Raw genomic sequence first — 113,574 nt, 5'->3', positions numbered from 1 at the left:
TCGCTGCTGACTCCCGGGAACACCTGGGCGCTGACCTGTTCCAAGCGCTGGTTGTAGGCGGCCACCAGGTCACCGTTGACGGCGCTGGTACGCCGGACCACGTCCAGGGACGCCGCCGGCAGGCAGGTCCGCAGCGCGGCGTTGCCGTTCGCGTCGAGATGGAGACGGTAGCCCTGGTTGCGCGACGTCGGCGTGGCATCGCGCTCATACACCGCGACGTCGAAGCCGTCACGGCGCAGCGCCTGCGCGAGTGCCAGCCCACCGATGCCGGCGCCGGCGATGAGAATCCGTGTCCGTTCAGTCATGGCGTTACCTCCTGGCCCCAGGATCAAACATTCGCATGGATCTGTCAATCAAACGTATGATTACCTGAGTTGGGCGGGCGTACAATCACGCCGTGCCGCCATCAACGCCCCGCAGGTCACCGACGCCGCAAGAGCGGCAGCGCGACCCCGAACGCACCCGTCAGAAAATCCTGGACGCCGCCGCGGTGGAGTTCGGCGCACACGGTTACGCGGGCGCCCGGGTCCGGGCGATCGCCGCCCGAGCCGGCGTCAACCAGCAGCTGGTGTCGTACTACTTCGACGGCAAAGAAGGCCTGTACGAAGCGATGTCCCAGCAATGGCGGCAACGGCAGCGCGAGCTCGCGCCGCCCGGCACCCCCCTGCCCGAGCAGTTGCGCCGCTACGCGCTGGAGGTGCTGCACAACCCGGAGGGCGTTCGCGTCGTGGCCTGGGACGGCCTGCGGCAGAGCGGTACCCGCCAGGCCTTTCAGAGCGACCTGCTCACCGGCACCGCTGCCCAGCTGCGAGCGCTGCAACAGTCCGGGCGGCTACCAGCCGAGCTGGATCCGGACTGCCTGCTGGTCATGCTGATGGCCGCCACCATGGCGACGACCACGCTCCCGCACGTCATCGAAGCCGTTACCGGCGAGGACGCCACGTCCCCCGATTTCGTCCACCACTTCGCCGACCAGCTGGCCTTGCTCGCACGACTACTCGGTCTGGAAGCCCTCCCACCCACCGGCGACGGGTGACCACGACCCTAGGCCTGACGTCCTCAGTGGTCGAGAGCCGGCACCAGAGCGCCGGCCGGCGTCGCTAAGAAGCTCAGCCGTTGGCTCCGGCCTCGCTGTTGGCATCGGCACGCTCCACCAACTTACGGATCAGGTCTGCCTCGTGGGGTCCCCGGACGCCGGACCATTTCAGTCCGGCACATTTGATGGTGAGCTGAAGTTCCAGAGGCTCGGCCAACCTGCTGTCGGCCCGTAAGGGATAGAGGTAAGCAGCTCGGTCGGCGCCACCGGTCAACACAAAATCGTTCGCGACGAATCGGACTGCCGTCACTGCACCGTCGTGGACAACGCCACGCCACATTTCCTTCCACTCCGGCGGGTGCGTCCCGCGGTCCACCCGGCAAAGGGACAATGACCCGTCGAGCCTGCCTACGGCGATCAGGTAGGTCCCTTCAGGTGTCCGCATGACATCGACGTCCGACACGTCCTGGTACGGGAGCTCCACGCTGTCTCCGGTTTCGGCGGAGACAGCCACCAACGACTGCCCCTGCCCTGGCACGACACAAAGGTCCTGGCACAGGGCAAGGCCAGTGCTCGGCAGTCCGCACGCCAGCACCTGATCCACCGTTCGCGGGCCGGGTGAGTACCTGGTGGCGGTACTCTCCCCACTGGTGTTCCAATATTCAGCGACCAGCACCTGTGATCCGCGAATATCCATGGCCCGGACATGCCGGCCGATGCGGAAGGACGACAACTCCCGCCAGCCGTCGCGCATGCTGCCATAGACCGTGATGCCGAAGGGGCGAAAGACCACGAGGTCGCCGTGCGGCGTGACGTGGATACTGCGAGCATTCGTCGGCGCATCGCTTACCACCTTTTCGGCCATCGGCCTGCCGCCTGCAGCAACCCGCCACTCTCGGATGACGCCGTCGCCGTACATGCAATAGGCTCCGGGCGAATTGTTCATCGCCGTCGCGGCGGTTATCGGAGCCGTTTCCTCGATCCTGACGCCGGTGAGATCGACATTGCGGACGTCGGCTCCGGTCAGGTTGGTGTTGTCGAGATTCGCATACCGGAGGGTGGAGCCGGCGAAGGAGGCGCCGGTGAGGTCAGCCCCGGACAGGTACGCATAGTCCAGGCACAAGCCCTGCCAGTCCCGGCGAGGAAGCTTCTTGTTCAGCCCGAAGAGCAGCGAGAGGCAGTTGCCGCCCAACACCCCGAGGTCCATTCCCACGACATGACGACGCGTCTCGCTCAGCAGGACAGTGCCGTAATCCGTTTTGTTGTCGGCCCGCATCATCAGGAGCGCGAAGTTGGCGATCTCCGGCTGCAGCGGCAGCTTCCGCAGGCTTTCGTCGATCACGCGCCGCCGGACAGACCCGACGATCCGGCGGGCCACGAAGTACTCCCGCATGGACCGATGGAAGAACTCGACCGGCCAACTGTCCTGGTCAGCTCCGAGCACCGGCTTTAGGAGAGACCGGATACCGACGCGGCGGCTGAGGTCATCGGCGGCATCCCGCGGTGCGGGGGCGGCCGCGGCCTCACCGGTGCTCCGCCAGAGCTTCTCCGCCAGGGGCATGCGATGCCCCACGTCGCGGAGGCCGACCCATTCGACATCCGTGACGTGAAGGCTCACGGCGACTTCTTCCAGAATTTCCTGCAGCCCGCTCACCAGTTCGGAGCGCAGAGTCTCGGCCGACTCCTCCTCCAGGTCGGAGATCTTCCGGCGAAGACTCGTGTCGACGTACGTCTGGTACAGCACGAGTTCGTCGAACTTGTCGTCGGGCAGTGCCGACAGCGTTGCCTTGATCATTTGGAGGAACAGCGGTTTGGCGGCGAGTCCGATCGGGTCGTAGAGCTGCTGCAACTGCCGCAGTTTGTCTTCAAGCCCGAATCGTTTCGCGTACCGCATTAGGTGCTCGAGGCGACGCGCCCTGGTGATCGGGGCGATGCGCAATATCTGTGGACGGCCCACCCGGTCCAGGAAGCGCTCTTGTTGCCGACGAGTCTCAAAAAAGTGAGTACGGGAGGTGATCAGGACCTTCGACGACGCAAGGTACTCGAAGCATTCGCTAAGCCGCCGTATGTTCTCACCCAAGGTTACGGAGTCCAGCCTCGCGGACATCTCGTCGAATCCGTCCAGAATGATCATCGTGCGGTAGGACCGCGTAAGGCTGTTCCACTCACCGATACTGGAACCGAACTCCCGCAGCCGGCGATCGATGAAGTCGCGCGGGTCGTCGTTGGTTTTCAGATCTCGTAGACCGATCCGCACGGCGATGCTGCCCGTACTCGGGTCGGCCAGGAACTCTCGCGACAGGCGCCGGGTCAAACTGTAGCTGAAGAAGCTTTTTCCCTCCCCGAACTCGGCCAGCAACAGCAGCGACCGCTTCTCATCGTTGCCGAGCCATTGCTGGACGGCGCTGAGAAGGCTGCCTGGCAACGTGTCGCCTCTCTCATCGGCGGCTTTCGGCTCGACGTGGTCGTTCCAGAGATCGGCGAAATGCTCGCGGTCCTCGCTGCCGATGCAATGTGACCCCTGGTCGCTCAGGTATTGAACCCACGCTCGAGGCAGACGAATCGCGGGCCGTAGCCTGTCCAGCCATCTCGCGACAACGGCCGCGGAGTCGAGGTCCTCGTCCGGTCGCTCTCCGTAGATGGCCTCGTACACCATCGGGCTGACCGCGAAGAGCTGCCGCACGCCGTTGGCGGGACTCCACACCTGGATCTCGAAGGGAAATCGTTGCTGCTCGTTCCAGGACTGGATCATCAAGTCCAGCTCGTTGGACGGCTCCGCGTGAGGGGAGACGATGATGTACTGATCCAGCCGTACGTCTCGCCAGTGATGCTCCATCGACAGCAATTTCTCCGCGATGTCGCCGGTTCGTAAGTGCCTTCCCGTGTAGTTCTTGCACTCCACGAAGCACTTGACGGCCGGACGCCCGGCTACGACGCAGTCGAATTGGATGTCGTGGCCGTACTGGGTTCCCGGAGCCTGCCGGCGCAGACTCTCGAGCGTTCCGTCCCGGCGATCGTCGTCGATATCGAACAGGCGGCCCAGCAGGCCGACGAATCCCTCCTCCAGACTCTCGCCGAGGCGCTGTGAGCCCGCGTCAGCGCGGGCACCCAGGTGTGTACCCTCTCGGCGTCCGGTTTGGCCGAAATCGGCCTGTATCCGGTTATCCGGCTTTTTGAGCCTCCCCATCACGACCGCACGCCGACTCCCGGCCGATACCTGGCGATTGGATGCGGACAGCAGACCTAGAAGGCCGACAAGCCACTCAGTGCGTCCTTCATCGGCGGTCAACTCCTCCTCGAGGCTGGGGTCCAGTAAGAATCTGAATTCATTCGTCAGCCGCTCTCCCAAGAACGGCGGCATCGTCTTGTCGCCGATCAGCTCGGCCAATCGCGAGACGGCCGATACGTTGCCCTGCTGTATTTGTTCACGAATCGAACGTTCCTGATGGAGCCGGCGGCGCTCCACCAAGATCTTCTCGTGCGCGGTGTCCTCGTGGGTTTGATCACCGGCGATATAGAAAACGGCCGACCGCATAGCCGCCTCGTCGACCAGGTAGTCCCCCATGTACTGAGCCAGGTCGACTCCGATATTCAGCTCGATGGCCTCATTGAGTGACGGACCGAACTGGCGCCAGCCTCCGAGGAGCGCGAGGAGCCGGTACAGTGCGCTGTGCCCGAATGCCTCCTTGATGTGTTCAGCGAGGGCGATGTACTGGCCACCGCCGTTTCCCCCTCTCTGAACGAACCCGCGCACGAATTCCTCGGCGTTCCCGTCCATCACGGAGTCAAGCTCGTCCAGGAGATCGTCGAGATCGAGGTCGTCTCCGTTTGCCATCGAGGCTCCCCAGGTCCGGAGATTGCGCTGCGTGGCGGCAGCGAAGCGTCGTTATGGCATCAGTCAACATGGTTGCCGCAGCGACATCCGTCGGCCGAACGGGTGATTCGACGCCTGACAGCCAATCGCACAGGGGGTGAAAAGCTCGGCATACCGGCCAGCCCAGGTATGGTCCGCTCCACGTCGGACCGGAGGCACTGAACCCGGATATCGGACTCAACCCGGGCTACTAGAGATATTCGGCGGGGCAGTCGGGTTTCTCGGCGGTGACGACCAGCGTGAGGTTGCTGGGCTCCTCGGGCGCGGCCACCTCCGGGGTCGTGCTCAGCACGACCGCCGCCGCGACGGAGGCGGCGACCAGGGCCAATCCAGTGACGGTACCGATGCGCATCCGCACAGCACACCAGGGCGCATGGAAAGCCGGCCGAAAATCTAGTCCTCGCGGAACTCGGCGGGGCTGGCGCCGGCCTCCTCGCGCTCCCGCAGTTCCACCCGGCGGATCTTGCCGGAGATGGTCTTCGGCAGGGTGGTGAACTCGATGCGCCGCACCCGCTTGTACGGCGCCAGATGCTCCCGGCAGTGCCGCAGGATGGTCCGGGCCGTCTCGGCTGTCGGCTCCCATCCTTCGGCCAGCACCACGTATGCCTTGGGCACGGCCAGCCGCACCGGGTCGGGCGCCGGCACCACCGCGGCCTCGGCCACCGCCTCGTGCTCGATCAGCACGCTTTCCAGCTCGAACGGCGAGATCCGGTAGTCGGAGGCCTTGAACACGTCGTCCATCCGCCCGACGTACGTGATGTAGCCGTCCGCGTCGCGCGCGCCGATGTCGCCGGTGTGGTAGTGGTCGTCGGCCATCGCCTCGGCGTTGCGTTCCGGGTCGCCGTGGTAGCCGACCATCAGGCCGAGCGGACGTTCCCGCAGGTCCAGGCAGATCTCGCCCTCGTCGGCCGGCTTGCCGGTGGCGGGGTCGAGCAGGGCCACCCGATAGCCGGGGGTGGGCCGGCCCATCGAGCCCGGTTTGACCGGCTGGCCGGGCGTGTTGGCGATCTGCACGGTCGTCTCGGTCTGCCCGAACCCGTCGCGGATCGTCACGCCCCAGGCCCGCCGCACCTGCTCGATCACCTCCGGGTTGAGTGGTTCCCCGGCGCCGACCACGGTCGGTGGGGGCGTGCGCAGCCGGGTGAGGTCGGCCTGGACCAGCATGCGCCACACGGTCGGCGGTGCGCAGAAGCTGGTCACCTCGCACCGCTGCATCTGGTCGAGCAGGGCGTCGGCGTTGAACCGTTGATAGTTGAAGATGAATACGCAGGCCAGCGCGTTCCACGGGGCGAAGACGTTGCTCCAGGCGTGCTTGGCCCAGCCCGGCGACGAGATGTTGAGGTGTACGTCGCCGGGACGCAGCCCGATCCAGTACATGGTGGACAGGTGCCCCACCGGGTAGGACACGTGGGTGTGCTCGACCAGTTTCGGCAGCGCCGTCGTGCCGGACGTGAAGTAGAGCAGCAGCGGGTCGGAGGCGCGGGTGTCACCGTCCGGGGTGAAGGTGTCCGCGGACGCGTACGCGGAGGCGTACGAAAGCCAGCCCGGAACCGGCGCGCCCACCGCGACCCGGGTGTAGTCGCCGGCCACGGCGGCGAACTTCGCGCTGTCGGCCGACCCCACGATCACATGGCCGGCCCGCCCCCGGTCCAGGCGGTCGCGCAGGTCGCCCGGCCCGAGCAGGGGTGTGGCCGGGATGACCACGGCGCCCAGCTTCATCGCCGCGAGCAGGCACTCCCAGAGCTCCACCTGGTTGCCGAGCATCAGGATCACCCGGTCGCCGCGCCGCACCCCCTGCTCGCGCAGCCAGTTGGCCACCCGGTTGGACCGCTGCGACATCTCGGCGAACGTGTATTTCTGCTCGGACCCGTCCTCCTCCACGATCCACAGGGCGAGGCGGTCGTCGGCGGACGCGTCGAACCAGTCGATGGCCCAGTTGAAGGTGTCCAGCTCCGGCCAGCGGAAGTCCCGATAGGCGGTGTCGTAGTCGTCGTGGTGGGCCAGGAGGAATTCGCGGGCCCGCCGGAACGCGGCCGCCGAGGAGGACGCCATGAACCCACCCTAAACAGAATCAGCCGCGGTGGGTGACCGTCCCGTCGACGACCGTCAGCGGCACCGGCGACTCGGCGAACTCGTCCGGGCCGGTGGTCAGCGGATCCAGCGCGAACACGCTCAGGTCGGCCCGCTGCCCGGGCGCCAGCTGCCCGGCCAGGCCGGCCAGTCCGGCGGCCGCGGCGGCCTCGGTGGTGTAGCCCTCGAGGGCCATCCGGGCGGTCAGTGCCTGCTCCGGCAGCACCGGTTCGACTTCCGGTGCCCCGGCCGGGCGGCGCAGCCGGGCCGCGGCGATGATGCCGCGCGGGTCGAACGGCGCGATCGGCCAGTCCGAGCCGAGTGCCAGCCGGGCGCCGTCGTCGCGCAGGTCACGGGCCCGGAACGCCCGGTCGGCGCGCTTCTTGCCGAGCCGGCTGGACCAGTTGTCGGTGTGGTCGGCACGCGTGTAGTGGGTGCAGTGGGTGGGCTGCATGCTCGCGGTCACGTCGAGTTCCCGGAACCGCCCGATCAGTTCGGACGGCAGGGTCTCCAGGTGCTCGACGCGGTGCGGTACGCGGGACCGGGGCAGCCGGGCGTAGGTGTCCAGGACGTACCGGATCCCGGCGTCGCCGATCGCGTGGGTGACGATCGGGACTCCGTGCCCGGCCAGCGTCCGAACCGCCTCGGCGTACTCGGCGGGATCCGGCCAGAAGCAGGCGGTGGACTCGCCGTGCGAGTCCGGCTCGTCGAGCCAGGCGGTCCCGCCGTCCACCGTCCCGTCGATCATGAACTTGGCGCCCTCCACCCGCCAGCGCCGCCCGTCCAGGCGCTGCTGGGCGATCACCGCGTCGAGGCCGTCCCGGCCGGTCCCGGGCATCACGAACGGCGCGAACCGCCACCGGACCGGCAGTTCCCCGTCCTCCTCCAGAGCCCGGATCAGCTCCAGCGAGTCGTCCTCGAAGTCCATCGCGTTCGCCGCGGTCAGCCCGACCGCCGCCATCCGTTTCAGCAGCTCGCTCAGCCGGGCCCGCCGGTCGGCCGGCGCGTCGTCCGGCAGCAGACGCCGGACCAGGTCGAGCGCCTCCAGTTCGAGCAGGTGCCCGGTGGGCCGGCCGTCCGCGTCGCAGACCACGCTCGCGCCGGAGACGAACTCGCGCGGTCCGGTGACCCCGGCCGAATCCAGGGCGCGCGGGCTGACCAGCGCCGAGTGCGCGTCGAACAACAGCAGGAAGACCGGCACGTCCGGGCCGAGCGCCTCGACCAGCGGCGCGTGGCTGATCGGTGCGCCCTCGAACGCGTTCGGGTCCAGGCCCCAGCCTTCCAGCCATCCGCCGGGTGGGACGGCGGCGGCTCGCAGCGCCGCTTTCAACCCCTCGACGGTACGCACGGACGACAGGTCCACGCCCCGGGTGAGACCGACACCCATGACCGGGTGGAAGTGGCCGTCCACCAGGCCCGGGGTGATGGTGGCCGTCCCCAGGTCGAGCACCTCGGTGCCGGGACCCCGCCAGTCACGGGCGTCCGCGCGGTCACCGAGCGCGGCGATCACCCCACCCGCGACGGCGACGGCCGTGGGCCTGCGGGGGCCCGTCCCGGCCAGGGTGTGGATCCGATCGGCCATCAGAATCAGGTCGGCGGTGCTCACGTGAACGCTCCTCGGTAGCGGCACCTCCACTGTCGACTACCGCCGCCACCCCGCGGTCAGGCGCCGAAGTGGCCGAAGGCGGCCCAGTGCACCGGGTGTTCCCGGCCGAGGAGTCCATCGCCGGTCTCGGCCTCCAGGCCGGCGTCGCGCGTCGCGGGGTCGTCCAGCACCCGGTCCGGCGGTGTGTCGCGCAACCACTGCTGGGCCGCACGCAGCGCCGCCGCCGGGGAGGGCTGCCCGGGACCGCGCCAGACCTGGTAGAAGCGGTGCATCAGCAGCGCGGTGCTGGCGTCGTAGACCGACCAGAACGAGCCGACCACACCGCGGGCGCCGCTCTGCAGGAAGCCGGACGGGAGGCTCACCACCTCGTCCGGAACCTCGCCGCCGATCACGGCGGACTCGCAGGCGGACAGGACCACCAGTCCGGGGTGGAACGTGGCCGACCGGAACAGGTCGTTGAGGCTGACCCGCTCGTCGTACGCCGGCAGCACCGCGCTGTCGGCCGGCTGATCGGCGTCGGCGTAACCGTGGCAGGCGAAGTGCAGCACCGGCCAGCGCACCATCTCGGCCAGCACCGCGGCCCGCGTCGCCTGCGGGCCGGTCAAGCAGAGCCCGCGGGGGAACCGGTCGAGGGCCGCGGACGCCTCGCCCGGTGCGTACCGCAGCGGGTCGGCGCTCACCGGCAGGGGATCGGCGACGGCCAGGATCCCGTCCCCGGCGACCGGCGCGAGGCGGGCGAGCGCCAGCGTACGAGCGTTCGGCGCATAGCTGATGACCAGGTCGTCCAGGGCGTACCGGCGGCCGGTCGGTGTGGACGCGTCGGCCCGCCAGGCGGCGTGCAGCGGGAGCATGCCCAGGACGCCCATCGGTATCAGGACCACCTCGGACTGCCCGGCCAGAGCCGCCACGACCGGCTCCAGGATCGCCGGCCACGACCACGCGGTGAGGTCCAGCAGAGCGGCGTGCCAGCCGGCCGGGTCGCGTCGCTGGTTCGCGTACGCGTCGAAGTACGCCCCGGCCCGGGCGGACAGCGTCGCGGTGGTCAGATCGGGCAGCCAGACCGCGGAACACCGGCCCTCGCGTACGACCAGGGCCACCCCGCCGGCGTCGGCCGGCACCAGATACACCAGCGGTGTGGTGCCCGCCGCCGCGGTCACCGCGGCGATGCTCGGCGGCCGCCGGAAGTCCTCGAAGCCGGGTAGCGCCTGGATTCGTGCGACGAGCGTGTCCACCGCGGCGCGGAGGTCGCCGATCGCCGGCCGCGACCCGATGCCGGGCTGGTCGGGTTGCTCCGCGGCGGCGAGGGCATCCACCGCGCGCCGGAAGCGTTCGGCGAGATCCGCGTGCCCGGCCTGGGCCAGCGACTCCAGGTCCGTGGTGGTCCGGACCAGCGTCTCGGTCAGGATGACGGCGCGGCCGGTCTCGGTGGCCACCACCGCTGCCTCGACGTCGCCGGTCCGTGCGAGGGCGTACGCGGCACCGGACGCGATGCCCGCCGCGTCGCCGAGCCACGCCTCCTTCTGGTCGCGGCGGCCCTGCCGGCGATACAACGAGTCGAGGCAGGCCATCCCACCCTGGTAGGCGTCGGCCGCCTCGTCCCAGTCGTCGCGTTCACCCGCCCAGCGCCCCAGAACGCGGGCCGCGGCGAGCCCGGCGTCCGGTGCCACGGTGAGGCCGGTCGCCACGATGGCGCGCAACCCGGCTGCCGCGGCGGTGCCGGCTTCCTCGTCCTTCGTCACGCGATGCAGTTCCAGCCGGGCCATGGCCAGGTTCATCTCGTGGATGAGGCGGGTCGGCGTACCGGCGGGGGTCAGGTCGACCACCTCACGGAACGCCGATGCGGCCTCCCGCAGTGCCTCCGGGGATCCGGTGGTGCGAGCCCGCGTCAACAGGATCCGGGCGAGGTTGTTGCGGGCAAACACGTGATCCGGTGAGCCGGGATGAGCATGGCGCAGCGCTTCGCTGTACAGCCGCTCGGTCTCGTCGAGATCCGCTTCGTTGCCGTGCCGGTCGTAGCGGTCGTGGAACGCGGATCCGATGTTGCCGAGCAGGCGGGGATCGGCGGCGCTGTCGGCCGGCTTGAGCGCGAGCGCCCGCTCGTACGCGGCGATGGCGCGTCCCAGATCCTCGTCACGGTGGGTGCGCAGGTATCGCGCCCGCAACGCGTTGCCCAGGTTCTGCCAGCGCATCACCGCCTCCGGTGAGGTGGGCGGGGTGCGGTCGGTGACCTCGGTCAGGGTCGCCACGACTCGCTCGAGATCGTCGAAGGCGCCCATCCGGGAGAACCGCTCACGGGTGCTGACGGCCAGGTCGTTGGCGATCGAGGGCCAATTGGGATCGTCCGGTGCGCATCGCGCGAGGGCGTCGCTCTTGACGGTGATGGACCGGTCGAGGTCGGCGAGGTCGGCGAAGCTGACGTAGCGGGCGAAGTAGTTCCCACCGAGATCAGCGAGCGTTCCCGCGTAGCCGGGATCCGTCGGTGCGCTCGTATGTCGCGCGCCACGCGGCGCCCAGGTTGACCAGTCGCAGCGCGCGCTCCGGTGAACCGGCGGGAGTACCGGCGATCGCCCGAGAGATCAGTGTCCGACCGGCTTCCAGGTCCGCCATGTCCTTCGTGGACTCGTAGCATCGCAGCAGCCGGGCCGCCGCCTCGTTGGCGGCGCCGGCCCGGTCCGGGCCGTCCGCCGGCAGCATGGCACCGATCTCCTGCCACACCTCGGCCGCGCGGCGCAGTGCCGCCGGGTCATGATCCCGTTCCCACCGCTCGTCCTCCTGCCGGGCGGCCGCCAGCAGCGCACGGCCGCGCATGGCGAAGGCGTCGTGCTCGATGATCGGCCCGAACACCGCGTCGACGCCCTCCGCGCGGCAGCGGGCGAGCAGGTCGGCCCGGCTTCGCAGAGCCCCGACGCTCGGGTCGCCCTGCCTGCGGTACCGCTCGACAGCGTCGGCCAGCGCCCGCTGAACCGGGTCGCCGAGCAACTCCGGATGCTGCTCCACCAGGTCCCGGGCAGTCGCGGCGTCGCCGGCGCGGAGGAAGTCCTCCAACGCCTGGCGAAGTCTGCGAGGCAGCCCGGCCCACTCGGTGACCACAGCCGTGATTGTTCTCCTGTCGCTCGATGTTTCCGTCGCGCTCGTCAGGGATCCGACGTCCGGGTCGTTCGTGGCACACTCGCGGCGTGGGTGAACTTCGGCATCTCGCCGGCCGGGTGTGGATCTACCCGTACGATCCGGACCCGGCCCGGGTGCAGGGTTGCGTCGCGGTGATCGCGGATGACGAGGGCAGCGTGCTCGTCGATGCCGGCAACAGCCCCACCATGGCCCGCCGGGTGCGTGATGCCGTCGCAGCGGCCGGTCTGCCCGCGCCGCGCCGGCTGATCTACACCCACCACCACTGGGATCATGTCTGGGGCGCCTGCGCCTGGCCCGAGGTGGAGATCATCGGGCATCGCGCCGGGGCGGCCGTCCTGCGGGCCGAGGCCGGCCGGCCCTGGAGCGAGGCGTACCTGCGGGAGCTGGTCACCGCCAATCCGCGGCTGTCGGCGAGCTGCACCGCCCGGGCCCGGGCGATGGCCGGTGACTGGGACGACTTCACCGTCGTCGTGCCGCACACCGAGTTCGACGACACGCTCACCCTGCCCGGCGGCGTCGAGATCCGGCACGTCGGCGGCGGCCACGCCGAGGACTCCACGGTCGTGGCCGTGCCCGACTCCGGGGTGCTTCTGCTGGGCGACTGTTTCTACCCGCCGCCGCTGCATCTGCGGCAACCCGGTGACGGGCTCGATCTCGCACTCATCCAACGCCTGCTCGGCGACTATCCGCCCGACCGGTACGCGTGGTACGCCGAAAGCCACGACGACCCGAAGCCGTCGTCAGCGCTGATCTGAGGCGCCGGCGGCACTCCTGGCCGCCGGCGCCCCTCGGCAGGTCAGCCGATGCGGATCGTCTTCGCCACGCTCGGCACCCCCTTGGCGTCCAGCGCGAACAGCATCCAGTAGCCCGGCAGCGCCACACCCGCGTCGGCCGGGATGGTCAGCCGGTAGCCGCCGGTCACCGCGGTCGGCGTCAGCGACAACCGCCGCTGGTCGGTGTTGACGCTGTGGGTGGCCGTACCCATGCGGACGATGGCGAACGAGGTGACCGCCTTGTCCGTGCTGACCGTGATGTTCGCGCCGTTGGCGGCGGTGGCCGGCGCGGCAGTGATCGCCGGCCGTGTGGCCGGCTTGCCGTCCTCGGTGAGCAGGTACGGCGGCGTGAAGATCTCCGCGTCGAAGTGGTTCGTCGCGCAACCGGTGCCGCAGAGGCCACCGCCGCCGGTGAATACCCGGGCGTCCGGCATCAGCAGCGCGACGCTGTGATAGGTACGCGGAATCGCCGCCGACGACATCGGGGAGAACGACGCGGTCGCCGGGTCGAACAGTTCGGCGCTGAGCACCGCGGTGTTGTCCGAGAACGGGACCGGGTAGTTCTGTCCACCGAAGACGGCCACCTTGCCGTCCGGCAGCACCACGCTGTTGTGGAACGCGCGGGTGTTCGCCATCGGCGCGACCTTGCGGGTGGTCACGGTGGTGCCGTTGACGGTCAGCACGTACGCGTTGGCGGTGGCGTTGTTGTTCTCGTAGTTCGGCGCACCGCCCACCGTGAGGATCTTGCCGGTGTCGTACATGACGGCGTTGCCGTTCATCGCGTCGGTGTCGTCGCCGCGCACCCCGGCCGGGCTGACCCCGCCGGTGCCGCTGGTCGTGTACCAGTTCATCGCCTTGCTCGGCCCGGCCTGCAGCACCCGGCCGCCGGTCCAGGCGAACAGCCAGGTGTGGTTGTCCTTGCGGTAGTCCCCGCTCGGGTTGGCGTCGGCGGTGAGCATCGGCGCGGCGTCCGCGCCGGGCAGCGCGGTCCAGCCGGTGGCGGCCGACCACACCTCGCCGGCCTTGTGCGGGCTGCCGTTGTGGCCGCCCCAGCCGCCGCTCCACGAGCCGCCGATGGTGAAGACCCGCCCGTCACCCAGTGTGGTGCTCGACTGGTAGCCGCGCGGCGTCCGCATGTTCGGCCCGGCCGTCCAGGCGTCGGTGGCCGGGTCGTAGATGCTGGTCTTCTCGCTGTTGTTGCCGCCGGTCACCACGATCCGGCCGTCCGGCAGGGTGGAGATGCCGGGACAGAACATGTCGTGCCCGGTCTCGGTGACCATGCGCTGGGTGACCACGCCGGTCGCCGGGTCGTAGGTCGCGGTCAGCGTCTGCCCGGTGCCGCCGCTGAACGCGTCCGGCCGGAACGCCGACCAGGTCAGGATCTTGCCGTTGGGCAGCTGGGCGGCGGCCACCGGGACCAGCGGGAAGCCGACCGGCGCGCTCCACACACCCCGCTTGGGTACGACCGAGCCGCTCGGACCGAGCAGGTCGATCTCGGCGGCGCTGCTCCACGGGCCACGGGTGCCGGCCTCGGTGAGTGCGGTGAGGCGTACGTAGCGGGCCTGCGCCGGCGGGAAGATCACCGTCTGCCGGGCCGGGCTGTCGGCGAACGCGCCGTCGGTCACCCGGTCGGTCCAGGTGGTGCCGTCCGGCGAGGTCGCGATCCGGTACCGGCCGATCCGTCCGTTCGCCGACGCGGCCGGGCGCGGCAGATAGGCCAGACCCCCGACGAGTACGGGGTTCCGCAGGTCCACGGTGAGCGTGTGCGGCAGCGGCGGCACCGGCGTCACACTCCACGCGCTGTGCCAGATCGTCGCGGCGTTGCCGTCCAGCACGTTTACCGCACGGCCGTTCTCCCGGGCCGTCTCCTCGCTGTCGGTCGCCACCGTCCAGCCGGTACGGACCAGCGTGGGATCGGCCCGGCCGAGCAGGTTGAACTCGGCGGCGCTGCTCCACGGGCCCCGGTTGCCGGCCTCGGTGAGCGCGGTGATCCGGACGTACCGGGCCAGCGCCGGCGCGAACGTGACCGTCTGCGCCGTTGCGCTGTCGATGAACGCGCCGGTCGCCGCCGGCGGCGTCCAGACGGTGGCGTCCATGCTGGTCTCGACGCGGTACTGGCCGATCAGGCCGTTGCGGCTGCCGTCCTGCCGGGGCAGGTAGCTCAGCCCGGACACCAGGTTCGTGACCTTCATGTCGATGGTGAACGTGTGCGGCAGCGGCGGCACCGGCGCGGTGCTCCACGCGCTGTGCCAGAACGACGCGGTGTTGCCGTCCAGGGCGTTCGCCGCCGCGTTGTTCACCGCGGCCGTCTCCTGGCTGTCCGCCACCGCGGTCCAGCCGGTCCGTGGCAGGGCCGGGTCGGTGCCGCCGAGCAGGTTGATCTCGGCCGCCGCCGAACGGGTGCTGCGCCCGCCCGCCTCGGTCACCGCGACGAGCCGCACATGCCGGGTGATCACCGTGGTGAACGAGACGGTCTTGAGGGTCGCGTCGTCGGCGAACGTACCGGTGGCCACCGGCGCGCTCCACGTCGTCCCGTCGTCGCTGATCTCGACCCGGTACTGGCCGATCCGGCCGTCGGCGGAACCGGACGGCGGCAGGTAGGTGAGGCCACTGACCGCCACCCGGTTGCCGGTGTCCAGCGCCAGCCGGTGCGGCAGGGCGGCGGTCCCGCTGTTCCACGAGGTCGCGGCGTCGCCGTCGAGCACCGCGGCGGCCGACGACTGCCCACTGTCGACGGTCACCACCCATCCGGTCCGCGGCAGCGGCAGCGGCGTCGTCACCGCCACCGGAATCGCCTTCGGCATGATGTGGCCGGCGTGCGGATCCGCCGGCGATACGGCCGGCGCGGGCTGGTGCAGTGCCACCGCCACGCCCACGATCAGACACATGACCAGCGTGGCCGCTGTCCGGGCCCACCACCTACCAGATGAACGCATTCATGCCCCCCAATGTCGAGTCGGAAAGAACTCAACAGCGTTCGTCTATGTCGCACCATCGACGAACGGTTGGGGTGACAGACAGTGTGGGAGCGCCTACAGTGGCGCGGCGGTGCGGGACGAGAGCCCCGGAATCAGGTCGACAAATCCGAAATCGGACGTCCGATCCGCGCCGTTGGGCGAGAACCCGGCGGTTGCGGCCGATTGGCGAATTCACCCGGACGCGGGGTGTTCGAGGCGATGCACCCTTTCTGGGAGGTCTGCTTGCCGGTCACGCGTACCGAAGAAGGGCAGTGACCGGCAGGTTGTATAGCGAGGGCTCAGGCCACGCAGAACTCGTTGCCGGAGGGGTCGTGCAGGACGATCCAGTGGTGGCCGTACTCGTCGTGCTCCGACTGGTATGTGGCGCCGAGCGTCAGCAAGCGTTTCACTTCCGCGTCGCGGTCCTCGGCGGTCAGGTCGAGGTGGCAACGGTTCTTGGCGGTCTTCGGTTCGCCGACCTTGAGGAACATGAACGTCGGGCCGGGCTCGGCGGCGCCGATGGTCGCGAAGAACTCGTTCGCCCCGTCGTCGACCGGGCGTTGCAGGGCCTGCGACCAGAAGGCGGCCAGGGCCGTGCTGTCGTCGCAGTCGAACGTGATGTGCGCGAGGGTGAGCAATTATTCCTCCGAGTGTTGAACAGGCCAGCAGATCTGTGTGCGGTAGTCGCTTTCCGGCACCTCGTCACCCGGGCCGGTCAGGTAGTTCTCCCGGACCGGCCCGGCGATGGCGAGATCGGTGCCGGCCATCCAGGCGCCGAGCGCGCGGTAACCGGCCGAGATGCTCCGGTAGGGGCCGGTGAACTCGGCGACGGCGAACCGGCCACCCGCCAGGTGATCGCCGCCCTTCTCGGCGGGCACGTAGGCGACGACCGGCACGGGCTCGTCGTGGTATTCCGCCGGGTACAGCGCCCCGGGCGGGCCTGAGACGACCGCGCCGGCATCGGCGATCGAGGCATAGAGCGAGGGGTACGCCTCGCCGAGAAACCCGGCGAACTGGTCCTCGCGCACGTCCCGGACCATCGTGAAGACGCGAACCGGCGGGATCGTCCGCTCGGTCACCACGGCCGGGGTCACCGCCGCCGGATCGGCGAGCAACTCGCCCGTGACGCGCAGGATCTGCTCCGTCCGCGCCCGCTGGGCAAGTGTCCGCTCGTGGTGCTCCGCCAGCACTCGGCGGGTCACCGCGGGATCCCGGGCGGCGAGCACCTCGCGGATGCTCACCAACGGCACGTCCAAGGCGCGCAGGTGCCGGATCACCGCGGCGTCACCGAGCTGACTGGCCCGGTACCCGCGGTAGCCGGTGCGGGGATCGACCACGGCCGGCGGAAGCAACCCGGACTCGTGGTAGCTCCGCAGCGTGTTCGCCGAGATCAGCGTCGCCCGCGAGAAGGCGCTGATCGACAGAAGATCGTTCACCGCCTCAGTGTCAACCTTCACCCAGGGTGAAGGTCAAACAAGCCCACTACCCGCCCGTGCCACACAATGGCGCGGTGGATCACATCAGGCGGTGGGTGCGCATCGCGGCGGGGATCACCGGGCGCGGTCCGAGGGAACGGCGGCTACGGGCCGCCGCGGCCGGCCGGACCGTACTGATCACCGGCGCCTCCGAGGGAATCGGCGCGGCCGCGGCTCGCCGGTTCGCCGCGGCCGGCGCCACCGTGCTCCTGGTGGCACGCACCGCCGAACGCCTCGAACAGGTACGCGAGGAGATCGTGGCGGCGGGCGGGCGCGCCTTCGTGCACCCGGCCGACCTCTCGTCGCCGGACGCCGCCGCCGCGCTGGCCGCCGACCTGGTGGCGCGGTACCGCCGGATCGACATCGTGGTGAGCAACGCCGGCCGGTCCATCCGGCGCTCGGTCGCCGACACCGCCGACCGGTTCCACGACATCGAGCGCACCATGAGCCTGAACCATCTGGGACCGGTCCAGCTGCTGCTCTTACTGCTGCCGGCGATGCGGGCGACCGGCGGCGGGCACATCGTCAACGTCTCCACGGCCGGGCTGGCCATGCACACGCCGAACTGGTCGGCGTACCACGCTTCGAAGGCGGCGTTCGACACGTGGCTGCGCAGCGCCGCCGTGGAGTCGCGGCGCGACGGCGTCACGGTCAGCACCGTCTACCTCAACCTGGTCCGTACCCGGATGAGCGCGCCGACAGCGCACTACCGCCGGGTTCCGATGATGTCGGCGGCCGAGGCGGCGGAGATCGTGTGCCGCGCGGCGGCCCATCGCCGGTCGTGGTGGCCGTGGTGGGCCCGGATCGGCGCGGTCGCGTCGGCGGCGCTGCCCCGCACCACCGAACGGGCACTGGCCGCCGGGGTGTGGGCACTCGACGCCGCCGAGCCACTGCGGGTGCTGGCGACGACCGGCCTGGTGCGGCCCGGCCGGGTGGTGCGGATGCTGCGCGCCGGCCGGCGGCACGGGCGCAGCCTCGCCACGGCGCTCGCCGCCGGACCGCCCGACGGGGTCGCGCTGGTGGACGCGGACGGGCCGGTCACCTACCCGGAGCTGGACGCGATGGCCGACTCTTGCGCGGCGAACGCGGCCGCCAGGCTGGGCGTGCGCGCCGGTGACCGGGTCGGGCTGGCCTGCGCCGGCCACCGGGGCTTCGTGGCGGCGTCGATCGGGTTGGCCCGGCTCGGCGTCGACGTGGTCCTGCTGCCACCCGACCTGCCCGGCGACGTCCGCGCCGAGGTCCTGCGCCGGGAACGGGCCGCCGGGCTGGTGCACGAGCCGGGCGGGGACGCTTCCGGCGTACCCTCGGCGGTTTGGTCCGATCTGCTCGCTGCGGCCGCGTCGCGACCCGGCCCGGCGCGGCGGCCGCGTCCCGGGCGCATGTCCGTGCTGACCTCCGGCACCACCGGGGTGCCGCGCAGTGTGTCCCGCCCGCTGCCGGTGGGCATGCTGCTCGGCCCGGTGACCACCCACCTGCGGCTGACGCCGGTGCGTCGCGGGGAGCCCATCGTGGTGGCGACGCCGCCGCATCACGGGTACGGCCTGACCTACCTTTCCGCAGGTCTCGTTCTCGGTGCCCCGGTGATCCTGGTGCCCGGAGGCGAGCCGGACCGGATCCTGAACGCGGTCGCCGAACACCGCGCCGGCCTGCTGTTCGCGCTGCCGATCCAGCTCCGCCGGATCTGCGACCTGCCGGCCTCCCGGTGGCCGGCAGTCGACTCGCTGCGCGCCGTGGTCAGCGGTGCCGCCCCGCTGAGCCCCGACCTGTGCGAGCGGTTGCGCGACCGCTTCGGGGACCGGACGTTCAACATGTACGCCACCACGGAGGCCGGCTGGGCGGCGATGGCCACACCGGCCGATCTGCGAGCGGCACCCGGTACGGTCGGCCGCGCCCCGCGCGGGGTACGGGTCCGGATCGCCGACCCGGACGGTACGCCGCTGCCCCCTGGCCGGGTCGGGGAGATCCAGGTGCGGGGCTGGCATCCGGATGGGCTGTGGTTGCCGACCGGCGACCTCGGCCATGTTGATCCGGCCGGCCGGTTGTTCGTGGACGGGCGGCTCGACGACATGATCGTCTCGGGTGGGGAGAACGTTTATCCCGGTCCGGTTGCCGCGGTCCTGACCAGCCATCCCGACGTGGCGGACGCGTTGCTGGAGCCGGTTGCGGATGCTGAGTTCGGCCAGCGGTTGCGGGCGATCGTGGAGGTTCGGCCTGGGGGTTCGTTGACTGCCGAGCAGTTGCGGGAGTGGTTGGGGACGCGGCTGTCCCGGGCTGAGCGGCCGAGCGAGATCACCGTGGTTGCGGCGCTGCGCCGCACGGCGACTGGCAAGCCGGTGCGGGAGCGGTGACGGCGGGATCGGTGGCGGGCATCAGGTGGCGGGCGACGGACGGCGGGCCGCAGGCAGTGTGCCCCAGGCGGCGGGCCGCAAGGGCGCGCGCGATTGCCCGTGTTCGTCGCCGTGACCGGCAGGTGATGGTGTTTCCCGGTGGTCGCGCTGGGGCGGTGAGGGACAGCCGGGCTCGCGCTGGGAGAGCGGGGACGGGTCGGCTTCGGCGGGACGGTGGTTACGCGTACCCCGAAGAAGCGGGACCGGCCCGGAGAGCCTTCGCGGTCAGGGTCCGCCGGCCGGATCTTCTCGGCCCAACGTGAGTGTTGTCTCGAGGCCGTTGAGACAGCATTGAGTGTGGGCTGAACAAGATCACCATCTGGCCTAACCGCGAATGACCTCGATTGGTTTTGAGGTCGATACCGGTTTCACCGGAGGTTCAGTCTGCGGGAAGCCGCTCTCGTAATATCCCTTATATTTCGGCTCGTCCGCTGCCCGGATAACGACCGCGGTAACCCAGAAGTGTAAACCTTCCGGGTCTGCCTGCTCGCCGAAGGCGGCGTCCACGCATTTCCAGGCGGTCGTTGAGAGCCTGTTGCACGACCCCTGCGGGAAGACGCGCTCGGAATCTTGCGGCTGCACCAGGATCCAGATCTCCTCGCCCGGTTGCAGCGCATTCATCTGTCCTCGTATGTCGGCCAGGAGGCCGACGCGCAGACCATTCAGTTCCGAGTCTATGGTCAGGCCCCGCGGGTTGGTGTCGACCGATGTCGCCGGCGCGCTTCGGGTGGCCGGCTCCGACGGTCCGGGCGCCGGGCTGCGAGGAGCACCGGCCTCCCCGCCTCCTTCCTGCTGGCCGACCAGGTAGCCGACGGCTCCGCCGGCGGAGACCGCGACGACGAGGGCGCCGATCAGGATGGCGGCTCGGCGCGTTCTCATGACGGCTATGGTGACCACCGCGATGACAATTGCCACGACGACGCTCACGGCGAAGAGCCAGAGGCCGTTCTGAATGTGGCTTGTCAGGAATTGGGCCACGGCGGAAAGAGTGCCGAGGATCCCGGCGATGACGGGAAATGTTTTTCGCTCTGCCGGAGTCAGTCGGTGCGGCGGCGGCGGGTCGTCGTCGGATTGATTCACGGGCGGCCCTCGGTCTCGGTCCTAAGCTGTACGCATTCAGATGATGTTATCCGCGCGCGCTCGCCATGCCGTCATCCGTTAGAGGGAATTGCTGGTGGGTTTCCGACCAGGATGAACGGGGCCCAGAAGTGAGGATGCGAGCTGCATCCGCAGGCGCATAGCGCTGTCGGTGTGCCCGGTCATCGTGGCGAGTGCTTCGGCCCGCGGTCGGGTCGGCCGGTGTCAGGAGCCCGGCCAGCAGGATGCCGGTGTCCTCGACGAGGGCGCCGGCAATCGCTCCCGCGAGTCGCTCGTCGAGCTCGCGGGACACTTCCGCGTAGTCAGGCGTCATCGAGCACCAGTCCTCGGGCGACGAGGATAGGCTCGCCGCGGTACCGGTGGAAATCCTACTGTCGACTTGTCGCCGACCCCCTTGACCTGCGGGAAGATCCGGACGAACCATCGCGGTGTCCGAGGACCGCGACCGGTGGTGAGGGAGTGGGAGATGGCGCGCCAGAGGTTCGGGGACGTGATCGTTCTGCTGCCGGGTATCACGGGCAGCGTGCTGCAGCGCGACGGCAAGGACGTGTGGGCGCCGTCCGGCGGAGCCGTTCTGAACGGGGTGCGCAGCCTCGGGCGCAGCGTCAAGGAGCTGATGCTGGAGCGGGACCCGGTCGACCAGGACGACCTGGGCGACGGGGTGGTCGCCACCCGCCTGGTCCCGGACGTGCACCTGATCCCCGGACTGTGGGGCATCGACGGCTACTCCGGCATCTCCGCGATGATCACGAGCACGTTCGACGTGGTGCCCGGCCGGACGTACCTCGAACTGCCGTATGACTGGCGGCGCGACAACCGGGTCGCGGCGCGCAAGCTCGCCGCGACGGCTGGACCGGCGCTCCACGAGCAGCGCAAACAGAACCCGGACGCGAAGCTGGTTCTGATCGGGCACTCGATGGGCGGGCTGGTCGCCCGCTACTTCCTGGAATGCATGGACGGGTGGAAGGACACCCGCATGCTGATCACTTTCGGTACGCCGTACCGAGGTTCACTCAACGCCCTGAACTTCGTCGCCAACGGGTTCACCAAGAAGATCGGCCCGTTCAAGGTGGCCGACCTGTCCTCGCTGCTGCGCTCGTTCACGTCGGTGTACCAGCTACTGCCGATCTACCCCTGCGTCGACGCCGGCGACGGCAAGCTGACCCGGGTCGCCGAGTCGACCGGCGTGCCGCACCTCGACCGGGATCGCGCGCACCGCGCCGAGCACGACTTCCACCGGGCGATCGAGAAGGCGGTGGCGGCCCGGTCGGTCGCCGACCCGTACCGGATCCATCCGGTCGTCGGTCTCACCCAGTCGACCTCGCAGTCCGCCCGGCTTGCCGGCGGCCTGCAACTGCTGGACAGCTACGAGGGGGAGGACCTGGACGGCGACGGCACCGTGCCGCGGGTGTCCGCCACCCCGATCGAGCTGGACGGCCGCAGCCCCGACCCGTGCGTCTACGCGCCGGAGCGGCACGCCTCGCTGCAGAACGGGCTGTCCGTGCAGACCCAGCTGCTCGGGCTGCTCAACCCGGTGCGGCGCCAGGAGCGCTTCCGCGACGCCCGCGGCGGGCTGCGCCTGGACGTCGACGACCTGTACGCCGCCGGCGAGGAGATCTCCGTGGCGGTGACCGCCGGCGTGCGGCGCGTCGACCTGATCGCCACGGTCGCCGACCTCGGCCGGGGGCGCCGCGCGGCCGGCCCGCTGCCGCTGACCCGGACCGACGACCTGCGGCACGCTCTCGACCTGCCGCCGCTGGAGGCGGGGACCTATCGCATCGAGGTCTCGGCACTCGGCGAGTACGCCGGCTCGGTGCAGCCGGTGCACGGCGTGTTCCTGGTCGCCGACGACGCCGAAGCGGACTGACCGGCCATGCCCGGGACCGTCTACGCCCTGCTCGTCGGGATCAACGACTACCAGGGCCGGCTGGACACCCTGGCCGGCTGCGTCGACGACGCGAAGGCGTTCTGGACCTTCCTGAAGGGCCGGGTGCCGGCGGGCTCGCTCAGCGTGCTGCCGTTCTTCGACCAGCAGGCCACCCGCGCGCGGATCACCGACGCGTTCTCTTCGCACCTGGGCAAGGCCGCGGCCGGTGACGTCGCGGTGTTCTTCTTCGCCGGGCACGGCTCGTTCGAGCGGGTGGAGGACCGCTTCTGGTTCCTGGAGCCGACCGGGCGGAACCAGACGCTGGTGTGCGCCGACAGCCGCCGGCCCGGCGTACCGGACCTGGCCGACAAGGAACTCAGCGTCCTGCTGGACGAGGTGTCCGCCCGTGGCCCGCACGTGCTCGTGGTCCTCGACTGCTGCCATTCGGGCGGCGGGACCCGTACCCCGCAGGGTTTGCCCGCCGGCGTGCGGGTGCGGATGGCGCCGCCGGCCGCGCAGGTGCGCGCGGTCGATACCTACCTCCCGGCGGTGCGCGAAGCGGTGCTGCGCGCCCGCGATGCCGCGGCGCGGCCGATCGCCGGCCTCGGGCGGCACGTGGCGCTGTCGGCCTGCGAGTCGCACCAGCTTTCCAAGGAGATCGAGTACGGCGAGGACGGCGGCAGTCGTGGCGTCTTCTCGTCCGCGCTGGTGGAAGCACTCACCCTGCTCGGGCCCGGCGCCACCTACCGGCAGTTGCTCGGTGCCGCCACCAACCGGGTCCGCAACCGCGTCGGTGACCAGAGCCCGGTGAGCTACGCGACCGAACCCGACGACCTGGACCAGGTGGTGCTCGGCGGCACGGTGCAGGCACCTCGCTCGGGCGTCACCCTCGAACACGACCGGGACGGCTGGTGGATCGACGCCGGTACGGTGCACGGCGTCGTCGCGCCCCAGGGCACGGAGACCACCGTGCTCGCGGTGCTCCCGCCGGATCCGGCCGGCGGTGATCAGCCACTGGGACAAGTACGCGTGACCCGCGCCGATCCGGCCCGCTCCCAGGTGCAGGCCGACGGCGACTGGCAGCCCGATCCCGCCCGCCGCTACCCCGCGGTCGTGGTGGACGTGCCGCTGCCACCGGCCACCGTGGAGCTGCGCGGTGAGCCCCGGGGTGTCGAGCTGGTCCGCGCCGCGCTGCGCGACTCCCCGCACGTCCGCGAGGCGGCCAACGGCCACGGTCAGCGGTTCCTGGTCGTGGCGGAAGCCGGCCGGCTGACCGTCGCCCGCGCCGACGCGACCCCGCTGACCTCGGCGGTGAACGCCGACGAGGCGGGTGCCCGTACCGTGGCGCGCCGGCTGGAGCACCTGGCCCGCTGGCACCTGATCAAGGAGCTGGACAATCCCGGGTCGGCGATCGCCGGCCAGGTGGAGCTGGAGATCGTGCCGGCCGAGAAGGGGGAGGAGCCGCCCCGGCCGGGCGAGCGGGAGCCGCTGCCCCTGGACCCCGGCGGCGTGATCCGCCTCGGCTATCGCCGCACCGGCGCCGGCTGGACGAAACCGTACGTCTTCGTGCACGTGCACAACCGCAGCGACCGTGACCTGTACTGCGCCCTGCTCGATCTCACCGACAGCTTCCGCTGCCACGGCAAACTGCTGCCGGTCACCCGTATCCCGGCCGGCGGGTCGGCGGTGGCCTTCCACGGCCGGCCCATCGACATCGGGCTGCCTCAGAAACGCATCGAGGCCGGCGGCACCCAGGTCCGGGACTGGCTCAAGCTGATCGCCGCCGAGCAGCGGTTCGAGCCGGACGCGTACGCCCTGCCCAACCTCGACGAGGTCGTCACCCGCGGCCCGGCCACCCGGGGTCCGGGCCGGCGCAGCGTGCTGGATCGCATCGGTGACCGCGTGGTGACCCGCGACGCCGGCGACGACGAAGAGCCGGCCGGAGCACCGGAGTGGACCACCACGACGGTCGCCCTGGTCACCGAACGGCCCGCCGACGGGGTCACGGTTCCCGGCGCCGGCGAGGCCCGGCTGAGCAACGGCGACACCGATGTCATGACCGTCCAGGGGCATCCCGGCCTGGCCGGTGCCCGCGTCGTGCTGGGCACCAGTGAGCAGGCTGTGCGCGCGCTCGGCGTACCGGACGTGGCGCCACCGCTGCCGGCGGGAGAGTCCCGGATCAGCGCGGTGACGTTCTCCGGGGTCCGGGCCACCGAGGACGCGCTGGACCACCTGGCGGTGTCCGGCGACTTCGCGGCGGACCAGGTGACACCGCAGCAGCCGCTGCGTCTGCGTCTGCGGTTGCCGGCCGGTGACGACGACCTCGTGCTCGCCGTGGCGCGCGACGGCGAACTCTTCCTGCCGCTGGGTGTGGGTACCCGGTCGGCCGACGGCGAGATCCGGCTCGACCTGGTGCGGTTGCCGGGCAACGAGGTACGGGTCTTCTTCCAGCGGCTGGCGGGTTACCGGCTGGGCACCGGCTCCGGCCCGCGGCTGTCGCCCGCCGAGGCCGGCACCGGCCGGGTGCTGCTGCTCGTGCACGCCGTCCCCGGTGGCACCGAGACCGTGCTCGCCGGGCTGCGCGAATCGGTGGGTGACGCGTACGACACCGTGCTCGCCTTCGACGCCGACAGCGTCGGCACCACAGTCGAACAGAACGCCGCAGCGCTCGCCGACGGGCTGGCGCGGGCCGGCGTCAACGCCTCCGCCGGTCGACGGCTCGACGTGGTGGCGCACTCGATCGGGGCGCTGGTCGCCCGCTGGTGGCTGGAGCGCGGCGGCGGAGCGGACGTCACCCGCCGGGTGGTGCTGACCGGCGTGCCGAACGCCGGCACCCTGTGGGCGCGGGCGCCGGGCGGCTGGGCCACGGGTGCGCTCGCGCTCGGTCTCAACCAGACGGTCCCGGCCGCGGTGCTCGGCGGGCTGGCCGGCATCGTGGAGCGGGCCGGTCCGGGCACCGGTGGGCTGGAGCCGGACCCGGCCACCGGCACCGGCGAAGCGGGCGTGGCCTGCACCGTCGTGGCCGGGCAGGCGTCGCCGCGGTTGCGGCCGCTGCTCGCCCGGTTCGGCGCCGCCCCGGACGAGTCCGGAGATCTCCTGGTGAGTGCGGCCAGCATGCGGACGCCCGGCGCGGTCGTCCGGCAGGTGCCCTGCGACCACCTGACCTACTTCCAGGAGCCGCAGGCGCTCGCGGCCGTGGCGGCGGCACTGACCGTCAGCTCCGCCGCCGCTGATTGAGGAAGTCGACCATGTCCGCGTCCATGCCGAGCGGGGCGCCCCGGTTGACGTAGTCCATCAGGTACCGGGCGGCGTGGACCAGGCTCTCCCGCTCGACGAGGGCCCGGATCGCCTGGGCCAGCGCGCGCAGCACCCGCGGGTCCGTACCGTCCTGCCGGTGCGCGGCCCGCAGCGCCGCGACCGCCTCGTTGAGGTCCTCCCCGTGCAGCATCTGGAGCCGGCCGAAGTGGTAACGGGCCTGCCGCTGCCACTCGGCGCTCCCCGGATCCCGTTCCTGCTCGGCCCGCCGGACGCCGGCGTCGTCGTAGAGACTCCAGGCCTTGCGCAGAGCCGCGAGGGCGGCCGCCGGATCGTTGCGCACCTGCAGGGCCAGACCCAGCTGGAGATAGCCCTCCGGGTACGGCTCGTGCTGTGCCTCGCGGCCGGCGATCAGCGTCCGCGCGCATCGGACCGTCTCGGACGCGGCGGCCGTCCGGAAGTCGGCGAGGGCGCGACAGGCTCCGATCGTGACGGACCGGTCCTCCCAGGCCTGCCGGGCGGCGCGATCACCCCGGACGATCACCGCAGCGGGTGCCGGCAGGGGAGTCGCCGCGATCCACTGCTCATAGCTGAGCCGGTCGCGCATCGCACCCGGAAGAGCGGCGAGCAGCGTGCGCATGGCCGCACCGGTGAGCTCGGCGCTCTCCTGCACGGGCCGGGCCAGCTCGTCCTCGAAGACGGTGACCGTCACGCTGCCGGGCAGGGCGAGAGCCCGCTTGCCGATCTCGACGGGGAGCGCGACGTCGGTACCGGTGGCCGAGCGGGCGAACGCGGCACGCAGATCGAGCAGGGTGATCAGGTTCTGCGCACCGGTGAGAGCCTGGTCGACCTCGGTGGCCGCGACCTCGCCGTCCGGGGTGAGCAGGACGGCGCCGCTCTCGCGCCACTGGACCGTACCGGCGACGACGAGCACGGTCTGGCGCTCCTGCGAGCCGGCGGCGACGTCGCGCAGCGCGCTCAGGAACTCCGGGCCGGTGGCGGCCGCGGACAGGGTGGTCACGTCGGCTGCCGCTATCCCGGCTACGGCGGCGACATCCGCCGCGATCAGCGCGGCCGCCTCGCGGGCGTGCGGTTCCATGCCGATGGCGAGCAGCCGCGGAGCCGGTGCGACGGTGCTGGTCAGTGCGGCCAGAGCGGTGGCGAGGGACTCGGCCGTACCCGCGCGGGCGGGTGCGGCGTCCGCTCGCAGCGCGGCCGCGGCCGCACGCAACGCTTCGGCCGCGGCGGCGGTCCGGCCGCGGTTTAGTTCGGCCTCGGCGAGGTCGGCCCAGAGTTGCGGGTACGGATCACCCAGCGCCTCCCTGGCCCGGCTCAGCTCCCGGTGTGCCGCCTCGGCGTCGCCGCCACGGAGCAGGGCGACGCCGAGTGCCCAGACGGCCAACGGCGCGTCGACCAGGGCGCAGCGGCGCCGCAACCTCTCGACGTCCTCGGTGCGGCCGCGGCGCCGCCAGACGCGCCACAGGCCGGCACCGGGGAAGGTCCCGTCGAAGGCACGCGCCCGCCGGGAACCGATCAGCTGCGGAGTCTGCTGAGCGATCTGGAGGCGGTCCATCTCGGCGCCGGCGTCGTCGATGAGATCGCCGTATGTGTGCGCCTCCTCGCGGTCCAGCGTCTCGACCAGCGCGTGCGAGAAGAGGCCGTGCATCGACCCACGGATCCGCGCCGCGTAGGCGAGGTCACCCACACCGCACGCCATCATGACGGTCAGCGGTCCGGGTGCCCGGCGGGCGTACTGCACCAGCGCCGCGGAGACGTGGGTGTCCAGGATCAGCACGACCTCGCGGACCGGCAGGTCGAGCGCGTCGATCAGCTCCCGCGCGGTGATCCCGATCGGCCGGTCGCCGGCGATGTCGGTGACCAGGTAGGGATCGTCCAGTCCGCCACCGTCGGCGGCGTGGCCGGTGAAGTAGACGATGACGACGTCGTCGGGTCGCGAACCGTCCCGCAACCCGGCCAGCGCGGTCAGCACCGCGTCGCGGCTCGCCTTGTCATCGACCAGGACCGTCAGGTCGGCGGGAGCGACGCCGAGCTTCGCGACGGCCGTCGTGGACATGGCGGCCACATCGACGACGACGCCGGGCAGCGACATCCCGATCTGCGAAGCCATCGTGCCCACTCCGAACAGGAGAGCGCGGCGGCGGCCCGGCGGATTACGGCCGTCCAGCCAGTCGGCGTACGCGACAGCCCAGGGGGTCTCGGCCGCCTGGGGTGCCCGTCGCGCGTACTCCCGGAAGGCCTGCACGGCCTCCGGGAGGTGGCCGTTCTCAGCCTGAGCGATGCCGAGGTCCAGCCAGGTCTCCGCGCTCACCTCGTCGGGTGCGGCCGCGGTGACGGCTCGCAGCACCTGCGCCGCCTCGGCGGTGTGCCCGGCGGCGAGCAGGGCCGCGCCACGGCCGGCGTCGGCCGGTGGCAGGTGCCGCTTCAGGTCGGCGGCGAGCGCGTACTGGCGGGCGGCGAGCAGGAACGGCGCGGGATCGTCGAGCTGCCAGCCCACCTGGTAGAGGCCGCGGGCCAGGGTCAGGTGCTGTTCCACGTCGAGTTCGGCGGTGACCGCCATCGGGAGGCTGCGGTCGAACGCCGTGTCGCCGATGTTCGGGTGCTGCCGGTTGTCGGTGGCCTGCTGCACCTGGTCGCGGACGTATTCGAACAGCTCCCCGACGGAGACGATGCCGTCGCGGGTGCCCTTGTAACCGTCGGCGGCCCCGCGCATGCCGTCGAGCAGGAAGTGGGTGAAGACGCCGTGGCCGCCGCCCCACCGGGCGTCCTCCTCGGCGGCCTCGCTGGCCTCGGCCGAGGTCAGCAGTGCCACCCCGCCCTTCGCGTTCGCGAGCGCCTCCAGGTAGCGGTTGGTCGCCTCGGCCCGGCCGGTGGCGCGCAGGCCGGTGCCGACACCGCCGCTGTGGCAGGTGTCGACGCAGATGACGACCCGATCGGCCCGCACCACCGTGCGCAGGCTGCGGTCGATGTCGTCCATGGGCAGACCGGTGCCGGCCACGTCCGCCGGATCGGTGTCGTGGGTGTACAGGTAGAGCGGTCCCGCCGGGCGGCGCGGGTCGGGGCCACCATGGCAGGCGAAGTAGAGCAGCACCAGGTCGGCCGGCAGGGCCGCCATCAGGAAGCCGCGCAGGGCACGGGTGAGGGCGCCGGTCGTGGCCTGCTCGTCGAGGAGCAGGCGGACCCGGTCGGGATGGAAGTTGCCGCCCTCGGGGGTGTACAGCAACTTGCACAGCTCGTCGGCGTCGCGCCGGGCCCACTCCAGGTTCAGCTGCCCGGCCTGATAGCTCGAGATGCCGACGACCACCGCCCAGCGGTCACCCACCGGCGCGACCAGAGGTAGCCCGAGGTCGTCGTCACCGGCGTCACGGCGCCGGCTGTTGCTGTTGATGGTCATGGTGCCGCCCCGCTTCGTCCGAGGAGAAGCCTAAGTCCGTGACGGCATGACGCCGCTGACGAATCTACGACGGAGCACCCGATCAGGGTGTGCTCAGGCCGCCGGCCGGCCCCGGAATGTCCGCAGCCGGACATTGACACATAACAATCGACTGTGATCGAGTCTGATTACCAGAACGGAAGGAAACGGGGATGAACATCACGATCGGCCGTGGCCGTAAACGACTCCTGCTCGGCATATTGTCATTGGCGCTGATTGTCGGTATCGGCGTGCCGCCGGCCGCATCCGCGGCTCCGTCGGATTCCCCGACGAGTGCCGCCACATCCGACTTCACCGTCGCCGACATCCTCCGGATGAACCCCAAGGCCCGCCAGATCGCACCGAACGCGGTGCGCGTGGCGCCCAACGTGGAGGTGGTGCTTCCGGCGGCCGGGGAGGTGTCGGCGCTGGCCACCGGCATGACGACGGCTCAATGTTCGTACAAATATGTGTGTCTTTATGAAGGCGCCCTGGGTCCGGGTCTTTACGGCGGAGTCGTCCTCCGCATCACCAATTGCGGCAGCTACAACCTCGGCCACTACAGTTTCCCCGATTTCCGCTATGTCGGCACCGCAGCCGGGCCGAAATGGAACGATCGGATCAGCGCGGTCATCGACAACCAGACGTCCGCCGCCGCCTACCCGGTTTTCTACAATTGGGAAGGCTCCTGGAAATTCAAGCTGAGTCTGGGCCACCAGGTCTTCGCGCCGTACGTGGGTGACGACCAGAACGACATGTACGACCGAGTGGACGTGTGCTGACCGACGGAGACGCGACGCGGGCTTTACAGCGATGTAAAGCCCGCGATTCGGTGCGGTAGGGTGCGGCTGTGAGCGTGAACACCGGGGGAGTGGCCGAGTGCCGCCGGGGCTGAAGGACGTCGCGAAGCGGGCCGGCGTGTCGATCAAGACCGTCTCCAACGTTGTAAACGGCTACGCGCACGTCGCCGCGGACACCCGGGCCCGGGTGCAGGGCGCCATCGCCGAGCTCGGCTACCGGCCCAACGTGGCGGCCCGCCAGCTGCGCGGAGGGCGGTCCGGCGTGATCGCCCTGGCGCTGCCGGACCTGCGCTCCGCCTACTTCGCCGAGCTGGCCAGCATGATCGTGCAGGCGGCGGAGAAGCGGCACTGGACCGTCCTGATCGACCAGACCGGCGGGCGCGCCGACCGCGAGCGTGACCTGGCCGGCCGCCTGCGCCGGCACCTGATCGACGGCCTGATCTTCAGTCCGCTCGCGATGGCCGCCGGCGAGATCGCCGTGGACGTCCCGGACACGCCGATGGTCCTGCTGGGGGAGCGGGTCTGGCACGGGCCGGCCGACCACGTCGCGGTCGACAACACGGCGGCGGCGGCCGACGCCACCCGGCATCTCTGCGAGCTCGGCCGGCGCCGGATCGCCGCGATCGGCGCCCAGGACGGGCCGGTCGCGGTCTCCGCCCAGCAGCGCCTGGCCGGCTACCGCGCGGCGCTGGAACAGCACGGCCGGACCGTCGATCCGGCCCTGATCGCGCCCGCCGCGGAATTCCACCGGGCGGACGGCGCCGCGGCCATGGGGCGGCTGCTGGACTCCGGTGAGCCGCCGGACGCGGTCTTCTGCTTCAACGACCTGCTCGCGCTCGGCGCGATCCGGACCCTGCTCGACCGCGGCTACGCGGTGCCGGGCGACGTCGCCGTCGTCGGGTTCGACGACATCGAGGAGGGCCGGTTCAGCACACCCACGCTGACCACCGTCTCGCCCGACACGGCCGGCATCGCCCGGCTGGCGGTCGAGCTGCTCGCCGAGCGGCTGGACCAGCCGCTGACCGGCGACGGCGCGGCGGCCGAGCCGTCGTTCCGGGAAATCCGGGTGGAGCACCGGGTGGTGCCCCGGGAGAGCACCCTCGGCCGCCTGGCCGCTCGCCGCCGCTGAAGTTCGCCGAACCGGCGAGGAGCTGTTTACAACGTTGGTTACAACGTTGTACAACTAGTGTCGTCCGTCACATCGTTCGATGGAGGCACCCCTTCGTGGTCACCGCTCGTCTCACCGTCGACCCCGCGTTCGCGGTGGCGCCCGTCAACCGGCGGATCTTCGGATCGTTCGTGGAGCACATGGGCCGCTGCGTCTACGGCGGGATCTACGAGCCGGGACATCCGCTCGCCGACAGTGCCGGCATGCGTTCCGACGTTCTCGAACTGACCCGCGAGCTGGGCGTCAGCGTGGTCCGCTACCCGGGCGGCAACTTCGTCTCCGGCTACCGCTGGGAGGACGGTGTCGGGCCGGTCGGCGAGCGGCCGCGCCGCTTCGACCTGGCCTGGCGGGCCATCGAGACGAACGCCTTCGGCCTCAACGAGTTCATGGACTGGGCCGGCAAGGCGGGCGTCGAGCCGATGATGGCGGTCAACCTGGGCACCCGCGGGATCGCCGAGGCCGCCGAGCTGGTGGAGTACTGCAATCTGCCCGGCGGCACCGCGGCCGCCGACCTGCGCCGCAAGCACGGCGTGGGCGCGCCGCACGGGATCCGGCTCTGGTGCCTGGGCAACGAGATGGACGGTCCGTGGCAGACCGGCAGCCTGACGGCGTACGAGTACGGCCGCCTCGCCGCCCGCGCCGGCCAGGCCATGCGCAAGGTGGACCCGACGATCGAGCTGGTCGCCTGCGGCAGCTCCAACTCCGGCATGCCGACCTTCGCCGCGTGGGAGGCCACTGTCCTCGAGCAGGCGTACGACCAGGTCGACTACGTCTCACTGCACAACTACTACGACCCGCTCCGGCTGGACCCGGCGAGCTTCCGCGCCTCCGCGGTCGACCTGGACCGTTTCATCGACGACGTCCTCGCCACCGCCGACCACGTCCGGGCCAAGCTGCGCCGCGGCAAGCGGATCAAGCTTTCGCTCGACGAGTGGAACGTCTGGTACCAGAACGATTTCACCGAGCCGGAAGACCGCCCGGTCGCCGAGGAACCGCCGCATCTGATCGAGGACGACTACACGGTCACCGACGCGGTGGTGGTCGGCAACCTGCTGATCAGCATGCTCCGGCACGCCGACCGGCTGACCGTCGGCTGTCAGGCACAGCTGGCCAACGTGATCGCTCCGATCCGCACCGAGCCGGGCGGCGCCGCCTGGCGCCAGACGATTTTTCACCCCTTCGCGCTGACCTCGGCACTGGCGCACGGCACCGTGCTGCGGGTCGCGCTGACCGGTCCGGCGATGACCACCGATCGGTACGGCGAAGTACCCGCCCTCGACGCCGTCGCGGTCCACGACCCCGACCGGGACGAGCTGGTGCTCTTCGTGGTCAATCGCAGCGAGTCACCCGTACCCCTCGATCTTGATCTTCGGGCGTTCGGCGGACTGGCCGTCACCGAGCAGGTGACCGTGACCGACACCGATCCGGCCGCGCGCAACAGCGCCGCCGAGCCGGACCGGGTGGTGCCACGGCGCCTGGCGCCGCCGGCCGTCGACGGCGGCCGCGCGGCCCTGGTCCTACCCCCGATCTCCTGGCACGCCATCCGCTGCACCGTCCTCCCCTCGTCCTGACGCACAAAGGAAGTGAAGATCATGAATAATCACCTGAGCCGCCGCGGTCTGCTCGGTCTCGGCCTCGGCGCGGGAAGCGCCGCCCTGCTCGCCGCCTGCGGGGACAGCGGGCCCAGCGACAAGGTCACCGGCGGTCAGAACGCCGGACCGGCGGCGGCCAGCTACAGCGGCCCGAACGTGACGCTCGCGTTCTGGAACGGCTTCACCGGCGGTGACGGTCCGTTCATGAAGAAGCTGGTCGACCAGTTCAACACCGAGCACCCGAACATCAAGGTGACGATGAACGTCTACCAGTGGGCCGACTACTACCAGAAGGTGCCCGCCGCGGTCGCCACCGGCAACGGCCCCGACCTGGGCATCATGCACGTCGACCACGTCGCCACCAACGCCGCGCGGGGTGTCATCCTGCCGCTGGACGACCTGGCGAAGACCCTGAATCTCACCGAGGGTGACTTCTCGCCGCCGGTGTGGAACGCCGGGACGTACCGGGACACCCGTTACGCCATCCCGCTCGACGTGCACCCGCTCGGCCTGTTCTACAACAAGACCGTGCTGGAGAAGGCCGGGCTCGACCCGGCGAAACCGCCGGCGACCGCCGACGAGTACATGGCCGCGCTGGACCAGCTGAAGGGCAAGGGCGTTGCGGGGCACTGGGCCACGCCGTTCCCCTTCACCGGCCAGATGCAGTTCAGCACGCTGCTGTGGCAGAACGGCGGCAAGCTCTTCGACGAGCAGGGCACCGCGCCGCTCTTCGCCGAGCAGCCGGGCGTGCAGGCGCTCACCTGGCTGACCGACCTGGTGAAGAACGGCTACAGCCCGAAGAACGTGGCCCAGGACGCGGACGTGGTCGCGCTGCGCAACGGCAAGAACGCGTTCAACTGGAACGGCATCTGGACGATCAACACGCTGCGCGAGGACAAGGCGCTGCAGTGGGGTGTCGCGCCGCTGCCGCAGATCGGCACCCAGAAAGCGGCCTGGGCCGGCTCACACCAGTTCGTCCAGTTCAAGCAGAAGGCGAAGGACGACAACAAGCTCACCGCCGGCAAGGTCTTCATCAACTGGATCAGCCAGCACTCCATCGAGTGGGCCAAGGCCGGGCAGGTGCCGGCCCGCAAGGACATCCGCGACAGCGCCGAGTTCACCGCGCTCACCGAGCAGGCGGCGATCGGCACCCAGATCGACTACCTGCAGTTCCTGCCCGCCACGCCGGGCATCGCCGACGCCATGGCCACCGTCGACACCGCCGTGAACGAGGCGATCCTGCTGCGCAAGGAGCCGGCCAAGGCGCTCGCCGACGCGGCCGGCAAGGCGGGCCAGATCCTGGAGGGCAACCGCAAGAAGTACGGCGCCTGAGATGGCCCACGACGTTCTGGCCCCGCCCGCCGCGGATCGCGGCACCACGCCGGAGGCGCCTGTCCGGCGGGTGGGGCGGGCCACCCCGTACCTGTTCCTGGTCCCGTACTTTCTGTTGTTCGCCACGTTCGTGCTGGCCCCGGCGATCTACGGGCTGTGGGTCAGCCTGCACGACTGGGACTACCTGCTGCCCGGAAAACCGTTCGTCGGCCTCGCCAACTACCAGGCACTCTTCGACAGCGGCTCGGCCGTCTTCGAGGAGTTCTGGCAGAGCATGCAGGCGACCGGCATCTTCACCGTCGCCAGCGTCCCGCTGCTCGTGGTGATTCCGCTGGGGCTGGCGCTGATGCTGAACCGGGCGTTCCCCGGCCGTACCTTCTTCCGCGCCGTCTACTTCGCACCGTACGTGCTCGGTGTCGCGGTGATCGGCGTGCTGTGGCGGTTCCTGCTGGACCCCAACCTGGGCGCGGTCAACGCCCTGCTCGGCCTGGTCGGCCTGCCGGACGCGTCGCCGTGGACCACCGGGCTGCCCTGGGCGTGGATCTCCCTGGTCGCCGTCACCGTGTGGTGGACGATCGGCTTCAACGCGGTCATCTACCTGGCCGGCCTCCAGGACATCCCGCGCGAGCTGTACGAGGCGGCGCGCATCGACGGCGGCGGCAAGTGGGCCGAGTTCCGGCACGTCACCCTGCCGGGCCTGCGACCGGTCCTGACCTTCATCGTGATCAACACGATCCTCGCGTCGAGCAACATGTTCGGTCAGGCGCTGCTGATCACCCAGGGCGCGCCCGGCAACGAAACCCGCACCGCGATCATGTACATCGCCCAGAAGGGGCTGCGCGAATACAACATGGGCGTCGCCGCGGCGATGAGCTACCTGCTGACCCTCGCCCTGCTGCTGGTCAGCGTGATCACCTTCCGTCTTCTCCGGGACCGGGACGCCTCATGACACGAGCACGCGGAATCGCCTGGTACACCATCCTCACCGGACTCAGCCTGGTCTTCATCGCCCCGCTGGTCTGGATGCTGATCACCTCGTTCAAGACGGTCGGCGAGGCCACCCGAGTGCCGCCGACCGTGCTGCCTCAGGAGCCGACCACCCGGGCGTACGAGGTCCTGTTCGCCACCGACACCCCGACGCCGGTGCTGCGCTGGCTGCTCAACAGCCTGCTCGCCGCCACCGGGCAGGCCGTGCTCATCCTGGTGGTCGCGTCGATGGCCGCCTACGCGTTCGCCCGCCTGGAGTTCCGGGGCAAGCGGATCCTCTTCGGAATGGTCATCGCGACGCTGTTCGTACCGATCTTCACGCTGATCATCCCGAACTTCCTGATCATCGACCGGCTCGGCTGGCTGGACACCCTGTGGGCGCTGATCGTGCCCGGTGCGGCAAGCGCGTTCGGCGTCTTCTTCCTGCGCCAGTTCTTCCTCGGCCTGCCCCGCGAATTGGAGGAGGCCGCGCAAATCGAAGGCGCCAACACCTGGCAGATCTTCACCCGGATCGTTCTGCCGTTGTCCAAACCGGCCCTGGCCACCCTGGCCCTGATCAGTTTTCTGGGTAACTGGAACGACTTCATCTGGCCGATCTACGTACTGTTCAGCCCGTCGCAATTCACCCTGCCGCCCGGGCTCAGCATTCTCCAGGGCGCCTACGACATCGACTATCCGGTGATCATGGGCGGTGCGGCGCTGGCCAGCGTTCCGGTGCTGATCCTGTTCCTGATCACCCAGCGGTACATCATCGAGGGCGTGTCCCGGTCGGGTCTGAAGGGCTGATGCGCCGCCTGTTCCTCGCGCTGGTGCTGGTGCTCACCGGCTGCTCTTCGTCGTCTGGAGAGGTCATGACCTTCACCAACCCGGTGTTCACCGACAACTTCCCCGATCCCGGGGTGATCTCGGACGGGGAGACCTGGTACGCGTACGGCACCAACGACGCCACCGCCAACGTCCCGCTGATCACCTCGGCCGACCTGGTGAAATGGAGCCCGGGCGGCGATGTGCTGCCGCAACTGGGCCGCTGGGCCGAGCGCGGCCACACCTGGGCGCCCGAGGTGATCCGCACGGACGCCGGTCGTTACGTCCTCTACTACACCGCCCGCAAGGCGGGCGCCGACCGGCAGTGCGTCGGCGCGGCCGTCGCCGACTCGCCGTCCGGGCCGTTCGCCGACACCTCCGGCGAGGCGCTGATCTGCCAGGACGACGAGGGCGGCGCGATCGACGCCAGCCCGTACCGGCACAGCGACGGCTCGCTCTATCTGTACTGGAAGAACGACGGAAACCACATCGGAGAACCCACCCATCTGTACGCGCAGCGCCTCGCCGCCGACGGCCTGTCCCTGACCGGTGAGCGGGTCCGGCTGCTGACCAACGACAAACCGTGGCAGGCACACGTCATCGAGGCGCCGCAGATGGTCACCCACGACGGCCGGCTGTACCTGTTCTACTCGGCCAACGCCTTCGACTCGCAGGCGTACGCCGTCGGCTACGCCACCTGCGACGGCCCGCTCGGCCCCTGCCAGGACGCGGCGGAGAACCCGATCCTGTCGTCGTCCCCGGCAGCCGCCGGACCCGGACACAGCTACGTGGTCACCCGACCCGACGGCAGCACCTGGATGCTGTACCACGCCTGGCCGCCGGACGCGGTGGGCAGCGTGCTCCCCGGCCGCCAGCTCTGGCTGGACCGGCTGACCTGGGAGAACGGTCGCCCGGTGGTGCACGGGCCGACCACGTCGCCGCAACCTGTGCCGGGGGGTGAGACCTGATTCGGTACACAAAGGCGTCGCGTTTTGCCATTCGCCGAAATGCGGCCCGCTGATTTCCTGGGGGGTTTGAAGTCAACCGACCGGACAACGCACAGCGGATGTCCGGCCCATAGTTGCCCATCCTCCTCACCGATATGGTCAACTCCCACACGTCAACGGCCTTCGGGGGGAAAGCCAAATGAGCGTGGATGACGAGGTCCGGGACGCCCTGTCCCAGATCGAAGGCGCCGCCCACTTATACGCGGTCACGGAGAACAGCATCGGCCGGTACACCGACCTGCTCGGTCAGTACCATCCGGACGACCGTGACACGTACGCGTGCGCCCGCCTGGACGCGATCCTCACCGAAATCGCCTACGACCATCGCCTGGAATGCAACGGCGGCGACTGCCGGACCTGCGCCGGCATGCAGGAGGCGCTCACCATGGCGGTCGCCTCGGTGCGGGCCATGCTGGCCGCCGCGCACCGCCCGCAACGGCGAAACTCCGGAAGGCGGTGGCGGCGGCCGCAGTGAATCCGGCCGATGGCGTTACGCGGGCTCGGCGACCGGCTCGGTCGTGGTCGCGTCGTCGGCCACCGGCGGCCTGAGATTGCTGGTGGCCCAGGCGACCGGGATCGCCACCACGGCGATGATCAGGCCGGTGAGCACCGCGGATGAGGCGGTGAAGCGGCCGATCGCCAGCCCGCCGGCGACCGAGCCGAGCGCGATGCCCACGTTGGCGGCGGAGGCGGGCAACGACGAGGCGAGCTGGCCGCCCGGCCCGGCCAGGCTCACCACGCGGTATTGCAGGGCGGGCACCATTCCCACCGCGAACAGACCCCAGGCCAGCAGGACCAGCGCGACCAGGAACGCGATCGCGCCGACGACGTAGAGCGCCAGCAGCGAGAGCGCCGCGCCGATCGTGGCGACGATCAGGGTGCGCGCGGCGTTCCGGTCGGCCAGGCGGCCGCCGGCGAACGAGCCCACCGCCGTCGCCACGCCGTAGGCCAGGAGGAACGCGCTGATCAGAGCTCCGGAGATGCCGGTGACGCTCTCCAGGAACGGCACGATGTAGGTCAGTGCCGCGTACAGCGACGCGAACACCAAAAGATTCAGGGCCAGTACGGCGAGCACCCGCGGGGCGAACGCGAACCTGGCCTGGTTGCCCGCCCCGCCGCCGGTGCCGGGCATTGACGGCACCACCGCGAGCGTGGCGATCAGCGCGACCACGGCGAATACGACGAGCGCGGTGAACGAGCCGCGCCAGCCGAGCGCCTGGCCGACCAGCGTGCCCAGCGGAACGCCCAGGGCGGCCGACACCGCGAAGCCGCTGAAGACCACCGAGATGGCCTCGCCCATGCGCTCCGGTCCGGCGACCGAGATGCCCACCACGAACGCGACGGCGATGAACAGCCCGTGTGCCGCGCCGGTGAAGGCGCGCGCCGCGATGAACACCCCGAAGTCCGCGACCAGCACGGGGACCAGGTTGCCCAGGATGCACAGGGTGATCGCTCCGAGCAGGACGATCCGTTTGTCGAGTTTGATGGTCAGCGCGGTCAGGATCGGGCCGCCGACGGCGAGACCAAGCGCGAAGGCGGTCACGAGTGCGCCGGCCGCGGGGATGGAGACCCGCAGGTCGTCGGCGATCAGGTTCAGCACGCCGACCACGAGCAGTTCGGCGCTGCCCAGGACGAACGTGCCCAGGAACAGCGTGGCCAGGACCAGGTTCGCCCGGACCGGGCGCAGTGCCGCTTGCGATGTACTCATGCGCACCTTCCCCTTCGTCTTCGGTTGCATGATGCAAGCTGAACCTAGACGGACTCGCTTGCATCATGCAAGTGCGGATCGGGTAGAGTGACTCGCATGCTCGGCAACACGTACGAAGCCATGGCCAAGGTGTGCTCGGCCGCGCGTGCCCTGGAACTGGTCGGCGAACGGTGGAGTTTGCTGATCATCCGGGACGCGCTGTATGCCGGCGCGACCCGCTTCAACGACTTCCGCCGGCTCGGCATCGCGACGAATATCCTCAAAGCCCGCCTCGACGGCTTCGTCAACGCCGGGATCATGGAGCGTCGCGCCGGCCCGGGCAAGCCGGAGCGCCACGAGTACCTACTGACCGACAAGGGGCGCGACCTGGCGCCGGTCATCGCCACGCTGACCGAATGGGGCGACCGCTGGGCGGCGCCCGACGGGCCGCCGGTGATCTACACCCATGCCGTCTGTGACGGCGCGATCAGCCAGCAGACGATGTGCCCCAACTGCGGCCCGGTGCACGACCCGGCCGATGTGGTGGCGCGCCCAGGGCCCGGCATGCCGGCCGGCGTCACCGACCTGGAGAGCCTTAACCGGTAACGGTCAGCGGTCCCGGTCGGTGCCGATGTCCTCGGCGTAGGTGGCGCCGCCGTCGGACTCCCTGGTCAGCGGCCGAGCGCCGCCCTCGGGAGGACCGGCGATCGACTGCTCACCGGCGGCGAGGTGCGGGAACTTCGCGTCGAACGCCGGGCGCTCGGAGCGGATCCGCGGCATCCGGTCGAAGTTGCGCAGCGGCGGCGGGCTGGACGTCGCCCACTCCAGCGAGTTGCCGTGGCCCCACGGGTCGTCGAGCGTGGTGACCTGCCCGACCTTGTACGACTTCCACACGTTGTAGACGAACGGCAGCGTGGCGATGCCGAGGATGAACGAGCCGATCGTGGAGAACGTGTTCAGGAACGTGAAGCCGTCACTCTCCAGGTAGTCGGCGTACCGGCGGGGCATGCCCTTGGTGCCGAGCCAGTGCTGCACCAGGAAGGTGGCGTGGAAGCCGAGGAACGTCAGCCAGAAGTGAATCTTGGCGAGCCGCTCGTCGAGCATCCGGCCGAACATCTTCGGGAACCAGAAATAGATACCCGAGAAGACCGCGAACACGATCGTGCCGAACAGCACGTAGTGGAAGTGCGCGATCACGAAGTACGAGTCGGAGACGTGGAAGTCGACCGGCGGTGAGGCCAGCAGCACGCCGGACAGACCACCGAACAGGAACGTCACCAGGAAGCCGAGCGCCCACAGCATCGGCGAGTCGAACGTCAGCTGGCCGCGCCACATGGTGCCGATCCAGACGAAGAACTTCATGCCGGTCGGTACCGCGATCAGGAAGCTCAGGAAGCTGAAGAACGGCAGCAGCACCTGGCCGGTGACGAACATGTGGTGTGCCCACACGCTCATCGACAGCGCGGCGATCAGCAGGGTCGCGGCGACCAGGCCCTTGTAGCCGAACACCGGCTTGCGGCTGAACACCGGGATGACCTCGGTGATGATGCCGAAGAACGGCAGCGCGATGATGTACACCTCGGGGTGGCCGAAGAACCAGAAGAGGTGCTGCCAGAGCATCGGCCCGCCGGTCTCCACGTCGAAGACGTGCGCGCCGAGCACCCGGTCCGCGGCGAGCGCGAAGAGCGACGCCGCGAGGAACGGGAAGACCAGGATCACCAGCAGGCTGGTGACGAGCATGTTCCAGGTCAGGATCGGCATCCGGAACATGGTCATGCCCGGGGCCCGCAGGGTCAGGATCGTGGTGATCAGGTTGACCGCACCGAGGATCGAGCCGAGACCGCTGATCGCCAGGCCGACCACCCAGGCGTTGCCACCGATCCCCGGCGAGTGCAGCGAGTCGCTCAGCGGTGTGTACGCGAACCAGCCGAAGTCCGCCGCACCGCCCGGCGTGAGGAACCCGCTCATCGCCGTCAGCGTCCCGAACAGGTACAGCCAGTACGCGAACGCGTTGAGCCGCGGGAACGCCACATCCGGCGCACCGATCTGAATCGGCACCACGTAGTTGGCGAACGCGAACACGATCGGTGTCGCGAAGAACAGCAGCATGGCGGTGCCGTGCATGGTGAACAGCTGGTTGAACTGTTCCGGCGAAAGCATCTGCATGCCCGGCTTGGCCAGTTCCGCGCGCATCAGCAGAGCCATGACCCCGCCGACCATGTAGAACACGACCGACGTGACCATGTACATGATCCCGATCTGCTTCGCGTCCGTGGTACGCAGGATCCGAGCCAGGGCCGACCCTTTCACCTGCCGGCGAACCGTGTGGGGCCGGGTCGGCACCGGCTTCGGTGCGAGGGTGGTCATGGAAGCTCCTCACCTGCGGATCCGCGAAAACTGACGCCTAGATCCGTTATAGGCGCCTACCGGTTTGATTTGCCCCAGTTCCACAGATCAGCAGCATTCGGGGCCGGTTTGGGGTATGTCAGAGGCGCGGAATGACTACATCGACGACCTGCTTAGCGTCGGCCAGGTTCCGGGCGTCGGAGCCGCCTCGGGAGTAGACGTCGATCTGCAGCTTGTCGTGCCGTACGAACAGGTGCCCGGCCAGCCAGTAGGAGTTCTCGGCCAGCCACTCGGCCTCGGGCGCGGTCACCGCGAAGTCCCCGGCCGTGGTGGGGCTCAGGAAGATCACGAGCTGGCCGCCGCTCTGCTGCCACTGGCAGTAGCGAACGTTCTCGCCGGGTTCGGCGTCGTCCTCGTCGACCTGGACGATCGTCCGGCCGGTGAGATCGACGACCTCGGACTCGGACAGGAGCGTGCACGGGTCCGGCAGGTCCGGTCCGAAGGCCGCGGCGGCGGGGGAGCCGATGGCGACGGCGGCGACAGCGGTCAGGGCGGCGAGGCGGTGCTTCATGAGGATCAGCATCGGCAACGACGGCGGGGAAAACCGGGGAACGCCGAAATCGGTACTTGCCTCGAGCCGCCGTTCGTGTCCTGCTGGAGGCGTGGCCAGCGGGGTCGTGTTGCGGGGCGGACGCGTCCTCGGCAGTGGTGTGTCGCTGAAACCCGGGCTCGTGGTGACCGCGGGCCATGTCCTGGGGGACTGTGCGGCCGATGTGCTCGACGTCGACGGCGCCAAGGTGCTCGACGTGCTCCGCGATGACGAGTTCGACCTCGCTCTGTTGCACACCGAGCCGCGGGACGGCGCCGAGGAGCGTATCGGCCGGCCCCTTGACGGGCAGCCTTGGTGGGCGGACGCGCGCCCCCGCGACAACGATCCGATCCTCACCGGGCGGATCGTCAGCTCAGCCCGGACGATCGCGACCGGATCGGGCGACATCGAGGTCGTGCAGCTGACCGTCGACCAGCGGCTCGCCGAATACGGCGGGTACTCCGGCGCGGCGGTCCGCTCCGGGTTGCCCGGAGACCCGGGAGGCGTCTGCGGCATCCTCATCGAGCAGGTACTCGAGCGCACGGAGTGGTCGGGGAGCGGTCCGCCCGCGGCCAATGTGCTCTATGCCGTACCGATCAGTCTGGTCCTGGCCCGGTTCGGCCTCACCGGCCTGCCGGTGGCGCCGCCGCGCCGGTTCACCGTGCCGGCGCCTCCGGTCGGGATGATCGAGCGCCGGCAGGCGATCGACGACGTCGTCAGCCGCCTGCCGGGCGGCGACGTCGTCATCCGCGCGCCCGGCGGGCGCGGTAAGACCGTGCTCGCGCAGCAGGCCGGGCATGACACGCGGCTGTGGGAGGCCTTCCCCGGCGGGATCCTGTGGTTGCGGGCCGGACCGGGCGCCGACAGCGAGGAGATCTGGGCCCGGCTGACCGGCGACGGGACCACGCTGCCGTCCGGACCCGCCACGCTCGTCGTCGTCGACGACGTCTGGTCCGACACGGTGCTGGCGGACCTGCGCGGCCGGCTGCCCGGCTCCGCCCGGATGCTCGCCACCAGCCGCGGTGTCGCCGTGGCGGCGACGACCGGCTACACCCTCGGCGGCATGGCCGAGGAGGAGGCACTGACCGTGCTCGCGCGCGGAGCGTCGCGGACCGCCGAGCTCGACGAGGCCCTGCGGCGTCTCGCCTCAGCGCTGCATCACCTGCCGCTGCTCCTCGAATCCGCCGGCCGCTACCTGCATCTGGCCGACCTCGACCTCGACGCGCTCGACGAGCCTGCCCCAGCCGAGCCGGCGGAGCTGCGGGAACGTGCCGAGCAGCTGCTCGCCGACTTCACCGCGTCACCGACCGTGCTGGACGACCCGGGTGGCACCCGCTCGGTACGCCACCTGGTGCGGAGCTCCCTCGACGCGCTCGCCGCCGACGACCGCCGCGGCTACGACGATCTCGCGGTCTTCCCGGTGGGTGCCCAGCTCTCCAGCACCCTGCTGGCCGACCTGTGGGGCCTGAACCGCACCGCCACCCGGCAGCGGATGACCCGGCTGTACCGGGTCGGCCTCGCCTCGGTGGTCCGCCGGGATCCACTGACCTTCGTCCTGCACGACCTGCACGTCGCCGAGCTGCACGAACGGTGTGGCGCGTCGCTGGGCCACGTGCATGATCGCTGCGCCGGACCGGCCCTGGAAGCGGGTGGCCTGACCGCCGAACGCGCGGACTGGCTCGTCCATCACCTGCTGCGCGGTACCGGCCGGCATCCCGTCGATCTCGTCCTCGAACCCGCGTGGCGCGGCGCCTACCGGGTCGCCACCGGCTCGGACGCCCGCTATCTGCGCGATCGGCGGGCCGTCATCAGATATCTGGGCGAGCACGGCGAACCGTCGGTGCCGACCGTGGCGACCATGCTCGGCGCCCTGCTCACCCACGCGTCGCTCACCGCGCGGATCAGTGCCGCTCCGGTTGACGCGCTCGTCGCGTACGCCCTGCTCGGCTCGCCGGACGCCGCGCTGCTCCAGGCGTTCGAGCTGACCGACCGCGCCCGCGCGGTGCACCGGATTCTGACCGCCCTGGAACAGAACGGCCGGCCGCTGCGGCCGGTGGTGGACCGTGCCCTGGAACTGGCCGAAGGCCTCGACCCGCCGGCGTCGCGGGTCGAGACGATCCTGGCCGTGGCCTCGGTGGTCGCGGACGACGAACCGGAGCGGGCCTACGCGCTCACCCAGCGCGCCGTCGAGTACGTGACCACGCGGCCGGTCTCGGAGCACGGCTGGGAACTGGTGCCCGTGGTGGCCGGGCTGGCCGCCTACGACACGGACGCGGCGCTGCGGCTCGCGGAGACGGTTCCCGGGGTCGTGGCGTCGTGCAAGGCCTTCGCCGTGGTCGCGGCGGCGCTGGCGGAGCGCGACCGGCCGGCCGCGGAGGCCCTGCTGGACCGGGCGGTGGCGGAGGCCGGGATCAGGCCCGGTGCGCTCGGCCGGATCGCCGAGGCGGTTGCCACGGCGCTACCGGAGCGGGCCGTCGAGCTGGCGCGCCGAGCCTTCTCGGTGTCCGCGCGTGACCACAGCGGACGGCAGCTCGTCGTGGAGATGATCGCGGCCGTCTTCCCCGAGGTCGCCGCGGAGGTGGCCGAGACGGTCGGCACGATCGACGAGTGGACCCCGGCGTACGCGGCGATCCGGGCGTGCGAACCACTCGCCCGGATCGACCCCGGCCGGGCAGTCGCGCTGGCCGCCCAGCTGGCGGAGCAGGAATGGCGGGACTCCGCACTGGCCGGCGTCGTTACCGGGCTCAGCGCCACGGATCCGGGCCGGGCCGCCGACCTGGCGGTGAACATCGTCGACCCGTGGTGTTCCTGCCGGGCGTGGACCGACGTCGCGGTGGGGTCCGGTGAGCCGGACGTCCTGGATCTGGCCGTCCGGGCCGCCGAGGGGATCAGTGACCCGCGGCGGCGCGCGGTGGCACTGCGCGATGTCGTCGAGCAGTGGGCGGCCCTCGATCCGGAACACGCGGCGGGGCTGGCCGGATCGCTGATCACCAATCCGGCCGAGCGTGGCTTTGCCCTGGCACAGATCGCGGCCGTCGCGGCTCCGGCGCGGCCCGATCTGGCGGCCCGGCTGATCCAGGAGTACCACACCGCCGAGCTCGTGCCGTGGGCGGTGGAACCGCTGTCACAGGTCGTCCGGCTGGCCTCCGTGTGGGCCCGCCGCGACCCGGCGGCCGCCGCCCGGATGGCGTTCGCGGCGATCGAGCTGTCCGAGGCGTACCTGTCCGGCATCGACCGGCGCAGGATGCGGAGTCAAGCGGTGTCATGCCTTGCCGGGTTCGAGCCGGATGCCGCGCTGGCCGTGGCCGACGGCGCCGCCGACCCGATCGCCGAGGGCAACCTGGTCCGCGACGTCGTGGCCAAGGTCGCGGAGTCGGATCCGAGGCGTGCCGCCGAGCTGCTGAGCCTGGTGCCCGACTTCGCCCGGCCCGGTGTGGACGAGACGGTGGTGGTGGCGCTGGCGTCAAAGGATCCCGGCGCCGCCAGAGCGGTCTACGGCGCGATGGACAATCGCTGGGAGCGGCTCCGGGTGCTTCCGGCGGTGGCCGCCGCGCTCGCCCGGCACGATCCGGTTCTCGCCGTCGGCCTGGTGACCGACGCGGACGACGTGGTGACGGAGGCGCTGGGCCTGGCGAAAGTGGCGCAGGCGCTGGCCGGTACCTGGCCGGAGCAGGCGCGGGTCCTCGCACACCGTGCCGAGTCGCTCGCGGACGGCTGGAGCGGGAAGGTCCGTGCCGAGGTACTGGCCGAGGTGGCGGTCGCCCAGGCCGTCCTCGATCCCGGCCGGGCGATCGCGCTGGCGGACACCATCGACGACCTCACCTCCCGGGAGGCCTGTCTCGAACGGCTGGTGATCGAGCTGGCGCCCGGCCGGCCGTCGCAGGCACGCCACATCGCCGACCGGATGCGGTTCGACTTCCAGCGGGACAGGGCGCTGGCCACCGTCGCGCGCCGGCTGATCGAGGACGGTCCGGAGACGGCTGAGCAGGTGGCCGGCCAGATCCGCGATGCGGAGCTGGCCGACCGTGTCCTGCTGGACGTGGGGCGCGGGTGGCCCGGGCGGGCCCGGGACGTGGTAGCGCGTCTTCAGAAGCGCGTGCAGGAGCGCGGGGAGGCTCCCATCCGCAACGGGGCGGCGATCGCCGGTCCGGACGCCGGGATCCTCGGCACGACCTGGTCACTGGCTCCCCGTGCCGACGTGCTGGCGATCGTCTGCCTGCGGCATTGCGCCGACTTCGAGGCCGCCCTCGCGCTGGTCCGCGGGCTGCTGGAGTCCTGGGACGGCGAGGATCCGGGGCCGGTGTTCGCGGCGGTCGACCGTACGCTCCGCCTGGGATCCCGCTCCCCGCACCGTTAATGCTGGGGTTATCGGTCCTTGCCGGTTCTCCCGTTGATCACCAATACCGCTCCGCCGGAGACTTGTCGCACCTTTCCAGAACCCCGGTGAGGAGCGGTTCCTTGTCCTTCTCGATCATCACCGCCGCGATGAGCGGAATTCCCGGTCTTGCCTGGACGCCGGCATCCGGGAACCGCTCGCCGCCGGCGGCGACGGCCGCCCGGGCGCGGCGCGTCCGGCGTTGGATCAACCGGTCCAGGCGCCGGCGCGTGCGGCGCGTTCGGCGTACGCGGTGAACTCGACCGGATCGCGCCCGAGGACCTGCCGGACGCCGTCAGCCGGCTCCGCCGTGATGCCGGCCCGGTGCCCGGCGAACAGGCCGTCGAGCGTGTCGACCGCGGCCGCCGGGTAGCCCTGCGCCCGTAGTTCCTCCCGATACTCGGCAGGCGTCAGCTCGACGTACTCGATCGAACGCCCGGCGGCACGCGCGATGGTGGCCGTGGCCTCGGCGAAGGTCAGCCCGCGCGGACCGGACAGTTCGTAGATCCGCTCCTCGTGGCCGTCGCTGGTGAGCAGCGCCGCGGCGACGTCGGCCACGTCGTCGGCGTCGATGAACGGCTCCGGCACGTCGCCGATCGGCAGGGCGAGCCGCCCGGCCCGCAGCGGCTGGTGCCACAGATCCTCGTCGAAGTTCTGGTTGAAGTTGTTCGGCCGGATGATCGTCCAGGCCAGACCGGAGTCGCGGACGGCCTGTTCGCCGGCGACCATCCCGGGGAACACGTCGTCACCGATCTTGTCGGTCCCCCGGCCCGACAACGCGACCACCCGGCGCACACCGGCCTCGGCCGCCTGCCTGACGAAGCCGGCGATCGGCGCCGGATCATCCGGTGCGACCAGATACAGGGCGCCGGCGCCGGCCAGCACGTCCGGCCAGGTGTCCGGCGCCGTCCAGTCGAAGCGGACCTCGCCGGTACGCGAAGCGGCCCGTACCGTCGCGCCCGCCGCCCGCAGACGCGGTACGAGCCGGCGGCCGGTCTTGCCGGTGGCGCCCAGAACCAGGATGTCGTTGCTACTCGTCATGGCTACGAGTCAACCCGCGCGGTGTGTCACCGGCCATGGGCGACCGTACGGTGACCATGTTCGATCGTCCGTGTGCCTATCGTTGCCGCATGGACCCGCTCGATGAGATGTTGCGTGGCGTACGCGCCGACGGAGTGGTCTTCGGCCGTTCGGTGCTCTCGCCGCCGTGGGCCGTGCGATTCGACGGCAAGGCGGCGCTGACCCTGTGCGTCCCGCTCAGCGGCGGCTCGGTCTGGATCCTCCGCGACGGCGACGAGGCCCGGCCGGTCCGCTTCGGTGAGTCCGCGGTGGTGCGTGGCCCGTTCACCGTCGCCGACGGCGTCGCGGACCCCAGCCCTGACCCGGCCGCCGACGCACCGGACAGCACGGTTCTGCTGGCCGGCACCTACCCGCTCACCGGTCACGCCCAGCGCCGGCTGCTGCGGATCCTGCCGCCGGTGCTGGTCCTGCCCGACGACGAGTGCGGACCGCTGCGCGGCTACCTCGGACAGCTGGAGCCCGGCTCGGGTTCCGGCCGGCAGGTGGTCCTGGACCGGCTCATGGAGTGGATCCTCGTGTGCACGCTTCGGGAGTGGTTCGACCGGCCGGAGGCGGAGACCCCGGGCTGGTACCGGGCGCTGTCCGACGACGTCGTGGGCCCGGTGCTGCGGGCGATGCACGACGCGCCGGCCGAGCCGTGGACCCTCGCCACGCTGGCGGACCGCGCCGCGGTCTCCCGGACCACCCTCGCGAAACGGTTCGCCGAGGTGGTCGGGGAGCCGCCGCTGGCGTACCTGACCACGTGGCGGATGGGCATCGCCGCGGACCTGCTTGCCGAGCCGGGCGCGACGGTGGCGGCGGTGGCCCGCCGGGTGGGGTACGCCGACGCGTTCAGCTTCAGTGCCGCCTTCAAGCGGGTTCAGGGCGAGAGCCCGACCGGCTATCGCCGGCGGCGGGCTCTACCATCGGACTTTCATGCAGTAGTGCATCTTTCCGGTGGGCAGGAGGTCCGATGACTCACGGGACCAGGGATGTCGAGTTGCTGGTCATCCACGACGATCCCGCCGAGGCCGTGCTGATGCGCGAGGAGTTCGTCGAGCACCGCCTGACCAACCGGGTGCGGGTCGTGCACGACGTGTCGCGCGCGCTGGCGTACCTCGACGGCACGACACCCGACGTCGTGCTGCTCGACCTCAACCTGCCCGGCCGGGACGGGCGTACCGTGCTGGGGCACCTGCGTGCCCACCCGGCGACCGCGGCCGTCCCGGTCATCCTGCTCACCGATTCGCCGGAGGCGGAGCGGATCCTGCGGGCCGAAGGCCTGCCGGTCCAGGGGTACGCGACCAAGCCCGTCGACTTCGCCTGCCTGACCTCCGTGGTCAAGTCGCTGTCCGGCATCGGCTTCGAGGTGTGGCGGGAGCCGTAGCGATCGACAGGTGTGCCAGAGTGGCAGCATGACGGGACGGCCGGAAGCCGACAATCCCGGCGAGGTCGTCGACGCGCTGCTGGCCCTGAGCCGGGTGTTCGTGGGCCTGGCGATCCGCACGCTGGCCTCGCTGGACGACGAGGTCACCCTGCCGCAGTTGCGCACCCTCGTCCTGCTGGTGTCACGCGGGCCGCTGCGAGCGGTCGACCTGGCGCAGGAGCTCGACGTCACACCGTCCACCGCGACCCGGATGTGCGACCGCCTCGTCCGCAAGGGACTGGTGGCCCGGCACTCCGATCCCGCCGACCGCCGGTCCACCCGGGTGACGCTGACGGCGGCCGGCCACGACCTGGTCGGCGAGGTGATGCGCCGGCGTGCCGCCGCCATCGCCGAGGTGGCCGGCGAGCTGACGATCGGCGATCCGGCGGACTTCGCCGCGACGGTCAACGCGTACGTGGAGGCCGCCGGCGACCTGCCGCAGGACCTGTGGCGGCAGCGCTGGACCAGCTCGGTCTATTCGGCCTCAGGCGGGTGGGCGGGGTAGCCGGACCGTCTCGCCGAAGAAGCGGCTGATCCGCGACACCACGGACTCGAACTCCTCGAGATCGATCGGCTTGGTGACGTACGCGTTCGCGTGATGGCGATAGCTGGCCAGCACGTCCGGCGGTGCGCCCGAGGTGGTCAGCACGATGACCGGGATGGCTCGCAGGGCGGGATCGTTCTTCACCTCGGCGAGGGTCTGCCGGCCGTCCATCCGGGGCATGTTCAGATCGAGCAGGATCAGGTCCGGTCGCTCGGCGCCGGAGAGGCCGCCGTCCGGGCCCAGCAGATCGAGCGCCTCGCGGCCGTCGCGGGCGCGCTGCACGGTCACCGGCAGGCTCGCCTGGGCGAGAACTTCCTCGATCATGAACGCGTCGGCGTCGTCGTCGTCCACGACGAGAATGCGCAGCGGATCGGTTCGGGTCGTCGACACCACGTCAGCCTAGCGTCGAATGTTTGCACCAGCGCAAGTGACCGTCCGTGTCGTAACACTCCGCAGCGCCGATCCCACGTCCGGATAGATCGGGAACAGCCCGTCGAGACGCATGGTGTGCAGCACGGTGATCACGAACCGGGAGGGCGCCACCAGGCACAACGACGCCCCGCGACGCTTGGCCGACCGGAACGCGCGGACCAGCAGCCCCAGCCCGGCCGAGTCGACCACGCCGACCTCACTCATGTCGATCACCACGTCGCGGCCCGCGCCGGTCAGTACCGGACGGACCTGGCCGACCAGGCTCCGATCGAGATCCGCACCCAGCGTGACGACCCGGACCGGGAAGCCGGCGACCTCGACGACGGTGACGACGTCCTCGCCGTCCCGGGCGGCCGCGGTCACCGGATCCTCCCTCGTCTGCGGTCGGCGGTCACCGCCACCAGGGCGACGCCTGCCGCGGCGAACAGGACCTGCAGGACCACCTCGGTCGCGGTCGGTCCCGGCCGTGCGGTGTTCGCCATCCGCGCCACGACGGTCGCCAGCACCGCCGCGGCGACACCGGCGGCGATCGGCAGCCACAGCGGCACGGTCCGGCCGCGGCGGACCAGCGTCCGGCCGGCGACGCCGACGACGACACCCACGGTCACCGCGATGATCAGGCTGAGCGCGGTCATGTGGGTCAGCGTGACCGGCCTGATCTGCGAAATCGGCCCGCACCGATGACAGTTGCGTGACAAAACGTGCCCGAGCCGGTCAGCGGGGCATCATGCGGATATGACAGCCGTGCTGCTGATCGAGGACGACGACCGGATCCGCCTGTCGCTGGCGATGGCCCTCGAGGACGAGGGGTACACCGCGTACACCGCGGCCACCGCCGAGGAAGGCCTGGCTGAACAGCGCCGCCGGCCCGCGGACACCGTGCTCATCGACCTGATGCTGCCCGGCATGGACGGCTACGAGTGCATCCGGCGGATGCGCCGCACCGACGACGTGCCGATCGTCGTGGTGAGCGCCCGCGACGACACCCACGACATCGTGGCGGCGCTGGAGGCGGGCGCCGACGACTATGTCGTCAAGCCGGTCGCGGTCAAGGAACTGGCGGCCCGGCTGCGGGCCCTGCGGCGCCGGGCCCGGACACTCCAGCAACCGGCGCCGGCCACCTCGGTGCTGACCTTCGGTGACCTGGAGGTTCGCCCGGAGGCCGGAGAGGTACGGGTGCGCGGCGAGCCGGTGGCGGTCACCCGTACCGAGTTCCGGCTGCTCTGCGAACTGGCCGACCATCCCGGGCTGGTCCTCTCCCGCCAGCAGCTGCTGCAGCGCGTGTGGGGCCACGAGTTCGGCGACGAACGGGTGGTCGACGTGCACGTCGGCCGGCTGCGCCAGAAGATCGAGCGGGAGACCGGGAGCCCGCGGCATCTGGTGACCGTGCGTGGCCTGGGATACAAGCTGCTGCCATGAAGGTGATGGGGCTGCGGGCCCGGGTGAGTGCCGCCTTCGCCGTCGGGGCGTTGCTGCTGTCGGCGTGCGTGAGCCTGGTGTCGTACGAGTCGACCCGCAACACTCTGCTCGCCGAGCGCGAAGGCACCGCCGTGCGAGCCACCTACTACGACGCGGCGGTCGTCGGCGCCGGCATCACCGGGACCGACCCGGACGTGCTGGAGGTGCTCCGCTCGCTGGACACCGGCTCCGACCGGTACGTGCTGCTGTACCTCGACGGCCGGTGGCACTCCCGCAGCGCGGACCTGGCCGCCGGCACCGCCGTACCCACCGCGCTGCGGGAGATGACGGCGCGCGGCGAGGCCGGGGCGCAGCGCATCCGGCGGGACGGCCGCGCGGCGCTGATCGTCGGTGTTCCGCTGTCCGGCTCCGCGGTCTTCTACGAGATCATCTCGCTGAGAGAGCTGCAGCGTACGCTCCAGACCCTGGCCCTGGTGCTCACCGCCGTCGCGATCATGGTCGCCGCCGCAGGCGCGGCCCTCGGCTGGTACGTGACCCGGCACGCGCTGCGGCCGCTGACCGCGGTAGCCGGCGCGGCCCGCGGCATCGCCGGCGGCGACCTCACCACGCGCCTCGACCCGCACACCGAACCCGACCTGGCGGCGTTGTCGGTCGCCTTCAACGACATGGCCGACCAGCTGGCCCGCCGGGTGGAACGCGACCGCAGGTTCGCCGCCGACGTCAGCCATGAGCTGCGGTCACCGCTGCAGACCCTCGAGGCCGCCGCCAGCGTGATCCACAAACGCCGCGACGAGCTCGACGAACGCGGCGCCGCCGCGATCACGCTGCTCACCGCCGAGGTGGCCCGCTTCCAGCAGCTGGTCAACGACCTGCTCGAACTGTCCCGCCGCGACCAGCCGGTGCTGCGCGAATCGGTGGACCTGGCCGAGCTGGCTCGCCGGGTGTGCCGGTCCCGCGACCTGCCCGGCGACCTGGTCGAGGTGGTACCCGGCACGCCGCCGGCCTGGCCGGTGGACCGGCGCCGGGTCGAGCAGGCCCTCGGTAACCTGATCGACAACGCGGTCCGTTACGGCGGCGGTCCGGTCGCGGTCCGGGTCGGTGCCGGCTTCCTGGAGGTGGACGACGCCGGGCCCGGCGTCGGCGTGGCGGACCGGGCGGGCATCTTCGACCGCTTCGTCCGTGGCCCGGCGTCCCATGCCCGCGGTGACGGTGACGGCACCGGCCTCGGCCTGGCCATCGTGGCCGAGCATGCCGCCGCGCACGGCGGCAACGCGACCGTGGGCGAGCGTCCCGGCGGTGGCGCGCGATTCCGCATCGATCTTCCCGGGCCAAGAACATGATCGCTGTACGCGCCCGCGCGGCGCTCGCCACGGCCCTGCTCCTGCTGGCCGGGTGTGGTGTGCCGGCGCAGGACGAGCCGCACCCGGTCACCCTGCCCCGCCCTCCGCTGGGCACCGCCTCGCCGGTCGCCAGCGCGGCAGCGGGCGGGGAGGCGGCGCAGGTCCTCTGCCTGGTGCGGGACAACCGGCTCACGCAGACCGTCCGGCGTGTCGACAGCGTGACCGACCCGCAACGGCAACTCGACCAGTTGGTGGCCGGTCCCACCGCCGCCGAACAGGCGCAGGGGCTGACCACCGCGCTGGCCGCCACCGCTCTGACGGTCACCCTGCCGCCAGGCGCGACCACCGCGACCGTCGAGGTCGGTGCGGCGGGGGAGGGCGCGGCACGCAGCGACGAGGTGCTCGCCTACGGCCAGATAGTGTGCACGCTGACCGCACGCACCGACATCGCCACCGTGGCCTTCGTCCGTGCCGGCCGGCCGTTGCAGGTGCCGCGCGGCGACGGCACGTTGTCGAGCAGCCCTCTGCGGGTGGCCGACTACCGCTCGCTCATCGGACCCGGGTGACGGCCGTCATGGTTTTGTCATGTCATCGCGGACCAGTCGAGTCATCGATCATGCAGCTTCCGGATATGGAAACTCTGCTTCGCGTGGTCCGGCCGGTGCTCGTCATCGCCCTGATCTTCGCCTCCGTCTCCGTGTTCGAGATGGCGCGGGGGTCGACCACCGCGGCGGTGCTGGTGGCGGTCGACGGAGCGCTCATCACCGCGTACGCGATCGGCCGGCAGGTGGCCAAGGTGCGCCTCGCCGGTTGCACCAAGTCGGCGCCGCGCTGACAACCGTCGTTCCCTTGCACGACGGTTGTTGTGTGGTGGCATGGCAGAACTGTCGATCCGGCTGCGGCCGGTCACCGAAGACGATCTTCCGATGTTCCAGCGCTTCGCCACCGAGCCGCACCTGATCGGTTTGGACTGGACGGGCTTTCGCGACGCACAGGGCGCCGGCCCGGCAGTTCGCCACGGACGGCTTCCTCGGCCCGGATGAGGGGCGGCTCATGGTCGAGGTCGATGAGCAGAACGCCGCCGGGTACGTGAGCTTCACCGCCGGCTCGTACGGCGCGGGCGCTCGGTTTTGGGAGATCGGGATCGCCCTACTGCCGCAGTGGCGCGGGCGCGGCATCGGGTGGCAGGCGCAAGCCATGCTGTGCGACTACCTCTTCACCCACACCCCGGTCCAGCGCATCCAGGCGGGCACCCACGCGGAGAACGTCGCCGAGCAGAAGTCCCTGGTGAAGGCCGGATTTCAGCTGGAAGGCGTGATCCGTTCCTGCGAGTTCCGGGCCGGTCAGTGGCGGGACGGTCAGATGTACAGCCGGCTCCGGGACGACCCGTTCGGCTGATCGCGTGGCCTTCGTGGTCAGGGTCTTGTCCGGCCCAACGTGGGCGCTGTCTCAACGGCCTCAAGACAACACTCACGTTGGGCCGAGAAAACGCCGTTCCGAACGTCCCGGTCTGCAGATCGGGACGCCGGACGTCCCCGGTCAGCTGACCGCGCGGGCGGCCGGCCAGCAGGTGCTCGCACCCTCGCAAGTCGCCAGGCCATGCAGGGCGGCGCTCAGTTCGGACAGGCGCCCAGGGGCGAGCTTCGCCACCAGGTTGAGCATCTGGTGAGGATCCGAGCGGCGGTCGTAGTACTCCCGCCCGCCGTCCACATACTCGACATAGGTGAACGAGGACGTCCGCAGCGCCTCGTACGCGGGTGGGATGTTCTCGGTGAACCTGGTGTAGTCCGGGTCCGCGGGATCGGTGGCAGGGTCGCTGTGTTCGATCAGCGCCGCCCTACGCCACAGGGCGGGGATCCCGCCGGCCAGCAGCGGCCGGATGCTGCGGCCGTCCACGTGCGCCGGCACCGTGGTCCCGGCCAGGTCGGCGAAGGTCGGCCGCAGGTCGACGTTCTCCACCACCGCGCTGATGACCTGGCCAACCTTCACCCCGGCACCGGCGGCGACCAGCGGCACGTTGACATCAAGGTCGAAGGCGGTCTGCTTGCCGGGAGCCAGCCGGTACTCGCCCATGTGGTAGCCGTTGTCCGAACTGAAGACCACCAGGGTGCGGCCGGCGATCCCGGCCTTCGTCAGGGTCGCCCGCAGGTCGCCGATCATGCGGTCGACGGCCTGCACCGACTGGACCCGCCGGCGGAAGTTGTAGTCGATGTGCCTCAGCTGTGCCGACGTGAGCGGCGAATGCCTGGCCAGCCACTTCGGGGCGTTGACCGGCACCCTTCCGAACGCGGCGGTGCGCGGCGCGGTCAGGCCCGGGAACGAGGCGGCGTCCCGCGGAGCCGGTCGATACGGCCGATGCGGCGCGTACGTCGACACCTCGACCAGGAACGGCTTGCCCTCGGCGGCCGTACTGGTGATGAACTTCCGCGCTTTCGCGGAGAGCACGTCGGTGAGGTAGTCCTGCGGCCGCGTCCCGTACCAGCGCAGTCTCCCGTTCTCGTTGAGCGTGTAGTTGACGTTGGCATAGTCGTTGCCGCCGGCGAACCACTGGTCCCAGCCCGGCGGCACGTACGGTTTGCCGGCGACGACCGTCTTCCTGGGCTCGTACTCGTTGAGGTATTTACCGAGGAACGCGGTCCGGTACCCGGCCGCCTGCAGGTCGGTGGCGAAGGTCGACCTCTCCTGGCCGCGGCGGTGAAAGAGGCGGAAGCCCCCGTCCGAACCGTGGTTCTTGACGATCCCGGTGTTGTGCGGGTACCGCCCCGTCAGCATGGAGGCCCGCGACGGGCAGCACAGCGAGTCGGTGACCGTGTAATTCGTGAACGTGGTGCCGTCCCGCTGGAGGGCGAGCACGTTCGGCATGTACCGCACCAGGTTCTTCGACAGGTCGTCGACCAGCACGAACACGATGTTCGGCCGGACCGCTGCCGGCGGCGAGGTGGCGATCTCACGTTCCGGCCGGCAGGCGGCCGTCAGCAGCGCCGCGACGAGCAAGATGATCAGGGTACGGCGAGGGCGCGACGACATCTGGTGCGGTGGCTCCGTCCGAATGAGATGACCATCGGCAGGCTAGCGGGCGCCGTGCCGTCGCCGGGCTGACCTCGCCGAGGATCCCCTGCGGACAGCGGTCAGATCCGGCGGGTCAGCCGCCACCAGAGCGACGGCTCGGCCACCGTGGCGTCGGCGCGCAGCTGTACCCGTACCCCGGATGCCTCGGCCGTGCCCACCACCTCGCCGGCGGTGACCGCATCGCCGGACCCGGTGTCCTTGATCTTGATCGGCACCTCCAGGCCGGGCCAGCCGATCACCTTCAGCGGGTCGGCCGGGGTGACCGTCGCGGTGGCGCCCCAGGCGGTCTCCAGCTCGCCGGCCGGCGTCGCGGCGAGTAACTCGTACTCCTTGACGACCTTACGCACCGTAGTGAGCAGCTTGCGGACCACCCGGTTGACGTTGTCCAGCTGCTCCGGCGTGTTCGCGCCGGGCTGGTTGAACACCGCCCCGACCAGGATCAGGGTGCGGCTGCCGACCTTGACCCGGGAGGCGAACAGCAGATTGCCGCCGGCCTCGTCGGTGGAGCCGGTCTTGATGCCGAAGACGCCCGCCTCACCGAGCAGATCGTTGTAGTTGCTGATCTGCCCGGCCACCGGGATGGTCGCCTGCTCCAGCTCGACGATCTCGGCGAAGACCGGGTTCTTGACCGCGGCCCGGCCGAGGATGACCTGGTCAGCGGCGGTGCTGATGGTGGTGGGGAGAAAGCCGCTCGGGTCGGTGTACTCGGTGTCGGACATGCCCAGCTCGTCCGCGGCGGCGTTCATCTTCGCCACGAAGGCGCTCTCGCTGCCGGCGTCCCAGATGGCGAGCTGGTGTGCGACGTTGTTGGCCGACGGCAGCATCAGGGCTTCCAGGGCGTCACGTTCGGTGAGCTTGGTGCCCTCACGGACGGGTACCAGGGACTGGTTGGTCGCGATCCGCGATCGGTAGTCGGCGACATCGGCCGCGGTGACGGTGAGTGATGGGCCTTCCTGGTTCCCGCTGAGCGGATGCTCCTGGAGGATCACGTAGGCGGTCATCACCTTCGCGACGCTGCCGATCGGCTCGGCGGGACCCTCGCCGGAGCCGCCCAGCCGGCCCAGGCCTTCGATCATCAGCTCGGCGGTGCCGTCGGCCGGCCAGGGCAGGTCCGGCGTTTCCCCGGGGATGCGCTGGGTCGTGTCGATCGAGGTGGTGAGGGTGGCCTCCGGCAGGTCGCGGGTGAGCTGGGCCGCGGCGCCGGCGCCGGTCAGGGCGAGCAACGCGGCCAGCGCGATCAGGAGGGCGGGGAGGACGCGACGCTTGCGCTTTGCCTTCTCCGGCGGGGACTTCTTCGGTACGCCTTCGCGGCCGGCGTCGTTCGGCGGGCTGCTCGCCGGGCTGCCGTAGAGCGTGCCGCCTGCCTTGCTGTCCGGCGGAGTGGGCGGCACTTTGGCCGAGCCGACGGCCGGACTGGGGGTGGTGGACGGTGTTGTCGCAGGCTTGGCCTGGTCCTCCGGCCTTGGCGCCTGCGTCATCGACCCGCTCCCTCCGGCCCGGACCACCCGGGCGTCCGAGCCAGTATTGCCGGAGGGGTCAACCCGATTCAGTCACCCGGTTTCTTCCCCGCTACGCAGAATCGGTTGCCCTCGGGGTCGGCGAGCACCACGTACGGAAGCTCCCCCGGATGCCGCTCACCCGCCTCCGGGTAGTGCGGCCAATCGACCCGCCGCGCGCCGAGTCGCACCAGCCGGTCCACCTCGGCGTCGAGATCACGGCCGTCGGTCTCCAGGTCCAGGTGCACCCGGGGGAGCTCCTGAGCAGGGCTTTCGCTGGTGTCCATCGCGATGGCCGCCCCGGACACTCCCGGGGGTGGCTCGATCACGATCCAGTCGTCGCCGTCCCACCGGGGCGGGCGCCGCACGTAGCCCAGCGCCTCGATCCAGAAGGCCCCTGCTCGTTCCGGGTCGCCGACACCGAGGGAGATCTGCGCGAGCACGGTCATCGGCTGATCGTAGGCCACAAAGTGTCAGACCCCGGTCGTAAGGTCACGGGCATGACGACGATTCAGACCCACACTCTCGCCCTGCCCGGCGTCGATCTGGTCTACGACGTCCGCGGCCCGCTGCCCCCGTCCGGCGGGCGGCCGGTGCTGCTCCTGATCGGCCAGCCGATGACCGCGGAGGGCTTCACCGCGCTCGCCAGCCACTTCACCGACCGGACGGTCGTCACCTATGACCCACGTGGCTTGGGCCGCAGCGTCCGCAAGGACGGGCGTAATGATCACACACCACAGGATCAGGCGGCCGACCTGCATCAGCTGATCGAGGTGCTCGGCGCCGGCCCGGTCGACCTGTTCGCCAGCAGCGGTGGCGCGGTGACCGCCCTGGAGCTGGTCGCGACCCACCCCGGTGACGTGTCCACGCTGGTGGCGCACGAGCCCCCGATGAACGGGGTGTTGCCCGACGCCGAGGGCGCCGACCGGGCGCGGGCCGGGTTCCACGAGGCGTATCAGGCGAAGGGATGGGGCGCGGGCATGGCCGCGTTCATGGCGATGACGTCATGGCAGGGTGAGTTCACCGAGGAGTATTTCGCTCAGCCCGCCCCGGACCCGGCGGCGTTCGGCATGCCGGTCGAGGACGACGGCGGCCGCGAGGACCCGTTGCTGTCGAAGGTTTCCTGGGCGGTCAGCGACTACCGGCCCGACCCGTCCGTGCTCGCCGCGGCGCCGACCCGGATCGTGATCGCGGTGGGGGAGGAGACCGGTGACACGTATACGGCGCGGACCGCGCATGCCACCGCGGCGCTGCTGGGCCAGGAGGCGACCGTGTTCCCCAGCCACCATGGCGGCTTCCTCGGCGGGGAGTTCGGTTACGCGGGCAAGCCCGACGAGTTCGCGGCGAAGCTGCGGGAGGTTCTGGACGCCGGCTGAAGTTTCCCGGCCCGGCTGTCATCAATCGAAGCTGGCGGAGGCGTTTCGCTACCGTGACGTTCGAAGAGTTCGTTTCCGCCCGCCTCACCAGCCTGGTGCGCTACGCCACGGTGGTCACCTGGGACCCGCACCTGGCCGAGGACATCACGCAGAACGTGCTGGTGCGAGCGCAGGCCCGCTGGTCGCGGATCAACCGGATGGACGCCCCCGAGTCGTATGTGAAGCGCATGGTCGTCAACGAGTTCCTGTCCTGGCGGCGGCGCCGGGAAGCTCGGTCGGTCCCGCTCTCCGGCGAGTCCCTGGCGGGGTTCATGCCGGCGGCACCCGACCAGACGGCGCAGCGTGACGACCGGGACGCGATGATGCGGCTGATCGCCACCCTGCCACCCCGGCAACGGGCGGTGATCGCGCTCCGGTTCTACGAGGACCTGCCGGTCGAGCAGATAGCGGAGATTCTCGGCTGTCGAACGGTCACCGTCCGTACCCATCTGATGCGTGCCCTGGCAGCCTTGCAGACCGCCCTGCCGGCCACGCTCGTGACCACCGGGGAGCAGTCGTGACCATCGAAGATCTCATCCGCGCCGCGCAGGAGCACCAGGCGGACCGGTCGGTGCCCGCCGACCGGATCCGGGCGGCACTGCCACGGCGAGCCGCCCGCGCAAACCGGCACCGCCGATACGGCATGCTCGCCGCCGGCCTGACCGCGGCAGCCGTCGCGACCGCTGTGACCGTGCCCGCGCTGGCGCTGCGAGACGACAGTCCCGCCGTCACCGCCGAACCGGCCGCGCCGCCCGCTTCCGGCCCGGCGTCCGCTACGCCCAGCTCGCAGCCCGCACCCGGCGCAGCCCTCCCCACGCAGGTGAAACTGGAATACCGGCCCACCTGGGTGCCGTCCGGTTTCGCCGAGCACATCCGGCACTTCAACGTCGGCGAGCCCGGCGACAGCCTAGGCCCGACCCTGATGCGGGTCTGGAAGAAGAGCGTGAGCGCCGGCGACCCGTGGGGCGGCACCGAGCTGTCCCTCTATATCCGCACCGAAGCGACCGACGCCGCGGCGGCCATCGACACCAGCGGCCAGAAGGTCGACATCAACGGCGCGCAGGGCTTCTACACGCCACCCCAGGGCGACCGGAAGTCCTCGGTGAACTGGACCCTCGACGACCACACCGCGTTGACCATCGCCGCCCTCAAGGTCGACATCAGCAAGAACGACCTGCTCCGCATGGCCCGATCGGTGCGACCCGACCCGGGTGTCAGCCCGGTCCCGGTGAGCCCGCGCTGGCTCCCGCCCGGCTGGGAAACCACCGGAGCCGAGGTGAGCGGCCCGTCCCAGGACACCTGGCGCAGCTACGTCTACGCGGTCCGGCGCGCTCCGGAGCCGAGCACGGACGCCGACCGGAAGGCGGCCAAGGAGGGCAACAGCCAATCCGGCGAACTGTCCGTAACCGTCGGCACCACCACGGACGCCCCGTCCGGCGGCGACCGGTTCACCGTCGGCGGCCACCCCGCCCGGCATCCGGTCCGCACCGACGAGCCCGGCAAACGCCTCATCTACCTGGTCGTCGACCTCGGCGAGGGCCGCCTGATGACCCTGATCGGCTCGGGCGCCGGTCTCACCCTGGACGATCTGAAGAAGGTCGCCGAGAAGACCGAGATCACCCCAGCCGGCCTGGCCTGGCTGGGCGGGTAGAGGTTTGCTGCCGGTCACTCTCGCCCTTCGGTACGAGTGACCGGCCGTCCCGCCGGATCGGCCCCGTCCCGCACAGCGGGCGCAGCCCGGTCCCACTCCCCGTCCCAACGCGGCGCAGCCTGCCGAGTTCGGACTCGGGTGGGCATGAAGACCTCCGACGTCAGGGTATTTTCAAGACATCCATCGATGGCCTGCGTCACCAACGTCCATGGACAGAACAGCTAGGCGTCGACGACGCCTACTACGCGGAATACGCCACCCACTCGTTTTGCGTTTCCACCGTCGAGGAACGCCAGCACGCCCGGAACGGCATGAGCGAGCGCCACCGACCGAACTCGAGCCCGGGTTCTCGTCACGCGACGGCGCTCACCGTTCGACGTGGGCCGCGAGGTTTGCCAGCGAGGACGCGAGCCCGGCCGCGTGATCCTCTTCGGAAATCCCTGCGGGGACGTCGTCGGCTCGGATGTCTACGCGTGTCCCGTCATCGGTTGCGGTCACTGCCCAGGTCATCGTCATGGTGCTCGCATAGTCGGGGTCATCGGCGACGAAGTTGACAGCCTGCACCACTCGTACACCGGGAACGATGTCTAAGAAGCGAGCTTCAACGATGTCGGAGTCCGCAGTTGTCTTGCCCGAGGCGGGCGAGGCGTCTGCGTAGGTAAGCACCATCCGGTACGAACCACCTGGCCGGGCATCAAATCGTTCGAACTTCGCGCTCATCCCGGCCGGCGGAAGCCATGCGATCAGAGCGTCCGGATCGACGAGTGCAGCGAAGACACGATCGGGAGGGGCCGCGATCACCCGGGAGGCTCTGTCTGTCCGTGACATGACCTCTTCGTAGCACATCGTCAGGTGCCCGCCTCTCGGCAGAACAGGACACCTGGACGCGTCACCACAGCGACGCACCGTGACGGCTGACCCGGCGGCAGATCCGTGTACGTGACCTTGACGTTCGCGGGGCCGGACGCGAGCCGGCCTGGGGTCAATTGAGTTCCCGACTCAACTCCTTGACGAGCCGTCGCTCCAGTCGCCCCGCCGAGATCTTGCGGTCGTCGGTGGACTTCCAGCCAGACCGTTCATAGACCTGAACGGCCCGCTTGTTGTCATCGATCACCCAGAGTTCGAGGCCACCGACTCCGGTCACACGAGCAAGGTCCTCCGTATATGCAAGCAGACTGCGACCGATTCCGGCCCCCCATGCCTCGGGAGCGACGGCGAGGTAGACCAGCTCGAGCACTGATTCATGGGTCACGACGAGCGCAAACCCGGCAGGCTCGCCGCGCAGGTGGGCGACATGCAGAGAACCGGCGCCGGTCGACAGCCGGTGCTGGATACCGGGCAGCTTCTTCTCGACCGGGGCAGGTACGAGGAGGCTGTCTCGCTTGGCGGTGGCACGAGCCCAGATACCCGCCGCAACGCGTTGGCTCCCGGTGCTGTCGTCCCTGGTAATCCTGATATCCGCAACGCCGTCCGACTCTGTCGCTGGCTCATCCACGAGCGACGAGCCTAATGGTGTCTACTCTTCCGTCGTGGCACGGACTCGTATCAGGAGCATCGTCGTTGCGGACATCGCCTACCGATGGACCGTCGGGCTGGCCGGTCCGGGCCATGTCAAGGTCAAGCTGTGGCGTGACGGACCCGAGCCCGGCGGTGCATTGGAGGTCGTGGTGACCTTTGATGACCCATGGCTGAACTATGGACCGATCATCACCGCACCTGCCGATCGAGTGTCCGAAGTGTTCGAACTAAGCCCGATCGCCCCGGCTCTGGTCGCGAAGGTCGTCCGGCAGGCACTTGAGGCGGGCTGGCAGGCACATCACAGCGGAACGACGCGGTTCCGGCTCACCCGCGACCGCGAACGGTTGGAGCCATCACCCTAAATTGAGATCACTTAGAACTCGACGGACGGGCGCGGCCGACCCGCATGAACGTCTGGGCCAGCGGGCGGCGACGGCGGCAGCCTTGCGGTGTACGACGCAGCCTCAGCGCTGATCCTCGCCGTAGAAGACCGCGGTCAAGCGAGGCAGCAGGCGACGCATCCGTTTCTCGTCCTCAAAGTCGAAGTGCTCTCCGGCCGGCCCTGGCCCAAAGGTCCCAGCGGTAGGCGTCCCGCTCGAACAGCTCGTCCTGCGCCTCCCGGAAGGCCACCAACTCGGCGAGCGGCCGGCCCCGTAACACCTCAACGAGCGCCGCAGGCACCTCGTCGACATCGTCCGCCCGCGTACGCGCGGCGTCGACGATCTCCCAGAAACGATCTCTGTCCACGCCGGCATTCTGCCTTTACGTCGCGGCCTGCACGCCGCCGGCGGACAGTGGGCCGCTCAATACGGCCTCGCGCTCCGACCGCGGCATCAGCTACCGTCCTCCCGCGCGCCGGGCAAAGGCACATGGGAAGGGTGCGTCATGTTAAGTCATGTTGCCCAAGAGGCGGGCTCGCCCGCGGAGGCATGAGCCGGTTCGAGTCCGGTAGCCCGGCGCGCGCTGACAGCGGCATGAGCGGACGTCCAGGGGCGGCGATAGATCGTTCACCGATCATGAACCTCGCCCTGAGCTACGGCTCGGTGCGGGTGTCGACCGGAGTGCCGAGCGCCACCGTCCGCGAGACTGTGCAGAGCCGGTCGTGCGACATCCGCGCCGCGCGCGGCAGCGCCTCCCGGGCCGCGTCGCCGGCGGCACCTTCCGGAAACGTGACGCGCAACTCCACGGTCAGGTTGACCAACCGGTTACCGCCGGTCTCATCACGGACTTTGTCGCCGGTGACCTGGACGGAAAAACTGTCCGGCTCCGCGCGCTTACTAGTGATGTAGTCAACGTCCGCGCCCGTGCAGCTACCGAGCGCGGCGAGCAGCAGCTCTACCGGCGTGAAGTCGGTGCCGTCCCCGACGCCGACGACTATCGTGCCGCCGCGGGCGTTGTGCACCTCGTACTGGCCGAGGCTCGTACGCTGCAGGGTCACCGAACGTAGGGTGTCGTCCGCCATACCGGTGAACCTATACCACCATGATCGCGGCATCCTTCACGCCCTCATACCCATCTGAGCGACGCCTCGATGACGGACAGCCGGGTCACGAACGACAGCTTCGTGGTCAGGGTCTTGTCCGGCCCAACGTGGGTGCTGTCTGGCGGCCGTTGAGACAGCAGTGAGGTTCGGCCAAGCAAGATCACCGCTGGGGGACCCTGACTGCGGAAGCCCTCTGGTTAGAGTTCCTCGTCTGATTTCCGCTCGACGAGACTCGCAGATTCAGCGCCAGGCACGAGGTCCCACCCGGCGGGCCAGCAGTCTTGACTGTCGCTTCGGTTCACGACACGACTGTTGTCGAACCTGACATCCCCGTCGAAAGCCGCTTCGGCGAAACTCACGTCGTCCCCGGAGAACGTCACCGTGCCGAAGTAGGTGTCGCCTCGAAAAGCTGATTCGGTGAAGGTACAGCCGCTGAGGAATCGTGCATGGCTGAAAACGGTGAAGTCGCCGAAGGCCGCCCGCGTGAACCAGGCGGCTGCGGTGAACACCGACGAATGGAACATCGCATCTCCGGCGAAGCGAACCCCTCCGAACATCGCGTTCGCGAGGAACCGCACCTCGCCGAAGGTCGCCGACCTGTGAAAGCTCGCCCTGCCGAAGTAGGCGTCCTTGCGGAAGGTGGCGCCGCTGAAGTACGCGTCGCCCAGGAACTCGGCGCTGCCGAATTGGACGTCCTCCAGGAAGGTCGCTTCACCGAAGCCGACCGAGCCGTAGAACGACGCGCGCCCGAACTTGGCCACGCGCACGACACACCTGCGGAAGTCGAAGCCCAGGAGGGTGGCCTCGCTCAGATCGACGTCGATGCCCGGCCAGAAGGCGCGATCAGGCGACCCGCCCCGCCGGATCAGGTCGTCGACATCGGCCCCCTCCGGTACCCGAAGGTGGTCTCGCAGGATTCTCTGGGCAGTCACGCGTACTTGAAGCTCTTGGTGCTCGTCCCGGCCGTCGTCCGTTGTGGCCTCGTCGGCGGGGTCGGCAGACGTCTTGGCCGGCAGCTGCTTCTCCTCGTCCGACGAATAGCGCGAAGCAGGCGGCTGGTAGGGCATGCGAAGGTACCCGCAGAGGACATCGACAACGGTCTGGCGCTGGTCGACGTTTTTCTGGGCTACCCGTTCCAGGGCATACAGTCCGCCGAGACGGACCACGCCATCGGCGTGACCCAGTTGCTCGACCGCTTTCACGTAGAGTTCCGTCACCCGCCGCTCTGCCGCGTCGGCCTCGACATGGGACTGCTTTCGCAGTTCGAGATCATGCGCATGCTCCGTGACCAGTTGGCGGCGGAAGTTCAGGAGAAGAGCGGCCACGGCGGCAGCGGCGGCGAAGCATCCGAGGCCGTACTTGACGGCGGAGATGTGCAGGGAGGGCCGTTCCGCGCTGGCGGCGCCATTCGCGATGATCCACATGAAAGCGAAGGCGGCGATGCCGAGGACGGCCACCCCGAAGCTTGCCAGCAGAATCCCGGTGTTCGACAGGAAGTTGGGCCGGAGAGGGCCGTACCCGCTGCCTCCTGGCTCTGTCCTGGCGTGGCTGATCTGCTGGCCTGGCGCCGGCCCGCCGTCCATCGAGACCGGCACCCGGCGCCGGCGGATCCTTGGTCGCTTGAACACGAGCAGCATGGTCGCAGATGTGGGCCGGACGGCCGCGAGAGAGGGTTACTTCGACATCCACGGAGATCCGGCTTCCATTGACAGCGAGCACGCGCGGTTAGGCCTGGCCCAGGCTTGCCAGGCCGATCAGGTTGCCCTCTGGGTCGGTGAAGTGCGCTACGACCAGCTCGGTGCCGGGCGAGCGCGCCGGACCCATCACTCGCGTACCGCCCAGGCTCTCGGCCTTGGTCAGGGCGGCCTCGATGTCGGGCACCTGGACGTAGAACACCGTGTGTGGCTGGAAGCCGGCACCGCCGCCCACGCCGCCGGGGATCGTCTCGCCCTCGGTGAATCCGTACGTGCCGGGCTCGGAGACTTCGGCGGACACCGGTCCGCCGGTGGCGAACTGCCAGCCGAAGAGTTCGTTGTAGTAGCCGCGGAGCCTGCCGGGGTCGGCTCCGATGACTTCGAAGTGCACCACTGGCTGTCCCATGTCTGCCTCCGTTAGTTGTTGAAAACAACTCTGTGGTTGTAATATAGCACCATGCCTACTAATCGTTCCTATGTCGACGCCTGCGGGATCGCTCGGGCCCTCGACGTGATCGGTGAGCGGTGGGCGTTGCTGCTGGTGCGGGAGCTGCTGCTCGGGCCGCAGCGGTTCGTCGACCTGCGGCGTGCTCTGCCCGGAGCCAGTTCCAATCTGGTCGCCGACCGGCTGCGGGAGATGCGGGAGCGAGGAGTGATCAGCCGGCGTCGGTTGCCGCCGCCGGCCGGATCCGATGTGTATGAGCTGAGCGAGTGGGGCCGTGAGCTGGAGCCGATCGTGCTCGCCCTGGGTGGGTGGGGGATACGGGTGCCGGTTCCGGCGGGCGCCACGCTCAGTGCCAGCTCGGTTCTGCTCTATCTGCGTGGGTCCGTCGACCCCGGCGAGCGCACGTTCCGGGTGCAGCTGGACGATCGGGTCTGGACGGTGCGGGCTGAAGGCGGGGAGGTCGTCGTCGAGCCGGGCGAGCCGCAGCGGGCGGACGGGTCGCTCCGCACCGACCCCAGGACGCTGAACGAGCTGCTCGCGGACCCGGCCGCCCTGCCATCGGCGATCGCCGACGGCAGGGCCGAAACCGTGGGAGACCTGACGCGGCTGATCAGCCGGGTGCGCTGAAGCGGGTCAGGATCAGCCGGCGCCGCTGAATCGGGGAGTGGCGCGGCCATACTCCGGCGGCAGGAAAGGCCAGGACAACTCCCGGCCGTCGAGCCGGCCGGGCGGGCTGATGCCGGTCCACCCGTTGCCGAGGCCAACTCGATAGGCATCGACGTTCGGTGGGTCGTCACGCGTACCCGATGGGGGGTTGATGCCCTGGTCCAGCAGCCACCGCGCGGTCCGGGCGAGCGACACCGAGACGTGCGAGATCTCGCCGCTGCGGGCCCGCAGGGCCAGCGCGGTGAGTACGCCGGCGGCCAGCAGGTAGCCGGTGGCGTGGTCGAGCAGCTGGCACGGCAGCGCGCCGGGGCGGGTGCCGTCGCCGGCCGCCCAGCCGATGCCGGTGGCGATCTGCACCAGGCTGTCGAAGCCGCGCCGCCGCTCCCAGCCGGGTGTGTCTCCCCAGGCCGAGAGGGTGGCGACGATGGTGCCGGGGAGCTGATCCGGTTCGAGGCCGAACCGGCGCAGCGCGCCCGGCCGGTAGCCGGTCACCACCACGTCAGCTTCGGCGGCCAGCCTTTGCAGTGCCTCGCGGCCGGCTTCGGTGCTCGCATCCAACGCGGTGCTTCGCTTGCCGATGACCCCGTCGAGGGCGTGCAGCGGCAGTTCGGGGCGGTTCGGGTCGTCGACGCGCAGCACGTCGGCGCCGAGCGCGCCGAGCATCCGGGTGCCGACCGGGCCGGCGATCACCCTGGTCAGGTCCAGCACACGAAGGCCGGACGCCGGCAGCGGGCCCGGCGGCGGCATCGGCCGGGCCGAGCCGGCGGGAACGATTCCGATCAGCGGACCGGCGGGAGCCTGCCACCGGTCCGGGGTGCGTGCGGCCACCGCCAGCCCGCCGGCGTCGTAGACCAGGCGTTCCACGTCGGCCGGGGGAAGGTCGCCGATGGCGGCGGCCAGCCGCGCTTCCACGGATGGGCCGTCGGCCACCCCGAGGGCGGCCAGCAGGGCGGTCCGGTGCCAGGGATAGTTCGCATGGGTACGCACCCAGCCGTCCTCAGCCGCCCACAGCCGGGACAGTGGCGCGAACCCGTCGACCCCCTTTCCCGCGGGATCACGGAGCCACACCTCACTCCGCACCGCCGCTGCCACGTGCGCGGTGTCCAGAACCACCTCGGGACGGCGGCCGGTCCGTGCGTGAGTCAGGTCCGCGGCGGCGGTGAGGCAGGCGGCCACCGAGGCCACCGCACAGTCCGCCACAGCCAGGGGCGAGGACAGCTCCGCCGGCCGGGGATCGCCGATCAACTGCGGCTCCGGAAGACCAAGAACGTTCACCGGTACATCCTTGCGGGATGCGAACCTTGATGGCGAGCGTCCCGGGCCGGCCCGGCCGCATCAACCAAGACTTCACCGGAGCGGTCCCGGGGACGGCCGTGCTGATCGACGGCGCCGGGATTCCGGGTGCGGAAGGGCTCTGCCGGCACGGCGTCGCCTGGTACGCCACCCGGCTGGGCGCCACCCTGCTCGGCCTGCTGTCCCTGGAACCGGAACGCGGCCTCACCCCGCTGCTCGCCACGGCCATCGAGCAGGTGACCGGCGAGCACCGCGACACCTGCGCCGTGACCGATCCGATCAGCCCGTCCGCCACCGTCGCCATCCTGCGCCGCAGCGGTGACCTCGTCGAGTATCTGGTGCTCGGTGACACGTACGTCGTCCTCGACCGGATCGACGGCCCGCCACTGGTCGTCACCGACCCGCGCGAGGTGGTGATAGCCGCGCCGTACCAGGCTGCCCTGGAAGCCGGCGCCGACCGGGAAACCGTCCTGCGAGAACTGCGAGCCCACCGCAACCAGCCGGGCGGCTTCTGGCTGGCCAAGGACGACCCCCTGGCCGCCGGTGAGGCGATCACCGGAAGCAGTCCGATCGCCGGGCTGGCCGGCGCCGCCCTGCTCAGCAACGGCGCCGCCGGCATCGTCGACCCGCTGCGGCTCGCCGGCTGGCCCGAGGTCATGTCGGTGCTGAGGTCGAGCGGCCCGGACGAGATCATCCGCCGGGTGCGGGCGGCGGACGCCACCCCGGACGACGCGACGATCACGGTCCTCGGATTGGCGTGAGCGATGAGCGGGCACAGAACAGGCGACAGCGATGACGAGGAGGTTGCGATGCCCGCGCGCAAGGACATGCCGAGCACGCTCCAGCGCTCGCCGAAGAAGGCGCAGAAGACGTACGTGAAGGCGCACGACGCCGCCGTCAAGGAGTACGGCGAAGGGGAACGGGCGCACCGGACGGCGTTCGCCGCGGTGAAGCACTCGTTCGAGAAGGTCGGCGATCACTGGGAGCCGAAGGACAAGAAGGGCCCCAGCGACAAGAAAGCGGCAGGCGGCCGGGACACGAAGGCCAAGACCAAGGGCGGCGTCGACGCGAACGCGAGCAAACAGCACCTGATGGACGTGGCGAAGAAGCTGGACATCAGCGGCCGGTCCAAGATGACCAAGCCGCAGCTGGTCGACGCCATCCAGAAGGCGAACGCGAGCAGCACCCGCAAGGCCCGCGGCAAGTAGTAAAGAGGATCAGGCACGTTCCAGGGGCGTGTTCGCCGGCCCCTGGATCACCGTGCCGTCGACGCCGAACCGGGAACCGTGGCAGGGGCACTCCCACACCTTCTCGGCGTCGTTGAAGTGCACGATGCAGCCCAGGTGCGTGCACCGCGCCGATACGGCGTGGACGGTACCGGCGTCGTCGCGGTAGACGGCACACTGCCGTCCACCGATCCGGACCACGGCGCCGGAGTCCGGCCCGATGTCGTCGACCGAGTCGACGTGGGACGGCCGGAGCCGGTCGCCGACGAAGTGCCCGGCGACCTTCGCCTGGAGTTTCAGCATGGAGCCGGCCTCGCGGGCCAGGTTGAGGCGGCGCGGGTCGTACAGGCCGGTCCACTCCGGTTCGGTTCCGCTGATCAGCGCGGCGAGCAGCTGGCCGGCGAGCACGCCGCTGCTCATGCCCCACCCGCCGAAGCCGGTGGCGACGTACACGTTGTCGGCGCCGGGGTGGAACCGTCCGATGAAGGGCACCCGGTCGGTGGAGGTGTTGTCCTGGGTGGCCCAGCGGTACGCGATCGGCGTGCCCGGGAATCGGTCCCGGGTCCACTCGATGAGCCGCTCCCAGTGCTCGACGACCCCGTCGGTGCCCGGCGTGAAGTGCTCACCGGTGACGATGAGCAGCCGCTGCCCGTCCCGGTACGGCGCCGTACGCACCGACCGGGTGTTCTCCTCCGTGGTGATGAAGACGCCGCGCGGATCGAGTTCGGCGGGAATCGGCCCGGCCACCACGATCTCGCGGCGCGGCTCCATCCGGGCGAACAACAGCCCCCGATCGAAGACCGGGTAGTGGGTGGCGATCACCACCTGCCGGGCGGTGACCGTGTGCCCGGCCTCGGTCGTCACCGTGCACGGGTGGCCCTCGTCAAGGCCGGCCACCCGCGTGCGTTCGAAGATCTGCCCGCCGCGCCGGGTCAGGTCCTCCGCCAGCGCCAGCAGATATTTCCGCGGATGGAACTGGGCCTGGTTCTCCACCCGTACCGCGCCGGCGACCGGGAAGGGCAGACCGGTCTCCTCGACCAGCGACGCGGGCAGGCCGGCCTCGGCGGCGGCCGCCACCTCGTCCCGGATCGCGTCCAGCTCGTCCGGCGACTCCGCGTAGGTGAACGCCGGAACCCGTTCCAGCTCACAGTCGATGCCCAGCCGGGACGACAGCGCGGCGACCCGCTCCACGGCCTGCTGCTGCGACTGCGCGTACCGCCGCGCGCCCTCCGGGCCGGCCGAGTCGCGTACCCGGGCGTAGATCAGCGTGTGCAGTGCGGACAGTTTCGCCGTGGTGTAGCCGGTGACGCCGGCCGCGATCCGGTCCGCTTCGAGCAGCGCCACCCGGTGCCCGGCCTCGGTGAGCTCCCACGCCGCGGAGAGCCCGGCGATCCCGCCGCCGACCACCACCACGTCGGTCTCCAGCTCATCGGTGAGCGATGAATACGCGGTCGCCGGCGTGGAATCCATCCAGTAGGACTCGAGCATGCCCCGCCGACTACCCGCCCGAGATTCCGGCAAACGGGCGTCAGACCGCCCGGGGCAACTTCACCGTCACGGTGACCGCGGTCCGGGCGCGGCTGCTGCTGATCTGCATGCTGTCCGTCAGCTGCCGGGCGAGGAACAGCCCCCGCCCACCGAACGACATGACCGGGGGAGGTACGTCGTCGCCCGCCGGCTCGTCGGTGAAGCCCGGGCCGTAGTCGGTCGTGACGCAGGTCAGCAGATCGCCGTCGCGGCGCAGGGCCACTCGTCCCCACCCGCCGCCGTGCCGTACCGCGTTGGTCAGCAGTTCGTAGACGGCCAGGACGAAGTCCGACAGCGCGTCGCCGGCCAGGCCGAAACCGCCGGCCGCCTCGATGATCAGATGCCGGGTCTCGCTCACGTTCGCCGCGGTGAACAGGCGCGGTGTGAAGGTCAGGCCGTCACCGCTCGGGGGCGGCGGGCCACCGTAGCGGGCGAGCTCGGTGGTGATGTCGCGTGCGACGGCGACCGCTCGGGCGGCGTCGGCCTGCAGCCGCACCGCCTCGGCCACCGCCGCATGGGCGCGGCGAACCGGCGCGGCGACAACCTGATTGCTCGTCACCCACCATGCATACCCGATCTCGGCGGAAGTGCCCTACTCCAACGGGTCGGCGGATACCACGATCAGGTCGGCCCGGTCCCGGGTGGCGGCCACCCGGGACGCGTTGCGCTCGTCCGTGCCGGCCACCCAGGCGACCGCCGCCGCCTGGTCCTTGCCGAAGCGCACGTGCCGCCGGACCAGCCGGCGGATCCGTTCGGCCGGGTCCAGGTCGACGTACCAGACCTCGTCGAAGAGCGACCGCACCGCGGTCCAGCGCGGCTCGTCCAGCAGCAGGTAGTTGCCCTCGCTGACGACCAGCCGGGTGGACCGCGGCACCGGGATGGCCCCGGCGATCGGCTGTTCCAGGGTGCGTTCGAAGCCGGGGGCGTACACGATCTCGTCGGTGCCCTCCCGGAAGCGGCGCAGCAGCGCGGCGTACCCCCAAGGGTCGAAGGTTTCCGGCGCGCCCTTGCGCCTCCGCAGGCCGAGCCGGTCCAGCTCGGCGTCCGCCAGGTGGAAGCCGTCCATCGGCACATGCGCGACGTCCGCGCCGAGCGCGCCCACCAGGGCTTCGGCGAGGGTGGTCTTGCCGGCGCCGGGCGGGCCGGTGATGCCCAGGGCGGCTCGCCGCCCGCCGGCGGCGAGCCGGCCCGCCCGGTCCAGCAGATCCTGGAAGGTCACGCTCATGAGGGGTGCGAGGTGAGCATGCCGGCGATGTACGCGTGAGCGTGCCGCGCCAGATCCGCCCCGTCGGTCCACAGGTTGCGCCAGATCGCCAGGTCGTTGGAGAGGCCCCGCATGACCACGGCCGACGAGAACGACTCGAAGGTGACCGGCCCGGTGTAGCGGATGTCGCGCAGGGCGTGGAAGAACGACGTGAAGTCCAGGTGCCCGGAGCCGAGGTAGCCACGGTGGTTCTCGCCGATGTGCACGTAGCCGAGCCGGTCGCCGACCTCGTGCACCGGCCGCACGAAGTCGTCCTCCTCGATGTTCATGTGGTACGTGTCCAGGTGGATCAGCACGTTGTCCTCGCCGATGTCGTCGGCGAGCCGCAGTGCGTCGTGTGCGGTGTTGACGACGTTCGTCTCGTACCGGTTGCAGATCTCCAGGCCCAGCGTCATGCCGCGGCCGCGCGCCTCCTTGGCCAGCTGCGCGAGGACGGTGACCACGTTGCGCCGCCCGCCCTCGGTGAGCGGCGCCGGGTACTTGCCGAGCGCGCTGTAGAGCGCGCCGGTGAAGTGAGTGCCGCCGAGCCCGTGGGTGATGGCGAGCGAGTCGTGCAGCAGCTGCTCGCCTCTCTTCACCACGGCCGGGTCCTCGCTGGACACGTCGGCGTCGAAGGCCAGCCCGCGTGAGCAGGCGACCTGGAGGCCGACGGCGTCGAGTGCTCTCCGGGCCGCCGGGACGTCCAGGTTGAGGGAGTCGTGCAGGGAGAGTTCGAGCAGGTCGAAGCCGGCCGCCCGGGTCTCGGTGACGGCGTGCTGGACGGACTCGGGGGAGGTGTCGCCGGTCCAGACGAGGGCGTGCACGCCGATCGGGTTGTCAGGCATTCAGGGCTCCGGTGATGAGGGCGACGATCTCCTCGCCGCTGGTGGCCTCGGTGCGGCGCCCGCCGACGCAGCGGCCGGCGCGCATCACCCACACGTGGTTGGACAGGCGCATGACCTGCGCGAAGTTGTGGCTGATCAGCAGTACGGCGTGCCCTTCGTCGCGCAGCCGCAGGATCAGCTCCTCGACCCGGGCGGTCTCCTGCACGCCGAGCGCCGCGGTCGGCTCGTCCATGATCACCAGCCGGGAGCTGAACCCGGCCGCGCGGCAGATGGCGACGGCCTGCCGCTGCCCGCCGGAGAGCCGCCGGACCCGGTTGCGTACCGCCGGGACGTTCACCGCGAGCGTGGCGACCATCTCGCGGGCCTGCTTCTGCATGCCCCGCTTGTTCAGGACGGCCAGCGGCCCGAGGCGGTGCACGAGTTCCCGGTTGAGGAACAGGTTCTGCCAGACGGTCAGGTCCTCGACCAGGGCGAGGTTCTGGTGCACCGTCTCGATCCCGGCCTCGCGGGCGTCCTCCGGCGACTTGAAGTGCAGCGGCTTACCGTCCATCGAGATGGTGCCGGCGTGCTGCCGGTGGATGCCGCTGATGCACCGGACCAGGGTGGACTTGCCGGCGCCGTTGTCGCCGACCAGCGCCGTGATCTCGCCGGCTTTGATCTCCAGCGAGACGTCGACCAGGGCGCGGACGCTGCCGAAGGACAGCGAGACGTTGTCAACGTTGATCATTTCTGGAACCTCGTGAGTAGAGCGGCCAGGACGACGACCACGCCGACGGCGAGCGGCTGGTAGAACTGCGAGACACCAAGCAGGGTGAGCCCGTTGGTGAGGGCGGTGAGCAGCAGCGCGCCGATCACCGGGCCGAGGATGGTGGCCCGCCCGCCGAGCAGGCTGACCCCGCCGAGCACGACCGCGGCGACCGAGTTGAGCAGGAACGATGTGTTGGACGCCGGTTCGGCGGCACCGACCCGGGCGACCAGCAGGATGGCGCCGACCCCGGCGAGCAGCCCGGCGATCGTGTAGACGGCGATCTTCACCCGGGCGGTGCTGATGCCGGTCGCGGTGGCCGCCTCGGCGGATCCGCCGGTGGCCAGCACGTGGGTGCCGAACCGGGTCCAGAACAGCAGGCCGTGCGCGGCCACCGCGATCACCGCGGCGATGATCACCGGCCAGCCGAAGATGCCGATCCCGCCGGTGGCGAGCTTGAGCAGGAAGGTGTCGACGATGGTGACAGGCTTGCCGTCGGCCAGGATCAGCGCGGCGCCGGAGGCCGCCGACAGCATGCCGAGGGTGACGATGAAGTCGGTGATCCGGCCCTTCGCGATGATCACCCCGTTGAGCACGCCGGCGGCGCCGGCCGCGACGACCGCGGCCAGGCAGGAGGCCACCAGGCCCCACCCGAGGGTGTACGCCTGACCGAACACCACCGCACCGAGGGTCATCACGGACGCGACGGACAGGTCGATGCCCCCGGTGGCCCGACGAACGTCTGTCCCACCGCCAGGACGATCAGGATGGCGGCGGCGACCAGCATCGAGGCGACGTTGCCGGAGCTGAGGAACGTCGGGTTGAGGATCTGGAAGACGACGACCAGCAGGACGAGGCCGACGGCGGCGGCCCACTCGGCCCAGAAGCCGAGGTCGGTGAGCCGGTTCGTCTTCTTGTGGGGGAGAACGGCTGTGGCGGTCACGGCTCAGCCCACGAGCGACTTGAACGGGTCGGCGTACTCGCCGAACGGCTTCGGGGTCGCCGCCAGGGCCTTCTCGGCGTTCTCCGCGGTGACCACCTCGACCGGCGCTTCCACGTTGGCCGGCAGGGTCGCGCCCTTGGCGGCGGCCTGGCAGGCCTCCATGCCCATCTGCCCGATCGCGTACGGATACTGCGCCACGGTGGCGTCCAGCTGCCCGGCCTTGACGGCTTCCAGGGCGTCCTTGATCCCGTCGACGCTGATCACCTTGACCTGTCCGGTCTTGCCGGCGGTGGCGACCGCGCGGGACACGCCGAGGCCCATGTCGTCGTTGGCCACGAAGAAGCCCTCGAGGTCCGGCTGGGCGCGCAGGATGTTGGTGGCCTGGGTGAGGGCTTCCTGCCGCTCCCAGTTCGCCGCGACGGTCTGCACCAGGGTCAGCTTGCCGGTGGTCGCCTGGGTGAAGCCCTCGATGCGCGCGCCGGAGGTGACGTCGCCGGCGATGCCACCGACGGCGGCCACCTTGCCGCCGTCCGGTAGCAGGGTGATCATCTGCTCGCCGGCCTTCTGCCCGGCCGAGACGTTGTTGGTGCCGATGTACGTGGCCGGCGTCGCGTTGGCGGCCTTCGCGGCAGCGGCGTCCACCGGGCTGTCGATGTTGACGATGGTCTTCTTCTGCGCGGCGAGCTGGGCCATGCCCTGGATCAGGTTGGTGCCGGTGATCGGGTTGATGATGTAGCAGCCGTAGTCCTGCCCGGCAAGCCCGGTCAGCTTGTCTGCCTGCCCGGTGGTGTCGGTGATCGAGTTGGCGGCCTGCACGGTGACTTCGGTTCCGGACGCCTTGGCCTGGTCGGTGATGCCGCTCTCCATGGTCTGGAAGAACGGGTTGTCGAGGCCCTTGATGACCGCGGCGACCTTGGCGGTGCCGGAGGTGCCTTCGTCGGTGGAGCTGCACGCGGAGATCAATGTCAAGGCGGCGACGGCGGCGACGCCCCGAAACGCGGTGCGTGGCATGGGAGGGGTCCTTCCGTGGGGGTTTCGTCGATTGAACGCCGTACTTCTGACGGCTGTCAAGCAAAAGATGGACGGCTTTCGTTTAGTGAGTGAACGTAATAGGATCGCGGCGTGCCCACCCCCGCGCCGCCCCTCGCCGTTGCCACCGCCGGTCTCGGCGACGTGCTGCAGCTGTTCCGGACCGAGCCGACGCTGACCCGTGCCGACGTCATGGCGCTGACCGGCCTGTCCCGCTCGACCGTCAACCAGCGCCTCGACGCGCTGCTCGCCGCCGCGCTCGTCGTGCCCAGCGGCGAGGGCGCGCCCACCGGCGGCCGCCCGGCCAGCCGGTTCGCCTTCAACAGCGAGCGCGGGGTCCTGCTGGTCGCCGACATCGGCGCCACCGGCATGCGGACCGCCCTGTGCAACCTGCGCGGCGAGGTCCGCCAGGAGCACGAGCAGTCCCTCGACGTGGCCACCGGACCGGACATCGTCCTCAGCGTGGTCGACGAGGCGTTCCGGGCACTGCTCGCCGAGGCCGGGCGCGCCGCGGCCGACGTGCACGGCATCGGCATCGACGTGCCCGGCCCGGTCGACTTCGACCGCGGCCAGGTGGTCAGCCCGCCGATCATGAGCGGCTGGGACCGCTACGACATCCGCGCCTGGTTCGCCGGCCGCTACGACTGCCCGGTGCTGGTCGACAAGGACGTCAACGCCATGGCCGTGGGGGAGCATCGCAGCCTCTATCCCGAGGTGCGGCAGCTGCTCATGGTCAAGGTGGGCACCGGAGTGGGCGCCGGCATGATCATCGACGGCGAGGTGTTCCGGGGCGCCGACGGTGCGGCCGGCGACATCGGGCACATCCAGCTCACCGTCGACGACACCGACAACGAGCCGGTCTGCCGGTGCGGCAACACCGGGTGCGTGGAGGCGTACGCGGGCGGCTGGGCCCTGGTCCGTGACCTGAACGCGGCCGGCCGCCCGGTGTCCACCGTCCAGGAGGCGCTCGCGCTGATCCGCACCGGTGACGTCACCGCCGTACGTCTGGCCCGCCGCGCCGGGCGCATCCTCGGCCACGCCATCGCCGACGCGGTCAGCCTGCTCAACCCCGGCGTCGTGGTGATCGGCGGGCAGCTGGCGCAGATCGAGGAGCAACTCTTCGCCGGCATCCGCGAGATGGTCTACCGGCGCTCGCTGCCGCTCGCCACCCGCAAGCTGAGCATCGCCGCCACCGCCCTCGGACCCCGCTCCGGCCTGGTCGGCATGGCCCTGCTGCTGGCCGACAGCATCTTCGCCGCCCACCGCGTCGAGGGGCTGATCGCGCGGCGAGATTGAGCGGCCCTCTGGTGGGCATGCACCATACATGCGAGCTTTGACATGGCAGGGCACCGCGAAGGTCTCCGTCGAGACGGTGCCGGATCCCCGGATACAGGAACCCACGGACGCGATCGTCCGGATCACCTCGACCGCGATCTGCGGCTCCGACCTGCACCTGTACGACGTCCTCGGGATGTACCTCGACCAGGGCGACATCCTCGGTCACGAACCGATGGGCGTCGTCGAGGAGGTCGGCGCCGAGGTCACCCACATCAAGCCCGGTGACCGGGTGGTGATCCCGTTCAACATCTCCTGCGGGCACTGCTGGATGTGCAGTCGCGGCTACTACGCCCAGTGCGAGACCACCCAGAACACCGAGCAGGGCAAGGGCGCGTCGCTGTTCGGATACACCAAGCTGTACGGCCAGGTGCCCGGCGGCCAGGCCCAGTTCCTGCGGGTGCCGCAGGCCCAGTTCGGCCCGATCAAGGTGCCCGACCACCACCCGGACGAGCGGTACCTGTTCCTCTCCGACGTGCTGACCACCTCCTGGCAGGCCGCCAAGTACGCCGACATCCAGCCCGGTGACACCGTCTTCGTCACCGGTCTGGGCCCGATCGGCCAGATGAGCGCGCGCATCGCCCGCCACCTCGGTGCCGGCCGGGTGATCGCCTCGGACAGCGTGCCGGAACGCCTGGAGATGGCCCGCCGCAACGGGATCGAGGTGCTGAACGACTCCGACGTGGACGTACCCGCCGCGGTGCTGGACCTGACCTCCGGCCGGGGCGCCGACAGTGTGATCGAGTCGGTCGGCATGGAGGCGCACGGCTCGCCGGTCCAGGCGGCCGCGGTCAAGGCGGCCGGCATGCTGCCGGACGCGCTCGCCCGCAAGGCGGTCGAGACCGTCGGCATCGACCGGATGGCCGCGCTCACCACGGCCTTCGCCGCCGTCCGCCGGGCCGGCACGGTGTCGATCATCGGGGTGTACGGCGGGAACGCCGACCCGATGCCGATGATGGACCTGTTCGACAAGGGTGTGACCCTGCGGATGGGGCAGGCCCACGTCAAGCGCTGGGTCGACGACATCATGCCGCTGCTGACCGGCTCGGACGACCCGCTCGGCGTGGACGACCTGGTCACCCACCGGCTGCCGCTGGAAGACGCGCCGCACGCCTACGAGATCTTCAAGCACAAGCAGGACGGCTGCATCAAGGTGGTGCTCAAGCCGTAGGCGACACCTCGACGAGGATGCCCTCGGCGGCCAGGCGCTCGACCCGCTGCTGACCCCAGGTGCCGAGCGCGCCGAGGGCCTCGTTGAGGGAGGTGCCGTCCGGAGTCAGTGAGTACTCCACCCGGGGCGGCACCTCGCGGTAGATCTCGCGATGGACCAGCCCGTCCTCCTCCATCTCGCGCAGCTGCTGGACGAGCATCTTCTCGCTCACCCCGGGCAGTCCCCGCCGCAGCTCACCGAAGCGCCGGGTGCCGTAGTTGTTCAGCTCCCAGAGGATCAGCGACTTCCACTTGCCGGCCACCACGTCCATCCCCGCGTCGATACCGCAGATGTACGGCCCACGCCTGCCCATACTTACCTCCAGGTGAGTACCGCACTAATTAGTGGGTACTTGTCCGCCCCGACGGTACTCGCGAACCATGAGGGCATGTCAATCTTTCTTGGCCTGGGCGCGATGGGCTCGGCCCTCGCCGGTGCCGTCCGGCCCGCGGTCGTCTGGAACCGCGATCCGCGCCGAGCACGGCCCTTCAGCGAGCACGCCGCCGTCGCCGGCACCGTCGAGAAGGCGATCATCGCCGACGGCCCGATCATCGTCTGCCTCTTCGACCACCACTCGGTCCACCAGGTCCTCGACCCGGTCGCCGCCGACCTCACCGGCCGTACCGTGATCAACCTGACCACCACGACACCCGACGAGTCCCGCGAGCTCGCCGCCTGGGCGGACGGCCACGGGATCGCCTTCCTGGACGGCGCGATCCTGGCCGTACCGGAAATGATCGGCAAGCCCGGCGCTGCGATCTTCTACAGCGGCTCGGAAAGCGTCTTCACCGAGCACCGTGACCTGCTCGACCGGTGGGGCGAGAGCACCTTCTTCGGTGCCGACGCCGGCCTGGCCTCCCTCTACGACATGGCGATGCTCACCGGCATGTACACCATGTTCGCCGGCTTCATGCACGGCGCGGCCATGCTCGCCGCCGAGGGCGTCCCGGCGACCGAGTTCGCTCAGCGGCAGGCGCCGTTCCTCGCCGCCATGACCGGCGGCCTGCTGGAGTACGCCGCCACCATCGACAGCGGCGACTACGCCGGTCCCGGGCAGCAGAGCCTGCGGTTCACCGACGCCGCCCTGTCCGCCCTGCTGCGCGCCACCACCGGCCAGGGCGTCTCCACCGAGGTGCTCCGGCCGGTGCACGACCTGGTCCGGCGCCAGATCGACGCCGGTCACGGCGACCTCGGCACCGCCCGCATCTTCGAGGAACTGAGGAGCACCCGATGAGCCACCAGCCCGTCAGCGTGATCGGCCTCGGCCCGATGGGCCAGGCCATGGCCACCGCCCTGCTGCGGGCCGGCCATCCGGTCACCGTGTGGAACCGTACGCCCGGACGCGCCGACGGCCTGGTCAGAGCCGGTGCCACCCGGGCGGCCACCCCGGCGGACGCGGTCACCGCGAGTGCGCTGACCATCCTCAGCCTCACCGACTACGAGGCGATGTACGCCATCCTCGGCGACGACCCGTCGAGCTTCCTCGTCGGCCGGGATCTGGTCAATCTCAGCTCGGACACCCCCGACGCGTCCCGCGAGGCGGCCCGCTGGGCGGCCGGCCACGGCGCGCGCTTCCTCACCGGCGGCATCATGGTGCCGGCTCCGGCGGTCGGCAACCCCGGGGCGTACGTCTACTACAGCGGACCGGGGGAGGTGTTCGCCGCGCACGAGCCGGCGTTGCGACTGATCGGCGACACCCGGTACCTCGGTGCCGATCCGGGCCTGGCCCAGCTGTTCTACCAGGCGCACCTGGACGTGTTCCTCACCTCGCTGTCGGCGCTGCTGCACGCCACGGCCCTGGTGACGGCGGCCGGCGTCCCGGCCGCCGACTTCCTGCCGGACGCGATGCGGACCATCACCGACATCCCGGCGATGGTCGGCAGCGGCGCCGAGCTCGCCGCCGAGCTGGACGCCGGCAAGCACCCCGGCGACCTCAGTACGGCCTTCATGATGGGTGCCACCGCCGACCACATCCTGCGTACCAGCGAGAAGGCCGGCGTGGACCGGGAGCTGCCGGCGGCGGTCAAGTCGCACTACGACCGGGCGATCGCCGCCGGTCACGGGACGCGCAACTGGACCGCCCTCTACGAGGTGATCAGAGCTGGCCGGTGAACGGGTCGGGCAGCTCCCGCCACGCGTCGAACCCGTCGGCGAGCTCGTCGTAGGTCAGCAGGCAGGCGTCCAGTAACCCGGTGATCCAGGTGTGGTCGAGGTGCAGGCCGATGAAGGCCAGGGCGGTCTGCCGGTCGCCGTAGTAGGGGTCCCAGTCGAGATCGGCGGCCAGCCGGCGCTGGTCGCTGGTCTCGGTCCAGCGGTCGACCGGCAGCGCCGCCAGCCAGTGACCGAGGCTGCCCAGGCTGGCACTGCCGCCGGCACTCTCGAAGGCGATCACCTCGTCCGGCCGGCTGGCGATCCAGAGCTGGCCACGCCCGCGCAGTGCGTGCTCGGCCAGCTTCTCCAGGGCGCCGTGCAGGCGTACCGGGTGGAACGGGCGGCGGGTCCGGAACAGTACCGAGCCGACGCCGTCCCCGGCGTCGGGGGCGTGCACGGCGATCTGCCGGCCTTCCAGGGCGCGGCCCAGCATGCCCGGCCGTTCCGGGTCGTGCCGGCCGGTACGCCGTACGCCGGCGGCGAGCGCGGTGCAGTCCAGCGTCGGTGACGGCCCCACGAGCACCTGGACCGCCCACGGGGCGAGCCGGCTCACCAGGGCGCCCAGCCGGTGCGTCTCGCGCCGGTCGGTGGCGGGCCGGTTCCAGAGGATCACCGTGTCGCAGAACTCGACCTGGTGCGCGACCACCGTGGCGACCGCCCGGTGATCGTCCTCGGCGGCGTGCAGGTCGCGGTGCCGCAGGTCGTCGGTGCTGGCCAGGTCGCCGAGGAACCGGTCGGCGTCGACCACCGTCACGTACGAGTCGAAGCGCACCGCCGCGGTCACCGGTGCGCCGTCCACCAGGCAGTGCGCGCACGCGGCGGCGACCGCCTCGGGTTCGAGCGTCGGCGGCAGGACCAGCAGGAGGTCGGTGCCGGGCCGGGTACGGGCCAGCCGTACCAGCGTCGGCAGGACGTCCTCGCGCAGCGTGCAGGAGACGCAGCCGTGCCTGAGTTCGACGGCCACCTGCTCCAGCACCGCCGTGGCGGACTCGACCGTGCGGTGCACGACGCCGTCGCGGATGGCGCCGATGTCGTGGCGTACCGCGAGCAGGTCCTCGTCCGCGATCAGCAGGGCCCGGGCGGCGGCCTGGACCGCGCCGGGGGAGAAGCCGGACAGCACGGTGACCGCCGGCCGGTGGTCCACGGGCGCGGACAGGACGGGAGTGATCGGGTTCGTACTCACCCTCCTATCTTGTTGGAAACGATTTTCATTGTAAAGCGCGCCACGGGTGGTGTTACCTGCCACATATTTGCAATAGCCAACCGTTCTCCTATGCTCCCGGGTAGAGGAGCAACGGCTCCCGCCACCCGGGGAGGGCGTATGGATGTGCAATCGATGCACATCGCCAACGGCATCATCAACGGACCGGTCTCGGTCCTTTTTCTCGCCGTCTCGGCGATCGCGCTCGCGGTCTGCGTGAGCAAGGCCCGCGCCGACCTGGACGATCGGCTGGCGCCGATGGCGGGGCTGGTCGCGGCGTTCATCTTCGCCGTGCAGATGCTCAACTTCCAGGTTCTGCCCGGCGTCTCCGGCCACCTGCTCGGCGGCACCCTGGCCGTGATCCTGGTCGGTCCGTGGGTCGGCGCGCTGTGTGTGGCGACCGTGCTGATCGTGCAGTGCCTGCTCTTCGCCGACGGTGGCCTGACCGCCATCGGGCTGAACGTCTTCAACATGGCGATCCTCGGCACCGCGGTGGCGTACCTGCTGGTCGCCGCCCTGCTGCGGATCCTGCCGAAGAGCCCGGCCGGGCTCGGCGCCACCGCCCTGATCGCCTCGGTCATCGGCGTGGTGGTCGCCGCGATGGGCTTCGTCGGGCAGTACGCGCTGGGCGGCACCACCGAGCTGTCCCTGGCCGGGATCGCCGGAACCATGGCCGGTGTGCACGTGCTGATCGGCATCGGCGAGGGCCTGATCGCCGCCACCACCGTGGTTACCGTCGCGCGGGTACGCCCGGACCTGGTCTACGCCCTGCGCCGCTACCGCACCACCCGGCCCGCCGTCCACAAGAAGCCCGAGGGAGTGACCGCGTGAGCAAGCGACTGGGATGGTTCATCGCGGCCGGCCTGCTCGTCGCGGCGCTGCTGGCCGGGGTGGTGTCCAGCTTCGCCTCGGGCAGCCCCGACGGCCTGGACTACGCGGCCCGCGAGGGCTGCACCTTCAACGCCGACGACGAGATCACCGGCGGCACCTGCATGGCCCAGCAGGAAGCCGCCCACCAGCTCGGCGACAGCCCGCTCGCCGACTACGGCATCCGCGGCATCGACAACGAGTACCTGTCGACCGGCCTCTCCGGCATCCTCGGCGTCGCGCTCACCTTCGCCCTCGGCGGCGGCCTGTTCTGGCTGGTCCGGCGTCGCGACAAGGTGTCCTGAACGAACCGATGACTTCGCGCATGCGGATCAGTCCTACCTCAGCTGACTTGATCGAGGAGGAGATCCCATGCGCAAGGTCGTGCTCTACGCGCTGCTGTCGGCCGACGGCGTCGCGGAATCCCCGGACAGATACGTGTTCGACTGGGACGAGGCGATGGACGCCAACCTGGCCCGGGTCATCGGCACCCAGGACGCGGTGCTCCTCGGCCGCCGCACCTACGACGAGTGGGCACCGCACTGGCCGACCGCGGATGTACAGCCCTTCGCCGACTTCATCAACAGCGTCCCCAAATACGTCTTCACCGCGACCGAACCGGACGTACCCTGGCCCGGCACGACAGTCGTCGAGACGCCGGCCGAGCGGTTCGTCCGCAACCTGAAAACCCAGCCCGGCGCCGACATCGGCATCCACGGCAGCATCCAGCTGGCCCGTACCCTGCTGGCCGCCGACCTGGTCGACGAACTCCAGCTGGTCATCTCACCCACCCTGCTGGGCGTCGGCCGCAAACTGTTCGCCGACGGCGACCCCACCCGCCGCCTGACCCTCACCCAGGTCAAAGGCACCCCTTCGGGCGCCGTCCTAGCCACCTACGGCGTCCGCACCTGACGGCGCTGACATTCTCGAGGTACGCGCACACGCCGTCACGCCAATTCGGACCGTCCCCGCTCTCCCGCGCGAGCCGGCCGCCTGCGCCCGGCCCCACCGCGACCGCCGGGCCCAGGCACGCAGGCACGCACGCCGGCACGCCGGCCGGCCAAGCGCCCACTCGCGGCACACCGCACCGCACCGCGCCGGCGCCGATCGCCGGCGCCGGCCAGGCGAGCCGAGCCGTAGCCGACGCACGCGAGCCAGGCGCACAACGTGCCTCAGCGCCAGCCCGGCCCGCCCAGCCGTCACGCAGGCCCGCTACGGGCGCCGGGTAGCGCGCGTCACCGACGGCTCGGCCCGCCCAGCCGTCACGCAGGCCCGCTACGGGCGCCGGGTGGCGTGCGCCCCCGCGCCAGCTGGAGGGCCTTCGCGGTCAGGGCCCGCCGGCCGGGTTTTCTCGGGCCCAACGTGAGCGTTGTCTTGAGGCCGTTGAGACAGCGTTGAGTGTGGGCCGGACAAGATCACCACCTGGACCCCGACCACGAAAGCTGTCCTCGAGGGCTTCCGTAGTCAGAGTTCCCAAGCGGTGATCTTGCTTGGCCCGCGCTCAAAGGCTGTCTCAACGGCCTCAAGACAACGCTCACGTTGGGCGGGACAAGACCCTGACCACGAAGGCTCTGTAGACCTGGGGGTGGGCCGCGAGTTCAGCATGTGGGATCGGCGAGCTGGCTCGTTCGGCTCAGCGGGCTGGACCTGCGGCCGCCTGCCGGTCGTGCTCGGCCAAGGCGCCTGACGGTTCGTGATCGGCCGCGAGGAGCCAGCCGGCGGAGCGCGGGCTCGCCGCAGTCGTGTTCGCCCGTGCCGTTTCCCGGCGGCCGCGCTGGTGCCGCGACTTGCGGCCTGCTCGCGTGGGGAGAGCGGGGACGGAGCCGTTCCTGCGGGAACGGCCGGTCACGCGTACCTCGAGGGAGCGGGACCGGTAAGCAAACCTCGGCCACCGGATCGCGGGCAGCTGAGGGTGAGGGCTGACCGCGAGATGCGGTCCGGCGGGCTCGGCAAAGGGATCTCGGGCCGGAGATGGGGTCAGGTGGCTAGGGATTGGCGGAGGAAGGCGAGTTCGAACTCCCACAACCGCTCGACGGTGCCGCCCTGGTGGGTGGCTCCGGGTAGGGGGAGGACGGTGTGCGGGCGGCCGGCGGCCAGCAGGGCGGCGGAGAGTTTCATGGTGTGTACGGGCAGCACGTTGTCGTCGAGCAGGCCGTGGATCAGCAGCAGCGGACGCCGCAGGTTGGGGGCGTCCGTGATCAGGGAGCCGGCGGCGTAGCCGTCGGGGTTGTCGGCCGGGAGGCCGCGGGTGCGTTCCTGCCAGTGTGAGCTGTACAGCAGCATGTCGGTGACCGGCGCGCCGGCTATGGCGGCGTGGAAGACGTCGGGGCGGCGCAGGACCGCCAGGGCCGCCAGGTAGCCGCCGGCGGACCAGCCGCGGATGCCGACGTGCTCCAGGTCCAGGTCGCTGAAGCGGTCGGCGGCGGCGTGCAGGGCGTCGACCTGGTCCTGCAGGCGCGGGGTGGCGTGGTCGGCGCCGCGGGCGCGTTCCCAGCGGGGGCCGCGGCCGGGCGTGCCGCGGCCGTCCGCGACCAGCACCGCGAAACCCTGGTCGGCGAACCACTGAGAGGCCCAGTAGCGGGAGCGGGCGGCGACGGCGCGCTGTGCGGCGGAGCCGCCGTACGGGTCCATCAGCACCGGGAGCCGGGCCGCGCCGGGCTCGTGGCCGGTCGGGAAGAGCACCGCGGTACGCAACTCGCGTTCGCCGAGCTTGAGCAACTGGACGATCGGGCGGATCGGCGGTGTGGTGGCGAATCCGCGCAGGCGGTGCCCGCGTACGGTGACCGTCTCGTCCTCCGGGGTCCGGGCGTCGACGACGGTGAGTCCGCCCGCGCGGCGCCCGCTGTGCAGCCCGGGCGTGTGGGTGATCCGGACCGGGCCCTCGGCGGCGGACCAGGTCCACAGGTGGCGTTCGGCGGGTTCCTGGCGGCCGGCGAACAACACGGTGTCGCCGTCGACGGAGAGCAGTTCCTCCATCTGCAGGCCCGGCGGGGTGACCGGGAGGCCGTCGGCGGTGAGGCGCCGGGTGTCGCCGTCGTCGACCGTCCACAGCAGGGCGCCGGAGACGGTGTGGGCGGGTACGCCCTGAACGATCGTGGTCCAGTCCGGGTCGGTGTCCTCGCGCAGCACGGTGGTCCGCCCGGTCGACGGGTCGGCGGTGAGGATCCGCATCACGGTCTGCGGCCGGTTCTGCACGACGACGAGGAGTCCGTACGCGTCCCAGACCACCCGGGTCACGTACTCGAAGGCCGCCCGGTCCCACTCGATCGGCGTGCGGCTGCCGTCCAGGCCCAGGACGTGCAGGCTCACGTCCGCGTTCGGGGTGCCCGCGGCCGGGTAGCGCAGCGCGGTCGGCGGCCGCTCCGGGTGGGCCGGGTCGCTGATGTACCAGACCCGCACCGGCGAGTTGTCCACCCGGGCGGCGACCAGGCTACGGCCGTCCGGCGCCCACCAGAAGCCGTCGAAGCGGTCCATCGACTCGGAGGCCTCGTGTTCCGGCAGGCCCCAGGTCACCTCGGGGTGGTCCGGGCCGGCCAGGGGGCGGTCGTCCTTGCCGTCGCGCCCGATCACCCGCAGTTCGGCGTCGCGGACGTAGGCGACGGTCCGCCCGGTGGGGTCGATCCGCGCCGCGGCCGCCGGTTCCGCGGCGTCCAGGTCGGTCACTTCGGCGCTGGCCACGTCGACGGCGTACAGCCGGCCGCCGATGGTGAAGACGGCCGTGCGTACGTCCGCGTCGGTGGCGTAGGAGCCGATGCCGGCCGACCGGTCCCGGGCGCGCTCACGCCGCGCCTTCTCCCGTTCGGAGAGCGGGGCGGCGGCGTCACCGCCCAGCACCGCCGCGTCGACGAGCAGCCGTTCCTGGCCGGTCGCGACCTCGTACGCCCAGAGGTTGCCCACCGGGTCCTCGCCACCGCGCGTGCGCAGGAAGAGCACCCGCGAACCGTCCGGCGAGACGGTGACGTGGTGAGCGAGACCGAGCGTGAATCCCTGGGTGCGGGCGACGAGCCCCGGAATCGACGAAGTCATGCCGCCCACCCTTCCGCATGCCCGGGTGCGAGGGAAAGGGCTCGACGCGCCGTGGCGGGCCGCGGCCGTCATACTTGCGCGGTGGACGTCGACCTTGCCCTGATCGGATATGGCGGCGCCACGTCGTTGCTGCTCAGCGCGCTGGATCGGCGTGGGGTGGGCGGGCTGCGGATCGCCACGGTGGACCCCGACGTCACCCACGGCCATCACCGCACCTGGGCGTTCTGGACCGGGCCGCGCGACGATCTCGACCCGATCCTGGACGCCGCCTGGCCCCGGGTCGATCTCTACGGCCCGGGCGGTGCCCGGCGGCTGGACCTCGGCCCGATGCGGTACGCCATGGTGCAGTCCGGGCCCATCTTTCAGCGTGCCGGGGAGGCCGCGGCCAGGCTGGGCGTCCGGGGCATCAGCGCGAGCGCGGCCGCGCTCGACGACGATGGCACGGAAGTCACGGTGCGTGACGGAGACGGCGCCGCGATCGTACGCGCGAAGTGGGCGCTGGACTCCCGCCCCGCCGCCCCGGAGCGTCCCGGGCGCACGTTCTGGCTGCAACACTTCCGCGGCTGGTGGGTGCGTGCCGAGGCGGACGTCTTCGACCCGGGCTCGGCGATCCTGATGGACTTCCGCACCCCGCAGCCCGCCCGTGGGGTGTCCTTCGGCTACGTGCTGCCGACCGGGCCGCGGTCCGCGCTGATCGAGTACACCGAGTTCTCGCCGGCGCGTCTCGATGACGCCGGCTACGAGACGGCGCTGCGGTCGTACCTGAAGCTTCTGCGTCTTCCGGATCTCGTCGTCGAGAAGGTCGAGGACGGCGCCATCCCGATGACCGACGCCCCGTTCGCCCAGCGGCCGTCGCCGCGGGTGGTGCGGCTGGGTACCGCGGGCGGAGCGACCCGGCCGTCGACCGGGTACACCTTCTCGGCGATGCGGCGGCAGGCCGAGCAGATCGCCGGTGCGGTCCTCGCCGGCTCGGACCCGGTGCCGGCTCCGGCGTACCCCCGGAGGCATATGTGGATGGACGCGGTCGCCCTGCGTGCCTGGGATCGTGGCCTGGTCGCGGCCCCCGCCTTCTTCGAGCGCCTGTTCACCCGCAACCCGCCGGAGCGGGTGCTGCGCTTCCTCGACGGCCTCACCTCCCCGGCCGAGGAGGTGGCGCTGATGGCCTCCACCCCGCTGCTGCCGATGACCTGGGCGGCCGCCGGCGACCTGTTCGCCCGGTTGCGCGGGTAGCGGATCAGCGCCGGCGGCGCCGGATGGTGATCCAGCCGGCCACGATCAGCAGTACCGGAAGAATCAGTCCCCACATCAGGTAGCCCATCGGCTCAGGCTGCCGCGCGGGGCCGGCCGGGCGCATCACCCCGGGCGGGTGAGACCGAGCATCGGGGCCGCACCGGTGAACTCGAGCAGCCAGCGCACGTGCGGCCGGACGCCCTGGACCGTGCAGGTGACACCGGCGCCGGTGGCCTGCTCCTGTACGGCCAGCAGCGCCCGCACCCCGGCGCAGTCGCAGAACTCCACCCCGGACAGGTCGAGCACCACGTGCCGGTGGTCGGAGCCGCCGATGAGCTCGCACAGCCGCTGGGTGACCGTGGAACAGGCCTGCACGTCGACGCAGCCGGAGACGGCGATGGTCAGGTGACCCGCGCTGGCGGTGGCCACGACGGTGGCCGCGTCGGCCTCGTCCAGGCGTGCGTAGGCCAACAGGTAGCTCTCGAAGCCGGTGTCGCTCACGTGCCTTCCCATCCGCTCTCCACAGTCGCGCGTCAAGTGACCCCGTTCGCACAGGGTAGGCGCATCGTCATGCTGTGCTAGCTGTTGTGCGCGTGGGCTATCCGGTTAGCGCTCCGCATTTCCGCGGCGATCGTCAAGCGCCTTCGTGCCGCAGCGCCGCGGCCGGCGACTCGTGGAAACGTGCCTGGTAGCGGGCGGTGAACCCGGCCGGGCGCGAGAAGCCCCAGCGGCGGGCGACGGCGGACACGGACGTGTGGTTCGGGTCGGCGAGGAGGAGGTCGGCGCGGGCGGCCACCAGCCGCACCTCCCGGACGTACGCCATCGGCGCCATCCCGAACTGCCGCTGGAACTCCAGCCGCAGCTGGCCCGGGCTGATGCCGGCGATGCCGGCGAGCGCCGCGGCGGTGTACGCCCGCCGGGGCTCGCCGTGGATGGCGTCCACCGCGGGCAGGATGCTGCGCGGCGCGTGCCGCCACGGCGCCCGGACCCGCAGCAGGTCGCGGTACTGGTGGTCGGTGGCCATGAGCAGCGCGGTCAGCAGCGCCTCCTCCAGCGGTGCCGCCACGATGGGCTCGTAGAACATGCTGCCGGCGTTGCCGATCTCCGCCGCCAGGAAGCGCACCAGACCGGTGACGGTACGCCCGGCGGCACCCTCGGCCTCTATCTGACCCGACAACCGGACCGTGTCGTGGACGTCGCGGCCGAGTACCGCGCCCAGATGGGCTTCCAGCGCCAGCCGGTCCACCTTGACGGCGAGCAGGTGACAGTCGGCACTGGCGTAGTGCAGTTCGGTCTCGCCGTCCGGCTGGTACACGGCGGAACGGCCCGGACCGCCACTGATCGGGCGGCCGCCCTGACACGCCCAGAACCGGCCGGCCTGCGCCACGTTGAGGTGGTAGCTGTCCAGCGACCCGGTCACTCCGGCCACCGCGGCCCCGTACCGGACGTCGGCCACGGTCAGCGATCCGAGATGCAGGAACCCGAACCGGGCGTCCAGGCTGGCGCCCGGTTCGAGCAGCCGCATCGATCGCGGGTACAGGTGCTCACCGCAGACCGCGCGTGCCTCGTCGGGATCGCGGGTCCGCACCGAGAGGGCCGGCCGGGTCTGACCTGGGTACGGGTCCATCGCGCTCATCGTCGCTGGTCGGCCGCACCCCGGCAACCGGAGGCGGATCAGCGGCGGACCCGGTAGCGCAGGTGGGTGGCCTCCGGTGTGTCGATCACCCGGATGACGTCCAGCTCGACGCGGGTCGCCAGCCCGTCGAAGAGCCGCCGGCCGGCACCGAACAGCACCGGGATCTGGTGGATCTGCAGCTCGTCCAGAACGCCGGCGTCGAGCGCCCGCTGGGCGGTGTATCCGCCGTGTACCAGCACCTCACGGTCCCCGGCGGCGGCCTTGGCCCGGGCCATCGCGGCGGCGATACCGTCGGTCACGTAGGTGACGAGAGGGTAGTTCGCCACCGTGGGGCCGGGCGGCCGGTGACTGGGCACGAAGATCGGTACGCCCCGGCCGTGGTGATCGCCGCCCCAGTGGTCGACCTGCTCGGCGGTGCGCCTCCCGACGAGCACGGCGCCGGTCGCGAACGCCGCGTCGTACAGTTCCCCGGCCGCTCCGGCGGGCCGGCGGAACTCCCCGTCCGGCCCGTGGAACCACGCGTGCAGCGGCGCGAAGCCGTCGCCGCCGGGATTGCCCGGACCGTCGTTCGGTCCCGCGATGTAGCCGTCGAGCGACATCGACATGTAAAGCACGGACACCGACATGGTTGGCTCCTCGTCGTCGTGGTTCTGGAGAGTCGCGGTCATCGGAAGAGCCGCAACTTCTCCGGGGCACGGATGAAGTCGACCCGATGGATCAGGTCGCCGGCAACCGTGAACGAGATGACGGTGTCGACCGTGCCCCGCTCGTCGAGAACCGCCATCCCGAGCACCCCATTGACCGCGACCGGCCTGCGGACCTCGTCCGGATCGGCTTTCGCCAGCAGCCCGAGCACGAAGCGGGCGACCCGCTCGGCGCCGTGCACCGGCCGCCGTGCGGAGTTGCCGCGGCCGCCACCGTCGGTGGTCAGCACAGCGTCCGGGTCGAGGATCGCGACGAGGTCGGCCAGCCGGCCGCCGGCCGCGGCGGCCAGGAAGCGTTCGACGACCTGCCGGTGGTGCCGCCGGTCGACGCCGATCCGCGGTGTGCCCGCGCCGACGTGCCGGCGGGCGCGGGCGGCGAGCTGGCGGACCGCCGCCGGACTGCGGCCGACGACGGCTGCCACCTGCGCGAACGTCATGCCGAACAGATCGTGCAGCACCCAGGCCGTGCGTTCGGCCGGGGTGAGCGACTCCAGCACGACGAGCAGTGCGAAGCTCACCGACTCGTCCAGGGTGATCCGGTCGGCGGGGTCCACCAGCGGAGCCGGGGCCGGTTCGGGGAGCCACGGGCCGGGGTAGGTCTCGCGGCGTACCCGGGCGGACCGCAGCACGTCCATCGCGCTCCGGGCGACGACCACGGTGGCCCAGGCCTCGACGTCGTCGACCCGGTCCGCGCGGATCAGCTTGAACCAGCACTCGGAGACGACGTCCTCGGCTTCGGACATCGATCCGAGGATGGCGTACGCCACGCGGACCAGCCGGCTGCGCGCCGCCGCGTAGGCGAGGGCGAGGTCGGTCATCGTGCCGCTACGCCGGTCGTCGCCAGGACGGTCCGGGCGATCAGGTCAGGGGCGTCGGTCATCGGCACGTGCCCGGCGCCGGGCATCATGAGATGGCGAGTGTGCGGCGGCAGCTGATCGGTGAACCGGGACTGCCGGCGCAGCAGGATCCGGTCGGCGGCCCCGAACGCGACGGTCACCGGGGCGGTCGGTTCGCAGGTCCGCTCGTACCGGAGAAATCGAACGGCCCGGAAGGTGGGCAGGAAGCCCGCGCACCGGCCCATGGCGGTGATGTTGTGCCGGGCCTGCGCCGGGCTGAGCCGGCCGGGCCGTGCGCAGTCCAGGGCGCCGGCCACGGCTCGGCCAGCTGCCGGGGTGCGCCGCCGAGGCCGGGGGAGTCGCCGAAGCCGGGCAGGTCCACCGCGTACACGGTGTGGGTCGCGGCGAGGCGGTCGAGCACCGGCCGCCAGGCCGCGCGCGAGGAGCCGAGGCCGTGCAGGAGCACCAGCGGCGGGCCGTTGCCGGCCCTGGTGTAGGTGAGTGCGGTCATGCCAGAAGGACGAGACCGCGGTGCCGGAGTGTGACAGGCGATCAGTCGCCGGCGGCGGGCACCGCCCGGCGCGGGCGCAGGCCGGGCAGGGCGCAGGCGAGGAAGCAGGCCGCACCCAGGCAGGTGTTCACGTTGGCGACGGCAACGTCGGCCATCGACCCGGTGCTGGGCAGCACGTAGGCACCGAGGGCCGAGACGCCGAAGAAGACGCAGCCGAGCAGGTTGACCGCCGGCTGCCACCAGCCGGGTCCGTCGCGGGCCGGCAGCAGGCCGTGGCGGGCCGAGGCCAGGTACGCGATGACCCCGGAGACCAGGAAGCAGATCGAGCCGAACGCGTCCGGCCGCCAGACGAGCCGGTCGTAGTCCGGGTTGGACAGGGCGACCTGGAGTGCCCGGAACGTGGTGGCGTTGAAGAACAGCGTGCCCGCCGACTGGATCAGCGCCGCCCACCAGGCCGCCCGCCCGCCGGCCGCGGCGCCGAACGTCTGGAGCGCTCCACCGGCGGTGAACAGGATCGACCCGACGAAGAAGGTGACCGCGTCGGCGGTGGGTCCCACCAGGTCGGCGTACGCGGGGATGGGGCCGACGAGGAAACACGCCGACCCGAGGGCGAAGAACCACGCCATCCACATCGACCCCATCGCACCGGACTTTTTCCGGGTGCGCCTCGTCCCCCGGGGATGACATCATCGCGGCATGTCGCAGCGCGCCGCCCGGATGATGCGCCCCCTCTCGGGGCCTGCCGGCATGCGCTGAAATCCGCTGACCACCAGCCCCTGGCATCAGGGGCTGCTGCCGGGGCGGATCGGAGATCGTCATGACCTTCTACGTCACCACCGCCATTCCGTACGTCAACGCGGCACCACACCTGGGCCACGCGCTGGAGCTGGTGCAGGCGGACGTGCTCGCCCGGCACCGGCGCCTGCGCGGTGACCCGGTGCGGTTCCTGACCGGTACCGACGAGAACGCCCTCAAGAACGTGACCGCGGCCGCCGCGGCCGGCGCCGAGGTGGCCTCCTTCGTCGCGGCGAACGCCGACCGGTTCGCCGGCCTCGGCGCGGCGCTCAGCCTGTCGTTCGACGATTTCATCCGGACCAGCAGCGACCCGCGCCACCGGCAGGGCGTGGCCGACCTGTGGCGGCGCAGTGCCGCCCGCGGCGACTTCTACCGGCGGGGTTACAGCGGCTTCTACTGCGCCGGCTGTGAGCAGTTCTCCGACACCGCGGACCGGTGCCCGGAGCACGGCACCGTCCCGGAGCGGATCACCGAGACCAACTGGTTCTTCCGGCTCTCCCGGTACGCCGGCGACGTGCTCTCCGCCCTCGACGAGGGGCGGATCCGGATCGAGCCGCCGGCCCGCCGCAACGAGGTGCTGTCGTTCGTCCGGTCCGGGCTGGCCGACATCAGCGTCTCCCGGCCGGCGGCGCGCGCGGGCGGCTGGGGCATCCCGGTGCCCGGTGACCCGGAGCAGGTCGTCTACGTCTGGTGGGACGCCCTCGCCAATTACGTCACCGCCGACTCGCGGGCGTGGCGGGACGCGACCGAGCGTGTCCACGTCATCGGCAAGGGCATCGTGCGCTTCCACGCCGTCTACTGGACGGCGCTGCTGCTCTCCGCGGGCCTGCCACTGCCCACCGCGATCTTCGTGCACGACTACCTGACCGTGGACGGCGCGAAGATCTCCAAGAGCGCCGGTACCGCCGTCGACCCCTACGAGCTGGTCGCGCGGTACGGCGACGACGCGCTGCGCTGGTGGCTGCTGAGCGAGGTGGCCCGGGCCGGTGACACCGACTTCACCGAGGAGCGCCTCCGGGCCCGCTACCACCAGGACCTGGCCAACGGGATCGGCAATCTGGTGAACCGTACGGCCGCCCTGGTCCGCCGCCGCGCGGTGGCTCAACCCGGTGAACCGCTCGGCGGAGACCTGCCGGACCGGATCGACCGTGCGCTGGCGGCATTCGACTTCCGGGCCGCCACCGGCGAGATCACCCGCGTCGTCACCGAGGCCAACCGTTTCATCGAACGCGAGCGGCCCTGGGAGCTCGCCGATCCGGACCTGGTCCTCGGCAGGCTCGTGGCCACCTGTCGCCTGCTCGCCCACGAGCTGACCCCGTTCCTTCCCTCCGGAGCCGCTCGGGTCACGGCCGGCGAGCCGGGCCCGGTGTTTCCGCGCCTTCCCTGACGGATTTCTGTTGTCGGGCCCGAGTGGCGGCATCTACTGCGGCGGACCTCCGGCATTCCCCGGCCGGAAGCCACCATCCCCCTCCGGAAGGAGCACCATGCCCAAGAAGATGAGGCGCGGGGTGATCGCCGCGGGCGCGGTCGTCGTGACCGTGCCCGCCGCCATGGTCGCGATCTCGATGCTGCCCGCGTCCGCCGGCGTGGCCCCGGCCGCCGGCGGCGTCTACACGCTGGCCTCGGCGGCGAGCGGCAAGTGCGTCGACGTGGCCGGCGCGTCCACCGCGAACTCGGCCCTGCTGGTCCAGGTCGCCTGCGACAGCGCCGCCACCGCCCAGCAGTGGACGGCCGTGGCGCGGGCGTCCGGCCAGTTCAACCTGTCCAACGGCAACAGCGGCCGGTGTGTCGACGTGCCCAGCGGGTCCACGGTCTCCGGCACCCAGTTGCAGCAGTACGGCTGCGGCGACGGCCTGAAGACCAACCAGCTGTGGACCTTCAGCGCGTCGTCCGCCGCCGGTAAGCACCTGGTCAAGAGCGTCGCCACCGGACTGTGCGTCAGCAACCGGGACGGCTCGACCGCCGGCAACAACCCGATCGTGCAGGAGACCTGCGCGGATGTGGCGCGCATGCAGTGGTCCTTCACCCAGGTGTCGGGGCCGCCCTCTGAGAACGGTCGGCAGATGGAGGACCTCGATCGCGGGCTGATCAGCGTACGGTCCGGCAGCGCGAACCTGGTCTCCTGGCGGCTGCTCGGCACCGAGGCCACGAACACCGGGTTCAACGTGTACCGGTCCGGGACGAAGCTGAACTCGACGCCGATCACCAACTCGACGAACTACCTGGACGCCGGTGCCGCGGCGAACGCGTCGTACACGGTCCGGGCGGTGGTCGGCGGCGTGGAGCAGGCCGCCTCACCGGCCTCGCTGTCGTTCGCCAACGGGTACCTGGACGTGCGGCTCCAGGTGCCGCCGGCCGGGAGCGACTACACCTACTCGGCCAACGACGCCTCGGTCGGTGACCTGGACGGTGACGGCGACTACGAGATCGTCGTGAAGTGGGATCCGTCTAACGCCAAGGACAACTCGCAGTCCGGGTACACCGGGAACGTGTTCGTCGACGCGTACCGGCTCGACGGCACCCGGCTGTGGCGCATCGACCTGGGCCGCAACATCCGGGCCGGCGCGCACTACACCCAGTTCCAGGTGTACGACTACGACGGCGACGGCAAGGCCGAGGTGGCCATGAAGACCGCCGACGGCACGCGGTCCGGCACCGGCGTGGTGATCGGCTCGGCGAGCGCCGACCATCGCAACTCGTCCGGCTATGTCCTGTCCGGTCCGGAGTACCTGACCATGTTCAACGGGCAGACCGGCGCCGCGATGTCGACGGTGAACTACACGCCGGCCCGCGGGACGGTCTCTGCGTGGGGCGACAGCTACGGCAACCGGGTGGACCGGTTCCTGGCCGGCACCGCCTACCTGGACGGGCAGCGGCCCAGCCTGATCATGGCCCGTGGCTACTACACCCGTGCCGTCGTCGCCGCCTGGGACTTCCGCAACGGCACGCTGACCAGCCGCTGGGTCTATGACTCCGGCAACACCAACACCGGGGCGTACGGCCAGGGCAACCACCAGCTGTCCGTCGCCGACGCGGACGGCGACGGCAAGGACGAGATCATGTACGGCGCCGCGGCGATCAACGACGACGGCAAGCTGCTGTGGCGCAGCGGCCTCGGCCACGGCGACGCCCTGCACGTCGGCGACTTCATCCCGTCCCGCGCCGGCCTGGAGGTCTACCGGCCGTCGGAGAGCACCACCCAGCGCACCGACGCGATGCTGGACGCCAGGAGCGGCGCGATCATCTGGTCGCACGCCTCCTGTGGCTGCGACAACGGCCGGGCCCTCGCCGGTGACGTCTACGCCGGCAGCGCCGGAGCCGAGGCCTGGTCCTCGTCGGTCGACGGCCTGTCCAACACCGCCGGGCAGAACATCGGCCGCAAGCCGTCCTCGACGAACTTCCTCGCCTGGTGGGACGCCGACCCGGTCCGCGAGCTGGTCGACGCCACCCGGGTCGACAAGTACGGCACGAGCGGCGACACCCGGCTGCTGACCGGCTCCGGCGTGGCCTCCAACAACAGCACCAAGCAGACGCCGGCGGTCTCCGGTGACCTGTTCGGTGACTGGCGTGAGGAGATCGTCTGGCGGCTGTCCGACTCGTCGGCGCTGCGCATCTACAGCACTCCGACGGTCACCGACCGCCGGATCACCACGCTGATGCACGACTCGCAGTACCGGGTGGCGGTGGCCTGGCAGAACACCGCCTACAACCAGCCGCCGCACCCGAGCTTCTTCCTCGGCAACGGCATGAGCACCCCGCCGCAGCCGACCATCTACGTGCGCTGATCGTGCGGGGGCCCGGCCCGGTGCCGGGCCCCCGCACGGTTACCGGGGGCCGGCCGCCGCCGCGGCCAGCCGCTGGAACTCGGCGGAGGCGCCGTTGAACAGGAAGTCGACCGTCTGGGTCAACGCGATCGCGGTCAGGTCCCGGTGCGGATCGTTGAACCAGGTGGTGCCGTACCCACCGTCCCACCCGTAGCGGCCGGGCCCGGACACCTGGTCCGGCGTGACGCTGACCGCCATGCCGTATCCCCAGCCCAGCCCGGCGAGCGGGAACGGGCCGGCGTCGGCGATCTGCTCCGGAGTCAGGTGGTTGGTCGTCATCAGCCGCACCGACCGGGCCGACAGCAGGCGCCGGCCGCGATGCACTCCCCGGCGCATCAGGAACCGGCTGAACCGCAGGTAGTCGTCGACGGTCGAGGCCAGCCCGGCGGCGCCGGACGGGAAGGCGGGCGGCCGGGTCCACTCGTCCGGTGCCGAGCCGGGCTGCGGTTCCAGCTGTCCGGTCTCGGGGTTCGCCGCGTACAGGCCCGGCAGCGGGGAGGCCTCGCCGCGGGTGAGCGAGAATCCGGTGTGCCGCATGCCCAGCGGCCGGAAGACCCGCTCCTCGAGGAAGTCCGGCAGCGGCCGGCCCGCGGCCCGCGCGATCAGCACACCGAGCACCAGCGAGCCGGTGTTGTACCGCCAGCGCTGACCGGGCTGATCCATCAGCGGCAGCGTGCCGAACCTCCGGATCCACTCGTCCGGGTGCAGCGGCGAACGCGGGTCCGGCTGCGCCATCACCAGCTGGAGCTCGTCGGCCGCGGTGATGATCGGGTACGGCGGCTGGAAGCTGGGATCGAAGATGATCCCGTGGCCCAGCCGGAAGGTCAGCAGGTCCTCGACCGTGATCGGGCGCTCGGCCGGAACCGTCTGGTCGAGCGGCCCGTCGATCCGGGTGAGCACCCGGCGGCCGGCCAGCTCCGGCAGCCACCGCTCGACCGGCGCGTCCAGCGCCAGCCGGCCGTCCTCGACCAGCATCATCGTGGCCGCCGCGATGACCGGTTTGGTCATCGAGGCGATCCGGAACGGCGTACCGCGGCGCATCGGCTCGTCGCCGTTCAGCGACAACGTCCCGATGGTGTCGACGTGGACCCGCCCGCGGTGGGCCACCAGGTAGACGATGCCGACGAGCTCGCCCCGGGCCACCCGGGCCGCCATCGCGTCGTGCAGGTCGTCAAGCCCGGCGCGCCAGGCCGGGTCGCCGCCCGCCGACGCCCCGGCCGGACCACCGGGGGTCAACGCCGACACACCGACCGCGCCCGCACCGGCCAAGAGTGTTCGCCTGTCCATGTCACTTTCCTCCGATCTCGCTCCGGCTATCGCACGGCGAGCGTCCACGCCGATCAGCGAGGTCGCTCACACCGATGCAGACCATCGCCACGCCAAGAACTCATCGGTGCGGGGATTCTCACCGGTCACGCTCTTTCGGGGTACGCGTAATCGGCCGTCCCGCGGGATCGACCCGTCTCCGCTCTCCCAGCGCGATCAGGCCGCCGCGCAGGGCCCCAGCGCGACCGCCGGGAAACGGCACGCTTGCCTGCCGGTGCGGCCGCCGGAAAACGGCACGCCTGGGACGCCGCTTGGTCTTGTCGGCCCAACGTGGGTGCTGTCTGGTGGCCGTTGAGACAGCATTGAGGTTGGGCCAAGACCCTGACTACGGAAGCTCGGGTAGCTAGGAAGCTCTCTGGTCCGTATTCAGCGGCCGCCGCAACCGGCCCGGTAGATCGCGAGTGGCCGCTTCGCCGGCCCGCGTGCCCATCTGCCCGGGCCCGGCGGTCGCGCTAGGAGCCGGAGCGGGCAGATGGTCGCGTCGGACGGGTGGTGACGGTCCCGATGCGGCGGGCGCTGCCGGAACGCGTACCGATAAGAGGTGTTTTTTACTGGCGGCGCCCGAACTCCTTGCGCAGCACGTCGCGTGCCACCGCCTTGCCGATGTCGATGCCGTGTACGGTCGCGAAGCGGTAGTGCACGCCGGCCCAGATCCGCGCCTCGGCCAGCTCGGTCGTGGCCGCGGCGAAGCTGGTGTAGTGCCGGGTGGCGTCGGCTTCGGTGCTGTAGGCGTGGAAGGCGACGTTGTCGCGGCCGAAAAACTCCCGCAGCACGGTCATGATCGACGCGGTGTAGCAGCTGTGCCCGGACGGGTACTCCGCCGACGGCGCGGTGGTCCGCAGCGGTGTCCAGGACGGATCCGCCGAGGTGGCCGGGTTGCCGTCGGTGTCGGCGAGCGGGACGGCGGTCACCGGCCGCCAGAACGCCCAGCGCTTCTTCTCGCTGTAGCAGGCGATCAGCGCGTCGGCGGTGGCCACCTCGACCATCGCGAACAGGCGTGCCGTCTGCAGCGTGCTCAGGCGGTGGCCGGTCGCCAGATTGCGTTTGATCTCCCACTCGACCATGCGCGGGTCGTCCCACCAGATCGCTGCCTCGGTCTGGTCGGCGGTGCGGGTCGTGCTGGTCGCCGAGCCGAGCGACTTGACCTCGTTCAGCTCGCGCGCCCAGGCGGCACTGGTGAGGGCGGGCGGTGCCGGGACACGGTACCGGCCGGCGTCACGGACCACGAACGGCTTCAGGGTGGCGTACCAGGCCCCGACCTGCAGGAACGCGGGCGGGGTTGGCCGCCACTGGCCGGGCTGGTCGCCGACCGGCCAGGTCGCGTCGGAGAAGGCGCCGTCGTCGCGGCGGGACTCGATCATGGCGGCGGCGGTGGCTTCGCCGACCGCGACACCGCCGCGTTCCGCGCCGCCGTCCGGGATCGCGGCGAGGGCCGCGTCGTACTGCGCGGTCAGCGCCGGTGCCTGGGCCGGGAAGAGCGAGAGGAGTACGCGGTACGCCGCGGCCGCGACGGCAGCCGGAACCGAGTCACGTGGCCGGGAGCGCGGAGCGACCAGGTACGGCTCGTACGGAGTGCCGGCGATCGCGTTGACCGCGTCGTACACGGCACCCTGCACCATGGCGAAGCTGCGCAGGCCCGCCGTGGGCGACTGCCGGGCGGTCTCGTAGATGGCGGTCTGGGCGTGGATGTTCCAGGTGATGACGGCGTTGGGTGTGGTGGCGGGCGCGGCCTGGGCGGTGGCCGGAACCAGCGCCAGCGGCAGGGCCAGGGTGAGCGTCGCGAGGTGTCGGACTATGCGGTGGACACGATGTGCCATCGGAACCCCCGTGGTGTGATCGGTGCCGGTCTGCACACAAAGCGGCTTCAGCCTCCGCCCGTCCGCGCGCACCGGGCAACGCTGTGACGGATATGCGCTGTGTGATTGACAAATCTCGATGTGTGTCGCTAGCGGCGCAATCGGACATCCACCGTCGTTCGGCGGCCGTACGGGCGTCCTCATAGGATGGACGACAGATGATGACCGCGGCCGGCGGCTACTTCATCAATCACACCGAAACGGACTAACTCAATGTGATGTCCGCCTGTTGTCGTGGCGTTTGCTTGGTGATGCGATCATGCTGGGTCGTTGGTCGGACCGGTGACGGGGGAGATCGGGTGGCAGGAACCGCGAAGCGTCGCGCACCGTTGTGGGCACGGCTCTGCCTGGCCGGCGGGTGCGTCGTCCTGGTGGCCAGTGGTGGCACCGCCGTCACCGGTCAGGCGCTGATCGCCAAGTACGCGGGCTCGGTCACCGACAACAGCCTCCTGGAGGGGCAGGCCGCCGAGGCCGCCCCGAAGACCAACCTGGAGAAGGGCGCGCTCAACATCCTGCTGGTCGGCATCGACCCGCGCGACGACAAGACGGCCCCGCTCTCCGACTCGATCATCGTGGCGCACGTCCCGTCGGACCGCAGCCGCGCCTACCTGTTCTCGATGCCCCGGGACCTGTACGTGGAGATCCCGGAGTTCCCGAAGGCGAACGTCCGGACGCACCACGCCAAGATCAATGCGGCGATGGCGCTCGGTAGCAAGATCGGCAAGGACAAGCCGGATGTCGCGTCGGGCTTCCAGCTGCTCTCCAAGACGGTCAGCAACCGTACCGGGATCAAGAAGTTCGACGCCGGCGCGATCATCAACTTCGGCGGCTTCAAGCAGATCCTCGAGGCGATGGGCGGCGTCGACATGGTCATCGACCAGGACGTGGTGTCCGAACACCTCAAGCCGGACGGCACCGGGCGCGACCGCAAGCCGGGGTGCCAGGGGCACCATCGGTGCTCGCGGCCCTACACCGGCCCGCAGAAGCAGTACAAGAAGAGCAGCAAGCCGGTGCATCTGCAGCCCTGGGAGGCGCTCGACTACGCCCGGCAGCGCTACGGCCTGCCCCGCACCGACTACGACCGCCAGCGGCACCAGCAGCAGCTCATCAAGGCGATCGCGAAGCAGGCGATGAGCAAGGACATCGCGACCGACCCCGGCAAGCTGCGCAAGGTGATGAACGCGGCCGGCAAGTCGCTCACCTTCGCCGGCGGCGAGCACAGCATCCTCGACTGGGCCCTCGAGCTGAGGGATCTCAACGTCGACGACATGGTGACGATCGACCTGCCCGGCGGCGGCCTCGGTACCGGCGACGACTACAAGGGCGAGCAGTTCGACGAGTCGGTCGAGGGTTTCTTCGAGGCGGTACGGAAGGACGACGTGGGCGAGTTCCTGCTCGACCACCCCACGTTCGTCAACAAGGAGGACTGACGACCCGCCCGCGCAGCTCGCCGAGGCCGATCACGGTGCCGGACGGGCCGGGCGCGGTCGCGGTGATCACCACCTCGTCGCCGTCCTCCAGGAACGTGCGCGTGGAGCCGTCCGGCAGCTTGATCGGGTCCTCGCCGCCCCAGCAGAGCTCGATGAGCGAGCCGCGCTGGTCCGGTCGCTCGCCGCTGATCGTGCCGGAGGCGTACAGGTCGCCGGTGCGCAGCGAGGCGCCGTTGGCGGTCAGGTGGGCCAGCATCTGAGCGCCGGTCCAGTACATGCCGGCGAACTCCGGCCGGGACACGACGTGGCCGTTGAGCCGTACCTCCAGGTGCACGTCGAGACCCCACGGCGGGCTCTGGGCGTCGTCCAGGTAGGGCAGCAGCGGCACGGTCCGGGCGGGCGGGGTCACCCGGGCGTGGTCCAGGGCCGCCATCGGCACCACCCACGGTGAGATCGACGTGGCGAACGACTTGCCGAGGAACGGGCCGAGCGGCACGTACTCCCAGGCCTGGATGTCGCGGGCGGACCAGTCGTTGACCAGGCACACCCCGAAGACGTGCTCGCCGAACGCGGCCAGGTCGACGGGCCGGCCCAGCGTCGATGGGGTGCCGACGACGAAGCCAAGTTCGGCTTCGATGTCGAGGCGCTGGGACGGCCCGAAGCTGATCTCGCCGTCCGGGCTCCGCCGCTGGCCGGACGGGCGCACCACGTCGGTGCCGGAGACCACGACGGTGCCGGCCCGGCCGTGGTAGCCGATCGGCAGGTGCTTCCAGTTCGGCGTGAGCGGGTCCTGCCCGGGCCGGAACATGCGGCCCAGGTTGGTGGCGTGGTTCTCGGAGGCGTAGAAGTCGACGTAGTCGGCGACCGTGAACGGCAGGTGCAGCACCGCGTCCCGGGCCGGCACCAGGTCACCGGCGAGCAGGTCCCGGTAGACCTCGTCGGTGAGCCAGGTGGTCACCTGAGCGCGTACCTCGGACCAGGCGTGCGGTCCGGCGGCCAGCAGCGCGTCGAGCGACGGTCCGGCCACCGCGGCGGCCAGCTGCGGGGCCAGCCGCCGGACGGCCGCCGGCAGGTCGATGATCCAGTCACCGATGGCGACTCCGACCCGGGGGTGCGGGTCGGCCGGTGTGCCGAACACCCCGTACGGCAGGGTGGCGACGCCGAAGGGGTGGTCGGCCGGGACGTCGAGCCAGGTCAAGACAGGTCCTCCGAGAGAAGTCCGTAATGCAGCAGGCCGTCGACCGGCTCGCTGACGCTGCACGTGCCGAAGCTGACGAAATGGTGCCGGACCGCCTTGGCCATGACCTCGTCGATCCCGGCGACCGCCGCCGCGACGCGTTCGCCGTCCTGGTCCGCCAGGGCCCGCTCGATGTCGTAGCCCTGGAGGGCCTGAGCGGTGGCCAGGATGACGTTCAGGTAGCCGTGGTGCTCGAACCCGGTGACCGGGTCGCGGTGCCGGATCGGGTCGTGCAGGCCGGCCGTGAGCTTGAACGCGATGCCGCCGCGCACCGCCGCCCAGAGAGCGCCGGCCAGCTCCGGCTCGGACGGGAACGCGTCCGCGCGTACCCCGCCGGTCCTGATCTTGAGACGCAGGCCGGCGTCGCGCAGGGCCGCGACGCGCGTCGCGGTGATCTCCCGGCACGGCCATTCGGCGTACGTGGTGACCGCTCCCGCCTCCGTCGCACCCACCATCTCGACGGCGACGATGTCGATCTCCGGCGCCGCGGGGAGGTCGTGCCCCGGCGCGACGAGCGACACCGCCAGCGGTCGCCCACCGGCGGCCGCCGCGACCAGCTCGTCCCAGCGCGCGAGGGAGCAGACGAACGGGCCGAGCATCGGTTCGAGAGGCGTCTTCTGGCGCTCGCGGTGCGCGGCCACGGCCTCCGGCATCGGTAGGTTGCCGGGCGGGAAGATCGCCGCGTCGTCGAACAGGCGCAGGAACAGCGGGTTCACGAGGCCGGTCCTCGGCCGGCCCAGGTCCAGGCGTACTTGCCGTCGTCGCTGATGCTGCCGGCCTCGCCCAGGCCGAGCGGCCGGAACGTGTCGACCATGACGGCGGTCTCGTCGAAGCGCTCGGCGCCGAGGCTGGCCTCGATGGCGCTGGGCTGCGGGCCGTGCGGGTAGCCGCCGGGGTGCAGCGAGATCGAGCCGACGTTGATGCCGGAGCCCTTGCGGGCCTCGTAGTCGCCGCCGACGTAGAACATGACCTCGTCGCTGTCGACGTTCGAGTGGTAGTAGGGGACCGGCACGGCAAGGGGGTGGTAGTCGACCTTGCGGGGTACGAAGTTGCAGATCACGAAGTTGTTGCCCTCGAAGACCTGGTGCACCGGCGGCGGCTGGTGGATGCGCCCGGTGATCGGTTCGAAGTCGGCGATGTTGAACGCGTACGGGTACAGGCAGCCGTCCCAGCCGACCACGTCGAACGGGTGGTGCGGGGTGACGTGCACGCTGCCGGCGAGCCCGGCCGGCCCGTCGCCGCGGTGCTTGAGGTAGATCTCCACGTTCTCCTCGTCGACCTGTCGCGGTGCGGTCGGCAGCCGCAGGTCGCGCTCGCAGTACGGCGAGTGCTCCAGGAACTGGCCGTACCGGGAGAGGTAGCGCTTCGGCGGGGCGATGTGGCTGTTGGCCTCGATGGCGTACAGCCGCAGCGGCTCGTGGCCGGTGGGCACCCAGCGGTGCGTGGTGGCCCGCGGGATGATCACGTAGTCGCCCGTCGCCACGTCCAGGTCGCCGAAGACGGTCTCCACGGTGCCGGCCCCGGCCTCCACGTAGACGCACTCGTCGCCGGTCGCGTTGCGGTAGAGCGGGGACGCGGTGCCGCAGACGACGTAGTTGATCCGTACGTCGGCGTTGCCGAGCACGAGCCGCCGGTCGCGGACCGCGTCGCAGGACTTCCACTCCTCGCCCAGGAACAGGTCGTGCAGCTTCAGATGCCGGGGCAGCAGCGGCTGGTTGGCCGTGGTCGCCTGGTCCGGCAGCTGCCATGTGCGCGCGCCGACCACCGCCGATGGGACGTGCCGGTGATAGAGCAGGGAGGAGTCCGAGGAGAAGCCCTCCTCACCCATCAGCTCCTCGTAGTAGAGGTTGCCGCCGGGATCGCGATGCTGGGTGTGCCGCTTGGGCGGGATGCTCCCGGCCCGCTGGTAGTGCGCCATGAAAGAACTCCTCCCTCCCTGTCCCTCAGAAGTTGCCGCGCTTCTCCTGCTCGCGCTCGATCGCCTCGAACAGCGCCTTGAAGTTGCCCTTGCCGAAGCCGAGCGAGCCGTGCCGTTCGATGAGCTCGAAGAACACGGTAGGCCGGTCACCGGTCGGCTTGGTGAAGATCTGCAGGAGGTAGCCGTCCTCGTCGCGGTCGACCAGGATGCCGCGCTTCTGCAGCTCCTCGATCGGCACCCGGACGTTGCCGATCCGGGCCCGCAGCTCCGGGTCCTCGTAGTAGGAGTCCGGCGTGGCCAGGAACTCGACGCCCTCCTCACGGAGCACGTCGACGGTACGCAAGATGTCGTTCGTGGCGAGGGCCAGGTGCTGGGCGCCCGGGCCGCGGTAGAACTCCAGGTACTCGTCGATCTGCGACTTCTTCTTGCCCAGGGCCGGCTCGTTGAGCGGGAACTTCACCCGGTGGTTGCCGGAGGCCACCACCTTCGACATCAGCGCCGAGTAGTCGGTCGCGATGTCGTCACCGATGAACTCGGCCATGTTGGTGAAGCCCATGACCCGGTTGTAGAAGTCGACCCACTCGTCCATGTTGCCGAGCTCGACGTTGCCGACGATGTGGTCGAGCGCCTGGAAGATCCGCTTCGGTGCGCCCTCGCGCTTGCGGAAGGTCGAGGTCCGCGCGACGTAGCCGGGCAGGTACGGCCCGGTGTAGTGCTCCCGGTTGATCAACGTGTGGCGGGTCTCACCGTAGGTGGCGATCGCCGCGATCCGGACCGTGCCGTACTCGTCGGAGAGGTCGTGCGGCTCCTCGAGGATGGTGGCGCCCTGCGCCCGGGCGTGCTCGATGCACTTGTCGACGTCCGGCACCTGTAGCGCGATGTCGGTGACGCCGTCGCCGTGCCGGGCGTGGTGCGCGATGACCGGGCTGTCCGGGTGCACACCGCCCTGGATCACGAACCGGATCGCGCCGCTCTTGAGCACGAAGGACATGTGGTCGCGGTTGCCGGTCTCCGGACCCGAGTAGGCGACCAGCTCCATGCCGAACGCCGACTGGAAGAAGTGCGCGGTCTGCGTGGCGTTGCCGACGGCCCAGACGATCGCGTCCCACCCGGTGACCGGGAACGGGTCGCCGGCCGAGTCGTACTCGACGAGTCCGACGAGCTGCTTGAGCGTACCGAGGTCGAGTTCGGCGAGGCGCTCTTCGTTGGTGAGGGTGTCATGGACGGACATGGTGCTGGAGCCTCCTTCAGCGGGGCCGGCTGATGTCCCAAGCTTGGTGAAGCGCCGTGAGCTGCACAACAAGCACAGTTCTGAGCGGGCAGTTTGCTCAAAGTCACCACGCCTGACCGGCATTCGCTGAGCAGATTGCTCAAAGGTTGATCCGGTTGGCTAGTTTGGCGGGTGCCTGACGGGTTTCCCCGGTCCGGCGGCATTCGTGCTTGACTTAGGCATCAGCGAGGGGAGTCGATGATGCGCATCGCCACGGTGATCGGGCTGCTGGCGGCCGGCGCCGCTGTCGCGGCCGGGGTCGCGGTCGGCGGAGCGAACCTCGCGTGCGAGCCGGAGCGTGGGCGCGGCTCGGTGATCTACGTGGTCCCCGAGGATCTCGGGACGCCGGTCCCGGCGGCGGACGAGCTGTCCTGGCCGGTCGGGGAAGCGGATCTCTGAGCGCTGCCGCCGGCCCCGGCCAGGTGTGTTCTGTGCTAGTTCTCGTTCAGGACGTCCTATCGGTGACCATCACTGCGGGCAAGGATGAGCGCATTGCCGGCCGTCAAGGAGTCCGCCGATGCGCAGAATGCTCCCGACCCTGCTGATACCCCTGCTGATCGCCCCCGCGATGCCGGCCCGCGCCGCCGCGGACGACTGCTCGGCCGTGCCGTGGATGGACGCCGGTAAGTCGCCGGAGAAGCGCGCCCAGGCGCTGCTCGCCGCCAGCAGCCGGCACCAGAAGTACCGGTGGCTGGTGGAACAGCCGGCCAACAGCCCGCGGCAGACCACCTGGCCCGGCGACGTCGTCTATCCGGTGCAGGTGCCGTGCACCCCGACCGTGGTCTACTCCGACGGCCCCGACGGCGTACGGTTCACCCCCGGCGTCACCGCCTTCCCGGCGACCATCGCCACCGCCGCCACCTGGAACGAGCGGCTCGCCTACGCCAAGGGCGCCGCCCAGGGCACCGAGGCGTTCGACAAGGGCAAGAACGTGCTGCTCGCGCCCGGCCTGGCCAGTGGGCGTACCCCGCTCTCCGGCCGCACCCCCGAATACCTCGGTGAGGACCCGCTACTCACCGGGCTGATCGCGGCGGCCGGCACGAGGGGCATCCAATCCGGCGACCGGGTGCTCGCCACGCTCAAGCACTACGTCGCCAACGAGCAGGAGTTCGACCGGCAGACCAGCTCGTCGAACGCCGACGAGCGCACCCTGCGCCAGCTCTACGACCTGCCGTTCGAGATCGCGATCGACCGGGGACGGCCGGAGAGCGTGATGTGCTCGTACAACCAGATCAACGGGGTCTACGCCTGCGAGAACCCGCGCCTGAACGAGGTCCTGAAGGACGACATCGGCTTCGACGGCTACGTCATGTCCGACTTCGGCTCGGTGCACTCCACCGCGCCCAGCCTGGTCAACGGGCTCGACCAGGAGCTCAACCGGCCGGTCTGGTTCACCCCGGCCCGGCTCGACGCCGCTCTCGCCGCCGGGCAGATCACCCAGCGGCAGATCGACGCGGCCGCGTTCCGGGTGGTCCGCTCGTACATCCGTGGCGGCCTCTTCGACCATCCGCTGCCGGCCACGCCGGTGGCGGACGCCTCCACCGCCGCGCACAAGGCGGTCGCCCGGCAGGTCGCCGAGCAGGGCTCGGTGCTGCTGAAGAACGACCGGATGCTGCCACTGCGGCCGGAGTCCGGCGACACCATCGCCGTCATCGGCCCGACCGCGTCCGCCACGCCGACCAACGGGATCAGCGCCGGCTCGGTGTGCAGCCTGCCCTGGCGGTTCGGCAACCCGCAGACGCTGCAGTGCGAGGACCTCGTCGCGCCGGAGGAGGCCATCCGCACCCGGGCGGCGCGGGCCGGGGCCACGGTGACCTTCGACAACGGCAGTGACCCGGCGGCGGCCGCCGCGGCCGCCTCGAACGCCGACGTGGCGGTGATCTTCGGCTACCAGCGGACGGGCGAGTTCAACGACCTCACCGACCTGCGGCTGCAGGGCAACGGCGACGCGCTGATCGCCGCCGTGGCGGCGGCGAATCCGCGTACCGTCGTGGTCCTCCAGACCGGCAGCGCCGTGGAGATGCCCTGGCTCGCCTCGGTCCCGGCCGTCCTGGAGACCTGGTACGGCGGCGAGCAGATGGGACCGGCGATCGCCGCCCTGCTGTTCGGTGACGCCAACCCGTCCGGGAAGCTGCCGATGACCTTCCCCCGCTCGCTCGCGGACACGCCGACCGCCGGCGACCCGGCGCGCTACCCGGGAGTGCGCGCCGAGGGCGAGACGATCCGCCAGGTCGAATACGACGAGGGCCTCAAGGTCGGCTACCGCTGGTACGAGGCCGAGGACATCGACCCGCTCTTCGCCTTCGGCCACGGCCTGTCCTACACCAGCTTCCGCTACCGCGACGTGCGCGTCACCGGCGACGGGCACGGCGACCTGCGCATCCGGTTCCAGATCACCAACACCGGGCGGCGTACGGGCACCGAGGTCGCCCAGGCCTACGTGACCCTGCCGGCCGCGACCGGTGAACCGGCGAAGCGCCTGGTCGGCTGGTCCCGGGTCACCCTCGCGGCCGGCCGGCACCGCACCGTCGAGATCAGGCTCAGCCGCGCCGACTTGAAGGACCTGCACCTGCTCGAATACTGGGCGGGGGAGTGGAGGACCGCCCCCGGCACCTACCGGGTGCACGTCGGCGGATCGTCGCAGACCACCTTGAGCGACACCTTCCGGGTCCGCTGACCCCGGCCATCGGCCCGAAACGCTCAACCGCCGTCCGCCGGGGCCGATGACAGCGGGGTGATCCGAAGGTTCGCACACCGCGTCCTGGCCAGTGCCCGCGCTGACAACCCCGCCGTCGTCAGCGGCTTCACGATGGGCTTGCTGTTCACCCTGGCCGGGTTCTACACCTTCATCACCATCCTGCTGCCCACCCCGACCGGCTTCCAGCCCGGACTGGTGTCGCTGATCGCCGTGGCCGCGCTCGGCTGGGGGCTGGTGGCGATGGTGCTGCCCTGGGCGCGGATCCCCGGCCTGCTGCGGCTCGCGGTCGCTCCCGCGGCGATGGCCCTGATCGCCCTGCACAACATGGCCGCCGGCCAGGACGCCTTCCGGTACGGGATGTTCTTCTTCCTGGTATTCATCTGGCTCGGCCTGTGTGAGCCGCGCGGCACCAGCCTCCGGATGAGCCCGTTCCTGCTGGCCGCGTACCTCGGCCCGCTGTGGGCCGACGGCCGGTCGGCGGCCGACCTCGCCTCGATCAGCTACGCGCTCCCGATCTACCTCACCGTCGGTGAGGTCCTCGCCTGGCGCACCCAGCTGATGCAACGCCTCCAGGGTCGCCTGCGCCGGCTCGCCGACCACGACCCGCTCACCGGCCTGCCCAACCGGGCCGTCTTCACCGCCGCCCTGCGAGAGCACTGCGCGAAGCCGGAATCGGTCGCCGTGCTCTTCCTCGACCTGGACGGCTTCAAGCAGATCAACGACCGGCTGGGCCACGCCGCCGGCGACGACGTTCTGGTCCAGGTGGGCGCGACGCTGCGCGCTCACACCCGGCCGGGGTACGCCGACCTGCCGTGCCGCCTTGCCGGCGACGAGTTCGTCCTGCTGCTGTCGGACACCGACCTGGCGGCCGCCCGCTCCCTCGCCGAGCAGCTGGAACAGCGGCTGGGCGAACTGCGGGCCGCCGACGGCACCCCGGTGCGCGGCAGTGTCGGCGTCGCCGGCGGCGTGTCGATGGACGCCCAGCAACTGCTGGCCACCGCCGACGAGGCCATGTACGCGGCCAAGCAGGCCAAACCGGTCGGCCGCCGCGCCGCCTGATCAGCATGTGCCGCACCGGAATTTGACTCCGCGCGACAGGGCTGTGAGTCTGCGACGGTGTCGCTCGTCCGCTCGGCTGGTCTGCAGAAGTTCCGGGAGACCGTCGAGGAACTCGGCGGCGACCCGGTGCTCTTCGCCCGGCAGGCCGGCCTGCCCACCGACGCCCTGGACACCGACGACCTGCTCATCTCCGACACCGCGCTGGCGGCCGTGCTGGAGATCGCCGCGGTCGCACTGCGCTGCCCCGACCTCGGCCTGCGGGTGGCTTCCGCGCAAGACCTGAGCCTGCTGGGCCCGCTCGCGGTGGCCATCCAGCACTCGCCGTCGGTCGGCGACGCCCTCGAATGCACCTCGCGCTACATGTTCGTGCACGCCCGGGACATGCACATCGCGCTGCTGGACGACCCGGAAGACGTCGCCGGCGTGAAGGCGGTCCGGTACGTGTTCGGCGCGGGCGTGCGCCCGCTGCCGCAGGCGACCGACATGACGATGCTGTTTCTCCACCGGGCGGTGACGTTCCTGACCGGCGGCGGGTACGGGCTGCGCTCGGTGGACCTGCCGCACGAGCCCGCGGCCCCGCACCGGCGGTACGCGGACGCGTTCGGCGCGGCGGTCCGCTTCGGGCGGCCGGACGCGCAGTTGCGGGTGCCCGCGACCCTGCTGGGCCGGCCGCTCGAAGGCGTGGACGCGAACCTGCGCGGCCTGGCCCTGGCCTTCCTCTCCCGGCAGGCACCCGGCCCCGGCACGGTCGTCGCCTCCCGGGTCCGCGCGGTGCTCGCCCAGGCCCTGGGCACCGGCCCGACCGACCTCGCCGGCGTGGCCCGCGTCCTGGCCGTGCACCCCCGCACCCTTCAGCGCGAACTAGCCGACGAGGGCCAGTCGTTCGCCGAGATCCTGGACGGCCTGCGCCGATCCCGCGCCCGCACCTACCTGACCACGACCGACATGCCGCTCGCGCAGGTCAGCCATCTGCTGGGCTTCGCCGAACAGGCGGTCCTGAGTCGCTGCGCCCGCCGCTGGTGGGGAACCAGTCCGTCAGCCCTGCGCGGCGCGGCCCGCGACCGCAGGGTCTGAGCGGGCGGCGGCTTGCCCTTCCTGTTACTGGAGGAGGCAATCTGGTGGCATGTTGTCGATCAGCGAGTTCAGCGAGATGTGCCACCTGTCGCCGCAGGCCCTGCGCTACTACCACGCCGAGGGCCTGCTCGTGCCGGCCGAGGTCGACGAGCGGACCGGGCACCGGTCGTACGCGTTCGAGCAGGTGGAGCAGGCCATGCTGATCACCCTGCTGCGGGACACCGGGATGAGCGTGAAGCTCGTCCGGCGGGCCCTCGACGAGCCGGACCGGGCGCCCGCTCTGCTCGACCGGCACCACGACGACGTACAGCGGCAGCGGGAAGCGCAGGACGAGGCGATCCTGGCCGCCCGGGCGGTGTTCGACGCCCGGCCGCAACCGCGAAGCCGGCAACTGCCGGCGATGACCGTGGTGGCCAAGCCGGTGCACGGCACTCCGCTCGGACGTGACATGCGGGAGTGGGACGAGGCCGAGACCTTGCTCGAGGCGGCCGCCACCGAGCTGAGCAAGCAGGTGGACGAGGCCGGCCTCACGCGGCTGGGCCGGCCGTGGCGGACCCTGGACCGGCGTGCCCTCCACGGCGACGGCCCCTCCTGGATCGTCAAGGTGCCCGTCGCCGGAAGCACCGAGGCGCTGCCGCCCGGGCTGCTGGTGGAGGAGCTGGACGCACGCGACGAGCTGTCGATCTTCATGCCGGGCCGCAACACGATGGCCAAGTACTGCACCGCCATCCTTCGCCTGCTCAACGCCGGAACCGTGGTCAACATCGCCCACCTGCGTCAGGAGATCCACGAGGACGGTGTCCTGACCAGCGCGCCCCTCCTACCCGAAGAGGTGGTCGAGGGCGCTGGTGTCGACCGCCTCGGTGTTGCTCAGCAGGACGATCCGGCGGTCCACTGACGGGATGCAGCCGGTGAACGCCTTGAAGCCCGCGTTGTGGCCGCTGTGATGCCACCACCGCCGGCCGTTGATCTCGCCCATGAAGACGCCGTAGCCGTACTCGCTCGCATCGCGGCCGCCTCCGGTGCGCGCGTGGCCGGTCAGCATCAGTGACCGGTACGGCTCGCCCAGCAACCGGCCGGTCTGGACGGCGTCCACCCAGGTCAGCATGTCCCCGGCCGTCGACCAGACGTCACCCGCGCCCATCCCGGTCACGTCCAGCTCCCAGCTGAGCAGCGGCTGCCCGGCGGCGTCGTGACCGCTCGCGACGTCCGCCTCGCCGCCCGGCATGCCGGCGAAGGTCGAGGTCAACCCCAGCGGGCCGAAGATCCGATCGGAGAGAAACTCACGGTACGGCGTGCCGCCCGCCTTTTCGACGACGTGGGCCAGCAGCACGTACCCCGGGCTGCTGTAGTGCCAGCCGCCGCCCGGCGGATGCAGCACCGGCAAGGCGCGGAAGGTCTCCAGCAGCTGCGGTGAACTGCTTGCTCACCGAGGCGAGCTGATACCGCCGCGATGTGGTGTCGTCCACGACGACGTCCGCTCCCTGCCGAACCAGGATCTCGATTCGCACCATGGGTCCCGACGATAGAGCAGGCTCGATCTTGTGGAAGGATCGATGACGGTTCACATGACGGGGGTGTTGTGTTCCGAGATCGCCTGCGCCTTTTGCGCCTGCTTCCGGCCGCCGGGCTCGGCCTGGCCACGGCTCTGGTCCTGCTCCAGCTTCTTCAGGCGATCGTGCCGACCGCCATGGCGTACGCCGTGGGTGTCCTGGTCTCCACGCTCACCGCCGGACAGCCGCCGCTCGGGCCGGTGACGCTGGTGGTCGCGCTGCTCCTGGCCGGCCAGGTGGGCTGGCTGCTGCTCGAGGCCGTCCAGACCTACACCGCACGCCGCGTCGACGGTGTGATCCGCGCGCGGGTGCGGTCGGTCGCGGCCGGCCTGCCCGGTCTCGACGTGCTGGAGAGCGCGGCCTTCCAGGACCGGGCGGCCCGCGCGGTCGATCCCGGCATGGGCGTGGCCCGGGAGCGGTCGGCCGGCAACGCCGTGACCGGGCAGGTGACGCTGGTCTTCCGGATGGTGTCCGCGGTGGCCGCCGCCACGCTGCTGGCCACCTTCTCGCCGCCGCTGGCGCTCGCTCTGCTGGTCGTCTCGCTGGGGGTGCGGGCGGTGCTGCGCCGCCAGTGGATGGCGATCATCGACCGGCTGGACGCGGACACGGCCGGCCAGCGCTACGAGTACTACGTGTCCACGCAGGCGGTGATGGGCGCGGCCAAGGACGTACGCCTCTTCGGGCTCAGCGACTTCTTCGGCGGCCGCTTCCGGGCGGCGGCCGTGCGCACGTACGGCCCGGTCTGGCGCTCGCTGCTGGGCGTGCTGCGCCGGCAGTGGTGGATCGGCGCGGTCGTCACGCTGGCGGCGGCCGCCGCCCTGGGCTTCCCGGCCGCCGCGGTGCTGCGCGGTGATCTCGAGCCGGGCGGGCTGATCACCGTCGTGCTCGCCGGCGTCGGGGTGCTCAGCATCAGCCAGATGGGGATGGAGGCCTACGACATCGAGTACGGCCTGCGCGGCCTGGACGCCGCCGACGAGCTCGCCGCGATGAGCCCGCGGGCCTCCCGCCCGGCGCCCGCGAAGGCGGCCCGGCACGCGCCCGAGGTCCGCTTCACCGATGTCGTGTTCACCTATCCCGGCGGCGACCGGCCGATCCTCGACGGGCTCACCCTGACCCTGCGCGCCGGCGAGACCGTCGCGGTCGTCGGCGAGAACGGCGCCGGCAAGACGACGCTGGTCAAGCTGCTCGCCGGCCTGTACGCCCCGGACTCGGGGACGATCACCGTCGACGGCGCCGGGCCACGCGTCCGGCGGCCACCGGTGACCGTGCTCTTCCAGGACTTCGTCCGCTATCCGGCGAGCGTGCGCGACAACGTGACCGCGGCCGTCCCGCCGCCGCACGACGACGCGGCGGTCCGCGAGGCCCTCGCCCGGGCCGGGGCGTCGGGGCTGCCCGAGGATCTGAGCGCGTCGCTGTGGCCGGAGGGTACGGACGGCACCGACCTGTCCGGCGGCCAGTGGCAGCGCGTCGCCCTGGCCCGCGCGCTGTACGCCGCCGGGCGCGGGCGGCGGCTGCTCGTGCTCGACGAACCCACCGCGAACCTCGACGTGCGGGCCGAGGCCGCGTTCCACGAGCAGGTCGTCGCCGGTGCCCGCGACACCACGACCGTGCTGATCTCGCACCGGCTCGGGACGGTCCGCGCGGCCCACCGGATCATCCTGCTCCGCGACGGCCGGGTGGCCGAGGACGGCACGCACGAGGAGCTGCTGGCTCATGGCGGTGACTACGCCCGGTTCTTCACCACCCAGGCGGCGGCGTTTCACGGGGGAGAGCGATGAGGGACTGGTGGCGGTTGCTGGCCGAGGTGACCCGGCTGACGGTACGCACGGACCGCCGCGCCGCCGTCCTGCTCGCCGTGATCATCGTCGGTCAGACGGCCGTGATCGCGGCGATCGGTGTGTCGCAGGGCATGCTCGTCGACGGGGGAGCCGGTGGGCGTACCCCGGTGGTGATCGCGGCCGTGGTGCTGGGCGCGTTCGCCTACGGCATCTCGCTGAGTGTCGGCCGGATCCGCGGCAACCTGCTGATCTTCCTGGTCAGCCGGGTGCGCGGCCAGTTCAACGAGCGTGTCCAGCGCGACGTGTCCGGCATCCCGACGCTCACCCACCTGGAACACGGGCCGTACATCGACCGCTGGGACCGCCTCTTCCGCGACTCCCAGGCGATCGCCGCAATGCCGTGGTCCACTCTCGACGCCGTCGTCGCCGTCGCCGGTCTGGCGGTCACCGTCGGCCTGCTGGCCACCGTAAGCCCCGCGCTGTGCCTGCTCGCCGTTCTCGGGCTCGCCGTGTACGCCGCGAGCCGCCGTGCCGACGCCCTGCTGCGCACCGCCCGCGACGGCGCCACCGAACCGCTGCGCCGCGAACGCCGCCTGCACGAGCTGTGCCTGACCCCGGAACCCGCCAAGGAGGTGCTGCTCGGCGACGGCGCCGCCGCCCTCGGCCGGGATGCCGCGGCGCTGTGGGACCAGGCGGCCCGCCGCGAGACCGGCGCCCGGCTGCGCGGTGCGGCCTGGCAGGCGCTGGCATGGCTGCTCTACGCGGCCGGGTTCGCCGGGGCCCTGCTCGTGGTCGCCCGGCTGATCCGCGAGGGCCGCGCCACCACCGGCCAGGCCGTCCTGGTCGTCTCGCTCGCCACCCAGCTGGGCGGCCAGCTGCGCCAGATGCTGTTCAGCCTGAGCACGGCGGCCGAGGCCGGGCGGGCCGTGTCGCACCACTGGTGGCTGCGCCACTACCGGGCGGCCGCCGAGCGCCCGGGCGTGGCGCCGCCGGACCGGCTCACCACCGGCATCGAGCTGCGCGACGTACGGTTCCGGTATCCGTCCGCCGATCACGACGTGCTGCACGGGATCAACCTGCACCTGCCGGCCGGTGGCACGGTCGCGCTCGTCGGCGAGAACGGCGCCGGCAAGTCCACCCTGGTCAAGCTGCTGATCGGCCTCTACGAGCCGGCCGGCGGGACGATCACCGTGGACGGCCGGCCGCTCACCGACCTGTCCGCCCCGGGCTGGCGCTCCCGGCTGTCCGGCGTCTTCCAGGACTTCGCCCAGCTGCGCCTGCCGGTACGCGAGACGGTCGGCGTCGGGCAGGTCGCCCACGTCCGTGACCGGACCGCCGTCGCCGCGGCAGTCGACCTGGCCGGCGCGCCGTTCGGTGACGACCTCGAGCGGCGGCTGGGCGCGGCGTTCGGCGGCGTCGAACCCTCGCTCGGCCAGTGGCAGCGCCTCGCCCTGGCCCGCTCGCTGATGCGTACGGTCACCGGCGCCCGCCGCCCGCTCTGCGTGCTGCTCGACGAACCGAGCGCCGCCCTCGACCCGCTCGCCGAACACGAACTGTTCCGCCGCTTCGCCGAGGAGGCCGCATCCGCCCGCGCGGGCGGCGGGGTCACGGTGCTGGTCTCGCACCGGTACACGACCGTACGGATGGCCGATCTGATCGTCGTGCTGCACGACGGGCGGATCACCGAGCAGGGCACCCACGACGACCTGATGGCGAACGACGGGGCGTACGCCCACGCCTACCGCCTCCAGGAACGCGCCTACCGCTAGGTGTAGTGACCAGGACCGTTGTTGACGCGGTTGATGGGTGGCTGGCCTCCGAGCGCGGTGTGGGCTCGATGGTAGTTGTAGGTGTGGAGCCAGCCGGGTAGGGCGTCGGCGCGGTCCTGGTTGCTGGT

Annotated in this window: 103 protein-coding genes and 3 pseudogenes (1 of these 106 only partly in view); 49 read left to right on the top strand and 57 right to left on the bottom strand. The window is 71.0% G+C overall.

Annotation, left to right across the window (positions count from 1 at the left end; genetic code table 11):
* Nucleotides 1–305 carry the 5' end (the start) of an FAD-dependent oxidoreductase gene (locus I4J89_RS28930; RefSeq protein WP_196417261.1) on the bottom strand. 820 nt of this gene lie to the left of the window's left edge, so only the first 305 of its 1,125 coding nucleotides appear in the window; its start codon is at nt 303–305; its stop codon lies beyond the left edge, outside the window.
* A gap of 92 nt (nt 306–397) precedes the next feature.
* Here I4J89_RS28930 and I4J89_RS28925 point away from each other — a divergent pair, with 92 nt between their 5' ends.
* Nucleotides 398–1,036 carry a TetR/AcrR family transcriptional regulator gene (locus tag I4J89_RS28925; protein ID WP_196417260.1) on the top strand — a complete coding sequence of 213 codons (639 nt, stop codon included), beginning with the start codon at nt 398–400 and terminating at the stop codon, nt 1,034–1,036.
* Between the two features lie 73 nt (nt 1,037–1,109).
* On the opposite strand, the gene I4J89_RS52005 is transcribed toward I4J89_RS28925, so the two are convergent.
* The 7 genes and pseudogenes from I4J89_RS52005 to I4J89_RS28895 all read right to left on the bottom strand — a co-directional run bounded on the left by I4J89_RS52005 (nt 1,110) and on the right by I4J89_RS28895 (nt 11,676).
* Nucleotides 1,110–4,223: an NACHT domain-containing protein gene (locus I4J89_RS52005; RefSeq protein WP_373688170.1), complete on the bottom strand. Its 3,114-nt coding sequence runs from the start codon at nt 4,221–4,223 to the stop codon at nt 1,110–1,112.
* Nucleotides 4,224–4,763: 540 nt separating this feature from the next.
* Nucleotides 4,764–4,850: pseudogene (locus tag I4J89_RS49955) on the bottom strand (ubiquitin-like protein Pup); the annotation flags it as partial.
* Between the two features lie 250 nt (nt 4,851–5,100).
* Nucleotides 5,101–5,262: a hypothetical protein gene (locus I4J89_RS28915; RefSeq protein WP_196417258.1), complete on the bottom strand. Its 162-nt coding sequence runs from the start codon at nt 5,260–5,262 to the stop codon at nt 5,101–5,103.
* A gap of 41 nt (nt 5,263–5,303) precedes the next feature.
* Nucleotides 5,304–6,962, bottom strand: coding sequence for an AMP-binding protein (locus tag I4J89_RS28910; RefSeq protein ID WP_196417257.1), 1,659 nt, complete (start codon nt 6,960–6,962; stop codon nt 5,304–5,306).
* Nucleotides 6,963–6,981: 19 nt separating this feature from the next.
* The gene (locus I4J89_RS28905) at nt 6,982–8,586 is read right to left on the bottom strand and encodes an amidohydrolase (RefSeq protein ID WP_309238516.1); all 1,605 of its coding nucleotides are present in this window, start codon (nt 8,584–8,586) and stop codon (nt 6,982–6,984) included.
* 56 nt (nt 8,587–8,642) lie between these two features.
* Nucleotides 8,643–10,862, bottom strand: coding sequence for a CHAT domain-containing protein (locus tag I4J89_RS28900; protein ID WP_196417256.1), 2,220 nt, complete (start codon nt 10,860–10,862; stop codon nt 8,643–8,645).
* Nucleotides 10,863–11,031: 169 nt separating this feature from the next.
* On the bottom strand, nt 11,032–11,676 hold the full coding sequence (locus I4J89_RS28895) for a hypothetical protein (RefSeq protein ID WP_196417255.1): 645 nt from the start codon (nt 11,674–11,676) through the stop codon (nt 11,032–11,034).
* A gap of 86 nt (nt 11,677–11,762) precedes the next feature.
* Between I4J89_RS28895 and I4J89_RS28890 the strand changes: the two genes are divergently transcribed.
* The gene (locus tag I4J89_RS28890; protein WP_309238515.1) at nt 11,763–12,470 is read left to right on the top strand and encodes an MBL fold metallo-hydrolase; all 708 of its coding nucleotides are present in this window, start codon (nt 11,763–11,765) and stop codon (nt 12,468–12,470) included.
* A gap of 41 nt (nt 12,471–12,511) precedes the next feature.
* On the opposite strand, the gene I4J89_RS28885 is transcribed toward I4J89_RS28890, so the two are convergent.
* From I4J89_RS28885 to I4J89_RS28875, 3 genes are all read right to left on the bottom strand, one after another.
* The gene (locus I4J89_RS28885; protein WP_196417253.1) at nt 12,512–15,424 is read right to left on the bottom strand and encodes a galactose oxidase family protein; all 2,913 of its coding nucleotides are present in this window, start codon (nt 15,422–15,424) and stop codon (nt 12,512–12,514) included.
* Between the two features lie 320 nt (nt 15,425–15,744).
* Nucleotides 15,745–16,083 (bottom strand): VOC family protein, encoded by a 339-nt coding sequence (locus tag I4J89_RS28880; protein WP_196417252.1) that lies wholly within the window; start codon nt 16,081–16,083, stop codon nt 15,745–15,747.
* Nucleotides 16,084–16,881, bottom strand: a complete 798-nt coding sequence (locus I4J89_RS28875) for a MerR family transcriptional regulator (protein ID WP_196417251.1) — start codon at nt 16,879–16,881, stop codon at nt 16,084–16,086.
* 74 nt (nt 16,882–16,955) lie between these two features.
* On the opposite strand from I4J89_RS28875, the gene I4J89_RS28870 reads away from it, so the two are divergent.
* On the top strand, nt 16,956–19,268 hold the full coding sequence (locus tag I4J89_RS28870; protein WP_196417250.1) for an SDR family NAD(P)-dependent oxidoreductase: 2,313 nt from the start codon (nt 16,956–16,958) through the stop codon (nt 19,266–19,268).
* Nucleotides 19,269–19,631: 363 nt separating this feature from the next.
* Here I4J89_RS28870 and I4J89_RS28865 read toward each other — a convergent pair whose 3' ends face one another.
* Nucleotides 19,632–20,387 carry a hypothetical protein gene (locus I4J89_RS28865; RefSeq protein WP_196417249.1) on the bottom strand — a complete coding sequence of 252 codons (756 nt, stop codon included), beginning with the start codon at nt 20,385–20,387 and terminating at the stop codon, nt 19,632–19,634.
* Nucleotides 20,388–20,871: 484 nt separating this feature from the next.
* Here I4J89_RS28865 and I4J89_RS28860 point away from each other — a divergent pair, with 484 nt between their 5' ends.
* Nucleotides 20,872–22,272 carry a lipase/acyltransferase domain-containing protein gene (locus I4J89_RS28860; RefSeq protein WP_196417248.1) on the top strand — a complete coding sequence of 467 codons (1,401 nt, stop codon included), beginning with the start codon at nt 20,872–20,874 and terminating at the stop codon, nt 22,270–22,272.
* Nucleotides 22,273–22,278: 6 nt separating this feature from the next.
* Nucleotides 22,279–25,509 (top strand): DUF7379 domain-containing protein, encoded by a 3,231-nt coding sequence (locus I4J89_RS28855; protein ID WP_196417247.1) that lies wholly within the window; start codon nt 22,279–22,281, stop codon nt 25,507–25,509.
* On the opposite strand, the gene I4J89_RS28850 is transcribed toward I4J89_RS28855, so the two are convergent.
* Nucleotides 25,487–28,939: a caspase family protein gene (locus tag I4J89_RS28850; RefSeq protein ID WP_196417246.1), complete on the bottom strand. Its 3,453-nt coding sequence runs from the start codon at nt 28,937–28,939 to the stop codon at nt 25,487–25,489. The two genes, I4J89_RS28855 and I4J89_RS28850, sit on opposite strands and share 23 nt — an antisense overlap.
* A gap of 191 nt (nt 28,940–29,130) precedes the next feature.
* Between I4J89_RS28850 and I4J89_RS28845 the strand changes: the two genes are divergently transcribed.
* The 8 genes from I4J89_RS28845 (at nt 29,131) to I4J89_RS28810 (ending at nt 37,122) form a co-directional block, all read left to right on the top strand.
* Nucleotides 29,131–29,739 (top strand): hypothetical protein, encoded by a 609-nt coding sequence (locus I4J89_RS28845; RefSeq protein ID WP_196417245.1) that lies wholly within the window; start codon nt 29,131–29,133, stop codon nt 29,737–29,739.
* A 97-nt stretch (nt 29,740–29,836) separates the two neighbouring features.
* Nucleotides 29,837–30,886 (top strand): LacI family DNA-binding transcriptional regulator, encoded by a 1,050-nt coding sequence (locus tag I4J89_RS28840; RefSeq protein ID WP_196417244.1) that lies wholly within the window; start codon nt 29,837–29,839, stop codon nt 30,884–30,886.
* A 95-nt stretch (nt 30,887–30,981) separates the two neighbouring features.
* Nucleotides 30,982–32,496, top strand: coding sequence for an arabinosylfuranosidase ArfA (gene arfA / locus I4J89_RS28835; RefSeq protein WP_196417243.1), 1,515 nt, complete (start codon nt 30,982–30,984; stop codon nt 32,494–32,496).
* A 21-nt stretch (nt 32,497–32,517) separates the two neighbouring features.
* Nucleotides 32,518–33,849 (top strand): ABC transporter substrate-binding protein, encoded by a 1,332-nt coding sequence (locus I4J89_RS28830; protein ID WP_196417242.1) that lies wholly within the window; start codon nt 32,518–32,520, stop codon nt 33,847–33,849.
* A 1-nt stretch (nt 33,850) separates the two neighbouring features.
* Nucleotides 33,851–34,798, top strand: coding sequence for a carbohydrate ABC transporter permease (locus I4J89_RS28825; protein WP_196417241.1), 948 nt, complete (start codon nt 33,851–33,853; stop codon nt 34,796–34,798).
* Nucleotides 34,795–35,622 carry a carbohydrate ABC transporter permease gene (locus I4J89_RS28820; RefSeq protein WP_196417240.1) on the top strand — a complete coding sequence of 276 codons (828 nt, stop codon included), beginning with the start codon at nt 34,795–34,797 and terminating at the stop codon, nt 35,620–35,622. Before I4J89_RS28825 ends, I4J89_RS28820 begins: the two co-directional genes overlap by 4 nt.
* Entirely contained in the window at nt 35,622–36,608 is a 987-nt protein-coding gene (locus tag I4J89_RS28815) for a glycoside hydrolase family 43 protein (protein WP_230859774.1), read from the top strand. Before I4J89_RS28820 ends, I4J89_RS28815 begins: the two co-directional genes overlap by 1 nt.
* Before the next feature lie 178 nt (nt 36,609–36,786).
* Complete coding sequence (locus I4J89_RS28810) at nt 36,787–37,122, top strand: hypothetical protein (RefSeq protein WP_196417239.1); 336 nt, start codon at nt 36,787–36,789, stop codon at nt 37,120–37,122.
* Between the two features lie 15 nt (nt 37,123–37,137).
* Here the strand turns inward: I4J89_RS28810 and I4J89_RS28805 are convergent, their stop codons facing one another.
* A complete protein-coding gene (locus I4J89_RS28805) occupies nt 37,138–38,355 on the bottom strand; it encodes an MFS transporter (protein WP_196417238.1) in 1,218 nt (405 codons plus the stop codon).
* A 96-nt stretch (nt 38,356–38,451) separates the two neighbouring features.
* On the opposite strand from I4J89_RS28805, the gene I4J89_RS28800 reads away from it, so the two are divergent.
* Nucleotides 38,452–38,940, top strand: coding sequence for a winged helix-turn-helix transcriptional regulator (locus I4J89_RS28800; RefSeq protein WP_196417237.1), 489 nt, complete (start codon nt 38,452–38,454; stop codon nt 38,938–38,940).
* A gap of 3 nt (nt 38,941–38,943) precedes the next feature.
* Here I4J89_RS28800 and ctaD read toward each other — a convergent pair whose 3' ends face one another.
* Nucleotides 38,944–40,701 carry an aa3-type cytochrome oxidase subunit I gene (gene ctaD, locus I4J89_RS28795; RefSeq protein ID WP_196417236.1) on the bottom strand — a complete coding sequence of 586 codons (1,758 nt, stop codon included), beginning with the start codon at nt 40,699–40,701 and terminating at the stop codon, nt 38,944–38,946.
* A 118-nt stretch (nt 40,702–40,819) separates the two neighbouring features.
* Nucleotides 40,820–41,251, bottom strand: coding sequence for a DUF3558 domain-containing protein (locus I4J89_RS28790; protein ID WP_196417235.1), 432 nt, complete (start codon nt 41,249–41,251; stop codon nt 40,820–40,822).
* Nucleotides 41,252–41,342: 91 nt separating this feature from the next.
* Between I4J89_RS28790 and I4J89_RS28785 the strand changes: the two genes are divergently transcribed.
* Nucleotides 41,343–45,626, top strand: a complete 4,284-nt coding sequence (locus tag I4J89_RS28785; protein ID WP_196417234.1) for a hypothetical protein — start codon at nt 41,343–41,345, stop codon at nt 45,624–45,626.
* A 37-nt stretch (nt 45,627–45,663) separates the two neighbouring features.
* On the opposite strand, the gene I4J89_RS28780 is transcribed toward I4J89_RS28785, so the two are convergent.
* Both I4J89_RS28780 and I4J89_RS28775 read right to left on the bottom strand, forming a co-directional pair.
* On the bottom strand, nt 45,664–45,855 hold the full coding sequence (locus tag I4J89_RS28780; RefSeq protein ID WP_196417233.1) for a hypothetical protein: 192 nt from the start codon (nt 45,853–45,855) through the stop codon (nt 45,664–45,666).
* Complete coding sequence (locus I4J89_RS28775; protein ID WP_196417232.1) at nt 45,852–46,685, bottom strand: NAD(P)H-binding protein; 834 nt, start codon at nt 46,683–46,685, stop codon at nt 45,852–45,854. The genes I4J89_RS28780 and I4J89_RS28775 overlap by 4 nt, the downstream gene beginning before the upstream one ends.
* Before the next feature lie 89 nt (nt 46,686–46,774).
* Between I4J89_RS28775 and I4J89_RS28770 the strand changes: the two genes are divergently transcribed.
* From I4J89_RS28770 to I4J89_RS28760, 3 genes are read left to right on the top strand one after another with little or no spacing between them, the layout of a single operon-like run.
* Nucleotides 46,775–47,680 (top strand): AraC family transcriptional regulator, encoded by a 906-nt coding sequence (locus tag I4J89_RS28770; RefSeq protein ID WP_196417231.1) that lies wholly within the window; start codon nt 46,775–46,777, stop codon nt 47,678–47,680.
* Nucleotides 47,677–48,090: a response regulator gene (locus I4J89_RS28765; RefSeq protein ID WP_196417230.1), complete on the top strand. Its 414-nt coding sequence runs from the start codon at nt 47,677–47,679 to the stop codon at nt 48,088–48,090. Before I4J89_RS28770 ends, I4J89_RS28765 begins: the two co-directional genes overlap by 4 nt.
* A 28-nt stretch (nt 48,091–48,118) precedes the next feature.
* Nucleotides 48,119–48,634 (top strand): MarR family winged helix-turn-helix transcriptional regulator, encoded by a 516-nt coding sequence (locus I4J89_RS28760; protein ID WP_196417229.1) that lies wholly within the window; start codon nt 48,119–48,121, stop codon nt 48,632–48,634.
* Here the strand turns inward: I4J89_RS28760 and I4J89_RS28755 are convergent.
* Genes I4J89_RS28755 through I4J89_RS28745 form a run of 3 tightly spaced genes read right to left on the bottom strand, consistent with a single transcriptional unit; the run spans nt 48,614 to nt 49,740 of the window.
* Entirely contained in the window at nt 48,614–49,063 is a 450-nt protein-coding gene (locus tag I4J89_RS28755) for a response regulator (protein ID WP_373688169.1), read from the bottom strand. The genes I4J89_RS28760 and I4J89_RS28755 overlap by 21 nt on opposite strands.
* 9 nt (nt 49,064–49,072) lie before the next feature.
* Complete coding sequence (locus I4J89_RS28750) at nt 49,073–49,468, bottom strand: STAS domain-containing protein (protein ID WP_196417227.1); 396 nt, start codon at nt 49,466–49,468, stop codon at nt 49,073–49,075.
* The gene (locus tag I4J89_RS28745; RefSeq protein ID WP_196417226.1) at nt 49,465–49,740 is read right to left on the bottom strand and encodes a GlsB/YeaQ/YmgE family stress response membrane protein; all 276 of its coding nucleotides are present in this window, start codon (nt 49,738–49,740) and stop codon (nt 49,465–49,467) included. Before I4J89_RS28745 ends, I4J89_RS28750 begins: the two co-directional genes overlap by 4 nt.
* Before the next feature lie 100 nt (nt 49,741–49,840).
* On the opposite strand from I4J89_RS28745, the gene I4J89_RS28740 reads away from it, so the two are divergent.
* From I4J89_RS28740 to I4J89_RS28720, 6 genes are all read left to right on the top strand, one after another.
* On the top strand, nt 49,841–50,524 hold the full coding sequence (locus I4J89_RS28740) for a response regulator transcription factor (RefSeq protein ID WP_196417225.1): 684 nt from the start codon (nt 49,841–49,843) through the stop codon (nt 50,522–50,524).
* Nucleotides 50,521–51,864 carry a sensor histidine kinase gene (locus tag I4J89_RS28735; RefSeq protein ID WP_196417224.1) on the top strand — a complete coding sequence of 448 codons (1,344 nt, stop codon included), beginning with the start codon at nt 50,521–50,523 and terminating at the stop codon, nt 51,862–51,864. Before I4J89_RS28740 ends, I4J89_RS28735 begins: the two co-directional genes overlap by 4 nt.
* A complete protein-coding gene (locus I4J89_RS28730; protein ID WP_196417223.1) occupies nt 51,861–52,430 on the top strand; it encodes a GerMN domain-containing protein in 570 nt (189 codons plus the stop codon). The genes I4J89_RS28735 and I4J89_RS28730 overlap by 4 nt, the downstream gene beginning before the upstream one ends.
* Before the next feature lie 65 nt (nt 52,431–52,495).
* Nucleotides 52,496–52,699: a hypothetical protein gene (locus I4J89_RS28725; protein ID WP_196417222.1), complete on the top strand. Its 204-nt coding sequence runs from the start codon at nt 52,496–52,498 to the stop codon at nt 52,697–52,699.
* 40 nt (nt 52,700–52,739) lie between these two features.
* A complete protein-coding gene (locus I4J89_RS49950; RefSeq protein WP_230859773.1) occupies nt 52,740–52,907 on the top strand; it encodes a hypothetical protein in 168 nt (55 codons plus the stop codon).
* Nucleotides 52,908–52,917: 10 nt separating this feature from the next.
* Complete coding sequence (locus I4J89_RS28720; protein WP_230859772.1) at nt 52,918–53,262, top strand: GNAT family N-acetyltransferase; 345 nt, start codon at nt 52,918–52,920, stop codon at nt 53,260–53,262.
* Between the two features lie 141 nt (nt 53,263–53,403).
* Here the strand turns inward: I4J89_RS28720 and I4J89_RS28715 are convergent, their stop codons facing one another.
* From I4J89_RS28715 to I4J89_RS28705, 3 genes are all read right to left on the bottom strand, one after another.
* Nucleotides 53,404–54,858, bottom strand: coding sequence for a sulfatase family protein (locus I4J89_RS28715; RefSeq protein WP_230859771.1), 1,455 nt, complete (start codon nt 54,856–54,858; stop codon nt 53,404–53,406).
* 134 nt (nt 54,859–54,992) lie between these two features.
* Complete coding sequence (locus I4J89_RS28710) at nt 54,993–56,411, bottom strand: D-alanyl-D-alanine carboxypeptidase family protein (RefSeq protein ID WP_196417220.1); 1,419 nt, start codon at nt 56,409–56,411, stop codon at nt 54,993–54,995.
* A gap of 68 nt (nt 56,412–56,479) precedes the next feature.
* Nucleotides 56,480–56,878 carry a VOC family protein gene (locus tag I4J89_RS28705; protein ID WP_196417219.1) on the bottom strand — a complete coding sequence of 133 codons (399 nt, stop codon included), beginning with the start codon at nt 56,876–56,878 and terminating at the stop codon, nt 56,480–56,482.
* 51 nt (nt 56,879–56,929) lie between these two features.
* Here I4J89_RS28705 and I4J89_RS28700 point away from each other — a divergent pair, with 51 nt between their 5' ends.
* Genes I4J89_RS28700 through I4J89_RS28690 form a run of 3 tightly spaced genes read left to right on the top strand, consistent with a single transcriptional unit; the run spans nt 56,930 to nt 59,495 of the window.
* Nucleotides 56,930–57,805 (top strand): alpha/beta fold hydrolase, encoded by an 876-nt coding sequence (locus tag I4J89_RS28700; RefSeq protein WP_230859770.1) that lies wholly within the window; start codon nt 56,930–56,932, stop codon nt 57,803–57,805.
* A 53-nt stretch (nt 57,806–57,858) separates the two neighbouring features.
* A complete protein-coding gene (locus I4J89_RS28695) occupies nt 57,859–58,365 on the top strand; it encodes a SigE family RNA polymerase sigma factor (protein ID WP_196417218.1) in 507 nt (168 codons plus the stop codon).
* Nucleotides 58,362–59,495, top strand: a complete 1,134-nt coding sequence (locus I4J89_RS28690) for a hypothetical protein (protein ID WP_196417217.1) — start codon at nt 58,362–58,364, stop codon at nt 59,493–59,495. Before I4J89_RS28695 ends, I4J89_RS28690 begins: the two co-directional genes overlap by 4 nt.
* A gap of 366 nt (nt 59,496–59,861) precedes the next feature.
* On the opposite strand, the gene I4J89_RS28685 is transcribed toward I4J89_RS28690, so the two are convergent.
* Together I4J89_RS28685 and I4J89_RS28680 are read right to left on the bottom strand one after the other, a co-directional pair.
* On the bottom strand, nt 59,862–60,341 hold the full coding sequence (locus I4J89_RS28685) for an SRPBCC family protein (protein ID WP_230859769.1): 480 nt from the start codon (nt 60,339–60,341) through the stop codon (nt 59,862–59,864).
* Between the two features lie 136 nt (nt 60,342–60,477).
* Nucleotides 60,478–60,990: a GNAT family N-acetyltransferase gene (locus tag I4J89_RS28680; protein ID WP_196417216.1), complete on the bottom strand. Its 513-nt coding sequence runs from the start codon at nt 60,988–60,990 to the stop codon at nt 60,478–60,480.
* A 34-nt stretch (nt 60,991–61,024) separates the two neighbouring features.
* On the opposite strand from I4J89_RS28680, the gene I4J89_RS28675 reads away from it, so the two are divergent.
* Nucleotides 61,025–61,375, top strand: coding sequence for a hypothetical protein (locus I4J89_RS28675; RefSeq protein ID WP_196417215.1), 351 nt, complete (start codon nt 61,025–61,027; stop codon nt 61,373–61,375).
* A gap of 172 nt (nt 61,376–61,547) precedes the next feature.
* Here the strand turns inward: I4J89_RS28675 and I4J89_RS28670 are convergent, their stop codons facing one another.
* The 4 genes from I4J89_RS28670 to I4J89_RS28655 form a co-directional block, all read right to left on the bottom strand.
* Complete coding sequence (locus I4J89_RS28670) at nt 61,548–61,760, bottom strand: DUF4240 domain-containing protein (protein WP_196417214.1); 213 nt, start codon at nt 61,758–61,760, stop codon at nt 61,548–61,550.
* 286 nt (nt 61,761–62,046) lie between these two features.
* On the bottom strand, nt 62,047–62,475 hold the full coding sequence (locus I4J89_RS28665; protein ID WP_196417213.1) for an OsmC family protein: 429 nt from the start codon (nt 62,473–62,475) through the stop codon (nt 62,047–62,049).
* 218 nt (nt 62,476–62,693) lie between these two features.
* Entirely contained in the window at nt 62,694–64,133 is a 1,440-nt protein-coding gene (locus tag I4J89_RS28660; RefSeq protein ID WP_196417212.1) for a pentapeptide repeat-containing protein, read from the bottom strand.
* A gap of 88 nt (nt 64,134–64,221) precedes the next feature.
* A complete protein-coding gene (locus tag I4J89_RS28655; RefSeq protein WP_196417211.1) occupies nt 64,222–64,596 on the bottom strand; it encodes a VOC family protein in 375 nt (124 codons plus the stop codon).
* Nucleotides 64,597–64,647: 51 nt separating this feature from the next.
* Here I4J89_RS28655 and I4J89_RS28650 point away from each other — a divergent pair, with 51 nt between their 5' ends.
* On the top strand, nt 64,648–65,262 hold the full coding sequence (locus I4J89_RS28650) for a winged helix-turn-helix transcriptional regulator (protein WP_196417210.1): 615 nt from the start codon (nt 64,648–64,650) through the stop codon (nt 65,260–65,262).
* Nucleotides 65,263–65,274: 12 nt separating this feature from the next.
* On the opposite strand, the gene I4J89_RS51615 is transcribed toward I4J89_RS28650, so the two are convergent.
* A complete protein-coding gene (locus I4J89_RS51615) occupies nt 65,275–66,576 on the bottom strand; it encodes a CoA transferase (protein ID WP_196417209.1) in 1,302 nt (433 codons plus the stop codon).
* Between the two features lie 17 nt (nt 66,577–66,593).
* Between I4J89_RS51615 and I4J89_RS28640 the strand changes: the two genes are divergently transcribed.
* The gene (locus I4J89_RS28640) at nt 66,594–67,355 is read left to right on the top strand and encodes a hypothetical protein (protein ID WP_230859768.1); all 762 of its coding nucleotides are present in this window, start codon (nt 66,594–66,596) and stop codon (nt 67,353–67,355) included.
* A gap of 48 nt (nt 67,356–67,403) precedes the next feature.
* Entirely contained in the window at nt 67,404–67,802 is a 399-nt protein-coding gene (locus I4J89_RS28635) for a ChaB family protein (RefSeq protein WP_196417208.1), read from the top strand.
* Between the two features lie 9 nt (nt 67,803–67,811).
* Here I4J89_RS28635 and I4J89_RS28630 read toward each other — a convergent pair whose 3' ends face one another.
* The 8 genes from I4J89_RS28630 to I4J89_RS28600 are packed head-to-tail and all read right to left on the bottom strand — an operon-like array spanning nt 67,812 to nt 74,134.
* The gene (locus tag I4J89_RS28630; RefSeq protein WP_196417207.1) at nt 67,812–69,308 is read right to left on the bottom strand and encodes an FAD-dependent oxidoreductase; all 1,497 of its coding nucleotides are present in this window, start codon (nt 69,306–69,308) and stop codon (nt 67,812–67,814) included.
* 40 nt (nt 69,309–69,348) lie between these two features.
* Complete coding sequence (locus I4J89_RS49940; protein ID WP_196417206.1) at nt 69,349–69,906, bottom strand: ATP-binding protein; 558 nt, start codon at nt 69,904–69,906, stop codon at nt 69,349–69,351.
* A gap of 33 nt (nt 69,907–69,939) precedes the next feature.
* Entirely contained in the window at nt 69,940–70,572 is a 633-nt protein-coding gene (locus I4J89_RS28620) for a nucleoside/nucleotide kinase family protein (protein WP_196417205.1), read from the bottom strand.
* A complete protein-coding gene (locus I4J89_RS28615; RefSeq protein WP_196417204.1) occupies nt 70,569–71,435 on the bottom strand; it encodes a sugar phosphate isomerase/epimerase family protein in 867 nt (288 codons plus the stop codon). Before I4J89_RS28615 ends, I4J89_RS28620 begins: the two co-directional genes overlap by 4 nt.
* Nucleotides 71,428–72,162, bottom strand: coding sequence for an ATP-binding cassette domain-containing protein (locus tag I4J89_RS28610; RefSeq protein WP_196417203.1), 735 nt, complete (start codon nt 72,160–72,162; stop codon nt 71,428–71,430). The genes I4J89_RS28615 and I4J89_RS28610 overlap by 8 nt, the downstream gene beginning before the upstream one ends.
* Nucleotides 72,159–72,875, bottom strand: a complete 717-nt coding sequence (locus tag I4J89_RS28605; protein ID WP_230859788.1) for an ABC transporter permease — start codon at nt 72,873–72,875, stop codon at nt 72,159–72,161. Before I4J89_RS28605 ends, I4J89_RS28610 begins: the two co-directional genes overlap by 4 nt.
* Complete coding sequence (locus tag I4J89_RS49935; protein WP_230859767.1) at nt 72,875–73,123, bottom strand: hypothetical protein; 249 nt, start codon at nt 73,121–73,123, stop codon at nt 72,875–72,877. Before I4J89_RS49935 ends, I4J89_RS28605 begins: the two co-directional genes overlap by 1 nt.
* A 3-nt stretch (nt 73,124–73,126) precedes the next feature.
* Nucleotides 73,127–74,134 (bottom strand): substrate-binding domain-containing protein, encoded by a 1,008-nt coding sequence (locus I4J89_RS28600; protein ID WP_196417202.1) that lies wholly within the window; start codon nt 74,132–74,134, stop codon nt 73,127–73,129.
* Between the two features lie 111 nt (nt 74,135–74,245).
* Between I4J89_RS28600 and I4J89_RS28595 the strand changes: the two genes are divergently transcribed.
* Complete coding sequence (locus I4J89_RS28595) at nt 74,246–75,448, top strand: ROK family protein (protein WP_196417201.1); 1,203 nt, start codon at nt 74,246–74,248, stop codon at nt 75,446–75,448.
* Nucleotides 75,449–75,476: 28 nt separating this feature from the next.
* Nucleotides 75,477–76,658 carry a zinc-dependent alcohol dehydrogenase gene (locus I4J89_RS28590; RefSeq protein ID WP_196417200.1) on the top strand — a complete coding sequence of 394 codons (1,182 nt, stop codon included), beginning with the start codon at nt 75,477–75,479 and terminating at the stop codon, nt 76,656–76,658.
* Here the strand turns inward: I4J89_RS28590 and I4J89_RS28585 are convergent.
* Entirely contained in the window at nt 76,648–77,010 is a 363-nt protein-coding gene (locus I4J89_RS28585; RefSeq protein ID WP_196417199.1) for a winged helix-turn-helix transcriptional regulator, read from the bottom strand. The two genes, I4J89_RS28590 and I4J89_RS28585, sit on opposite strands and share 11 nt — an antisense overlap.
* A gap of 75 nt (nt 77,011–77,085) precedes the next feature.
* On the opposite strand from I4J89_RS28585, the gene I4J89_RS28580 reads away from it, so the two are divergent.
* Nucleotides 77,086–77,931 (top strand): NAD(P)-dependent oxidoreductase, encoded by an 846-nt coding sequence (locus tag I4J89_RS28580; protein WP_196417198.1) that lies wholly within the window; start codon nt 77,086–77,088, stop codon nt 77,929–77,931.
* Nucleotides 77,928–78,809, top strand: coding sequence for an NAD(P)-dependent oxidoreductase (locus I4J89_RS28575; protein WP_196417197.1), 882 nt, complete (start codon nt 77,928–77,930; stop codon nt 78,807–78,809). The genes I4J89_RS28580 and I4J89_RS28575 overlap by 4 nt, the downstream gene beginning before the upstream one ends.
* On the opposite strand, the gene I4J89_RS28570 is transcribed toward I4J89_RS28575, so the two are convergent.
* The gene (locus tag I4J89_RS28570; RefSeq protein WP_196417196.1) at nt 78,793–80,031 is read right to left on the bottom strand and encodes a CobW family GTP-binding protein; all 1,239 of its coding nucleotides are present in this window, start codon (nt 80,029–80,031) and stop codon (nt 78,793–78,795) included. The genes I4J89_RS28575 and I4J89_RS28570 overlap by 17 nt on opposite strands.
* Nucleotides 80,032–80,169: 138 nt before the next feature.
* Here I4J89_RS28570 and I4J89_RS28565 point away from each other — a divergent pair, with 138 nt between their 5' ends.
* The 3 genes from I4J89_RS28565 (at nt 80,170) to I4J89_RS28555 (ending at nt 81,828) form a co-directional block, all read left to right on the top strand.
* Nucleotides 80,170–80,880: an energy-coupling factor ABC transporter permease gene (locus I4J89_RS28565; protein WP_196417195.1), complete on the top strand. Its 711-nt coding sequence runs from the start codon at nt 80,170–80,172 to the stop codon at nt 80,878–80,880.
* On the top strand, nt 80,877–81,221 hold the full coding sequence (locus tag I4J89_RS28560) for a PDGLE domain-containing protein (RefSeq protein ID WP_196417194.1): 345 nt from the start codon (nt 80,877–80,879) through the stop codon (nt 81,219–81,221). Before I4J89_RS28565 ends, I4J89_RS28560 begins: the two co-directional genes overlap by 4 nt.
* A gap of 67 nt (nt 81,222–81,288) precedes the next feature.
* On the top strand, nt 81,289–81,828 hold the full coding sequence (locus I4J89_RS28555; RefSeq protein ID WP_196417193.1) for a dihydrofolate reductase family protein: 540 nt from the start codon (nt 81,289–81,291) through the stop codon (nt 81,826–81,828).
* Between the two features lie 1,065 nt (nt 81,829–82,893).
* On the opposite strand, the gene I4J89_RS28550 is transcribed toward I4J89_RS28555, so the two are convergent.
* A complete protein-coding gene (locus tag I4J89_RS28550) occupies nt 82,894–84,942 on the bottom strand; it encodes a S9 family peptidase (protein WP_196417192.1) in 2,049 nt (682 codons plus the stop codon).
* A gap of 51 nt (nt 84,943–84,993) precedes the next feature.
* Between I4J89_RS28550 and I4J89_RS28545 the strand changes: the two genes are divergently transcribed.
* Nucleotides 84,994–86,172, top strand: coding sequence for a lycopene cyclase family protein (locus tag I4J89_RS28545; protein ID WP_309238514.1), 1,179 nt, complete (start codon nt 84,994–84,996; stop codon nt 86,170–86,172).
* A gap of 123 nt (nt 86,173–86,295) precedes the next feature.
* Here I4J89_RS28545 and I4J89_RS28540 read toward each other — a convergent pair whose 3' ends face one another.
* The 7 genes and pseudogenes from I4J89_RS28540 to I4J89_RS28510 all read right to left on the bottom strand — a co-directional run bounded on the left by I4J89_RS28540 (nt 86,296) and on the right by I4J89_RS28510 (nt 90,500).
* Nucleotides 86,296–86,685: an STAS domain-containing protein gene (locus I4J89_RS28540; protein ID WP_196417190.1), complete on the bottom strand. Its 390-nt coding sequence runs from the start codon at nt 86,683–86,685 to the stop codon at nt 86,296–86,298.
* Nucleotides 86,686–86,806: 121 nt separating this feature from the next.
* Nucleotides 86,807–87,799, bottom strand: coding sequence for an AraC family transcriptional regulator (locus I4J89_RS28535; protein ID WP_196417189.1), 993 nt, complete (start codon nt 87,797–87,799; stop codon nt 86,807–86,809).
* 47 nt (nt 87,800–87,846) lie between these two features.
* A complete protein-coding gene (locus I4J89_RS28530; RefSeq protein WP_230859766.1) occupies nt 87,847–88,476 on the bottom strand; it encodes a dihydrofolate reductase family protein in 630 nt (209 codons plus the stop codon).
* On the bottom strand, nt 88,473–89,330 hold the full coding sequence (gene sigJ / locus I4J89_RS28525; RefSeq protein ID WP_196417188.1) for an RNA polymerase sigma factor SigJ: 858 nt from the start codon (nt 89,328–89,330) through the stop codon (nt 88,473–88,475). Before sigJ ends, I4J89_RS28530 begins: the two co-directional genes overlap by 4 nt.
* A complete protein-coding gene (locus I4J89_RS49930) occupies nt 89,327–89,665 on the bottom strand; it encodes an alpha/beta fold hydrolase (RefSeq protein WP_230859765.1) in 339 nt (112 codons plus the stop codon). The genes sigJ and I4J89_RS49930 overlap by 4 nt, the downstream gene beginning before the upstream one ends.
* A 44-nt stretch (nt 89,666–89,709) precedes the next feature.
* Nucleotides 89,710–89,859 (bottom strand): annotated as a pseudogene (locus tag I4J89_RS52000) (alpha/beta fold hydrolase); the annotation flags it as partial.
* 41 nt (nt 89,860–89,900) lie between these two features.
* Entirely contained in the window at nt 89,901–90,500 is a 600-nt protein-coding gene (locus I4J89_RS28510) for a hypothetical protein (protein ID WP_196417185.1), read from the bottom strand.
* Nucleotides 90,501–90,676: 176 nt separating this feature from the next.
* Here I4J89_RS28510 and I4J89_RS28505 point away from each other — a divergent pair, with 176 nt between their 5' ends.
* Nucleotides 90,677–92,041 carry a methionine--tRNA ligase gene (locus tag I4J89_RS28505; RefSeq protein WP_196417184.1) on the top strand — a complete coding sequence of 455 codons (1,365 nt, stop codon included), beginning with the start codon at nt 90,677–90,679 and terminating at the stop codon, nt 92,039–92,041.
* A gap of 97 nt (nt 92,042–92,138) precedes the next feature.
* Nucleotides 92,139–94,439, top strand: coding sequence for a rhamnogalacturonan lyase family protein (locus tag I4J89_RS28500; RefSeq protein ID WP_304519516.1), 2,301 nt, complete (start codon nt 92,139–92,141; stop codon nt 94,437–94,439).
* Nucleotides 94,440–94,478: 39 nt separating this feature from the next.
* On the opposite strand, the gene I4J89_RS28495 is transcribed toward I4J89_RS28500, so the two are convergent.
* Nucleotides 94,479–95,765 carry a serine hydrolase domain-containing protein gene (locus I4J89_RS28495; RefSeq protein WP_196417183.1) on the bottom strand — a complete coding sequence of 429 codons (1,287 nt, stop codon included), beginning with the start codon at nt 95,763–95,765 and terminating at the stop codon, nt 94,479–94,481.
* Between the two features lie 587 nt (nt 95,766–96,352).
* Complete coding sequence (locus I4J89_RS28490; protein WP_196417182.1) at nt 96,353–97,621, bottom strand: vanadium-dependent haloperoxidase; 1,269 nt, start codon at nt 97,619–97,621, stop codon at nt 96,353–96,355.
* 290 nt (nt 97,622–97,911) lie between these two features.
* Between I4J89_RS28490 and I4J89_RS28485 the strand changes: the two genes are divergently transcribed.
* A complete protein-coding gene (locus I4J89_RS28485) occupies nt 97,912–99,090 on the top strand; it encodes an LCP family protein (RefSeq protein ID WP_196417359.1) in 1,179 nt (392 codons plus the stop codon).
* Here I4J89_RS28485 and fahA read toward each other — a convergent pair.
* Genes fahA through hppD form a run of 4 tightly spaced genes read right to left on the bottom strand, consistent with a single transcriptional unit; the run spans nt 99,074 to nt 103,476 of the window.
* A complete protein-coding gene (gene fahA / locus I4J89_RS28480) occupies nt 99,074–100,288 on the bottom strand; it encodes a fumarylacetoacetase (protein WP_230859764.1) in 1,215 nt (404 codons plus the stop codon). The genes I4J89_RS28485 and fahA overlap by 17 nt on opposite strands.
* Nucleotides 100,285–101,043, bottom strand: a complete 759-nt coding sequence (locus I4J89_RS49920; protein ID WP_230859763.1) for a hypothetical protein — start codon at nt 101,041–101,043, stop codon at nt 100,285–100,287. Before I4J89_RS49920 ends, fahA begins: the two co-directional genes overlap by 4 nt.
* Nucleotides 101,040–102,245, bottom strand: coding sequence for a homogentisate 1,2-dioxygenase (locus I4J89_RS28475; protein WP_196417180.1), 1,206 nt, complete (start codon nt 102,243–102,245; stop codon nt 101,040–101,042). The genes I4J89_RS49920 and I4J89_RS28475 overlap by 4 nt, the downstream gene beginning before the upstream one ends.
* A 25-nt stretch (nt 102,246–102,270) precedes the next feature.
* Complete coding sequence (hppD, locus tag I4J89_RS28470; protein ID WP_196417179.1) at nt 102,271–103,476, bottom strand: 4-hydroxyphenylpyruvate dioxygenase; 1,206 nt, start codon at nt 103,474–103,476, stop codon at nt 102,271–102,273.
* A 237-nt stretch (nt 103,477–103,713) separates the two neighbouring features.
* Here hppD and I4J89_RS28465 point away from each other — a divergent pair, with 237 nt between their 5' ends.
* The 5 genes from I4J89_RS28465 to I4J89_RS28445 all read left to right on the top strand — a co-directional run bounded on the left by I4J89_RS28465 (nt 103,714) and on the right by I4J89_RS28445 (nt 109,244).
* Nucleotides 103,714–103,914, top strand: a complete 201-nt coding sequence (locus I4J89_RS28465) for a hypothetical protein (protein ID WP_196417178.1) — start codon at nt 103,714–103,716, stop codon at nt 103,912–103,914.
* A gap of 118 nt (nt 103,915–104,032) precedes the next feature.
* Nucleotides 104,033–106,192 carry a beta-glucosidase gene (locus I4J89_RS28460; RefSeq protein ID WP_230859762.1) on the top strand — a complete coding sequence of 720 codons (2,160 nt, stop codon included), beginning with the start codon at nt 104,033–104,035 and terminating at the stop codon, nt 106,190–106,192.
* Nucleotides 106,193–106,249: 57 nt separating this feature from the next.
* The gene (locus I4J89_RS28455) at nt 106,250–107,272 is read left to right on the top strand and encodes a GGDEF domain-containing protein (RefSeq protein ID WP_309238512.1); all 1,023 of its coding nucleotides are present in this window, start codon (nt 106,250–106,252) and stop codon (nt 107,270–107,272) included.
* Between the two features lie 57 nt (nt 107,273–107,329).
* On the top strand, nt 107,330–108,346 hold the full coding sequence (locus tag I4J89_RS28450) for an AraC family transcriptional regulator (protein WP_196417177.1): 1,017 nt from the start codon (nt 107,330–107,332) through the stop codon (nt 108,344–108,346).
* 49 nt (nt 108,347–108,395) lie between these two features.
* Complete coding sequence (locus I4J89_RS28445) at nt 108,396–109,244, top strand: MerR family transcriptional regulator (protein ID WP_196417176.1); 849 nt, start codon at nt 108,396–108,398, stop codon at nt 109,242–109,244.
* On the opposite strand, the gene I4J89_RS28440 is transcribed toward I4J89_RS28445, so the two are convergent.
* Complete coding sequence (locus tag I4J89_RS28440) at nt 109,167–109,727, bottom strand: serine hydrolase domain-containing protein (RefSeq protein ID WP_309238522.1); 561 nt, start codon at nt 109,725–109,727, stop codon at nt 109,167–109,169. The genes I4J89_RS28445 and I4J89_RS28440 overlap by 78 nt on opposite strands.
* Before the next feature lie 225 nt (nt 109,728–109,952).
* On the opposite strand from I4J89_RS28440, the gene I4J89_RS28435 reads away from it, so the two are divergent.
* Both I4J89_RS28435 and I4J89_RS28430 read left to right on the top strand, forming a co-directional pair.
* On the top strand, nt 109,953–111,677 hold the full coding sequence (locus I4J89_RS28435) for an ATP-binding cassette domain-containing protein (RefSeq protein ID WP_196417175.1): 1,725 nt from the start codon (nt 109,953–109,955) through the stop codon (nt 111,675–111,677).
* Nucleotides 111,674–113,446 (top strand): ATP-binding cassette domain-containing protein, encoded by a 1,773-nt coding sequence (locus tag I4J89_RS28430; RefSeq protein WP_196417174.1) that lies wholly within the window; start codon nt 111,674–111,676, stop codon nt 113,444–113,446. The genes I4J89_RS28435 and I4J89_RS28430 overlap by 4 nt, the downstream gene beginning before the upstream one ends.
* Here I4J89_RS28430 and I4J89_RS28425 read toward each other — a convergent pair.
* Nucleotides 113,443–113,574 (bottom strand): annotated as a pseudogene (locus I4J89_RS28425) (IS481 family transposase); the annotation flags it as partial. The gene I4J89_RS28430 and the pseudogene I4J89_RS28425 overlap by 4 nt on opposite strands.

Source organism: Actinoplanes aureus (assembly GCF_015704865.1).
GTDB lineage: Bacteria > Actinomycetota > Actinomycetes > Mycobacteriales > Micromonosporaceae > Actinoplanes > Actinoplanes aureus.
The sequence above is the reverse complement of the archived record's forward strand: the minus strand, read 5'-3'. Positions and strand labels throughout refer to the sequence as shown.

Bases quoted from the DNA above. Each gene is read 5' to 3' on its own strand.
- I4J89_RS28495 (WP_196417183.1), bottom strand. From the start codon at position 95,765: ATGGACAGGCGAACACTCTTGGCCGGTGCGGGCGCGGTCGGTGTGTCG.
- I4J89_RS28735 (WP_196417224.1), top strand. From the start codon at position 50,521: ATGAAGGTGATGGGGCTGCGGGCCCGGGTGAGTGCCGCCTTCGCCGTC.
- I4J89_RS28660 (WP_196417212.1), bottom strand. From the start codon at position 64,133: ATGCTGCTCGTGTTCAAGCGACCAAGGATCCGCCGGCGCCGGGTGCCG.
- I4J89_RS28650 (WP_196417210.1), top strand. From the start codon at position 64,648: ATGCCTACTAATCGTTCCTATGTCGACGCCTGCGGGATCGCTCGGGCC.
- I4J89_RS28705 (WP_196417219.1), bottom strand. From the start codon at position 56,878: ATGACCGTGCTCGCGCAGATCTCCCTCGGTGTCGGCGACCCGGAACGA.
- I4J89_RS28550 (WP_196417192.1), bottom strand. From the start codon at position 84,942: ATGACTTCGTCGATTCCGGGGCTCGTCGCCCGCACCCAGGGATTCACG.
- hppD (WP_196417179.1), bottom strand. From the start codon at position 103,476: ATGTCCGTCCATGACACCCTCACCAACGAAGAGCGCCTCGCCGAACTC.
- I4J89_RS28730 (WP_196417223.1), top strand. From the start codon at position 51,861: ATGATCGCTGTACGCGCCCGCGCGGCGCTCGCCACGGCCCTGCTCCTG.
- ctaD (WP_196417236.1), bottom strand. From the start codon at position 40,701: ATGACCACCCTCGCACCGAAGCCGGTGCCGACCCGGCCCCACACGGTT.
- I4J89_RS28800 (WP_196417237.1), top strand. From the start codon at position 38,452: ATGCTCGGCAACACGTACGAAGCCATGGCCAAGGTGTGCTCGGCCGCG.
- I4J89_RS28805 (WP_196417238.1), bottom strand. From the start codon at position 38,355: ATGAGTACATCGCAAGCGGCACTGCGCCCGGTCCGGGCGAACCTGGTC.
- I4J89_RS28585 (WP_196417199.1), bottom strand. From the start codon at position 77,010: ATGGGCAGGCGTGGGCCGTACATCTGCGGTATCGACGCGGGGATGGAC.
- I4J89_RS28630 (WP_196417207.1), bottom strand. From the start codon at position 69,308: ATGCTCGAGTCCTACTGGATGGATTCCACGCCGGCGACCGCGTATTCA.
- I4J89_RS28655 (WP_196417211.1), bottom strand. From the start codon at position 64,596: ATGGGACAGCCAGTGGTGCACTTCGAAGTCATCGGAGCCGACCCCGGC.
- I4J89_RS28605 (WP_230859788.1), bottom strand. From the start codon at position 72,875: ATGACCCTCGGTGCGGTGGTGTTCGGTCAGGCGTACACCCTCGGGTGG.
- I4J89_RS28830 (WP_196417242.1), top strand. From the start codon at position 32,518: ATGAATAATCACCTGAGCCGCCGCGGTCTGCTCGGTCTCGGCCTCGGC.
- I4J89_RS28860 (WP_196417248.1), top strand. From the start codon at position 20,872: ATGGCGCGCCAGAGGTTCGGGGACGTGATCGTTCTGCTGCCGGGTATC.
- I4J89_RS28855 (WP_196417247.1), top strand. From the start codon at position 22,279: ATGCCCGGGACCGTCTACGCCCTGCTCGTCGGGATCAACGACTACCAG.
- I4J89_RS28430 (WP_196417174.1), top strand. From the start codon at position 111,674: ATGAGGGACTGGTGGCGGTTGCTGGCCGAGGTGACCCGGCTGACGGTA.
- I4J89_RS28610 (WP_196417203.1), bottom strand. From the start codon at position 72,162: ATGATCAACGTTGACAACGTCTCGCTGTCCTTCGGCAGCGTCCGCGCC.
- I4J89_RS28580 (WP_196417198.1), top strand. From the start codon at position 77,086: ATGTCAATCTTTCTTGGCCTGGGCGCGATGGGCTCGGCCCTCGCCGGT.
- I4J89_RS28460 (WP_230859762.1), top strand. From the start codon at position 104,033: ATGCGCAGAATGCTCCCGACCCTGCTGATACCCCTGCTGATCGCCCCC.
- I4J89_RS28760 (WP_196417229.1), top strand. From the start codon at position 48,119: ATGACGGGACGGCCGGAAGCCGACAATCCCGGCGAGGTCGTCGACGCG.
- I4J89_RS28720 (WP_230859772.1), top strand. From the start codon at position 52,918: ATGGTCGAGGTCGATGAGCAGAACGCCGCCGGGTACGTGAGCTTCACC.
- I4J89_RS28535 (WP_196417189.1), bottom strand. From the start codon at position 87,799: ATGGACCCGTACCCAGGTCAGACCCGGCCGGCCCTCTCGGTGCGGACC.
- I4J89_RS28600 (WP_196417202.1), bottom strand. From the start codon at position 74,134: ATGCCACGCACCGCGTTTCGGGGCGTCGCCGCCGTCGCCGCCTTGACA.
- I4J89_RS28565 (WP_196417195.1), top strand. From the start codon at position 80,170: ATGGATGTGCAATCGATGCACATCGCCAACGGCATCATCAACGGACCG.
- I4J89_RS28505 (WP_196417184.1), top strand. From the start codon at position 90,677: ATGACCTTCTACGTCACCACCGCCATTCCGTACGTCAACGCGGCACCA.
- I4J89_RS28710 (WP_196417220.1), bottom strand. From the start codon at position 56,411: ATGACGCAGGCGCCAAGGCCGGAGGACCAGGCCAAGCCTGCGACAACA.
- I4J89_RS28640 (WP_230859768.1), top strand. From the start codon at position 66,594: ATGCGAACCTTGATGGCGAGCGTCCCGGGCCGGCCCGGCCGCATCAAC.
- I4J89_RS28790 (WP_196417235.1), bottom strand. From the start codon at position 41,251: ATGAAGCACCGCCTCGCCGCCCTGACCGCTGTCGCCGCCGTCGCCATC.
- I4J89_RS28885 (WP_196417253.1), bottom strand. From the start codon at position 15,424: ATGCGTTCATCTGGTAGGTGGTGGGCCCGGACAGCGGCCACGCTGGTC.
- I4J89_RS28845 (WP_196417245.1), top strand. From the start codon at position 29,131: ATGAACATCACGATCGGCCGTGGCCGTAAACGACTCCTGCTCGGCATA.
- I4J89_RS28770 (WP_196417231.1), top strand. From the start codon at position 46,775: ATGGACCCGCTCGATGAGATGTTGCGTGGCGTACGCGCCGACGGAGTG.
- I4J89_RS28775 (WP_196417232.1), bottom strand. From the start codon at position 46,685: ATGACGAGTAGCAACGACATCCTGGTTCTGGGCGCCACCGGCAAGACC.
- I4J89_RS28445 (WP_196417176.1), top strand. From the start codon at position 108,396: ATGTTGTCGATCAGCGAGTTCAGCGAGATGTGCCACCTGTCGCCGCAG.
- I4J89_RS28685 (WP_230859769.1), bottom strand. From the start codon at position 60,341: ATGTGCTACGAAGAGGTCATGTCACGGACAGACAGAGCCTCCCGGGTG.
- I4J89_RS28910 (WP_196417257.1), bottom strand. From the start codon at position 6,962: ATGGCGTCCTCCTCGGCGGCCGCGTTCCGGCGGGCCCGCGAATTCCTC.
- I4J89_RS28765 (WP_196417230.1), top strand. From the start codon at position 47,677: ATGACTCACGGGACCAGGGATGTCGAGTTGCTGGTCATCCACGACGAT.
- I4J89_RS28915 (WP_196417258.1), bottom strand. From the start codon at position 5,262: ATGCGCATCGGTACCGTCACTGGATTGGCCCTGGTCGCCGCCTCCGTC.
- I4J89_RS28900 (WP_196417256.1), bottom strand. From the start codon at position 10,862: ATGGGCGCCTTCGACGATCTCGAGCGAGTCGTGGCGACCCTGACCGAG.
- I4J89_RS28540 (WP_196417190.1), bottom strand. From the start codon at position 86,685: ATGGGAAGGCACGTGAGCGACACCGGCTTCGAGAGCTACCTGTTGGCC.
- I4J89_RS28665 (WP_196417213.1), bottom strand. From the start codon at position 62,475: ATGGCGGACGACACCCTACGTTCGGTGACCCTGCAGCGTACGAGCCTC.
- I4J89_RS28500 (WP_304519516.1), top strand. From the start codon at position 92,139: ATGCCCAAGAAGATGAGGCGCGGGGTGATCGCCGCGGGCGCGGTCGTC.
- I4J89_RS28590 (WP_196417200.1), top strand. From the start codon at position 75,477: ATGCGAGCTTTGACATGGCAGGGCACCGCGAAGGTCTCCGTCGAGACG.
- I4J89_RS28555 (WP_196417193.1), top strand. From the start codon at position 81,289: ATGCGCAAGGTCGTGCTCTACGCGCTGCTGTCGGCCGACGGCGTCGCG.
- I4J89_RS28510 (WP_196417185.1), bottom strand. From the start codon at position 90,500: ATGGGGTCGATGTGGATGGCGTGGTTCTTCGCCCTCGGGTCGGCGTGT.
- I4J89_RS28465 (WP_196417178.1), top strand. From the start codon at position 103,714: ATGATGCGCATCGCCACGGTGATCGGGCTGCTGGCGGCCGGCGCCGCT.
- I4J89_RS52005 (WP_373688170.1), bottom strand. From the start codon at position 4,223: ATGGGGAGGCTCAAAAAGCCGGATAACCGGATACAGGCCGATTTCGGC.
- I4J89_RS28740 (WP_196417225.1), top strand. From the start codon at position 49,841: ATGACAGCCGTGCTGCTGATCGAGGACGACGACCGGATCCGCCTGTCG.
- I4J89_RS28635 (WP_196417208.1), top strand. From the start codon at position 67,404: ATGCCCGCGCGCAAGGACATGCCGAGCACGCTCCAGCGCTCGCCGAAG.
- I4J89_RS28620 (WP_196417205.1), bottom strand. From the start codon at position 70,572: ATGAGCGTGACCTTCCAGGATCTGCTGGACCGGGCGGGCCGGCTCGCC.
- sigJ (WP_196417188.1), bottom strand. From the start codon at position 89,330: ATGACCGACCTCGCCCTCGCCTACGCGGCGGCGCGCAGCCGGCTGGTC.
- I4J89_RS28850 (WP_196417246.1), bottom strand. From the start codon at position 28,939: ATGACCATCAACAGCAACAGCCGGCGCCGTGACGCCGGTGACGACGAC.
- I4J89_RS28745 (WP_196417226.1), bottom strand. From the start codon at position 49,740: ATGACCGCGCTCAGCCTGATCATCGCGGTGACCGTGGGTGTCGTCGTC.
- I4J89_RS28615 (WP_196417204.1), bottom strand. From the start codon at position 71,435: ATGCCTGACAACCCGATCGGCGTGCACGCCCTCGTCTGGACCGGCGAC.
- I4J89_RS28810 (WP_196417239.1), top strand. From the start codon at position 36,787: ATGAGCGTGGATGACGAGGTCCGGGACGCCCTGTCCCAGATCGAAGGC.
- I4J89_RS28575 (WP_196417197.1), top strand. From the start codon at position 77,928: ATGAGCCACCAGCCCGTCAGCGTGATCGGCCTCGGCCCGATGGGCCAG.
- I4J89_RS28490 (WP_196417182.1), bottom strand. From the start codon at position 97,621: ATGGCACATCGTGTCCACCGCATAGTCCGACACCTCGCGACGCTCACC.
- I4J89_RS28725 (WP_196417222.1), top strand. From the start codon at position 52,496: ATGGAAACTCTGCTTCGCGTGGTCCGGCCGGTGCTCGTCATCGCCCTG.
- I4J89_RS49950 (WP_230859773.1), top strand. From the start codon at position 52,740: ATGGCAGAACTGTCGATCCGGCTGCGGCCGGTCACCGAAGACGATCTT.
- I4J89_RS28820 (WP_196417240.1), top strand. From the start codon at position 34,795: ATGACACGAGCACGCGGAATCGCCTGGTACACCATCCTCACCGGACTC.
- I4J89_RS28530 (WP_230859766.1), bottom strand. From the start codon at position 88,476: ATGACCGCGACTCTCCAGAACCACGACGACGAGGAGCCAACCATGTCG.
- I4J89_RS28825 (WP_196417241.1), top strand. From the start codon at position 33,851: ATGGCCCACGACGTTCTGGCCCCGCCCGCCGCGGATCGCGGCACCACG.
- I4J89_RS28815 (WP_230859774.1), top strand. From the start codon at position 35,622: ATGCGCCGCCTGTTCCTCGCGCTGGTGCTGGTGCTCACCGGCTGCTCT.
- I4J89_RS28485 (WP_196417359.1), top strand. From the start codon at position 97,912: ATGCGATCATGCTGGGTCGTTGGTCGGACCGGTGACGGGGGAGATCGG.
- I4J89_RS28475 (WP_196417180.1), bottom strand. From the start codon at position 102,245: ATGGCGCACTACCAGCGGGCCGGGAGCATCCCGCCCAAGCGGCACACC.
- I4J89_RS28700 (WP_230859770.1), top strand. From the start codon at position 56,930: ATGACGACGATTCAGACCCACACTCTCGCCCTGCCCGGCGTCGATCTG.